The 105,373-nt window shown below is 60.6% G+C and carries 69 protein-coding genes and 3 pseudogenes (1 of these 72 only partly in view); 35 read left to right on the top strand and 37 right to left on the bottom strand.

The genetic code is table 11. From position 1 onward, the window contains the following. Window positions 1-823 (bottom strand): Clp protease N-terminal domain-containing protein (locus QM600_RS07755; protein WP_283260878.1); only part of this gene is annotated, 823 nt, incomplete at its 3' end. 228 nt (window positions 824-1,051) lie between these two features. Between QM600_RS07755 and QM600_RS07750 the strand changes: the two genes are divergently transcribed. After that, a complete protein-coding gene (locus tag QM600_RS07750) occupies window positions 1,052-2,230 on the top strand; it encodes an FAD-binding oxidoreductase (protein ID WP_502942909.1) in 1,179 nt (392 codons plus the stop codon). A gap of 20 nt (window positions 2,231-2,250) precedes the next feature. Further along, window positions 2,251-2,997 carry an FAD-binding oxidoreductase gene (locus tag QM600_RS07745; protein ID WP_283260877.1) on the top strand — a complete coding sequence of 249 codons (747 nt, stop codon included), beginning with the start codon at window positions 2,251-2,253 and terminating at the stop codon, window positions 2,995-2,997. Here QM600_RS07745 and QM600_RS07740 read toward each other — a convergent pair. After that, entirely contained in the window at window positions 2,991-4,160 is a 1,170-nt protein-coding gene (locus tag QM600_RS07740) for a globin domain-containing protein (RefSeq protein WP_283260876.1), read from the bottom strand. The two genes, QM600_RS07745 and QM600_RS07740, sit on opposite strands and share 7 nt — an antisense overlap. A gap of 237 nt (window positions 4,161-4,397) precedes the next feature. Here QM600_RS07740 and QM600_RS07735 point away from each other — a divergent pair, with 237 nt between their 5' ends. Further along, entirely contained in the window at window positions 4,398-5,573 is a 1,176-nt protein-coding gene (locus tag QM600_RS07735) for a nitric oxide synthase oxygenase (protein WP_283260875.1), read from the top strand. Between the two features lie 71 nt (window positions 5,574-5,644). Here QM600_RS07735 and QM600_RS07730 read toward each other — a convergent pair whose 3' ends face one another. Then, a complete protein-coding gene (locus tag QM600_RS07730; protein ID WP_283260874.1) occupies window positions 5,645-7,219 on the bottom strand; it encodes an AMP-binding protein in 1,575 nt (524 codons plus the stop codon). Window positions 7,220-7,370: 151 nt separating this feature from the next. Next, complete coding sequence (locus tag QM600_RS07725) at window positions 7,371-9,584, bottom strand: arylsulfatase (protein WP_283260873.1); 2,214 nt, start codon at window positions 9,582-9,584, stop codon at window positions 7,371-7,373. Between the two features lie 440 nt (window positions 9,585-10,024). Here QM600_RS07725 and QM600_RS07720 point away from each other — a divergent pair, with 440 nt between their 5' ends. The 7 genes from QM600_RS07720 to QM600_RS29790 all read left to right on the top strand — a co-directional run bounded on the left by QM600_RS07720 (window position 10,025) and on the right by QM600_RS29790 (window position 16,764). Next, entirely contained in the window at window positions 10,025-10,579 is a 555-nt protein-coding gene (locus QM600_RS07720) for a hypothetical protein (RefSeq protein WP_283260872.1), read from the top strand. A gap of 73 nt (window positions 10,580-10,652) precedes the next feature. Beyond that, complete coding sequence (locus QM600_RS07715) at window positions 10,653-11,840, top strand: alpha-hydroxy acid oxidase (protein ID WP_283260871.1); 1,188 nt, start codon at window positions 10,653-10,655, stop codon at window positions 11,838-11,840. A 125-nt stretch (window positions 11,841-11,965) separates the two neighbouring features. Beyond that, on the top strand, window positions 11,966-13,123 hold the full coding sequence (locus tag QM600_RS07710; RefSeq protein WP_283260870.1) for a 3-ketosteroid-9-alpha-monooxygenase, oxygenase component: 1,158 nt from the start codon (window positions 11,966-11,968) through the stop codon (window positions 13,121-13,123). 41 nt (window positions 13,124-13,164) lie between these two features. Beyond that, window positions 13,165-14,346 (top strand): acyl-CoA dehydrogenase family protein, encoded by a 1,182-nt coding sequence (locus tag QM600_RS07705; protein WP_283260869.1) that lies wholly within the window; start codon window positions 13,165-13,167, stop codon window positions 14,344-14,346. An 18-nt stretch (window positions 14,347-14,364) separates the two neighbouring features. Continuing rightward, complete coding sequence (bphC, locus tag QM600_RS07700; RefSeq protein WP_283260868.1) at window positions 14,365-15,276, top strand: biphenyl-2,3-diol 1,2-dioxygenase; 912 nt, start codon at window positions 14,365-14,367, stop codon at window positions 15,274-15,276. A gap of 187 nt (window positions 15,277-15,463) precedes the next feature. Continuing rightward, window positions 15,464-16,231: an IclR family transcriptional regulator gene (locus QM600_RS07695; protein ID WP_283260883.1), complete on the top strand. Its 768-nt coding sequence runs from the start codon at window positions 15,464-15,466 to the stop codon at window positions 16,229-16,231. A 116-nt stretch (window positions 16,232-16,347) separates the two neighbouring features. Continuing rightward, window positions 16,348-16,764 carry an alpha/beta hydrolase fold domain-containing protein gene (locus tag QM600_RS29790; RefSeq protein WP_502942908.1) on the top strand — a complete coding sequence of 139 codons (417 nt, stop codon included), beginning with the start codon at window positions 16,348-16,350 and terminating at the stop codon, window positions 16,762-16,764. Here the strand turns inward: QM600_RS29790 and QM600_RS07685 are convergent. Continuing rightward, window positions 16,685-17,416 (bottom strand): PadR family transcriptional regulator, encoded by a 732-nt coding sequence (locus QM600_RS07685; RefSeq protein ID WP_283260866.1) that lies wholly within the window; start codon window positions 17,414-17,416, stop codon window positions 16,685-16,687. The genes QM600_RS29790 and QM600_RS07685 overlap by 80 nt on opposite strands. 82 nt (window positions 17,417-17,498) lie before the next feature. After that, entirely contained in the window at window positions 17,499-18,110 is a 612-nt protein-coding gene (locus QM600_RS07680) for a TetR/AcrR family transcriptional regulator (RefSeq protein WP_283260865.1), read from the bottom strand. 44 nt (window positions 18,111-18,154) lie between these two features. On the opposite strand from QM600_RS07680, the gene QM600_RS07675 reads away from it, so the two are divergent. The 4 genes from QM600_RS07675 (at window position 18,155) to QM600_RS07660 (ending at window position 21,188) form a co-directional block, all read left to right on the top strand. Further along, the gene (locus QM600_RS07675; protein WP_283260864.1) at window positions 18,155-19,762 is read left to right on the top strand and encodes an outer membrane protein assembly factor BamB family protein; all 1,608 of its coding nucleotides are present in this window, start codon (window positions 18,155-18,157) and stop codon (window positions 19,760-19,762) included. A 175-nt stretch (window positions 19,763-19,937) separates the two neighbouring features. Next, window positions 19,938-20,438: a flavin reductase family protein gene (locus tag QM600_RS07670; RefSeq protein ID WP_283260863.1), complete on the top strand. Its 501-nt coding sequence runs from the start codon at window positions 19,938-19,940 to the stop codon at window positions 20,436-20,438. A gap of 118 nt (window positions 20,439-20,556) precedes the next feature. Continuing rightward, complete coding sequence (locus tag QM600_RS07665) at window positions 20,557-20,943, top strand: nuclear transport factor 2 family protein (protein WP_283260862.1); 387 nt, start codon at window positions 20,557-20,559, stop codon at window positions 20,941-20,943. Further along, window positions 20,943-21,188 (top strand): hypothetical protein, encoded by a 246-nt coding sequence (locus QM600_RS07660; RefSeq protein ID WP_283260861.1) that lies wholly within the window; start codon window positions 20,943-20,945, stop codon window positions 21,186-21,188. Before QM600_RS07665 ends, QM600_RS07660 begins: the two co-directional genes overlap by 1 nt. A gap of 122 nt (window positions 21,189-21,310) precedes the next feature. Here QM600_RS07660 and QM600_RS07655 read toward each other — a convergent pair. The 4 genes and pseudogenes from QM600_RS07655 to QM600_RS07640 all read right to left on the bottom strand — a co-directional run. Next, window positions 21,311-22,456, bottom strand: a pseudogene (locus QM600_RS07655) (HNH endonuclease signature motif containing protein); the annotation flags it as partial. A gap of 9 nt (window positions 22,457-22,465) precedes the next feature. Further along, window positions 22,466-23,290: a mycofactocin-coupled SDR family oxidoreductase gene (locus QM600_RS07650; RefSeq protein WP_283260860.1), complete on the bottom strand. Its 825-nt coding sequence runs from the start codon at window positions 23,288-23,290 to the stop codon at window positions 22,466-22,468. 4 nt (window positions 23,291-23,294) lie between these two features. Next, on the bottom strand, window positions 23,295-24,092 hold the full coding sequence (locus tag QM600_RS07645; protein ID WP_283260859.1) for a mycofactocin-coupled SDR family oxidoreductase: 798 nt from the start codon (window positions 24,090-24,092) through the stop codon (window positions 23,295-23,297). Continuing rightward, window positions 24,089-25,714, bottom strand: a complete 1,626-nt coding sequence (locus tag QM600_RS07640) for a flavin-containing monooxygenase (protein ID WP_283260858.1) — start codon at window positions 25,712-25,714, stop codon at window positions 24,089-24,091. Before QM600_RS07640 ends, QM600_RS07645 begins: the two co-directional genes overlap by 4 nt. Before the next feature lie 219 nt (window positions 25,715-25,933). On the opposite strand from QM600_RS07640, the gene QM600_RS07635 reads away from it, so the two are divergent. Beyond that, entirely contained in the window at window positions 25,934-26,314 is a 381-nt protein-coding gene (locus QM600_RS07635) for a hypothetical protein (protein WP_283260857.1), read from the top strand. A 7-nt stretch (window positions 26,315-26,321) separates the two neighbouring features. Here the strand turns inward: QM600_RS07635 and QM600_RS07630 are convergent, their stop codons facing one another. Beyond that, window positions 26,322-26,981, bottom strand: a complete 660-nt coding sequence (locus QM600_RS07630; RefSeq protein ID WP_283260856.1) for a response regulator — start codon at window positions 26,979-26,981, stop codon at window positions 26,322-26,324. 53 nt (window positions 26,982-27,034) lie between these two features. Between QM600_RS07630 and QM600_RS07625 the strand changes: the two genes are divergently transcribed. After that, complete coding sequence (locus QM600_RS07625; RefSeq protein ID WP_283260855.1) at window positions 27,035-27,496, top strand: hypothetical protein; 462 nt, start codon at window positions 27,035-27,037, stop codon at window positions 27,494-27,496. Window positions 27,497-27,577: 81 nt separating this feature from the next. On the opposite strand, the gene QM600_RS07620 is transcribed toward QM600_RS07625, so the two are convergent. Genes QM600_RS07620 through QM600_RS07605 form a run of 4 tightly spaced genes read right to left on the bottom strand, consistent with a single transcriptional unit; the run spans window position 27,578 to window position 32,211 of the window. Beyond that, window positions 27,578-28,297, bottom strand: a complete 720-nt coding sequence (locus QM600_RS07620; protein ID WP_094274466.1) for an ABC transporter ATP-binding protein — start codon at window positions 28,295-28,297, stop codon at window positions 27,578-27,580. Continuing rightward, window positions 28,297-30,141 (bottom strand): branched-chain amino acid ABC transporter ATP-binding protein/permease, encoded by a 1,845-nt coding sequence (locus QM600_RS07615; protein ID WP_283260854.1) that lies wholly within the window; start codon window positions 30,139-30,141, stop codon window positions 28,297-28,299. The genes QM600_RS07620 and QM600_RS07615 overlap by 1 nt, the downstream gene beginning before the upstream one ends. A 1-nt stretch (window position 30,142) precedes the next feature. Beyond that, the gene (locus QM600_RS07610) at window positions 30,143-31,000 is read right to left on the bottom strand and encodes a branched-chain amino acid ABC transporter permease (protein WP_094274468.1); all 858 of its coding nucleotides are present in this window, start codon (window positions 30,998-31,000) and stop codon (window positions 30,143-30,145) included. Continuing rightward, the gene (locus QM600_RS07605) at window positions 30,997-32,211 is read right to left on the bottom strand and encodes an ABC transporter substrate-binding protein (protein ID WP_283260853.1); all 1,215 of its coding nucleotides are present in this window, start codon (window positions 32,209-32,211) and stop codon (window positions 30,997-30,999) included. Before QM600_RS07605 ends, QM600_RS07610 begins: the two co-directional genes overlap by 4 nt. 307 nt (window positions 32,212-32,518) lie before the next feature. Between QM600_RS07605 and QM600_RS07600 the strand changes: the two genes are divergently transcribed. Next, window positions 32,519-32,692 carry a hypothetical protein gene (locus tag QM600_RS07600; RefSeq protein WP_283260852.1) on the top strand — a complete coding sequence of 58 codons (174 nt, stop codon included), beginning with the start codon at window positions 32,519-32,521 and terminating at the stop codon, window positions 32,690-32,692. Between the two features lie 85 nt (window positions 32,693-32,777). Here QM600_RS07600 and QM600_RS07595 read toward each other — a convergent pair whose 3' ends face one another. From QM600_RS07595 to dnaK, 4 genes are read right to left on the bottom strand one after another with little or no spacing between them, the layout of a single operon-like run. After that, on the bottom strand, window positions 32,778-33,185 hold the full coding sequence (locus QM600_RS07595; protein ID WP_283260851.1) for a heat shock protein transcriptional repressor HspR: 408 nt from the start codon (window positions 33,183-33,185) through the stop codon (window positions 32,778-32,780). Next, window positions 33,185-34,351 carry a molecular chaperone DnaJ gene (gene dnaJ, locus QM600_RS07590; RefSeq protein ID WP_283260850.1) on the bottom strand — a complete coding sequence of 389 codons (1,167 nt, stop codon included), beginning with the start codon at window positions 34,349-34,351 and terminating at the stop codon, window positions 33,185-33,187. The genes QM600_RS07595 and dnaJ overlap by 1 nt, the downstream gene beginning before the upstream one ends. Before the next feature lie 22 nt (window positions 34,352-34,373). Then, window positions 34,374-34,982 carry a nucleotide exchange factor GrpE gene (grpE, locus tag QM600_RS07585; protein WP_283260849.1) on the bottom strand — a complete coding sequence of 203 codons (609 nt, stop codon included), beginning with the start codon at window positions 34,980-34,982 and terminating at the stop codon, window positions 34,374-34,376. Beyond that, window positions 34,979-36,832, bottom strand: coding sequence for a molecular chaperone DnaK (gene dnaK / locus QM600_RS07580; RefSeq protein WP_283260848.1), 1,854 nt, complete (start codon window positions 36,830-36,832; stop codon window positions 34,979-34,981). The genes grpE and dnaK overlap by 4 nt, the downstream gene beginning before the upstream one ends. Before the next feature lie 262 nt (window positions 36,833-37,094). Between dnaK and QM600_RS07575 the strand changes: the two genes are divergently transcribed. Genes QM600_RS07575 through QM600_RS07565 form a run of 3 tightly spaced genes read left to right on the top strand, consistent with a single transcriptional unit; the run spans window position 37,095 to window position 39,173 of the window. Then, on the top strand, window positions 37,095-37,655 hold the full coding sequence (locus tag QM600_RS07575) for a hypothetical protein (RefSeq protein ID WP_283260847.1): 561 nt from the start codon (window positions 37,095-37,097) through the stop codon (window positions 37,653-37,655). Further along, complete coding sequence (locus tag QM600_RS07570; RefSeq protein ID WP_283260846.1) at window positions 37,652-38,656, top strand: TIGR03617 family F420-dependent LLM class oxidoreductase; 1,005 nt, start codon at window positions 37,652-37,654, stop codon at window positions 38,654-38,656. Before QM600_RS07575 ends, QM600_RS07570 begins: the two co-directional genes overlap by 4 nt. Before the next feature lie 10 nt (window positions 38,657-38,666). Further along, window positions 38,667-39,173, top strand: coding sequence for a hypothetical protein (locus QM600_RS07565; RefSeq protein ID WP_283260845.1), 507 nt, complete (start codon window positions 38,667-38,669; stop codon window positions 39,171-39,173). On the opposite strand, the gene QM600_RS07560 is transcribed toward QM600_RS07565, so the two are convergent. From QM600_RS07560 to QM600_RS07545, 4 genes are all read right to left on the bottom strand, one after another. Continuing rightward, entirely contained in the window at window positions 39,147-40,730 is a 1,584-nt protein-coding gene (locus tag QM600_RS07560) for an MFS transporter (protein WP_283260844.1), read from the bottom strand. The genes QM600_RS07565 and QM600_RS07560 overlap by 27 nt on opposite strands. Before the next feature lie 104 nt (window positions 40,731-40,834). Beyond that, window positions 40,835-42,310 (bottom strand): dynamin family protein, encoded by a 1,476-nt coding sequence (locus QM600_RS07555; RefSeq protein WP_283260843.1) that lies wholly within the window; start codon window positions 42,308-42,310, stop codon window positions 40,835-40,837. Next, complete coding sequence (locus QM600_RS07550; RefSeq protein WP_283260842.1) at window positions 42,307-44,166, bottom strand: dynamin family protein; 1,860 nt, start codon at window positions 44,164-44,166, stop codon at window positions 42,307-42,309. The genes QM600_RS07555 and QM600_RS07550 overlap by 4 nt, the downstream gene beginning before the upstream one ends. A gap of 115 nt (window positions 44,167-44,281) precedes the next feature. Continuing rightward, the gene (locus QM600_RS07545) at window positions 44,282-46,327 is read right to left on the bottom strand and encodes an IniB N-terminal domain-containing protein (RefSeq protein WP_283260841.1); all 2,046 of its coding nucleotides are present in this window, start codon (window positions 46,325-46,327) and stop codon (window positions 44,282-44,284) included. Between the two features lie 304 nt (window positions 46,328-46,631). Here QM600_RS07545 and QM600_RS07540 point away from each other — a divergent pair, with 304 nt between their 5' ends. From QM600_RS07540 to QM600_RS07515, 6 genes are all read left to right on the top strand, one after another. Beyond that, window positions 46,632-48,374 carry an Hsp70 family protein gene (locus tag QM600_RS07540; RefSeq protein ID WP_283260840.1) on the top strand — a complete coding sequence of 581 codons (1,743 nt, stop codon included), beginning with the start codon at window positions 46,632-46,634 and terminating at the stop codon, window positions 48,372-48,374. Between the two features lie 11 nt (window positions 48,375-48,385). Next, window positions 48,386-50,869: a helix-turn-helix transcriptional regulator gene (locus QM600_RS07535; RefSeq protein WP_283260839.1), complete on the top strand. Its 2,484-nt coding sequence runs from the start codon at window positions 48,386-48,388 to the stop codon at window positions 50,867-50,869. Between the two features lie 101 nt (window positions 50,870-50,970). Beyond that, window positions 50,971-52,137: a hypothetical protein gene (locus QM600_RS07530; RefSeq protein ID WP_283260838.1), complete on the top strand. Its 1,167-nt coding sequence runs from the start codon at window positions 50,971-50,973 to the stop codon at window positions 52,135-52,137. Window positions 52,138-52,246: 109 nt separating this feature from the next. After that, entirely contained in the window at window positions 52,247-53,599 is a 1,353-nt protein-coding gene (locus tag QM600_RS07525) for a S1 family peptidase (protein WP_283260837.1), read from the top strand. 150 nt (window positions 53,600-53,749) lie between these two features. Next, window positions 53,750-55,060 carry a S1 family peptidase gene (locus QM600_RS07520; protein ID WP_283260836.1) on the top strand — a complete coding sequence of 437 codons (1,311 nt, stop codon included), beginning with the start codon at window positions 53,750-53,752 and terminating at the stop codon, window positions 55,058-55,060. A 480-nt stretch (window positions 55,061-55,540) separates the two neighbouring features. Next, window positions 55,541-58,708, top strand: a complete 3,168-nt coding sequence (locus QM600_RS07515) for a (Fe-S)-binding protein (protein WP_283260835.1) — start codon at window positions 55,541-55,543, stop codon at window positions 58,706-58,708. A gap of 195 nt (window positions 58,709-58,903) precedes the next feature. Here the strand turns inward: QM600_RS07515 and QM600_RS07510 are convergent, their stop codons facing one another. Continuing rightward, on the bottom strand, window positions 58,904-60,841 hold the full coding sequence (locus tag QM600_RS07510) for a S9 family peptidase (protein ID WP_283260834.1): 1,938 nt from the start codon (window positions 60,839-60,841) through the stop codon (window positions 58,904-58,906). A 71-nt stretch (window positions 60,842-60,912) separates the two neighbouring features. On the opposite strand from QM600_RS07510, the gene QM600_RS07505 reads away from it, so the two are divergent. Both QM600_RS07505 and QM600_RS07500 read left to right on the top strand, forming a co-directional pair. After that, window positions 60,913-62,166: a pyridoxal phosphate-dependent aminotransferase gene (locus QM600_RS07505; protein WP_283260833.1), complete on the top strand. Its 1,254-nt coding sequence runs from the start codon at window positions 60,913-60,915 to the stop codon at window positions 62,164-62,166. A gap of 452 nt (window positions 62,167-62,618) precedes the next feature. After that, window positions 62,619-63,884: a YibE/F family protein gene (locus QM600_RS07500; RefSeq protein ID WP_283260832.1), complete on the top strand. Its 1,266-nt coding sequence runs from the start codon at window positions 62,619-62,621 to the stop codon at window positions 63,882-63,884. A gap of 5 nt (window positions 63,885-63,889) precedes the next feature. Here the strand turns inward: QM600_RS07500 and QM600_RS07495 are convergent, their stop codons facing one another. Both QM600_RS07495 and QM600_RS07490 read right to left on the bottom strand, forming a co-directional pair. Continuing rightward, entirely contained in the window at window positions 63,890-65,542 is a 1,653-nt protein-coding gene (locus QM600_RS07495) for a DUF7159 family protein (RefSeq protein WP_283260831.1), read from the bottom strand. A 148-nt stretch (window positions 65,543-65,690) separates the two neighbouring features. After that, window positions 65,691-66,371: pseudogene (locus QM600_RS07490) on the bottom strand (UDP binding domain-containing protein); the annotation flags it as partial. A 103-nt stretch (window positions 66,372-66,474) separates the two neighbouring features. Here QM600_RS07490 and QM600_RS07485 point away from each other — a divergent pair. Beyond that, on the top strand, window positions 66,475-66,993 hold the full coding sequence (locus QM600_RS07485; protein ID WP_283260830.1) for an arsenate reductase/protein-tyrosine-phosphatase family protein: 519 nt from the start codon (window positions 66,475-66,477) through the stop codon (window positions 66,991-66,993). 677 nt (window positions 66,994-67,670) lie between these two features. Here the strand turns inward: QM600_RS07485 and QM600_RS07480 are convergent. Both QM600_RS07480 and QM600_RS07475 read right to left on the bottom strand, forming a co-directional pair. Continuing rightward, on the bottom strand, window positions 67,671-69,152 hold the full coding sequence (locus QM600_RS07480) for a tyrosine-protein kinase domain-containing protein (RefSeq protein WP_283260829.1): 1,482 nt from the start codon (window positions 69,150-69,152) through the stop codon (window positions 67,671-67,673). A gap of 129 nt (window positions 69,153-69,281) precedes the next feature. After that, complete coding sequence (locus QM600_RS07475; protein ID WP_283260828.1) at window positions 69,282-85,340, bottom strand: non-ribosomal peptide synthetase; 16,059 nt, start codon at window positions 85,338-85,340, stop codon at window positions 69,282-69,284. 190 nt (window positions 85,341-85,530) lie between these two features. On the opposite strand from QM600_RS07475, the gene QM600_RS07470 reads away from it, so the two are divergent. The 3 genes from QM600_RS07470 to QM600_RS07460 all read left to right on the top strand — a co-directional run bounded on the left by QM600_RS07470 (window position 85,531) and on the right by QM600_RS07460 (window position 89,889). Beyond that, entirely contained in the window at window positions 85,531-87,381 is a 1,851-nt protein-coding gene (locus QM600_RS07470; protein WP_283260827.1) for a DUF4012 domain-containing protein, read from the top strand. 304 nt (window positions 87,382-87,685) lie between these two features. Then, a complete protein-coding gene (locus QM600_RS07465) occupies window positions 87,686-89,026 on the top strand; it encodes an O-antigen ligase family protein (RefSeq protein WP_283260826.1) in 1,341 nt (446 codons plus the stop codon). Next, complete coding sequence (locus QM600_RS07460) at window positions 89,023-89,889, top strand: glycosyltransferase family 2 protein (protein ID WP_283260825.1); 867 nt, start codon at window positions 89,023-89,025, stop codon at window positions 89,887-89,889. The genes QM600_RS07465 and QM600_RS07460 overlap by 4 nt, the downstream gene beginning before the upstream one ends. Window positions 89,890-89,996: 107 nt before the next feature. On the opposite strand, the pseudogene QM600_RS07455 reads toward QM600_RS07460, so the two are convergent. The 8 genes and pseudogenes from QM600_RS07455 to QM600_RS07415 form a co-directional block, all read right to left on the bottom strand. Continuing rightward, window positions 89,997-91,381: pseudogene (locus QM600_RS07455) on the bottom strand (IS1380 family transposase). Between the two features lie 133 nt (window positions 91,382-91,514). Further along, complete coding sequence (locus QM600_RS07450; protein WP_283260824.1) at window positions 91,515-92,981, bottom strand: lipopolysaccharide biosynthesis protein; 1,467 nt, start codon at window positions 92,979-92,981, stop codon at window positions 91,515-91,517. Then, complete coding sequence (locus tag QM600_RS07445) at window positions 92,978-94,033, bottom strand: polysaccharide pyruvyl transferase family protein (protein WP_283260823.1); 1,056 nt, start codon at window positions 94,031-94,033, stop codon at window positions 92,978-92,980. Before QM600_RS07445 ends, QM600_RS07450 begins: the two co-directional genes overlap by 4 nt. Further along, window positions 94,030-95,121, bottom strand: a complete 1,092-nt coding sequence (locus QM600_RS07440) for a polysaccharide pyruvyl transferase family protein (protein ID WP_283260822.1) — start codon at window positions 95,119-95,121, stop codon at window positions 94,030-94,032. Before QM600_RS07440 ends, QM600_RS07445 begins: the two co-directional genes overlap by 4 nt. Continuing rightward, window positions 95,118-96,149, bottom strand: coding sequence for a glycosyltransferase family 4 protein (locus tag QM600_RS07435; RefSeq protein WP_283260821.1), 1,032 nt, complete (start codon window positions 96,147-96,149; stop codon window positions 95,118-95,120). The genes QM600_RS07440 and QM600_RS07435 overlap by 4 nt, the downstream gene beginning before the upstream one ends. After that, a complete protein-coding gene (locus QM600_RS29785; RefSeq protein WP_502942907.1) occupies window positions 96,146-97,039 on the bottom strand; it encodes a glycosyltransferase in 894 nt (297 codons plus the stop codon). The genes QM600_RS07435 and QM600_RS29785 overlap by 4 nt, the downstream gene beginning before the upstream one ends. Before the next feature lie 255 nt (window positions 97,040-97,294). Continuing rightward, window positions 97,295-98,614, bottom strand: a complete 1,320-nt coding sequence (locus tag QM600_RS07420) for a UDP-glucose dehydrogenase family protein (protein ID WP_283260820.1) — start codon at window positions 98,612-98,614, stop codon at window positions 97,295-97,297. A 127-nt stretch (window positions 98,615-98,741) separates the two neighbouring features. Beyond that, the gene (locus tag QM600_RS07415) at window positions 98,742-100,205 is read right to left on the bottom strand and encodes a sugar transferase (protein WP_283260819.1); all 1,464 of its coding nucleotides are present in this window, start codon (window positions 100,203-100,205) and stop codon (window positions 98,742-98,744) included. Window positions 100,206-101,081: 876 nt separating this feature from the next. Between QM600_RS07415 and QM600_RS07410 the strand changes: the two genes are divergently transcribed. The 3 genes from QM600_RS07410 (at window position 101,082) to QM600_RS07400 (ending at window position 104,473) form a co-directional block, all read left to right on the top strand. Beyond that, a complete protein-coding gene (locus tag QM600_RS07410; RefSeq protein WP_283260818.1) occupies window positions 101,082-102,551 on the top strand; it encodes a hypothetical protein in 1,470 nt (489 codons plus the stop codon). Beyond that, window positions 102,545-103,999 carry a glycosyltransferase gene (locus QM600_RS07405; RefSeq protein WP_283260817.1) on the top strand — a complete coding sequence of 485 codons (1,455 nt, stop codon included), beginning with the start codon at window positions 102,545-102,547 and terminating at the stop codon, window positions 103,997-103,999. The genes QM600_RS07410 and QM600_RS07405 overlap by 7 nt, the downstream gene beginning before the upstream one ends. Window positions 104,000-104,176: 177 nt before the next feature. Further along, window positions 104,177-104,473, top strand: coding sequence for a helix-turn-helix domain-containing protein (locus QM600_RS07400; RefSeq protein ID WP_283260816.1), 297 nt, complete (start codon window positions 104,177-104,179; stop codon window positions 104,471-104,473). Window positions 104,474-104,487: 14 nt separating this feature from the next. On the opposite strand, the gene manA is transcribed toward QM600_RS07400, so the two are convergent. Next, window positions 104,488-105,373: the 3' portion of a mannose-6-phosphate isomerase, class I gene (gene manA / locus QM600_RS07395; protein WP_283260815.1), read on the bottom strand. It continues 353 nt past the right edge of the window; only the last 886 of its 1,239 coding nucleotides appear in the window; its start codon lies beyond the right edge, outside the window; the stop codon is at window positions 104,488-104,490.

Here is a 105,373-nt window from a genome sequence, read left to right as displayed (position 1 = left end):
TGATGACCTGTCCGGCACTGTTCTTGATGTCGTCGAGGACAGCCTTGAGGCGTTCCTCGAATTCACCGCGGAACTTGGCGCCGGCGATCATGGACCCGAGGTCCAGGGATACGACGGTCTTGCCGCGCAGCGATTCGGGGACGTCGCCCGCGATGATGCGTTGGGCCAGGCCCTCCACGATCGCGGTCTTGCCGACGCCCGGCTCACCGATGAGTACCGGGTTGTTCTTGGTACGACGCGACAGCACCTGCACGACACGACGAATCTCGGTGTCTCGGCCGATCACCGGGTCGAGCTTGCCGCTGCGGGCGAGTTCGGTGAGATCGGTGGAGTACTTCTCCAGCGCTTGGTAGGTGCCTTCCGGCTCCGGGCTGGTCACTCGTGCGCTACCGCGAACGGTGGTGAAGGCGTCACGCAGTGCAACGGGTGTCGCACCGTGGTTCTTCAACAGCGTTGCGACGTCGGAATCACCGTCGGCGAGGCCGTACAGAACGTGCTCGGTGGAGACGTACTCGTCGTCCATCTCGGTGGCGAGATGCTGAGCTGAGGTCAGCGCAGCGAGGGCCTCACGCCCGAGTTGCGGAGTGGAGCTGGCACCGGTCGTCTTGGGTAGACGATCCACCAGGTTCTGAGCTTCGCGATGAACGACGGTGGGGTCGACGCCGACTGCCTTGAGCAGCGGGGCGGCGATGCCGTCGGTTTGATCGAGGAGTGCGACCAGCAGGTGTGCCGGTCGAATGTCGGGGTTACCGGCCGACGACGCCGACTGCAGTGCAGCCGTCATCGCAGCCTGGGTCTTGGTTGTTGGTGTGAACGAGTCCACTTGTCACCCTTTCTGGCCGGGCTCCGGTCGCCTCAAGCGCGTCGAAGTCGAAGATTTTTGAGCCGCTCCGGGTTGGTTATGCGGCTGTGTCACTATCGTCAACGCGTACAAACTTGAGTCTATTCCGCTCAAGTTTGTTTTCGCTAGGCGCCCTCGTGCTGATTGGTCACTTTCCGCGCCGTACTAGAATTGAAACGAGTGTTGCTGCTGGGACGAAAGGGGTGCGGATTGGATCCGAAGGTGATCGCCCGCCTGCAATCCAGCCTCGATGCACTGACCGACGACGACGAGTCTCGCGCGCATTTTTCGGCACTGTTCTATACGGCTCTCTTTGCTGAACATCCTCTGTACCGCTCATTGTTCCCGGCAGCAATGGAATCACAAGGTCACAGGTTCTTCACCGCTATCCAATTCACAGTGAACAACCTTGCCCAGCATCGGCGCATTCGAAAATTTTTGACGCAGTTGGGCCTCGACCACCGTCGCTACGGTGTCGAGCGTGAGCACTACAAGGCTGCCGGGACGGCACTGAAGCGGGCCGTGCGTTCCCTGTACGGGACCAGTTCGCACAGTCGCTACAAATGGACGCCCGAACTCGACGAGGCCTGGACTGCGTTCGCCGATTTCGTCGTACAGACGATGTCCGAAGGCGCCGAGTCCGACACGACGCCGGCGCTGTGGGGCGGCACCGTCGTCAGCCATGAGCGGGTACTCGACGATCTTGCGATAGTGCGCCTCGAAACCGACCCACCCATTCCGTACGGCGCCGGTCAGTACGTCGGAGTTCAGATTCCGCAGCGCCCGCGGATGTGGCGGTACTACTCCCCCGCCATCCCGGCCAATCCGTTCGGCCAACTCGAATTCCACATCCGCAAGGTGTCGGGTGGTTGGGTGAGTCCGGCAATTGTCAACGAGACACATGTCGGCGATCGTTGGGTCATGTCCACCCCACTCGGCGGTCTGGAGGTCGACTTCACCTCCGACCACGACGTTTTGATGATCGGCAGCGGGACGGGCATCGCACCCTTGCGCGCCCAGGTGATGGAAATGGCGCAGCGCTCGAACAATCCCCGGGTCCACCTCTTTGTCGGTGGCCGCTATCCGTGTGACCTCTACGATCTCGAGACGCTGTGGCACATTTCGCTCAGCAATCCGTGGCTGACCGTGGTTCCGGTGTCGGAGGAATCCGAAAATCCATGGTGGCACAACGGCCCGGTACTCGAACCACCGTTCGGAATGCACTCTCGATTGACGGGACCCATCGGCAGGGTCGTGGCACAGTTCGGTTCGTGGGCGGACCGACAGATCCAGATTTCGGGTTCACCGTCCATGATCAAGACCACGATCTATGCACTACGCGCCGGCGGCACTCCGATCGACCAGATCCGGCACGATCCGCTCTACTGACAAGCAGGAGAACACCCTCTATGGCCCAGCGAACCTGGTCGAGCACCGTCGTCGAACATCACCGCCTCCGTGAGGATTTGGCCGTCGTTCGACTGATCGGCGATGTCGTACCGTTCCAGCCGGGCCAATATGTCGACGTCAGTGTGCCGCAGAATTCGCGTCTGCTTCGCCGGCTTTCCCCAGCACTGCCGCCGTCACAGGACGGGAAGATGGAGTTCCACGTCAAAACCGTTCCCGGCGGCTGGGTGAGCGGCAAAATCGTGAAGGACACCCAACCCGGCGATACCTGGCAGATTCTCGATCCCCGCGGAGATCTGTCGGTCGACGTGAACGGCCCTCCGGTCGTGATGATCGCGGGCGGAACAGGTTTGGCACCGATGCGCTCGATCATCCTCGATCTTGCACAGTCTCCGAACCCGCCCCTGGTGTACCTGTTCTTCGGTGGCCGAACCCTTCGCGACCTGTACGCCGCAGACATGCTGTGGCTGCTTGCTCACCAATTTCCTTGGCTCCAACCGATTCCCGTGGTCGAAGATCTCACCGACGCCGGCCCACCCGACGAGTGGTTCGAAAGACTCGGTGTAGACATCGGTTTCGGCGAGGACCATCTGGTGGAAGGAACCCTGGCCGAGGTCGTCGCGTCGTACGGGGCCTTCACCGAGCATCAGGTATTGGTGTGCGGATCGGCCGCAATGGTGCGTTCGACGCGAGATCGTCTGATTGCGACGGGAACCCCCGCCGAGATCATCGCCTTCGATCCCTACTGAACTCCGTAGGTCGGGTCACTGCGGACAGTTGCCACGTCGATCCCGGCCGCGCGTAGTCGAAACTTGGTGCTGTTCACCATCGATTCGTTTCCGACCAGCTGAATGTCGTGACCCGACCACGTGCCGTAGGACGTGACGACCTTGCCGACCTTGCCGGTGATGCGTTCGGGAAATCCCAGTGGTGGTAACGGTTCGGGTTCGGTATGCCACCACGGGTTGGAGCCTTCTTCCGACACCGGAATGACAGTGAGCCAGGAGTGCTTTTCGGCGAGCGTCCACAGAAACGGAAGGTCGTACAGGTCGCACGGGTACTGGCCGGAGTAGAACAGGTGAACCTTGCGGGTGTTACCGCGACGGATCAGTTCGAGGATCTGCGCGCGAAGCGGCGCCAGCCCCGTGCCGGACGCGATCATCAGCAGGTCGCGGATGTTCTCCGGCAGACCGAGCGCACCGATCGGCGAACCGATCACCCACGTATCGCCGACGGCGGTCTGGTTGACCATGGGCGGGCTCACCCAACCGCCCGACACGTGTCGAATATGAAATTCGACGATCCCCGATCCGTCGGACGGATTGGCCGGTGAGAGGTACCGCCACATTCGCGGCCTCGCAGCTACCTGCACACTGACATACTGGCCTGGCCGATAGTCCATCGGCTGATCGAGGCGCAGGCGCACTATCGCGACGCCCTTGATGGCAGCGCGACTCTCGATCACCGTGGCAGTCCACGCGCACGGTCCGTCCGCAGCATTGGCGGCGCCTGTCATCGCCGCGGAGATCACAGACAGGGTGTCGCGCCAGGCACTGTCGACTTCCTCGGTCCACATCTCGGCGCCACCGAATAGGTTGAATGCCTCGATCATCGAGTTCGCGACGTCGTTGTAGTGCTCGTCGGTCACACCGTATTTGCGATGATCACGGCCCAACTGGGCGAGATACTCGAGCATCTCGCCGGACTCGTCGAGGTTTTCGACGACGTAGCCGATGGCCGTGAACAGACGGTCGCGCTGCACATCCATCGCAGCCGGAAAGAACTCACGGGTTTCGGGCGATCGGGCGAAGAGAAATGAGTAGAAGGTCCGGGCAAGCCGCTCCGGGCCGCCCTCTTCGGCGACGATGGATTTGAAGCTCGACCGGACCAGAGAAATTGCTTGCGAATCCACAGCTCGTCCTCGTCCCGATTTTTCGCGGCAGACCAGCCGCAGATATTTCGAGTGCAGCTTATGCCACAAGTGTCCAACTCGTAAACGATTCACCGGATATGTCACACGTCACTACCAATTTTTAGGTACGACCGTCCCTTTTTCGATCCGGCGTGCAAAATAGGCATGGGTTTCGACACGCTCGACCGCTGAGCTACCGTCCAGCGAAATCCCAACCAGCCAAACAGGAGTCGTGCCGTGGATTTTGTTCGACAGGACGAGTTGCCAATAGGTAGCGCGCCCGCTTCGCCACTCGTTTCATCTCCACCGGTGCTGACCGACCTGCAACGACGAGAGCTCGAATGTGTGGAGTTCTTCGATTCACCGGAACTGAGTCACCTGCCGACGTCACGTCGACGTGACGTGCTACGCGAGCTACATCGAACCGGCACGTACACCCAGACCGCCGAGGAAATTCTTGTCGGCGCAAAACTTGCGTGGCGGAATCATGCGCGATGCGTCGGACGCGCACATTGGCGCACCCTCAAACTGCTCGACGCCCGGGGCGCTGTCACGGCAGCTGCTCTGGCCGAAGCATGTTGGGAGCACCTTCGTGTCTCGACGAACGGGGGCGCTCTGCAGTCGGTGGTCACTGTCGGCCCCCTGCCGCGCGAAGACGGCCAGGAGTACCGCATTCTCAGTCCGCAACTGATCCGCTATGCCGGATACCTACGTGACGACGGCACAATTCTGGGTGATCCGTGGCATGTCGACCTGACTGCTCAGGTCACCGCGATGGGATGGAAGGGCGCCGGAACACCATTCGACGTTCTCCCAGTTCTGATTTCGGTTCCCGACGAGCCTCTGCAGTACTTCGACGTACCCACCGACCTGGTTCTCGAAGTCGATATCGAGCATCCCGATTATCCGTGGTTCGCTGATCTGGGCCTCAAATGGCACGCCGTTCCCGCTGTAGCGGACATGGATCTCGACATCGGCGGAATCCGCTATCCATGCACCCCGTTCAGCGGCTGGTACGTCAGCACCGAAGTGGGCGCCCGCAACTTCAGCGACACCGATCGATACAACATGCTTCCTGCCGTCGCAAAACATTTAGGGCTCGACATGAGCACCGATCGCACTCTGTGGAAGGACCGTGCACTGGTCGAATTGAACCGCGCAGTTATTCACAGTTACCGCAAGGCCGGCGTCATCATGGTCGACCATCACACTGTCGCAAAACAATTCATCGATCACATCGCCCGCGAGAACAAAGCCGGTCGCACATGCCCGACGGACTGGTCGTGGGTCAACCCACCGATGTCCAGTTCACTCACTCCGACGTTCCATCGACTGTACGACGAGCCCGATCTCGACATCCGGCCCAACTTCGTGACAAAAGCGAAGAAGGGCGTGTGCCCGATCACTGGATGAAAGTGAGCACCCCTTGCAGCAGGCTGCACGCACGGGGTGCTCACTTCAGGAATGAGTGCTAGCTCGAACCCTCAGACCGCGCGGGCCTGGGCCTCCCAGTAATGCGCGCGCAGTGCCTTCTTGTCGAGCTTGCCCAGCGGAGTGAGCGGCAGGCTATCCACGAAGTCGATGCTCTTGGGTGCGTGAACGGAACCCTTTGCTGCCTTGACCCGTTCCACCAACTCTTCGGTCTCCACGGTTAGACCAGCACGAAGCACGACGCACGCCTTGACTGCTTCGCCCCACTTCTCGTCAGGAACGCCGACTACGGCCACGGAGGCGACGGACGGGTGCGCCGAGATGACGTCCTCGATCTCACGGGGGAAGACGTTGAAGCCGCCGGTCACGATCATGTCTTTCTTGCGGTCGACGATGGACATGAAGCCGTCCCTGTCCTTCCGCGCAATGTCACCCGTGTGCAGCCAACCGCCGCGGAAGGCTTCGGCGGTCTCGGCGGGCTTCTTCCAGTACCCCTTCATGACCAGTGGGCCGCGGACGCAGATCTCGCCGAGTTCACCCTGCGGCACCTCGTTGAGGTCGTCGTCGAGGAGTCGCACGTCGAGCCACGGCACTGGACGGCCGCAAGTGGCGAGGCGTGCCGGATCGTCGGCCAGGTGTTCTTCCTTACGCAGCACCGAAATGGTCATGCCGCACTCGGTCTGGCCGTAGAACTGGAAGAAGATCTGACCGAACTTCTTGATGCCTTCCTGCAAGCGCGCCGGAGACATCGCGGAGGCGCCATAGAACAGCGTCTGCAGACTGGAGACGTCACGCTTCTCGAGGTCAGGGTGATCCATGAGCATGTAGATCATGGTGGGCACCAACATGGTTGCGGTGATCTTGTACTTCTCGATCGCCTCGAGAACAGCGCCCGGTTCGAAGGCCGGCAGGACGACCAGCGCGCCGCCGCGTAGGAGTGTCGGGGTGAAGAATGCGGCACCGGCATGCGAGAGCGGAGTGCAGATGAGGAAGCGGTTTTCTTCGGGCCACTGCCATTCCGACATCTGAATCTGGTTGAGTGCGGCGCCTGAACGAAAAGATCCCACAACACCTTTGGGTTTTCCGGTGGTGCCACCGGTGTAGACCATACTGCTGGCATCTTCGGCGTCGACGTGCGCCGCTTTGAGCGGAGCCGGCTCGAAAGTCGCTGCCAGAGCGAGGATGTCGATACCTACCTCGGACGGACCCATCGACAGAACCGTGGTGATCGAGGGCGACGACGCCTTCAACTCGGCCGCGCGATCCTCGAATGCGTTTGGATCGAAGATGAGGGTCTCGATCTCGGCGTCGTCGACGATGTACTTGTGGTCGTCGAGCGAACCCATCGGGTTGAGAGCACTGGCCCGACAACCGGTGATCATGGTGGCACCCATGCTGATGAGTACTTCGGGGCGGTTCTTGGACAGCATCGCGGTGCTGGTGCCCTGGGTGATTCCGAGGGACGCGAGTGCCTGAGCGAAGCAACTGATCTGATCCCGCATCTCGCCGCCTGTCAGCACGACGTCGCCGATGTAGAGCGCAGGCTTGTCGTGGTTCATTTCCAAGGCAGTGATAAGCAGGTCCGGACCGTAAACCGGTCGGTGCAGGTCAGCGTACTCGTCTGTCATCTGGATTCCTTCGGCTCGGCGCGTTGAGATGTGGTGCCAGTCACGCATATGGTAATCAGAATTGCACACAACTGGAACAGGTTCCACAGTGGGGCTTCGCCCCCGGTGCGCCTTTTCGGTAGGTCCAACTACCAAAAAGGCGCACCGGTCCCTACTGCACAGCGAATGCGACGCGGGCGAGGTCCGCCTCACTTTCCCGCGCCGGCACATCGTCGAGATCGACGCGTACGAATCGCACCGTGCCGACAAATCGATCCGCATCCGAGTAGTCGGAACTGATCGAGATGCCGTGGCATCGTCCGATCGTCAGTAGACCGGTGCCACCGATGTAGAACGGCGTCGTTCGTTCGATTCGATCCGATCCGACGACGTCGCCGTCCACCAGCAGCACGATCCGCGCTCCCATTCCCAACTCGTCACCCTCGTAATGCAACTCCATTCGGAGTTCACGGGTGCCTGGCTCGATCACCCGACTACTGCGAACATGCTGCACGTACAGATCGGAAACGTTGTTGCAATAGGTCAGACAACCGTCGTGCAGGTACAAACTCCACCCGCCATCCGCACGTGCGCCTTGCGCGACGACCACGCCCGTACGCCCGGACTCCGTCAAGTCGACATCGGCCGTGATCGCGTGCGAACGGTTGAACAACTTGGGCGACGCGTCCGGGAGTAGCGGTGGCATCGACCCTGGATAGGTGACCGAGCTCCGAGTCCTGGCGTCGACGCCTTTTCGCATCCTCTTCATCCGGGTGTTGTCGAGTAGCACCTGATTGCGAGTTGCTTCTCGTTCGAACACCGCTTGCAGTTCCGCAAGCTTCTCCGGACGCGACTGAGCGAGATCGGCAGCTTCCGTCCAGTCCGTGTTCGTGTCGTACAGCTCCCACACATCGTCTTCGAACGGCCGGTCGCCGGTCGCCGGTTGCATCGGGACGCGGTGAGCCGTGCACGCCACCCAACCCTCGTGATAGATACCGCGGTTGCCGAATATCTCGAAGTACTGTGTGGTCCGACGGTCCGGCTCGGCGGCATCGTCGAAGCTGTACCGCATGGATACTCCGTCCATCGGCTGCTGCACTACCCCGCCGACGGTCTGTGGTTCGGGGATACCCGCCGCATCGAGCACCGTCGGAACGATGTCGGACACGAAGTGCCACTGTTCACGAATCTCGCCGCCCGATTCGATTCCCGACGGCCAGTGGACGATCAACGGATTGCGGGTTCCGCCGTAGTGCGACGCGACCTGCTTCACCCACTGATAAGGCGTATCCATCGCAAGCGCCCAACCGATCGGATACTGCGGGGCGGTAGTCGGTCCGCCCAATTCCGCACGCTTTTCGATGATGCGCGCAGACGTGTCCTGCAGTCCGTTGAAGAGGATCCCCTCGTTGGCGGTGCCGAGCATTCCGCCTTCACCGGCCGCACCGTTGTCGCCGAGTATGTAAAACACCAGGGTCTCGTCGAGCGCGCCCATGTCCTCGAGAGCGTCGATCACGCGGCCGACCTGAGCGTCGGTGTGCTCGGCGAAACCGGCGTACAGCTCCATGAGAAGTTCGGCGGCGAGGCGATCTTCTTCACTCATCGAGTCCCATTCCGGGATGAAGTCGAGCCAGGCTGTCATCTCCCCGGCTGTCGGGACGACGCCCAGTTCGTGCTGACGCGCCAAGGTGATGTCGCGTTGACGATTCCAGCCGTGCGCGAACTTCCCGGCGTACTTGTCACGCCACTTCTGCGGAACCTGTAACGGTGAATGCGTGGCTCCGAGAGCAAGATACGTGAAGAACGGCTTCTCCGGAGCCGCAGCCTGTTGGTGCCGCACCCAGTCGACGAGGCGATCTGCCAGGTCTTCGGAGAGGTGATAACCCTCGTCCGGCGTGCCTGGGGCGTCGACGGGCGTGATGCCGTCGTAGAGGGCCGGATAGTACTGATCAGTCGAACCGCCGAGAAAACCGTAGAAGTGCTCGAATCCTTCACCCGTCGGCCAGCGATCGAACGGCCCCGCCGGCCCGGTCTCGACGCCAGGCGTTTGATGCCACTTTCCGAAAGCTGCGGTGTTGTAGCCGTTTCCGCGCAGAGTCATCGCGAGTGTTGCCGCACTGTCAGGTCGGACGCAGTTGTAACCCGGATCGGTGCTCTCGAAGTTGGTGACCGTACCGAATCCCACGGCATGGGGATTGCGGCCTGTCAGCAATGAAGCCCGGGTCGGCGAGCACAGTGCTGTTGTGTGAAATCTGTTGTACTTCAACCCATTGTCGGCCAGCCGTTGCGCAGTGGGCATGTCGATCGGACCGCCGAACGGAGAACTAGCTCCGAACCCCATGTCGTCAACCAACACGATCAGCACGTTGGGGGATTTACTCTCCAAGACACTACCTTTCAATTGCGACCGTAGAAAACTGCATCGGGGTGGAGCTTTCCTGACAGCGCCCTTGCTCGTTTGTGACGACTGCTGTTCCGCCACTCAATTCTTCGAGTTTCATATACATTCACTCCGCGACCCGCAGTACCTGCCAGCCAACCCATTTCCGGGCGACACTATTCGATGTCCAGGCGCAATCGACAGACGATCTCCCGTGTGGTGGAACACTTGATCGCGCCGAATAGCCGCCGTCGACGCCAATGGCAATCAGGTCTCGCCTACTGAAACCGGCACGTCGTTCGACGCCTGGTCAGCGCGGCCTCCGCGCAGACTCCCCCGTGAACTCCCGATCACCGGGAGCCGCCGAAGCGACCGGCGCCAGCATCATTAGCGTTGCCCTTACCCACTCGAACGGCCGACTCCGGCCGTGGGAAACGGAGGTTATCGTGACTGCAATGCTTGTCGACGAGAATCCCTTGGCGCACGCTGTGCTGCCGACATTTTCGGCCCTCTACGACGCATCCGCCGGATTGACCGACGCGTCGATAGACGAACAGGACGTCGTGTTCTTCGGCCCGCCTAACCCCGCGGACACCGTTGTCGGCAATATCCGAGTCCTCGAACAACTCCCCGTGGCCGACAGCAGTACTTCGCGGATTGCCCGTACAACGGAGTACCGCGACGTGTACGGACACTTGGTTGCCGAAGTATTCGTTTCGGGAATCGTCGACGGCTCCGCGCCCCGTTCCGCCTCCGACAAGAACTCGTCCGCTCTGGCTTCCTACGCCGCAACCAAGTTCGGCGCGGAGAGCATCAGACGATTCCGGACCCGGATCTTCGTGCCGGAAGCCGACAGCGCAAGCCTCACCTATGCCTGCACCCCGATCGCCGAGTACCAGAAGGACGCCGAGCGTGTTTCCGACGTCATAGTGACGGCAACCGATTGCAACGGGACTGTCGCCGCTCGGGCCTGGGCGACAGTGACGGACCCTGCAACGTAACCTGCGTCGGCCGGTATTCCATTAGACGGGAAGATGCCTTCACCAGCCGGTACCTCGATGATTAAGTGCCGTCATGTCCGCGATCAAATTCAGCATGTCCTCACAGTCGTCACCGATCACCGTCGCCGACTACCGAGAACGCGCGCGTCGTGCGCTTCCGGGAATGATCTGGGCATACGTCGACGGCGGCGCCGAAGACCACGTGACGATGCGAGCCAACGTCGACGATTTCGACAAGTGGGCACTTCGTTCACGGGTACTGACGGGAAATGACGGCCGGGGGCTCGCCGCCAAGGTCGGGAACACGGCGCTGGACCTCCCAGTCTTCCTGTCCCCCACCGGCATGACCGGCCTCGTTCATTGGACCGGGGAGCGGGCCGCAGCTCGGGCAGCGGAACGTATGGGCACTCGCGCAGTCATCTCCACCGCGTCGAGTTACACCGTCGAGGAGATCGCGGACGCCACGTCCGAAAACCATTTCTTCCAGCTCTACCCGTGGACCAATGCCGGCACCGGAGAATCGTTGGCCAAGAAGTTCATCGACCGCGCCGCCGCAGCCGGGTACAGCGCACTGTTCGTCACCGTGGATGTGCCCGTACCTGGAAATCGGGAAGGGGAACGTAAGCGCGGCATGGGAATTCCGCCCACACTCTCGCCGTCGCGAATGCTCGATGCGGCCCGCAAACCGCAGTGGGCGTACAACTTCCTGAAGCACCAGCGGATCTCGTCACGCATGCTCGTCGACGAGCGGGGCGCAGCCGCCGCAGTGCGGTCGGCGAAAAAACAGGTGAGCCTTCTCCGCCCGGAACTGTGTTGGAGTGATCTCGAGAAAATCCGCGACCTCTGGGACGGTCCGATGTACGTCAAAGGTATTCTCGATCCCGACGATGCCGCAACTGCGGTTCGATTGGGCGCCGACGGCATCGTGGTGTCGAATCACGGTGGGCGACAACTCGACGGCGCGTTGTCGAGCATCGAAGCGCTGCCCGCGGTGGTCGATCGGGTGGGCGGCGCCAACGGAGTTCCGGTATACCTCGACGGCGGAATTCGACGTGGCAGCGACGTCGTGAAAGCGCTGGCCCTGGGAGCCGGCGCCGTCGGCATCGGCCGCCCGTACGTGTACGGATTGGCAACCGGAGGCGAAGACGGTGTCGCGCACGTTCTCGATATCTTCCGGGAGGAAATCTCGCGGACTTTGACCCTCATGGGGCTCAGTGACATCGCCGAACTCGACCGCTCGCATGTTCTCCGACGAACCTGAAAGACCGCACCAGAGCCCCGTCGTTCCATCCAGCGGGAGAGTCCGTATCCCCGACGTGCACCTCGACGCTTCTATGTGATGGATCACATCACTGAAGCGTCGTCAGGCGCGGCTCGGAGGAAGACATGTCTACAGACACGGACGTACGGGAAATCGAAGCAGCCGCCGCCCCGACGCGATTTGCGCGGGGCTGGCACTGCTTAGGCCTGAGCAATACCTACCGCGACGGCAATCCCCATCAAATCGAGGCCTTCGGCACCAGCCTGGTTGTGTTTGCGGATACGGCTGGAGATCTGAAGATCCTCGACGCCTACTGCCGCCACATGGGTGGCAACCTCGCGCACGGCACCGTCAAGGGCGATTCGATCGCCTGCCCGTTCCATGACTGGCGCTGGGGCGGCAACGGAAAGTGCACGGCCATTCCGTATGCACGACGCGTCCCGCCATTGGCGAAGACCCGTGCTTGGACGACGCTGGAAAAGAACGGTCAACTGTTCGTCTGGCACGATCCGCAGGGCAATCCCCCGCCGGCCGACGTGACGATTCCCGATATCGAAGCGTACGGCGATTCCGAATGGACTGACTGGACCTGGAATTCGGTTCTGATCGAGGGTTCCAACTGCCGCGAGATCATTGACAACGTCGTGGACATGGCGCACTTCTTCTACATCCATCTGAGTGTTCCGCGAGGATTCAAGAATGTCTTCGAGAACCACGTAGCCGCTCAGTACATGAACAGCACGCAGCGCGGCGACGTCGAGGTCGACCTCGATTTCGGTGAGGACAGCAAGTTGCGTTCCGAGGCAGCGTATTACGGACCGTCGTACATGATCGACAAGTTGTGGTCCGAAGCGAACGGCGCGATGGTCGAGTCCGTTCTCATCAACTGCCACTACCCGGTCTCCCCGACGTCGTTCGTTCTCCAGTACGGCGTGATGGTCAAGAAACTGCCAGGTCTGAGTGATGAAGAAGCCGAGGGCATGGCACAGGCATTCGGCGCCGGCACCGAAGCGACGTTCGAGCAGGACGTCGAGATCTGGAAGAACAAGGCGCCCATCGACAATCCCCTACTGTGCGAAGAGGACGGCCCGGTGTACCAACTGCGTCGCTGGTACCAGCAGTTCTACGTCGATGTCGAGGACGTTACCGACGACATGGTGCGCCGATTCGAGTTCGAAATCGATCTGACCCGTTCCAACGAGAACTGGGACGAAGAGATGGCAGCGAACATCGCAGCCAAGAACGAAACTCCCGATCCGGAACGCGCAGTTTCCACTCACTGACGCTCTTTCCTACTGCTACCGAAAAACGTAAGGACCACACGATGGCGTACGAAGTACTCGAACAGATCAACTTGATGGCCGACGACCTCTTCGAGGAGGGAGTCGAAGCCGAGAAGTTGGGGCGTCTGGCGGACGACACTGCCAAGAAGATGAAGGCAGCCGGATCCATCCGGATGCTGCAGCCCAAGGAACACGGCGGGATGGAAGCACATCCGCGTGAGTTCGCCGAGACGGTGATGCGGACCGCGTCACTGAATCCGTCAGCGGGATGGGTTCACGGAATCGTCGGAGTTCACCCGTGGCAGTTGGCATTTGCCGATCCTAAGGTGCAGCAGGAAATCTGGGGATCTGATCCGGATACCTGGATGGCGTCACCCTACATGCCCGGCGGATTGTGCATCCCCACCGACGGTGGCTACAAGTTCTCCGGCCGCTGGCAGTTCTCGTCGGGCACCGATCACTGTGATTGGGCATTCCTGGGCGCCCTGGCCGCCGACAAGGACGGCAACATGGAGATGCCGCCCCGCATGCTGCACGTGATCATTCCGCGTACCGACTACCAGATCATCGAAGATTCCTGGGATGTCATGGGCCTGCGCGGCACGGGATCGAAAGACCTTGTGGTCAAGGATGCTTACGTGCCCGACTACCGCGTCATGGATTGTGACGAGGTCATCGACGGTACGGCCGTCCGCAAGTACGGACGCACCGAAACGCTGTACCTGATGCCATGGTCGAACATGTTCCCCCTCGGCATCACCGCCGCGACCATCGGCATCTGCGAGGGCATGCTGTTCCACGCCAACGAATACCAGGCTGATCGCATCAATGCTCAGGGCACCGCAATCAAGGATGACCCGTACACGCTGTTTGCCATCGGCCAGGCCACTGCCGATATCCGCGCTGCGCGAGACACCTTGCTGGCCAACGTGGACCGCATGTGGGATCGCGTGGACGCCGGTAAGGAAGTGACGTTCGAGCAGCGCGCCGAAGGACGCCAGACTCAGGTCCAGGCGGCCTGGCGCGCCATCAATGCCATCGATCAGGTCTACCCCCGTTGTGGCGGAAACGCGCTGCGCATGGACAAGCCCCTGCAGCGCTTCTGGCGCGACGCCCATGCCGGCCAGCATCACGCAATTCACGTCCCCGGCACAGTATTTCACGCTGCCTCACTGAGCCGCCTCGGCGCCGACCCGCAGGGTCCACTGCGGGCCATGATCTGACCAGGAGCGACAAAGACGATGACACACACCGACATCAAGGGACTTGGCTACGTCAAGATCTCGACCAATGACATGGCGCGCTGGCGCACTTTCGCTTTCGACGTCCTGGGCTTCGCCAAGGGCAGCGGACCGGACGAGAACGCACTGTACTTGCGCCTCGACGAACGGGCCGCCCGCATCGTCGTCGTCGAGGGTGAGCGCGACGAGATCGTCAGTATCGGCTGGGAGGTCGCCGACCACGCAGCACTGCGACGCGTACAGGCTGCACTGGAGAAGTTCGGCACTGCCGTCGAACAGCTTTCACTCGCAGAGGCCGATGCACGACGAGTCGAAGAGGTCGTCACCTTCACCGATCCGGGCGGCGCCAACATCGAGATCTTCCACGGTGCAATTCTCGACCACAGCCCCGTCGTGACGCCGTTCGGTGCTCGATTTGTCACCGGCGTACAGGGTCTCGGCCATGTGGTGCTTCCGGTCATGGACAGCGCCGCAAGCTTCGACTTCTACACCGAGGTACTCGGCTTCTATCCGCGCGGCGCCTTCCGTATTCCCGCGCCGCCGGAGTACGGTCCGATGCGTGTTCGGTTCATGGGCGTCAACGAGCGTCACCACAGTTTGGCTCTGTGCCCCGCCCCGCACGGCGGCGCACCGGGTTTGGTTCACATCATGGTCGAGGTCGATACCCTCGATGCCGTCGGCCAGGCACTGGACCGAGTGGTCAAGGACGGCTTCTCGGTGTCCTCCACTCTGGGCCGACACACCAACGACAAGATGGTCTCGTTCTACGTCCGTGCTCCCGGCGGTTGGGACATCGAGTTCGGCACCGAGGGCATGACGGTCGACCAGGACTCCTACTCCGCCGAGGAGATCACGGCAGACAGTTACTGGGGCCATGACTGGTCGGGCAGCGAACCGCTGGCTGCGATGTGAACTAGTTCAACCAGAGCAGGGCTTGCGTGGGCATCCACGCAAGCCCTGCTTTTTTGGTTCGATTGCCCACAACCAAAGATTTTGCCGGTGATCCACTTCACAAACTCCCAACTCTATGACACTATTCCTAATAGAAATAGCCAGTTCGCTGGATTTCCATTCATGAGGAGTGAGGCACACGATGACAATGACACTGCAGTCCGTGGACACGCTGGGGAGCGACTCTGCGCCAACGGCCATTCTCGATCGCGTCTCACTCGTCCTCGATGCCTTCGAAGGCCCCGGCAGGCTGACTCTCGCTCAGATCGTTCGTCGCACAGGGCTGCCACGGTCGTCCGCGCACCGGATGCTCGAGCGCCTGGTCTCGATGCGCTGGCTCCGCCGCGAAGGCCGCGACTACGAACTCGGTATGCGTTTGGTCGAACTGGGGTCGCTCGCGGTCCACCAGGATCGGCTGCACAGCGCCGCCATGCCCCTACTTCACGAGCTGTACCGTGTCACCGGTCTTGTGGTTCACCTCGGCATCCTCGACCGTTCCGATGTGGTGTACCTCGAGAAGATCGGCGGACGCCTCGGCGCCGCAGTCCCGACACGCGTCGGCGGACGGCGTCTCGCCTCGTCTACCGCGATCGGTCAGGCGCTTCTTGCCTACGGCTCCGGTCCCCACCCCCAGGCAGCACGAATTCAGGAAGCCGGGGTGGCATACGAGAGTGGTCGCGGGTTAGCCGGATTCAGTTGTCTGGCCGCTCCGATCGGTCCCGTCGGCCGGGCTGTCGCAGCAGTCTCCATCTGCGGCCCGACACAGGCGCTACGCAACGACCACATCACCGCCGCACCGGTCCGCATGGCTGCTGCTGCCATCTGGCGTGCAATCGACGGCGGGGCCCTCACTGTCACACCTACTTTGCAGCGTCGCCAGATGCTGCGCAACCTGCCCACTGCAGCAGGAGCGTGAAATAACGAGCAACCGTGAGCACTTGGATCCGCAGTCCATCGCCATGCTCGACGCGCTGACCGCAGGATTTCCCGCAGTGGAGCTGATGGACGGTGCCGACGCCCGTGCAGGTGTTGATGTATCCGGTGATCGATGCGAACTTCGAGACGCCGCCGTACCGAGAGTTCGCCGAAGGCTGGTTCAATACTCGCGCCGCCATGCAGTGGTACTGGAGTCAGTACTCACCGACCGGATTTTCCGCACTCGGTCCGGACGCGAAAGTGAGCGGGCTGCCGACAACGATCCTGATCACTGCGGGCCGCGACCCTTTGTTCAACCAGGGTGAAGATTTCGGCGACCGGCTCGAAAGATGCCGGCGTACATGTAATTCGCCGGCACTACGGGCACATCTTGCACGGGTTCATGACCATCGCATCGCTCCCGGTCACCGATGTTGCTCTGCAAACGTTGCACTCACATGTCGCCGGTGCCTTGGGAAGGTGAGCCTTGGGAAGGTGAGCCTTGAGACAGTGAGCCTTGAGACAGTGAGATGACGTTTTCCTCGACGTTCTTCCATCGCCCGGGCGACGACGGAAGCGGCGATCCCAGTCGATCGCGTTCGGCGACGTGTGCGAATTCTTCCGAAGCCCGGTCGATGTCGTCGAGTAGTTCACGGGCAAGGTCGACCTCAGCTTGGAAGTAGCGCACGGACCACCGCAAGGTCATGACGGGAAACGACCATGCTGGTTCATTGTCGGCGTGTTCGGCATGGAGTTCCGCACGCCGGATCTGCTCTTCGACGTTGGCGATATGCGCTTCGACAATTGCCTTGAGTCGCTCGGGATCGTTGAGGTGCCCCATCCACAGACGAAGCATGACACCGTGTTTGAGCACAGGCACCTCGACAGGTGCCTCACGCGACCAAACCCGTACTGCCTCGGTTCCGGATTCGGTGATTGCATACAGGCGCCGACCCCGCACTCCCGGTTCCGACACGACGCGCGACTCCACGAACCCGATTCCCTCAAGTTTCTTGAGCTCGGCATACACCTGGCTGATGGACGGACTCCAGTAGAAGAAGCCTACGCTCCAATCTGCCCACTTCTTGAGGTCGTTACCGGTCAGCTCTTCCCCGAAGGTGAGCATCCCGAGGACCGCCCAGCTGGTTGCGGGAAGCCCTCTGGATACATCTTCGAGTGCGGACACGAACAAAAGTCTAACAATCGGCGACCCACCGGCAGTGCATGACAAACAGAGTGGCCCGCTCAGCGGAACAGCCCCACTCGGTTCACGACTGAGCGGTGAGGGCTGCCACTGTCATGTCGATGACGTTCGCCTGGAAATCGGCGGCCGAGAGCGGCAATCGCCGTCGTCCGGTCAGCTCACGTGCCCGGACTGCAAGCAATGCGGTGGCAAGCAGAATCGCGCCGCGCACTCGCTCGTTAACGACTGGTGCCGGCAGGTCGCCAATCGATGCGCGCAACAACTCGATGGACCGCATGAGGCTGGGAAAGTTCGGCGGGACCTGGTCGATCTGCTCGGGTTCGAGTTGATAGATGGTCTGGCCGAGAATGCGCAGGTACCGGCGCCCTGCCTCCGTGGAGAGCATTTCACCCAGCGGCACCACGATCAATTCGACGCATTCGCGCGGGGTCGTCGTGTCCGGCCAGGTCGCCAGCATCGCGGTTCTCCGGACCTCCAACTGCACCAGATATTTCTCGCGGATCGCCTGGAGTATTCCTTCTCGGGATCCGAAGTGATACCGCAACGCCGATGGATTGCGTTGTCCCGCACCTTGAACGATGTCGCCGACCAGGGTTGCCTCGATCCCTTTCCTGGCAAAGAGTACTTCCGCCACTTCGAGAAGTTTTTGTCTGGTCGAGAGCTCTCCCGTAATCATGGCGTTTAGTGTAGCTTTCCGATTACTACTAATAAGGAGTATTAATGAGTCCATTGAGATCCCTGACCCCCTCCAGGTTCGGATCCCTGTTGCTTGCCGCGACAACCGTCCTCGCGACCGGCTTCGGAAGCAGTGTCGGAAGCCTCGAGGGGAGTATCGGTCCGGAGCCTGCCACTTCCGTCTACGCCGACACGGGCTGGGTTACCCTGCACGGTGATTCAGGAAATCGGCGCCAGCAACTCGGCGTCGAACCGGCAGAGAGCTACACCCGCTGGACGGCTTTGCAGGGCGCGTCGATTCTCACCGCTCCCACGATGCTCCCCAACGGAAACCTCGCCATCACCACCGGCAAAGCCGAGGGGCACTCCAATCTCCATGTGCTCGACAAGTTCGGCACCATCGTCTGGGAAGCCCCGGCCTGGACCGGTAAGACCGGTGTCGACTCGGGCGCGATCATCTCCTCCCCCATCATCGACTCGGATGGCAACATCTTCGTCAGCGACGCGGACCAACTGTGGTCCTACACGAGCGACGGTGCACTGCGCTGGGTGATCGACCTACCCGCGGCGCCGACCCCCAACCCCTTTGCCGATGGCTCGCGAGCGATCAATCCCTTTGTCACGGCGGCTTTCACGAAGGACGGTGCGGTATTCGGCACCACCGTGTTCGGCCAGGTGATCGTTGCCGACCGTGCAACCGGAGAGTTGCGCGCACCGGTGTTCCAGCTGCCCGGCTCAATCGCGAAGCGTCACACGAAGACTCCGATGTCACCGAGCATGTGGTCCGACGGGATGATGGACCCGGCAATCAAGGATCCCATCTTCCAGATCATCATGGGCGGCATCGTCCAGAGCGCCAACACGCCCGCCGTGGACTCGACGACCGGACGCGTCTACGTCGCAGCCACCGACGAGGAAGAAGACAAGGGCGCGCTCTACGGTCTCGACATCACGGCGCCGAAGAACGGTTCGCCAGGCGCGATCACCATTGCATTCGCGGCACAGATGGGCCCCGGAAGCGGATCGAGCCCCGTCATCTCACCCGACGGAAAGACTGTCTACACGTGCGACGACGAAGGTTTGCTCTACGCCTTCGACGCTGCATCAGGCAAGGAACTCTGGAACGCCCCCTCCGGCGCAGCTGCTGCCGCCGTGGCCGTCGACGCGCAAGGATCGATCTACGCTCTCACCAATCCCGGCGTCCTCTCGGCGTACAGTGCCACCGGCGCAAAGCTGTGGGATGCCGATCTCAGCGAACTGACGAACGCAACCCTCCCGGTCAGCGACGTGTACGGCGCGCCCGTCGTACGAGGCAACGGCAACCCGACGGTGGTGAACGGATCGATCCTGATCGAAGTCTTCTACGGCTACAATGTCCCGATTCAGGGTTATCCCGTATCCGTGCCGGTGAAGTCCGCGATCGTCGACATCGACCCGGTCACCGGAAAGGGCATGCGCAATATCGGTTTCGCCACCGACACAACGGAAGGGATTCTGGCCGTCACTCCGGACGGACGCATCTTCTCCACTCTGGGGGTCATGACGTCGACCGCTGTCGCTCCGCTGGCACCGATGATCAACCCCACACTGCCCGACGGTCTCGAGCTCATCGCACCGTCCGGTGGACTGGACGGGTTCATCCCGAACGCGTAGTCGTCGGTTTCTTCTGCTGAGTGGGAACGCGGAGAGCGCCGGGCGGGGTGAAACCGAGTGCGACCGAGGTGTGGCGTCGGTCGCTGCCAGTGAGTGGGACTGTCGCTGGATTACAACGATTGCGCCCCACATCGTAGTGATCAACCGTTTGTAGAGCTTTGATCGAGGAGACAACATGTCCGTAGAAAATGCCGCACCCCCGGCGCTGGACGGGCGCACACTGCGCGACGTGATGAGCAACTTCTGCACCGGCGTCACCGTGATCACAGCTCACGACGGCGAGTCCCCACTCGGGTTCACCTGCCAGTCGCTGGTCTCCGTTTCGCTTGATCCGCCGTTGTTGTCCTTCTGCCCGGCCAAGACGTCGACGAGTTGGCCCAAGCTGCGCGAGGCCGTATCCATCTGCATCAACGTTCTGGCGCACGACCAGAAGGACATGTGTTCAGCCTTCGCTCGTGGCGGCACCGACAAGTTCAGCGGCATCGATTGGGAGGCCGGCACCAACGGTGCACCGGCACTGGACGGCGCCCTGGCTCGTATCGAGGCCACCGTTGTCAACGAGCACGACGCCGGTGATCACACCATCGTGATCGCACAGATCACGGATCTGAACGTACTGCGCCACGATGGCCCCCTGCTCTTCTACCGCGGCGGATTCGGTCGCTTCGACGCGTAGTCCTCGCTTGTCCCGCTACGTGGGAGATCAGGGCAATCGATCAGGTCGGTAGCGATAGCGTGCGGTGAAGTCGGTGCGAAACCGACTTCACCGGTACACAACTGATCGGATTACGTCGATGACCACTCTCGAACCTGACACCACCGCTGCGATCACCGCGACCGTGACCGCGTACCTCGACGCAGTTTCCCGCGGAGTGACTGCGGATATCGCTGCTCTGTACGCGGAAGACGGCACTCTCGAAGATCCGGCTGGTAGCACGCCCATCGTCGGCCGCGCGGCAATTGCCGCGTTCTTCGGAGCTCTCGAAGGTCGCACCCAGGAAATCGAACTGCTGACCCTGCGGGTCGCCGGATCCAGCGCGGCGTTCCATTTCCGCGTAGTCACCCCGATGGGCGACAAGATCTACGAGGTCTCCCCCATCGACGTCATGACCTTCGACGAGAACGCAAAAATCACGAGTACCCGCGCGTTCTGGGCGCCGTCCGACATGGTCTCACGCTGATGCGCCAGGTCAGTTGCCGCAATTGCGGAAATCGGGTGCTTGTCGAGAAGTACAGCAATGAGCACACGAGCGTGCAGTGGCTCGAGGATTCCTCGCAGGTCTGCCCGGAACTCGCCCGCGCGTCGGATCAGCCCTACTCACAGCGGTCGTGCTCGGCGTTGCGCGAGACGATCAATGATCTTGCCGACGCCGGAGCGGTTGAAATGAGCGAGCGCAGCTACCCGGTGCCGGGCATATTGTCCTGATTTACACGGCATGAACTACGCGCCAGCAGCCACACGTCTGGGCTTCGCGGCGGAGCATCTCCGACGCGAAGCTTGACGCTGAATACAGTTTGACAATGCATGTGATTCTGCCGCAACACAATTCAGGTGCGCAGCACCGGACCGAGCGGCAGGGTTGATCGCCGCGGCCACCGCTCCGGATCAACCCCCGCCGGAGGAATGAACCACGGCCTACGATCCGACCCCATCTTGATCTCCCACCGCCCCGCGAACCCGGCCTGACGGTGAATCAGAGTGTGATGCGCTCGGCACAGCAAGGTGAGGTTGTCCATCACCGTCAGCCCACCCTTCGACCACCCCTTGATGTGGTGCGCATCGCACCACGCCGGCACCGCATCACACGACGGAAACGCACACCCCTTGTCTCGGGCGATCAACGCCGTCCGCTGCGCCGCCGACACCACCCGTTTCAGCGGACTGACATCGAGCGGGGCACCATTCTCGTCGAGGAGCACCGTCGAGAGCATGCAGTCACACGCCAACATCCGGGTGCGGGTGATACTCAACGGACCCATCCACGGCATGTGCCCGACATCAAGATCGTCGAAGTCCTCGAAGTCGTCGAGGTCGTCGAGGTCGTCGAGGTCGTCGAAACCCCACACCGGTACATCCTCACCGGCCCCGCCGTCGAACTCGCCGTCTCCACCGCCTGAGCCGGAAGCAGTCATACGGGTAGACGCGCACTCCCGATGCTCCGCAAGATCTTTCACAGACACATGCACATTCACATGCGGACGCTGACCACCATCGACCCCCGTCGCCGCATTATCGAGATACCGGCGAATCAACTCCGTCAACGCATCCGCCGTCCGCTTCGCAGCCGACCGCGCATCCGGTGTCCCGTCCGCCGCGGGGGTCGGCATCGACAACCCCGACAACGCGGAGAGAAGCATTTCGCCGGTCAACGCATCGAACTCACCTTTGATCACCACCCGACCGTTCAACGTCGGAGAAATACGTAGTTCGTTGCGATCGTCGTCTTCCCCCGCCGGGACGTCCTCGGATTCGAAGATCCGCTCGAGCACCGCGATGGCGTACCGCAGTTTCGTGGTGGTCGCTTCCACGCCGGAAGCTGCCGCGAGCAGGGTTGTGGTGCCGTGCGGCAGAGCGTGCTCCGGCATCCCTTTGGGTGGAGATTCGCAGAACGCGGTGATCAGCGCGGCATGATCGACGGTGAGATCACCGGCATCGAACTGCGCCGCGATATCGGGGAAAGCTCGTATCGCTGCCTCAGATGCTCACCGAGACGAACTCCCCGCGTCCACGGGCAATGCGACGGACGTGATGTAGCGAGCCTCGTCGGACGAGAGGAAAAGCGTCGCGTTGGCAACGTCGACAGGTTCGATCCAGGGAATGGGCAGCATGTTCATCGTCATGGCCGCAGCGGCAAATTCTTCTCGTGTCGGATTCTCGAGATCCGGGCGGAACTTGCCACGCACCATCGGGTTCTGAATCATCGGTGTATCAACGTTCGTGGGATGCACGGTGTTTACTCGAACGTTGTACGGCGCCAGTTCTTTTGCCAACGAACGCATCAGACCCACGACTCCGTGTTTGGCGGCGGTGTAGTGCGCAACTCCGACGAGTCCTCGTAGTCCGGCAATGGAACTGGTCAACGTCATAGCTCCACCGCCGCGTTCGATCAGGTGGGGCGCCGCAACAGAACACGTGTGCCACACTCCGGTCAGGTTGACATCCAACATGGTCTGCCACATTGATTCCGACATCGTCATGGATGCGTCGGATGACGTGATTCCAGCTGTGGCACAGACGATGTCGAGACCACCGAGTGCTCTCACCGCAGAATCAACGGCACTACGAAGCGCTTCCAGATCTCGGACGTCCACGACGGCCGTTTCGATTCGACGCCCTTGTGCCCGAACCAGGGATGCCGTCTCGGCCAGGTCGTCGACGGTAGACGGCGGCGTCACAGTGGTTTCCACCGCAGCACACAGGTCCACGGCGATGATGTCCGCGCCTTCCTCGGCGAATCGCACGGCCTGGGCACGCCCGATCCCCCGTGCGGCGCCCGTAACCAGCGCGATCTTTCCTTCCAGTCTCATCAGTTCACACCTTCTGGGTCAGGCCGGCGTCGATCACCAATTGGCAACCGGTCATGTATCTGGATTCGGATGATGCGAGGTGCAGGACGGCATTGCTCACATCCACCGGATCCACCCACGGGACTGGAAGGAGGTTCCGTGCACTGAGCACTGCGGCCGCATCAGCTTCGGTGGGGTTCTCGATGCCCGGGCACAGGTTCGCGAAGACCTTCTCGTTGATAATCATCGGTGTCCGCACCGATCCGGGATGTACCGAGTTGACGCGAATACTCTGCGCCCCCAATTCATTGGCCAAGGTCCGCGACAAGCCGACCACAGCATGCTTCGCGGCACTGTAATGTCCGGCTCCAGCAATGCCTTTGATCCCGGCAGTCGAACTCACGAGGATCACTGATCCGCCATCGCGAAAATGTGGAACACACGCCTTGACCGTGTGCCAAGCTCCGGTGAGGTTGACGTCGAGGGAACGATTCCAGATCGCCGGATCAATCGTCCAGGCGGGCCCGGGTGTGTCATAGACGCCGGCATTCGCGACGACGACGTCGAGTCCGCCGACCGTCTTCACACAGTCCGCCACCACCTCGGCGAGAGTATCGAAATCCCTGATGTCCGCGCTGCCGGTAACCGCGACGACGCCGAGCTCCCGGACCGCCTGCGCCGTCTCCTCGAGCTCACTGGCAGCTTCGGCCACGTCGAGCGCAATCACCGACGCTCCCTCCTGCGCCAACCTGATGCAGTGCGCACGACCCATTCCGCCGGCGGCGCCTGTCACCAGTACACGCTGACCGTCGAGTCGCCTCATGCTCGAACCACGCTGGTTGTCTCGAAGCCTCGGTATCCGTCCGACGCCACGTCCGCACAGATATCGCTGTACACACCGAACCCGCCGATGAAGGGCATGAAGATCCTGGGCTTTCCGGGAATGTTGGCGCCCATGTACCAGGAGTTGGCCGAGGGAAACAGGGTTGCCGACGCTCGGCGCGAGCATTCTTCGAGCCAACCTTCAACGGCCTCGGCGCTGGGTTCGATAGTGGTCAGTTCGTTCGCGTCGAGGTAGGCAATTGCGTCCGCAATCCAGTCCACATGCTGCTCCGCCGCCAGAATCATGTTCGTCAGAACACTGGGGCTTCCCGGCCCGGTCACGATGAAGAGATTCGGGAAACCGTTGATCCCCAACCCTAGATAGGTTCTCGGCCCAGCATTCCAGTTCTCCCGCAAGGCTTCTGAGCCGCGTCCACGAATGTCGATGCGATCGAGCGCGCCGGTCATGGCGTCGAACCCCGTGGCGAATACCAGAGCGTCAAGTTCGTAGTGGGCATCGGCGGTTCTGATTCCGGTGGCGTCGATTTCCTCGATCGGCGCCTTCTTCAGGTTCACCAGGCCGACGTTGTCGCGGTTGTAACTTTGGTAGTAGTCCGTGTCCGTGACGATGCGCTTGGTACCGATGGGGTGGTCGTTCGGGATCAGGAGATCTGCAACGGACTGATCCTCCACCACCGCACGGATCTTCGCCTCGGCGAACTGACGTGCCGTTTCGTTGGCCTCAAGACGGCTGGTCTGGTCGGCAAAAGTCTTCGCGAAGAGCACTCCGCCGAGCTTCCACCGTTCCTCGTATGCCGCAGTCCTTTCGGCTTCCGATACCTCCAATGCACTTCGGGGGTCGGAGACGAACGGTGAACCGCCGCCGCTGCGTTTGCTGAGCGCACGACGCTCGGCGTAGCCCGCCTTGATCTCGACGCGACGGGCGTCGTCGAGCGGTGTGTTTCGAGCGGGCACACTGTAATTCGCTGATCGCTGAAATACATAGAGCTGCTCGGCCTGCTCCGCGATCAGCGGTACCGACTGAATTCCCGAAGATCCGGTTCCGATGACGCCCACTCGTTTTCCGGTGAAGTCGACGCCCTCGTGCGGCCAGAAGCCGGTATGAAAGACCTCGCCGGCAAAGGATTCCCGGCCTTCGATGTTCGGGATATTCGCCGTCGACAGACTGCCCGTAGCGCACACCACGAATCGTGCGGTGACGTCGTGGCCGCCGTCGGTACGTACGCGCCAGCGCGCTGTCTCCTCGTCGAAATGTGCACTCTCCACCCGAGTATCGAAAGTGAAGTCGCTCCGCAGATCGAAACGCTCCGCTACGTGATCCAGGTAGGCGAGAATCTCCGGCTGCGCGGCGTACTTTTCACTCCAGTCCCAATGTTGTTGGAGCTCTTCGGAAAAGGAGTAGGAGTAGTCGAAACTCTCGACGTCGCAACGGGCGCCCGGATAACGATTGAAGTACCAGGTTCCGCCGACGCCGGATCCGGCTTCGAAGCCGCGGACGCTCAACCCTTGTGAACGGAGTCGATGCATCGCATACAAGCCGGCTGCCCCGGCGCCGATGACTACGACGTCGAGTGGTGCGGTGGAGAAATCAGGATCGGTCATGTTTGCCACGCTACGATTCTGCGCACTGCATCCGGAACAGACTCTCCCGCTAGATGGACAATATCTGCCGTGTCCCCCGATTGGGGGACAACACGCTCATCCCGCACTCGGTCCGGTCAGCGGACAGACCTCCCGGCAAATACCGACCATAGTTGTGTCATCACCGAAAACGCCAGACACCGAGTCCGGCACAACCGAGAAACTTCAGGAGCAAACATCATGAGCACCAACACACTTCGCAACAACACGACCACTTCGGACACCACCACAGCGGTCACCACCGCGTTGATCTCGAACTCGAGTGGTGGGGCGCTGTATCTGGTCAAGGAATCCAACCCGAACGGACGTTGGATCGTGCCGCCGGCCGACTACATCCTGCCGAACATGAACGTCCACGTCGTAGCCACCAGTACCGGACACTGCGAGTTCCCGATCGTTCTGACCTACCGTGCGCAAGACGGCGCCGAGTTTGTCTTCGCTTCCGCTAACTCACGTGAGGATGCCGGCACACTCGGTACTTCCGCTTCGGTGCCGCACCGTGTCTCCACCACCATGACGTCGGGGTATCCGAGCCTGAACGTGGCCTACGTGCTCGTCTGACTCCAGATCACTCCAGCAGACCCTGCCGCATCGCGGCAGCGACGGCAGCGCCGCGATCATTGACTCCGAGTTTCTCGTAGAGGCGCTGCACGTGGGTCTTGACAGTGGACGGAGCCAGGAACAACTGCCCTGCAATTGCCGGAATGCTGGCGCCCTGGGCAATCAGCCCCAGCACCTCGCGTTCTCTGGCACTGAGCGTCGGCCCCGAAGGTTCGCTTCGCCGACGTACCTCCCCCACTAAACTCGCAGCTACACTGGGCGGCAAGACATCTCGACCCGCGGCGCAATCGAGTACCGCACTCACGATCTCCGCCCGAGTGGATTCCTTGGGCAGAAACCCGCAAGCTCCCGCCTGCAACGCCTGATAGACAACCGACGCCTCGTCGTGAGCACTTAAAAGCAACACGCGTGTCGGAAGTTGGTCCCGAGTCACCGCTGCTGCTACCTGCGTTCCGTCCAGAATCGGCATCCGGAAATCAAGTAGCGCTATCTGAGGCTTCAGTTCGCGGATCAAAGCCAGAGACTGAGCACCGTCGTCGGCCTCACCGACGACGTCGATGCTCTCGTTCCCGGAGAGGGCCCGGACAACGCCCTCACGAAACAGTGGGTGGTCGTCACCGACCACCACCGACACCTTGCCGGCTTGCAACTTCGAGCCTTCTCGCATTGCTCACTTTCCCACAACCAACATCTTTTCCGACACCCTCAGGAGCAACCGTCATGCGTACCAATTCCACTCGCATTGCAGCAATCACCGCAATCGCCTTCGCAGTCGGCGGCTCTGCACTCGGAACCGCCACCATTGCCAACGCCGGGACCATGCCCACCGACGGCCCCACTGTCGCCATGACGATCACCAATAACACTGACAATCCCATGCTCCTGGACAGCGCATCCAACCCCTACGGCGAGTGGATCAACGGCCCCCGTTCGTACCTCGTGCCGCACACCACCGAAATCGTGACCGCGTACAGCAGCGATCCGCGGGGCATCGGCGTCGACGTCACCTACAACGTGGCCGACGGAGTGCAAACCGTCATGGCTGCCAACAACTACGCCGGCAACCCCACCCTCGACGGAACCCGCATCATCGGCGACCCCACCCACATCATCCTCACGAACTACATGTCCACCGGTTATCCCACGATGAACGCGTCGTACGACGTCTTCACTGCCAACTGAACGTGCATCGCTACGGCCCACGGCCCGACATCCGATTGGATGCCGGGCCGTGGAAGTTGCAGCGCGCCAGGTAGAAACCGGTTAGACTCGGCCGAAGTACGCGTCCTTGAGCACTGCAAGATCGTCGATATCCTTGGCGTCGGCGTCCAGAACCACCTTGCCGATGTCGAGGACCGTCACGTGATCAGCGACGCTCATCGCTGCCTCGACGGCCTGTTCTACGAGCAGGACCGCGAGCCCCGTCTCCTTGAGTTGCTGCACGCGATCCATCACCTCGCCGACGATCACGGGAGCCAGACCGCCCGAAGGCTCGTCCAGCAGAAGAAGTCGTGGTTGCGCCATCAGGGCTGCACCGATCGCCAGCATCTGCTGCTGGCCACCGGACATGGAACCTGCCGGCAGAGCCCGCTTCTCCCCCAGGATCGGGAACATCTCGTACATGGACTCCACCGACTCCATGAGTTCCGCGCGCTTGACTTTCCGGGTGTACCCACCGAGCAGGAGATTCTGCTCGACGGTCTGCTTGTGGAAGACCCGCTTCCCTTCCTGGACATACGCCATTCCCTGACGCACCCGCTTGTGTGGCGGTATTCCGGTGATGTCAGCGCCGTCCATCTCGACGGTCCCCGACGCCACCTTGTTGAGTCCGGACAGTGCACGCAAGGTACTCGTCTTACCGGCGCCGTTGCGCCCGAGCAATGCGGTGACCTGGCCCGGGTACACGTCGAAGGACACGTCCCAGACGACCCTGAGATCGCCGTATCCGGTTTGCAGATTCCGGACCTTGAGAATCGGTTCCATCACTTCACCTCACTGATCTCTGCCACACCGATGTCGCCGAGGAGAATATCCTCGTCGCCGGCCTTCACGCCGAGATACTCACTCAGAACGCGGGGATGACGCTCGATCGTCGCCGCATCGCCCGTGGCAATGACCTGACCTTGAGCTAGAACCACGATCTCGTCCGCCAAGGAGAGAACGAGCCGGAAGTTGTGCTCTACCAACACCACTGTTGCGCCAGCGTCACGGAGAACTCTGATGAGATCTGCGAGACGTTCAAGTTCGTCCTCGTCCAGTCCCGATGCCACCTCGTCGAAGAGAACCACTCGGGGTTCGGCGACGATCGCTCGCGCAACTTCGAGCATACGACGCATCCCCAGGGGCAATGACGTCGCAATTTCGTTGCGCAGGTGCGACATTCCGACCAGTTCGAGAACTCGCTCGGCCTCGACGATGTCAGCCTTCGCCACCTTACGGAAGCTGGGCAGCCGCAGAACAGCCGAGGCCATCGAAGCCCGGTGAACCGAATATCGTCCTGATGCAACAGCTTCCAGAACTGTGATGTTCTCGGGAATCGTCGGAGTCTGGAACGTACGCGCCACACCCACACGCGCCACCTTGTGCGGAGACGACTGCGACACAACCGTGTCACCGATCCGGATGACTCCGGTATCGGCGGTATAGAACCCGCAGATCATGTTGAGCATCGTCGTCTTGCCCGAACCGTTGGGTCCGATCAGCGCGGTAACCTTGCCGGCTTCTGCCGTCAGAGTTGCCGCGTTCAGAGCCTGGTTTCCACCGAATGCCTTGGACACATTGTCCACGACGAGGGTCGCGCCCTTGATCGGAGCGAGTTCTGTTGTAGCCCGGCCCCTTTCCTTCACGACGACAACGCCGAGCCCTGCCTTGCGATCAAGTTTGGCCACCAATGTTCGACCGACCTTGGTCAAACCACCCGAGAGTAGAACGCCACCGACGATGAGGAAACCGCCGTAGAAGATAAGCGAATACTCCTGAAACGCCGTCGACTGGTTGGGTCCGAGCTGCATGATCGCCGCACCGACCACCGCGCCGTAGACACTCGCAGCACCGCCCAGGATCGAAGCCGCCAGAACTGCTGTGGCAAAGGTAAATCCGAAGGCCTCCGGCGAAATGAAGAGGTCGGTGTTTGCGAATAATGCTCCCGCGAGACCGGCCGGGAACGCACCGATCGCGTACCCCAGCAGCTTCATCCGGAACACCGAAACACCCTGCGACGACGCCAGAACCGGCGACTGCTTGAGCGTGCGGAACGCGATTCCGTGACGCGATACCACCAGGTTACGCATGACGACGAACCAGAGGATGGTCACGACGACAACAACGATGTAGTACTGCCCAGTGTCGAGTTCGGATCCGAACAGCGTCGGCGGTTCCATTCCGGTCAGGCCGTTACGCCCACCCGTCTTGCCGCCGAAAATTGCCAGCACGTCCGGCACGAGCAGCACCAGGAAGAACGATGTCATGGCCAAGGACCAGTTGCCCAGTCGCAGACCGGGAACGCCGGTGAGGATGCCGACTGCCAGGGCCACCGCACCCGAAGCAGCAAGCTGCAACAGGATATCGGTGTGGCCGGCCTGCGACATCAAGCCCGCCGTGTACGCGCCGGCTGCATACATCGCCGCCTGGCCGAGTGCCAGTTCGCCGGCAAATCCGAGGCTGAGGTTCAGACCGCTGACGACCAGCGCAAGGATGCAGGCCAACTGAATCTGACGGGACGTGGACAGGTCGAGCCCGAGAGTCGGCAGCAACATGATCACCACACCGAGGACCAGCGGGATGATCCAACTCGGAAGGGAACGGAAATTCCGCCACAGTGTCACCATGTCACACCACCCGTTCTCGTACGTTGCCGAACAGTCCGGCAGGTTTGACCATCAGAACGATGATGAGGACCGTGAATACCGCAATGTTGCTGTACTGACTTCCGAGATAGAGCGCGGTGAACGACTCGACGAGACCGACCGTAAGTCCGCCGATCAAAGCGCCGGGAAGAGAACCGAATCCGCCGATCGCCAATGCAACGAAACCCTTGAGCGCCAATGCCGCGCCCAGCGTTGCAACGGCAAATGTCTTGGGCCCCACAAAGAGTCCCAGAACACCGGCCAAAGCACCGGAGAACGCGAAGGCGCCCAACGCGAGTCGACGGACATTGACACCACGGAGCATCGCCGCTTCGCGATCCTCGGAAATACCGATCAATGCCAAGCCGGTCATGGTCTTCTTCGATACGTAGCTCAACCCGATAACCAGTGCGATCGCGGTAACCAGTAGGGCTATCTCGACCGGGTATGCACGTCCACCGAGCAACGTGATCGGATCGTTCGACCCGAAGAAGGGAACGGTCAGTGGCTCACTACCCCAGATCAACTGAGTTGCGCCGTTGAGGAGCGTCGCCACGCCCATAGTCGTGACCAACTGATTTTGATGATCGGCCACCGGCCGGATGGCAACTATCTCCTCGATCGAGGCCAGCAGCATCACCGTGACGGTTGCCATCACCGCCACCACGAGAACCGGTAGTTTCAGGGTGACCAAACCGGTGTAGGCAACAAACGTGCCCACCATCATCAGCTGAGCTTGAGCGAAGTTGAAGGTGTTGGAGGAAACGAAAACTATGTTGTACCCGATGGCGACCAGCACGTAGACCGCGCCAAGTGCCAGACCGGACCACAGAATGGTCATGAGGCAGCCGGGTTTCCGAACTGGCCGTTGACGATCTTCGTCGGGCTGATGAACTTCAGCTCACTGGTATCCGGATTCGGGCCGTGACTGTCCGCGCTGAAGTTGTAACGCGAGAGGAAGGCAGTCTTCGCATTCTTCTGGACCTCTTCGGTTTCGAGCGCTTGCGCCAACTTCTTCGGATCGGTTGAGCTACCGACCTTCTCGACAGCTGCCGCAACCAACGGGAAAGCGTCGTAGTTGTCCGCGAGAATCAGCGTCGACGGGATCGAACCCAGCGATGCCATCGTGTTCACCATCGTGTTGACGGGGGCATTGTTCGGATCGAACACCGTGCTGGTGAATACCTGCGTCACAAGGTTTTTGACCTGAGCAGTACCGAGCACACCGGCCGGCGGATCGTTGGCGATCAGGCTGGTCGCGGACACCGACGTGTTTCCGATCAACGGCACGTCCCAACCGAGACGTTCGAGGCTCTGCAGCACATACCCCAGGGGTGCGCCGTAGGCATCGAGGGCAAGTGCCGTGGCGCCCGAGTTCTTGAGCGCCTGCAACTGCGCCGTCATGTCGAGTGCGGCGGCGTCGTATTCTTCATTTCCAGCCGCCTTGACACCGACCTTTTCGAGTTCCTTGGTCATCTGCGCACCGAATAGTTCACCGTAGGCAGTGCTGCCGTGCAGTACTCCGACGTTGCTGTAGCCCTTGGACTTTGCGTATTCGGAAATGCCGCGTGCAGTATCCGTCGAACCCGGCGCCAAATCGAAGTTGAGCGGGAACTTAGCCGGATCCGTCGAATCCGGAGCGGGTGACAGGCTCATCGACAAGATGTTGTTCTGCTTGAGAATCGGCAGAACGGCAGCGGCGATTGAGGACGGACCCGAGTTGAGGTAGAGATCAGGCTTCTTGCCGGAGTTGATAGCTTCGCGCAACTTGGTGACGGCGATAGTGGCGTCGCCCGCATCCTCGACGGTCGTCAGTTCGATCTGACGCCCACCGATTCCACCGGCCGCGTTCTGCACCTGTACACCGGCTTTGGTCGCAAGCGACGCCGTCTGCGAGTTTGCAGCGAGGGCGCCTTGCGCGCTGAGACCACCGGTGAGCAGCACTCGGTAGGGCGCGTCTGCTCCGGCTTCGGAGTCGGTACTGCCGCTACACCCGGTGAGGGCCAGAGCCGTGACTGCTACTGCCGCAAGCAGAATGGGCCGACGATTCATGTCAGTACTCCTAGAACACACATATGCACCGAACGTCAGGCGAACACCTGACGTGAGATTGGTTGACCGGTAGAGATACCGGATTTTTGTATCGACAAACCAAGCAAGCGCTCGAAGATCAATCAAGCGGTTGCTAGGTTTGGAGCATATTGTGTGATCTGAATAACGTCAAACGAGCAATCGGTACGCGTCTCGCCACACGTTCATCACCATGTAACAGTCGGTGATTCGATTGCGACAAACCAGCCAGTCCGTCTTCTTCAATATGAAAAGAGAGCGCTCAATGGGTTCGATGGGTTCGATCGACATGATTTCAAAGCTCGTTGCCGGAATTGGCAATGTAGTAAGGGTTTACGTGGAGTTCGTGCAGACGGGTAGCGATACTCCGATACTGGAGACGTCGCTCGGATCGTTGACCGCGATACCCGCACTGATTGCCAGCGGATCGCTCGCATTCATCAACGGCATCTCCCACGGCTAGAGCACCTGGCATACAAACAAGACGGTCCGGTGCCCTTTCGAATCACATGATTCGAAAGGGCACCGGACCGTTGTACGTTGAAGCGTTACCGCTGATTGCGAGGCTTCCACACCACCAGCGCATTGTTGCGCGGGATGGGGACGAGTTCACGGCGATAGCCCGCATGAACCGTGGCTATCTCTTCCGCCAGTTCCCGTACCCGATGCTGGAGCGCCTCAACCTGATTGGTCAGTTCGATGATCCGCTTGATACCGGCGAGGTTGACACCCTCGTCCTGGGAAAGTCGCTGTACCTCACGGAGAAGTGCAACATCTCTCGGCGAGTAGCGGCGTCCGCCACCGGTAGTGCGATGCGGCGTCACCAAACCGAGGCGGTCGTAGTTGCGCAGAGTCTGCGCATGCATGCCCGCCAGTTCGGCTGCCACCGAAATCACGAAAATCTGAGCGTCAGGATCGAGCGATACGTCTCGTTGATTCTTCGGACGTTCGGTCATCACACACCGGCCCACCCGGCCCGTGGATCGAATCCGCTCGCCTTCTCTGCTTCGAGATAGGTCTCGAGCGCTTCGATCGCGGCATCGTCCAGATTCTGCGGAACCGACACCTTCACAGTGACCAGTAGATCGCCGGCGCCTTCGGGCCGCTTCGGGATACCGCGTCCCCGTACTCGCAGGACGCGTCCGTCGACAGTTCCCGCCGGAATCTTCACTCCGACACGACCTTCCAACGTCGGAACCGAGAGAGTGGTACCGAGAACCAGTTCGCCGTAGCTCACCGGAACCGTCACAGTCAGGTCGTCGCCGTTGCGCCCGAATACAGAGTCGGGACGTACCCGGATGTTGACGAAGAGGTCGCCGGCCGGGGCGCCGCGGAGTCCCGCTTCACCCTTACCCTTGAGCCTGATCTTCGACCCGTCGCTGACGCCGGCCGGGACACGCACCGTGATGGTGCGGGTGCGGTTTGTGACACCACTGCCATGGCAGTCGTCGCACGGCGAGTCGATGATCGAGCCGGTACCCCGGCAATCGTCGCACGGCTCGCTGAATCCGAAGGCACCCTGGTTGCGGTTGATGACACCGGTTCCGTTGCAGTGCGGGCACACTCGCGGACTGGTGCCTGGCTTTGCGCCACTACCGTGGCAGGTTGTGCATGATGCGGGGCTGGTAATCCTCAGCGGAACCGTTTCGCCGAGTGCCGCTTCGCGGAACCCGAGAGTGGTTTCGGTTTCGAGGTCCTTGCCCCGGCGCGGACGGTTCGGCGAAGCGGTTCGCTGACCGCCACGGTTGAACAGTCCGCCGAAGATATCGCCGAGACCCGAGTCCTGCCCACCGGCGCCTCCGCCGAACAGGTCGCTGACATCGAAGCCTCCGCCGCCGGAGTTGAATCCGCCGCCGCCCTGCCCGCGGGGGCCGAAACCACCACTGGCAAAGAGCCTTCGAGCTTCGTCGTATTCCTTGCGCTTCTCGGGATCCGACAGAATGGTGTTCGCTTCACTGACCGCCTTGAAGCGCTCTTCGGCCTTCGAATCGTCAGGATTGGCGTCGGGATGCAGATCCCGGGCCAGCTTGCGATACGCCTTCTTGATCTCGTCGGCCGAAGCGGTGGACGAGACGCCCAGCTCCTTGTAGAAGTCCTTCTCGATCCACTCCCGTTGACTCACTGGGCGTCTCCTCCTCTCGCTGTTACTTTGATTCTTCTTCTGCGCCTGCAGCACTGCCGTCGGCGGGCTGCTCGCCCACTCGATCTGCAACGCCTACCATCGCGTGGCGCAGGACGCGGTCACCGAACTTGTAGCCCTTACGCATGACCACACTCAAGACCGGGTCCGATCCTTCACCTTCATGTTGCACGGCTTCGTGCAATTCCGGATCAAAAGCGTCACCCTCGACACCGAACACGGTCAAACCCAGACCGGTGAGGGTGTCGTTGAGCTTGTCCGCGACGGCCCGCAACGGTCCCTCGACGAGGTCACCGTGTGCGCGAGCGCGATCCAAATCGTCGAGGATCGGGACGAGGGCACCCACCACGGATGCCTTCGCGGTCTCGATGTTGGCCTGCTTGTCGCGGTCGACGCGACGACGGTAGTTGGTGTACTCCGCCTGCAACCGCTGCAGATCCGCAGTGCGCTCAGCCAATTGGTCAGCGGCAGAAGCCTCTTCCACAATGACCTCCGCTTCCTGCACTACCCCTGTGTCTTCCGAGTCGAGCGGCGGCCGGCCTTCACCGGCCGCCCCTCCCTGTGCACCGGTCTCGGGGTCGACCGGGTTGTTCTCGGTGTTGTCCGAGGTCACTTCTTGTCCGAGTCGGTGGGCTCGTCCACGACCTCGGCGTCGACGACATCGTCGTCATTGCCTGCGCCGTCAGCGTTTCCGGCCTCGTTGGCAGCGGAAGACTCGTAGATTGCCTGGCCCAGAGCCTGTGACTCGGTGCCCAGCTTCTCCACAGCGGTCTTCACTGCCGAGATGTCGGTGCCGGTCAGGGCATCGTTGACGTCCTTGATCGCTGCCTCGACCTTGGTCAGGATCTCCTCGGAGACCTTGCCCGCATTTTCGCCGTCACGCTGTTCCTTGACGAACTTCTCCGTCTGGTGAACGAGCGACTCGGCCTGGTTGCGGACCTCTGCCTCTTCGCGACGGGCCTTGTCTTCCTCAGCGTGAACCTCGGCGTCCTTGACCATGCGCTCGATGTCTTCCTTGGACAGACCGGAGCCGTCCTGGATCTTGATCGTGTTTTCCTTGCCTGTGCCCTTGTCCTTCGCGGTCACATGCACGATGCCGTTGGCATCGATATCGAACGTGACCTCGATCTGCGGGACGCCACGCGGCGCCGGCGGCAGATCCGTGAGCTCGAAGGAGCCGAGAAGCTTGTTGTGCGAAGCGATCTCGCGCTCACCCTGGAACACCTGAATCTGCACCGAAGGCTGGTTGTCGTCAGCCGTGGTGAAGGTTTCGCTGCGCTTGGTCGGGATGGTGGTGTTGCGTTCGATGAGCTTGGTCATCACGCCACCCTTGGTCTCGATACCGAGCGAGAGCGGTGTGACGTCGAGGAGCAGAACGTCCTTGACCTCACCCTTGAGCACGCCGGCCTGCAGTGCGGCGCCAACGGCCACAACCTCGTCCGGGTTGACGCCCTTGTTGGGCTCACGGCCACCGGTCATCTCACGAACCAGGTCGGAGACTGCCGGCATACGAGTGGAGCCACCGACGAGCACGACGTGGTCGATGTCCTTGACGGCGATGCCACTGTCCTTGACCACTGCCTGGAACGGTGCGCGGGTGCGATCCAGCAGATCAGAGGTGATCTTCTGGAACTCGCTGCGCGTGAGCTGCTCATCGAGGAAGAGCGGGTTCTTGTCCGCGTCGACCGTGATGTACGGGAGGTTGATGGAGGTGCTCTGCGAGCTGGAGAGCTCGATCTTCGCCTTCTCCGCAGCCTCACGCAGACGCTGGAGCGCCATCTTGTCCTTGGTCAGATCGATGCCGTTCTGAGCCTTGAACTTGTCGACGAGCCAGGAAACGACGCGCTCGTCCCAGTCGTCGCCACCGAGGTGGTTGTCACCGGACGTTGCGCGGACCTCGACGACGCCGTCGCCGATTTCCAGCAGGGAGACGTCGAAGGTGCCGCCGCCGAGGTCGAAGACCAGAATGGTCTGCTCGGTGTCACCCTTGTCCAGGCCGTATGCCAGTGCAGCCGCGGTGGGCTCGTTGACGATACGGAGAACGTTGAGGCCGGCGATCTGGCCGGCTTCCTTGGTGGCCTGACGCTGTGCGTCTTCGAAGTATGCGGGGACGGTGATCACGGCATCCGTGATTTCCTCGCCGAGGTAAGCCTCTGCGTCACGCTTGAGCTTCATGAGCGTGCGAGCGCTGATTTCCTGCGGCGTGTACTTCTTGCCGTCGATTTCCACGTTCCAGTCAGTACCGATGTGGCGCTTGACTGAGCGGAGGGTGCGATCGACGTTGGTGACCGCCTGGTTCTTCGCAGGCTGACCGACGAGGACCTCGCCGTTCTTTGCGAATGCAACGACGGACGGCGTAGTGCGTGAGCCTTCGGAGTTGGCGACCACTACGGGCTCGCCACCCTCCAGCACTGCTACTACCGAGTTGGTTGTACCGAGGTCGATACCTACTGCACGAGCCATAGTGTCCTACCTTTCGTTCTGCGGCCGTCCGGTTCGAGTGCTTGATCTCGAACCTGACCGCGAGTCTTTTCGCTTGGTGAGCGTCCTCCACTCAAGTTTGCCTCCGACCGAGGCCGTGAGTCAACTTGAAGTTGAGCCGAGGGCGCTCAAGCTTGTCGAAATGGTCAACTACAGCCCGCGTAAATTTGTTCCCACGTTCCCCGAAAAGCCGGAAAAGTGCGCCACATCACTTGAATGCACTCCGAATCGCTACGATCGACCGGTGACCGATCCCGACATATCACTGACCCCTCCGGCTCGCCCCGCGCCACCGCGGCCCGACGTTGTGATCCGCCCTTTGCGCACCGCTCCCAGCGATCAGACGCCGAAGGCAGTGCTCGTATCGGCGTCGGCGTGGATAGGTTCGTTTGTTGTCCTCGCCGGAATTGCCGGAGTCGCGGTCTCGAGCCTGACCGACGTCCGAGCTGCACTCGAGGCTTCGACGGCCCAAGACAACCCTGGATACTCACCCACCGACATCTCCGACGCCGTCACCGTCGTCCTTGTCGGTAGCGGCGGCGGTGCACTCGTCCTCGCACTACTAGCCTTCCTGAGCCTGCAACTCCTGCGCGCCCGAAAAAATGCCGGACGCGTTATGACGGCAATCGTCGGCGCCGTCAGTATCGCGGCCGGACTCGGCTTCATGTCTTTGACGTCCGCTGCGGACGACATCAGCGGCGGCGTATTGAAATGGGCACCGCTTCTCTACTGCACCCTCGTAGCCGTCGCAGCAATTGCCCCGTTCGCCCCCGGCGTCGGCACCTGGCTGCGAGTGCGCCGATGAAGGTTCACGTTCAACTCGACTCCCCGCCCGGGGCCGGCGCGGCCCGCAGCCTCGAACTCGCCGAGACCGGCGCCGCCGGACTGTTTACCTTCGAGGGCCAGCACGACGTGTTCTTCCCCCTCGTCGAAGCAGCCTCGTCGGTGGACCTCGATCTGATGACCAACGTCGCCATCGCATTTCCGCGCAGTCCCATGCACTTGGCCAATTCCGCGAACGATCTCCAACTTCTCAGCCGGGGCCGGTTCCGCCTCGGACTCGGCTCACAGATCAAGCCGCACATCGAAAAGCGTTACAGCGCAACGTGGTCACGGCCGGCTGCGCGAATGAAGGAAACAGTCTCCGCGATCAAGGCAATACTTGCTGCGTGGGAGAACACGACGCCGTTGAACTTTCGCGGCGAGTTCTTCACCCACACGTTGATGCCGCCGACCTTCGATCCCGGCCCCAACCCTTATGGTCCACCACCGATTCTGATGGGCGCTCTCGGACCGATCATGACGCGCACCGCGGCGGAAGTAGCCGACGGACTACTGGTCATGCCGTTCCACACCGAACGACATTTCCTTCAGCGAACACTGCCCGCCGTTGATGCGGGATTACGTGAATCCGGTCGCGCACGAACCGAATTCGCGATCATTCCGCAGATCATCGTCGGGGTTGGCCGCAGCGCCGAGCAACTCGACGCGGCATCGCGCGGCGTCCGGAGCCTGCTCTCGTTCTACGGTTCGACCCCCGCCTATCGGCCGGTACTCGACATCGAGGGATGGGGCGATGTTCAACCCGAACTCAATGCACTCTCCAAGCGAGGCGGCTACGCCGAAATGACTTCTCTCATAACGGATCCCATGCTGGAGACACTCGCCGTCGTCGGAACTCCCGAAGAGTGCGCGACCGAGATTCGACGCAGGTTCGGCGAGCATGCCGACGAGGTATGTTGCTATTTCCCGGGTTACACCCAGAACCCTGCGGACGTGGCGGCGATGATCGCAGCTCTCGGGTGAATGCACTTCGATGATCTGGGGAAATGACGACGACCTGGTATGGGAATTCCCGTTTTTCGACGCCATTACCGACACCGATGCCCCGCTCAACTGGACGTCGGCACTGGAAGCCGTAACCCGCGATCTCTCCAACACCTCAGTTGGCCATGAAGCGACTCTCGCCCATACGTCTTGGGAACTACGAATGGATGCCGACTACGTTATGTCGCTCGGGTGGATCGGTAGGCGCGGGTTGAGTGGTTTTAGTGTCGGCGGAGAACTGAACGTGGACAGCGACAACGCTGAAACGACTGCGTGGGTTGCCAACACACTCCAATCCGTGCTTGAAGACCTCGAATATTTCCGATGGCCGTTACAGGAACGACGTGTGCTTCGCGCCAAAGTCCGCGACTCGATTGCGGTGTGGGTGGACCCCGCACCGATACCGTCGTCGCACGTGTCGGAGAACTGTGCGAGCCGTGATTCTCCTCGCGCCGAAAACGCCGCTCAGTCAGGCCTTCTTCTCCCGGAGGTCTGAGTCGGCGGCGTATTCCGCCATGAGTTCACGCTCGCGCTCCAAGTGGGGATAGAAGAACGTCACCACCGCGGCGCCGGCGCACACCACGATGATTGCGGCGATGTATGCCTTCGTATCTCCTTCCAGGAAAGCATGTTTCGCGGCCTCCATGATCTGCTCAGAATACTGCGGGTATCGCTCTGCCAGAACTTCCGCGCTGGAAAACGACTTTGTCAGTGCCGACTGCGTCTCGGGAGTGATCTGGGAGGCGTCGGGTGACGACGCTATCGACGCCCCCAACGACTTCGCGTAACCAGCGGTGAGGATTCCGCCGAGAATCGACTGCATGATCGCCCCACCCAGATCACGTTGAAGGTCCGAGGTTCCCGACGCCATGCCGGCCCGGGAAACAGGAACTGATCCGGTGAGTGAACGCGATGCCGGGGTACCCGCCAGACCGACACCGATGCCGACGAGACCGTAGGCCAGTGCCACCTGCCAGTACTGCGTGCTCTCGTTCCACATGGTCAGCGCCACAACTAGTCCGAGAACAACGAACAGGTAGCCGGACAGCAGTGTTGCTCGCGCGCCATGCCTTTCGATCATCGTTGCCGACCGAGGCGCAACAATGACCATCGCGAGGGCAGCGGGAATGATGGCTGCACCGGCAGCGAGCGTCGAATAACCGAGTACGTTTTGCAGGAACTGCTGACCGATGAACATCGCGCCCATCAGCGAACCGAAGACGACCAGCCCGCCCACGGCCGCGACCCAGAACGTCGGGCGAGCGGCCACGGGTAAATCGAACAGTGGATTGACGGCTCGTTTCTGTTGCAGGAAGAACCCGATACCGGCGACCAGCGCAATGGCTCCCAAAACGAGCGCCAGAGTGCCCGAACCCTTGACCGGCGCAAAGTTGATGGACAACACCAGTGCCCCGATGAAGACGATGGACACGATGCCACCGAGGTGATCAACAGGATCCGTCGTCTCGTTGACGTGCGCGGGCACCAACACCAGCGCGCAGACCACAGCGAGAAGCGCCAACGGGAGCGTCACGAAGAAGACCGAACCCCAGTGAAATTTCTCGAGCAGGGACCCCGACACGATCGGACCCAATGCCGAAATCGCGCCACCGATCGCGGACCACATGGCAATCGCTTTGGTCCGAGCCGGGCCCGCCCACAAAGCCGTGATGATCGCCAGCGTCGTCGGAAATGCGAGACCAGCAGAAATACCGCCGACGATTCGGGCGGCAAAAAGTACCTCGAAGCTGCCGGAGAATCCAGCGACCAGCGATGCCGGTATCGACAGCGCCATACCGGTGACCAGCAGCATCTTGCGCCCGTACCGGTCACCGACAGCACCGAGATAGAGCACCGTGCCGGCCAGACCCAGGGAATAGCCGACGGCAATCAAGTTCAGTTGCGTCTGACTCGCGTCGAATGCTCGTCCGATGTCGGGAAGTGCCACATTGGCGACCGATAGGTTGAGGTTGGCTACCGCCGCAACCAGGATGAGTGTGCCCAGAACATACGTCGCTCGCTCCGGTGACTTCGACTTGATGTCATTCGCCATGCGGGTTCTCCCCTCGAGGCTGAATCCGAACCGGGGCGTTCTGTCCGGATCATTCCGGTCTCAACATAGAGCCGTCGGCAACGTCGCGCCGGCTGAACGGCGATCTATTCGGCCACGATTTCCGCCAAAATCCCCTCGGCACTGCGCGCCGCAACCAGACAGGCGCGGGCAGTGAAGCGATCGAAGAGTGGGTGCGTCGACAATTCACGCCAATGGCGCGCTGCACTTACCGCTTTCGCTCGCTGGTCGTCGACGCATCCATCCGGTTCGGAACCCAGTCGATCGTTCACTCTGATTCCGTAGCCGCCGATCAGTCGCTGCAACTGCGCCAGATCCTCCGAGGGCAAGTCCGTACGCACGGAACGGAGTCGTCCCAACAGTCGCAGTTCATGGAAACCGTGGACGTCGGCAAGTAGACCCTGCGCCGCTTCCACGACCGAATCCGAACCCGCGAGTGGATTGCTCTCGAGGATTCGCACCAGCGTCACCAAGGCGGTGTGTGCCTTGAGCTGATCAGCCCGTTGCCCGAACTGAACGTCGATCACCTGAAGCAACTCCTCGAGCCCACTACGTTCGAGCAGCTCTGCTGCCAAAGTCGGAGAGTCCGTGGCGCCCAACTTTATCGACGTTACCGCGAGCCGAATTCCGAACAGCCCGAATCGATCTGCAAGTTGCGCTCGCATCGCGGCGCCGACGGGTAGTGGACTGTCCGCCTTGGCAAAGCGATCCGCTGACAGGAGCGCGAGACTGAGATCGTCGGCCGGAACCTCGGCGAGCGCGGAGAGTGCCGCGAACTCGCTCTGCCTCATCGTCCGCGCGGCCAGCGCCAGCAATCCCGCTACCGGAACAACCGACTGACACAATCCGGTTCGCTCGAGTTCCTCGGCGAACCGGGCAGCAACATCCTTGGCGGACGTCAACGCATCCATCCGTCCGGCGCCCACCTCGTCGGCGCGAGAAAGAACGCCGACCACTCCGAGCGGTCCGGATTCGCCGCCGACATGATCGGCGATCCGCCCGAGAAACTGCATGTCGCTCGCGTTCAACGCCCGCAACAGATATACGACGGCATCTGCGCCGGGTGCACCGCCTTCGGGTACAAGCATGTTCCAGGTTCGAGCCGACACCTCTGTCGACAACGATGACGTCCCCGGAGTGTCGATGATCGTCGTACGAACCAAAGCAGTCGACGGCCAGTCGACGTCGATACGATCGACGGAGTCAGCCGTGCGCTCCCCCAGATCGAAGGTGAGTCTGCCGTCGCGCCGTGTCACCGGGACGTTGAAAGTGTCACCGTCTTCGGCCGTTGCCGTCACCTGTGGCGTGGTGCCGTTGCGATACCACGTGACAACACGAGTACATTCCGTGGCATCTGTGGGTGCAATATCTTGCCCGACAAGTGAATTGAGAAGAGTCGACTTACCTGCCTTCAAAGAACCTGCCAATGCCACTCGCAGAGGCTCGTCGAGTCGGGCCGCACACACTTCCAGTTGACTACGTGTCTGAGGTTGGTCCGCGTACAGTTCTCGGGCCTGCGCGATCAGCGTATGCACTGACTCCACAGCACTGATTGCGCTCATGCTTCGACCGCCACGTTCCGCTTGTCCGCAACTGTCAATGTTGTTGCAATCGAATCCAATTCAGCTACGACGCGCATGTCTGTCTCCAATTGCCTGATCCGCGTGGCATGCTCACTCGATTCCAATTGGGTCGCTTCCTGAGTAGCCCGAAGCGATTCGTTGATCGAGCGCAGTGCCTGCTCAGCGATATCGGTGAAGTGATCTCGCAGAAGTCGCTGCACCAATCGCAATCTGTCTTTCGATTCCTTGCCGACCTGGAAGCTGACGTCATCGGCGAACCGGCGAATCGCATTTTTGGCCTCGGCCCGACGCTTGACCACCTGGGCCTGCTTGTCCTCACGATAAGCCTTGGTACCCAGAAGAACTCCGGCACCGATCGAGATCGGATTGACCAACGCCATGCCCATCATCGTGGTGATCAGGCCGAACATCAGCACGCCGCCGTACGAGCCGCGCATGCCCACCAACACCTTCTGGGTGATGCCGATGTGGCCCGATTCGAGATCCGACAACGCCCCGACCGGTTCCAGAAATCCGTCGGTGTCGGCGACGTCGAGGTGCGGTAGCGCGACATCGCCGGTGTCGGCAAAGTGTTGCGCCACAACTTCTGCCAACCACAGAGCCCGCTCGTGCGCCCACACGAAGTTGTCACCGATCGCGGTGGCAATCTCCTGTTCGAGCCACTCGCCCACCATGTCCCAGTCCTTGCCCGGGTCACCCTCGTCCACCGTCTCCTCGGCCTGCCGCGTAACTCGGCGCAGACGATCCCGGAGGTCGTGATCAATATCTGCCGCAAGATCGGTGATGCCGTCGCCGAGACTCTGTTGCCACAGCGACGTCTTCTTATGAAGCTCCTCGGCTGCCGCCCTCGCCCGGTGAAGTCCGGCCACTGCTGCAGCGGCGGTAGCCGGATCCTTCAGCGCCGCAAGCTCACTGCCCATTTCCAATGACAGGTGCGCGGCAGCGGATCTCACATCCATTGCGACAGCGCGGCGGGTATTCGTTTCTGCGCGAGCAACCACGTTGTCGCGCAAGAACTGATAGAGATCCATGAATCCGGATTCTGCCTCCAGTTCCTTGTCCCCCAAACGCAATGCGTGAGAGCGGAGAACTGACGAGATCGGGATGAGCGGCAGGTCGAGGCCCGCTCGCTGCAGGTGCCCGCGATCCGCATCGAGAATCTGACGCCAATGCGGGTACAGGTCCGTCTTGCTGATCAAACCTGCAACAGCCGGACACAGGTTCATCACCTGACGAATGAATCCCAATTCGGGCTCGGTGAACTCCTGGCTCGAATCCGAAAGAATCAGTACCGCGTCGGCGGCCGTGATCAGACCCAATGTTCCTGCGGCATGAGGATTTCCGTGGCCACCCACACCCGGAGTATCGATAAGCACCAGGCCATCCGCCAACAGTGGACTGGGAACGCCGACCTCCACGCGAAGAACCTCTCGTCCTTCAGCTCTCACCGTGGCCGGCGTGATTCCCATCAGTTCGTCCAGCGGCAGTGGCACACGAATGGGCGCGGCGCCCGGGTCGGCGAGAATCAGTTCGGCGCCCGCCGTTTCCGCATACTGGACGACGGTGGCCACAGCAGTAGTCTCGTCGTCACCCACTGAACACACGTCGATGCCGAGCAATGAATTGACGAACTGGCTCTTGCCCTGTTTGAGGGGGCCGACGACCACGATGCGAATACGCGGATCGCTGACTCGCACCTGCGCATTCTCGAGGCGTCGCACCAGATCGGAACGTCCGAAGTCCTTTGCGACTGCCACTGTTCGATCGAGCAATGCCGCCGTCGCCGAAACGCCGCGCGCTTTCCGGATGCTTACCTGACCCGCTGAAGTACTCATGAGCTACGTTGACCCGCAATTCTTCCCGACTCGAATATTCGGCCCTGCACGCATAACGCGTGCAGGGCCGGATTTGTTACATCAGGTCGTTTTGACCAACTTAGTTCCCCGCTGATCAGGGCTGCAGGTGATCGATGATCGCGACGGGGTCGATGTGCTCGACCGGTGCCGTGATCGAATCGCCGGCAAACAGCGAATGCGAAGAGTCGGCCCCCATCGAACTACTCGATCCCGCGCCGAACGCGTCGGCAGCGTCAATCGACGTCCACGGGTTCAGCGCACCGCTCAACGAACTCGTGAGACCGGACATTGCGCTGGCCGCACCACTGAGAGAGCCACCCAAATCGGCGGCACTGCCCCCATCGACAGCACCGCCGACCGAGCTACCCAGACCGGCCACCACATGAGTTGCCGCGTCGAGTCCTGCTGTTGATGCCAATGCCGCGTCCGCGGCTGTCGAGGCCCCCAGATCTCCGGTCACCGAACCGAAGCTCAGTCCGTCGGCGCCGATACTGCCGAAGTCCACGGACGGGAGATCAGCTGCGATCGAACCCACGTTCACTGAACCGAGATCGACGTTGGGCAGGTCTGCGGCAATGGGACCGGTGCCGATTCCACCGGCGTTCAGGGCTGCATCAAGCGCACCGCCCAGTGATCCCTGTGCACCGAGCACGCTGTCGAGCGACGTTCCGAGTGAGCCTGCGCCTCCCAGTGCCGCACCAAGATCCGTATCGACGGATCCGATCGAACCGAGACTGCCGGTGCCGCCGAGCACTGCGTCCAGCGAACCACCGAGCGCTGCATCCAGCGCACCGCCGAACCCACCGGCGAGACCGGCGTCGGCGCCAAGTACGGAGTCCAGAACACCTTCCAGCGCTGTCGACAGATTCGCTCCGCCGGCCAAGGCTGCGGTGAGGTCGCCGCCCAAACTTCCGTTGACGTCCAGCGAGCTGCCGAGCATTCCGCCGAGTGCGCCACCAAGGTCCGTACCCACCGAACCACCCGCGCCCAAAGCGCCGGACAGAGCGGCACTGAGCTGTGCACCGAGGTCTGCGCTGCCACCCAGAACTGCGTCCAGGTCGACACCGCCGCCCAGGCCGAGAGCCGTGTCGAGCGCACCGGCGAGGGTGGTTTCGAGGCTTCCGCCAACCCCGAGAGCACCGCCGAGAGCGCCGCTCAGGGCTGCACTTAGATCAATGCTGCCGGCAATGTCGGTCAGTGCGCTCACATCGGTGAGAGCCCCGAGAACGCCGCCGAGCGATGCGCCGAGGTCGGCTCCGATTGTTCCTCCGGCGCTGAGTGCACCGGACAATGCCGTGCTGAGATCTGCGGTCAGAGAGCCGGCTAGATCGAGGCTGCCACCTAGTGCCAGGGCAGATTCCAGTGCACCGGCCAGGCTCGCACCGAGCTCGCCGCCGATGGCGAGGAGTCCGCTCAGGTCTGCGCCGGCACCGAGAAGACCGCCGAGTGCCAGTCCCAGATCAGCGCCGAGGTCTCCGCCGATCGCAAAGACCGGCGCGAGTGCTCCACTGAGACCTGCGCTCAAGTCCAAGCCGCCGGCTGCGTTGATTGCCGCATCGAGAGCGGCCCCCAACTCCGTAGTGAGTCCGCCGCTCACCCCAAGTGCACCGCCCAGCGCCGCGCTGAGCGCAGTACCCAGACCCAGAGCTCCCGAAAGGTCTAGCGCGCCGCCCAGGCCCAGCCCCGCATCGATCACAGCACCGAATGCCGCTCCGAGGTCTGCACTGATGTCGCCGCCGATGGCGAGAGCGGCACTGAGCGCGCCCGCAAAATCGCCGACGAAGTCGAACTGCCCGCCGAAGGCCCCGCCGAGTCCCAGGCCGGCACCGGCGCCAAGACCCAGACTGCCGCCGAGGCTTCCACCGAGACCACCGGCAAGTCCGCCGCCGATACCCAAGCCGCCGCCGACTGCTCCGGCAGCAGCGGAACCGGCATTGACGATTGTGGACAGTCCTGCGGCTCCGCCGACGAAGAGACCGGACTCGGCGACCAATGGAGCAACGGCAACGATGTCTGCATGGCTCACATCGCATAAGCCTGCAGCGTTGAGCGCAGCAGTCGGGTTTGCGCAGTAGTTGGCGGCGGCCTCGTCGTCACGAAGAAGCCCGAGGATGAATTCGAGTACGGCGTTCGTTGCCATGACATTTCTCCTGAAAGTTCGGCGACTGGTGCGCTGATAGGTGGAGCGATTGGAATCAACGCTACGAACTTCCGAGCCCGGGGCCAACGGGGTGCATCCCCCTCCTTCCGAGGGCCCGACGGGGAAATCCCCCATCGTCAATCGTCGGCCGCGTTAGGGGATCCGGCCCGATTAGGGGCTCGGTCCCCTACTTCGGGAAAACACCGCCGACCCGGTAACGAAGTTGGTCACAAAACCGACATCGCAGACAACCGCGACAAGTCATCTGTCTAATTCTGTCGCCCGCGATCAGGGGAGTTCGTTCATGGACCACGACCAGGCGAGCTCACTTTCGACTGCAGGCCTCGGCATCGGTATCGGTTCTGCCACTCTCGTAGCGGTCGCCGCGGATGCGGCCGGAGAAACACGCGAACCGGTGCACTGCCCAAGTGCGGTAAACACAGCCGACGGCGCAAGGATTACCGGATTTATCGACCGCGTCGGCGACTCGGTCGCCATTCTTGCCGCCGATGGCAGTGAGCACCGCGGCGAGGATCTCACAGCGTCAGCGATCAGCCGCCTTGTCGACGCCGCCAGAAGCGACGGCGAAACATTCGACAGCGTCGTCGTCGCCCATCCCGTGGGTTGGAATCGCCACACGACTCTCACGCTGGAATCGGCGTTGGACGCCAAAGGCATCCCTGGAGTGGGTTTTATCTCCGAACCCGAAGCTGTCATGACGTGGTTTCGCGATTCCGGAAACGCAGTACCGGACGGACTCACCGTGATCTACGACCTCGGTGGCTGTTCGCTCGACGTCACCATGATGTCCACTGCTGACGGAAGAAGCACTGTCTTCGGTAAGCCTCTCCGCAGCGCAGACATCGGTGGAGACGAATTCGACCACGCCGTCACCGTGCACCTCCTCGGCTCAGTCGCCGACCATTTCCGAACACTCGACGCCTTCGCCCCCGAGACAATCTCAGCCCTCGAGGTCTTGCGTACTCGTGCACGTCAGGCAAAGGAACAGCTGTCGACGGATACCGAAACCGTTGTCCACGTAGAGCTTCCCGGCAAATCCCAGGACATTCGCCTGGTCCGATCGGAACTCGAGGATTTGATCCGGCCTGCGCTCACCGAATCAGTGGCACTGGTGAGAGAGAGCCTGCGCTGCGCCGGCGTCGAGTCGAGCGACATCAATCACGTCGTACTTGCCGGCGGAAGCTCGGCCATTCCCCTTGTCGCCGAACTGTTGTCATCGGAATTGCGTGTTCCGCTGATCGCCGCTGCAGATCCGGGATCATGCGCAGCAGTGGGCGCCGCGATCATCGCTGTCGAACTTCTCTCGGCCACGAAGACCGCCGCAACACGTGTCCCACTACTCCCGGTTCGCAACCCGGCTCCGGTTCCCGCCTTCTCGACGCCGTTGATTACCGCACCTACTGCGGAAGATTCGACCACACGCCGTTCTTCACGTGTCGGTGTCATCGCTGCGGTCGTGGGCGCGTTCATCGTTCTGGCCGCCGGCGGACTCGGCATCGGAACGGCCATGGACAAGATCGACGTTCCGTCCAGTTCCGCAGACACGACGAGCGAAATTCCCGCACCAACCGGTTCGACGGTATCCAATCTTCCCCCTGGTGAACGCCTCGGTAACAGTGTGATTGGCGGTTCCGACGCCGTTGCGCCCGGCAGCAACGCTCAGGTCGGACAAGCTGGATCGCCGGCCTCGCAGTCCGGCGTGGCAACGGGCGCCGGAGTCGCTGCTCCCGTGGCTCCCCCGGGATCTGCGCCCGCACCCGGAACTCCCGGGGTTTCCGCACCGGCATCCGGCGCTCCCGTAGGAGTACCGGCGCCAGCTCCCGCACCCGTTCCGGCACCGGCTCCAGCCCCGACTCCTGGCGGTCAGACCGGCGACGCGGGGAATGCTGTCGGCGACGCTGCGACCGGCGTCGGCAACGGCCTGGGCGCGGTAGTCGACGGCGCCGGCAATGCGGTCGGCGGAGTACTCGGAGGTGTCGGCGGCCTCGTCGGCGGCGTTGTCGGCGCTGTCATACCGAACCGCTGATCGGGGCCGGTATGCCGAACCAGCGCCTGGAAAACGAACCTTTTTATGTCACTGACCTTCTCCGACGCATTGACGTTCTCGACACATCCCTGCGACTCTTCGTCGTCGGCAACGATGCAACGGCTCGACCTCACCTGACAGCAGCCTTGGTCAACAGAATCACCGCTAGTGGCAGAACTGTCATCACGTCGCTGACGGGACTCGCCCCGCCGAGTTCCCCTCCTCACAATTGCGTCGTACTGATCAACGACGCTCAGATCTTGTCCCCTACCGAACTGCAAATTCTGACGAACCTGCTGCACTGCAACGACATCGGGATCGTGATCGCCTCCGGTCGCGTCACTCCAGCGCTCGGTCCCACCCACTCCGATATTTCGACGACCGGGACAGTCCTGCATCTGTCCCCGGCAAATCATTCGACCATCCGAAACCTTGCCGCAGAGCGTGGTGTTGCCATCGACGACACGACTCTGACCCAGCTGGAACTGTTGTCCGCCGGTTCATTCGGATCGCTGGAAGCGTACTTCGAATCAGCTCCGGCGAACAGCAGCGATATGAGCGAGGTGTTGCGAACTCACTTTCTCCACCAGGTGACCGCGCTCCCTCCACTCGAACGCGACATCGTGAAAATCTCACTCGCTATTTCGGACGTCGATGTGCATGAACTCCATTTCGATCAGGAAAGAGACACTCTCACAGTCGCATTCGACAGAGCTGTGAGCACCGGACTATTCGCGTCACAGTCACCGATCATTGCCGATGCACTTGCAGAATCGACAAATGCCGGACGAATCCGCACAGAACTGGTCAAAATTGTCGATCTGCGCATCAAAGCCGGGACACTCGACATGGACACCGCGACACGACTGTTCGATTCGGGTGTGCGACACAAGGGCCTCACCAATTACTTCCGAGAAAACATCGACAACTCCACAGCAGAGACTGCCGCCGACTTGTTTCGTCGGGTGCAGTCGGTCGAGGATCTGAACGTCGCAGACACACTGAGATACGCACAGGTTGCGGCGCGCAGCGGAAACCTCGATAACGCTTGCCGCCTGGCAGATTCCGTCCTCACTGATGCCCTTACCAACCTACAAGGCACCGCCGACTGTGCGTCATTGGCTGGAGCAGTGCGGATCCGCGCTGGTGCATCAGCAGCCTGCGGCCAACTCCGAGTTGCCGCTGATCTGTATTCCTGGCTCGGCCCCGACCGCCTCGGAGCCGAGTCCGCCTTCGCCGCTATCACTTTCCTCGGAACCGGACAGTTGGACGAGGCGATCGCTGCACTCGCCAACGGCACGGGATCACCGTCCAGCATCACCGTCGGCGCAACCACGCTGGCTGACGGACTGATTCAATCGATCACCGGAGTTGCACCGATTGCGCTCAACACGATGTCGCGCGCCCTGGCCTTGCCAGGAGGAACCGACAGCTCTGTCTTCCAACCTGATTCAGCCCCAGCCCTCGTCGCTCTAGCGCTTCTGCACAACGGCGCGCCCGAGCGTGCTGCGTCCGCCATCAGTGCAGCGATCGCAATCGACGATGCCAACAGTCACACCTGGGCACGTCATCACATCCTCAGCGCGTGGATCGCCATGCTGAGCGGTCATGACAACGTCCTCGAGAAGTTGCCGAAGGAGATAGTGACCGGTCCACTACGCGAACGTGACGCACTTTTCCTACAGGCATTGATCGTGGGCGTCGCCCGACGGTCCGGCGACCTCGCTCAATTGCGCCGAGCCTGGTCCAGCGCCGAGCACACATTGTCTGCCTGCAATGTCGATCTCTTCGCATTAATGCCGATCGGTGAATTATGGCTCGCAGCAGTACGTCTCGACGAATGCGAGCCCATCGAGCACCTCGTCGACGATGCCCGTTCACTACTTCGCACCCTCGGCGAACCTCCGCTGTGGTCTTCGCCGTTCCACTGGTACGGCGTCCAAGCTGCGATCCTGTCACAGTCCCCGGCAGACCTACTTCCCCACGCCCGCACCCTGACCGAATCGGCCAAAACCCATACGTACGCAGCCGGATTGGCAAACGCCGGCCGTCAATGGCTACTCCTTATGCAGGGAATGGTCGACGCCGACGAGGTCGAGTCTGCTGCGCGAGGATTGAAGCGGATCGGCCTGCCGTGGGATGCAGCGCGCTTGGCCGGCGAAGCGGCACTGCGCGCACCCGATACAAAATCGGCCACTGCACTGCTCCACGTGGCCCGCTCACTGCGCATCGAATCGTCGATCGACCGAACTGACGGGTTCGAATCCTCCGGCACAGTCGCGCCACCGTCGGTGTTGACCGAGCGTGAGCAGGAAGTTGCCGAACTTGTCGTTCTCGGCCTCACCTACCGGGAGATCGGCGAACGCCTCTACATATCCGCGAAGACCGTCGAACACCACGTTGCCCGAATCAAACGGAAGGTCGACGCACAGTCACGGTCCGACCTGATGGTCATCCTTCGAACCATGATTACTCTACATCCAACTATTAGCTGAATATTGCCTATCTCGACGATCGATGCCTCGATAGTGGTAGTTTCCACACCAAGAACGGAATTTTTCGAGGTTTTGAATCGGTAACTGAGGGGTCGAGAGTTGTGAACTGGGGAGTCGGACTCTACGTCGGCAACACGTATTGCACTGCGGTTATCGCAGCGCCCGACGCCGCACCGGTAGTCATCGAACATGAATCCGTGCTGCATCATGCACCGGACGGCACCATCCAACTAGGCGAAGTCGAGACCAATTCGCCGGGCGTACGACGGTTCCTCGACAAGGTTTCCTCAGACAGTGACACCACAACCTCTACGCACCGGACCCGCGGCGAAGATTTGGTCGCCACTGCCGTGTACTGCCTGGTTCAGGAAGTACACGAGTTCACCAACCAGCCACTCTCCGTGATTGCCGCAATTCCACCGAATTTCACACCCGCATCGGTCCAGCTACTGCGGATCGCGCTCGACAACATGGATCTCGACCATGTCGAACTGATACCGCAATCCGACGCCCTCGGTGCATGCGATTCGGATCCGTACACGAGTACAGGTGAGTGTGCCGCGCGCGGAGCTGCAATATTGGCCCTACCCGTTTCAGGCATTCCTCTTTCAGACGTAGCCGATTCAGACGTGACTGATTCAGACGTGAAAGCGCCCGTCGAACAGCTTTCCGATATTCCGATCGAAGCCGAACCTGTCGAGCTTTCCGAGGCACGCCCGAGTCGACGGCCGCTCGTCATCGCCGCGTCCGTTGCCGGTCTGCTCACCGCGGCGGGGTGCGCTGTAGCGATTTTCATCGGATACACCCCGACAACACAGATCCCGGAAATTCGTGACGGCACAGTGGCCGTCCGTACTGAAGCGATCGACGAGGCGAAAATTTCCGTCACTCCGCGCGAAGTCCCGATTCAATTCCCTACCGGTGTCCCGGCCACTACGGTTCCACCGAGCATGAACCCCACTGAAGGTCAGTGGACCGACACACCGGACAGTCATCTGGTCGACGAGTTCGAGCAAGTCCCGACTGTGGAAAACAGCACTCAGGTGGTGAAGCCCGAGTTGCCGACACGAGGGGATTTCGGCACGGGCAACAACCCTTCAGACCTGATCTATCCCGGCACCGTCATTCCCGGCGTCATCATTCCCGGCGTCATCATTCCCGGCACCACCGATCCGGGACCTACCGCATCACCGACCGACGACGTCGACAGCCCTCGCCCAGAGCTACCCGCCAGCGAGCCTGCCCCTCGCCCCGATATGCCCAACTAGCTGCGCGTACTACGCATTACCTTCTAGGTCACTTCCCGCCGTGTCGGCACTTTCACCTATGGTGGGGCGGTACCATCCGGCTCCACAGCCGGAGACTCGAAGGGAATTCATGCGTAACTCGTCGGCGATCCGTACTGCCTTGGTCGGCGCCTCGGCACTTCTGCTCGCAGTTCCACTCGCAACAACATTTTCGGCTACAGCGTCAGCGGAGCCAAACCCTGATTCGCGGGTCGAGCAGCTCTCTGCAGATCAGCTACCCACAGAACTGGTCGAAGCCATCACCCGTGATCTGAAGATCTCCCCTCAGGAGTATCTCGATCGCGCTGCCAAGGCTCAAGAACTCGGAGCGTACGCAGCAAGCTTCAAATCCGAACGACCAAGCGACTACGCCGGCTCATGGATGGGCCTTGACGGTCAGCCTGTTGTGTCGGTCACCACCACCGAAGCAGCGCGCGTTGCAGCATCGGATGGTTTTCGTACGCATGTAGCGCCCGTATCCGCCGACAGTCTTGAAAAGGCTCTGGCCGACGCGAACGGGTGGATCGCGGCATTGCCCGGCGACATCGCGATGGCGATCAACTCCGCGTCGATCGACGTACTGAACAACCGGGTAGTCATCGACGTCGCCAACAGTCCCGTCGGCAAGGCACTCGACCTGCCCACTTTGCTCGAGAACACCAAGATCAGGCTCAGTCCGGACGGCGGCGGTGCAGTCGATTCGCGCCCGCTCGGTGGCGACACTTACATCACGTCGTCGGGCCCGATCCGCGAGACCGCCACCGAGAACATCTCGGTGTGCTCCTTCGGGTTCAACGCCGTCGACAGTCAGAACAATGCACTCAATATCAGTGCAGGACACTGCAATCCGGCCGAGGGAACACCCTCGCCCGTCTACCTCCCCAACCGGGCGAACGTCGACGACAGCGTCCAGGTGGGTAATTTCGCTCAGTCTTCGGTCGGCAAGGACGCAGCAGCGCTCGACTATTCCGTCATCAAGTTCAACAAGGCCGGTGTCGATGCCGGGCTCGATCGCCCCTCCGTGCGCGGCGCCAGCGGCACCACCCTCGAAATCACGGGAACGGCACGCCCCGTAGTCGGTGCACCAATCTGCAAGTCCGGTCAGACGTCGTCGTTCACCTGCGGAATCGTCGCGGCGGACCGCGTCGAATCCCAACTCATCGTTACGGACGGCGATTCACGGACAGTTCGAGGATTCTATGGAACAGCCTGCACCCTTGCCGGGGACAGTGGCGGCGCCATCGTCACCGGAACCCTGGCACTCGGCATCACCAGTGGTTCCAACAGCAGCGGCGCCCCGAGCTGCAACGAAGCGAATCTCGTACTCGCGACATCGGGCGGAACCTCCAACCTCGGAATCCCTGTCGACGACATCATGAAGGCCGCCGACGCAGCCTCCGGTGGTGGCGTCGGATCCGGAATCCGGGTCCGCACGGTCAACTGACCTACATAAACTCACCCCTGTAACTGGTGGGATTCGCGGCGGCGAACCCATATAGTCATGGACGACTGCGATACGGCTCGCCACTCCGGCGGGCCGTATCCGCGTACTCCCAGGGGGGTGGTACGCGGTCAACGAAGCGGAAAGGCCCTCATGCGAAGCTCCATCGCACGTCGCGCCGCAGTGTTCGGCTCGGCCGCGCTGCTGCTCCTCGGACCGATTACCGCCGTTGCGAATGCAGAACCGACTGCGTCCGGCGTATCCGATCAGGCTGCGCATCTGCCGGTCGAACTCGCCGAGGCACTCCAGCACGATCTGGCGCTGACGCCGGCCGAGTATGTGTCACGGTCCGAACTGGCGCAGAAACTCGCCGAGTTCGCCACAATCGCGCGGGTCCAATTCCCCGATGCATTCGGTGGAGTGTGGCTCAATGAGGTCGGACAGGCCATAGTCGCATTGGCCGACGGACCGAACAAAGCCGACGCGCGAACAGCCGCTGAGAAGGCAGGCTTCACGGTCCAGGATGTCGCACAGAGTGAAACATCGTTGCGCACCGAAATATCTGCCCTCAACGACTGGCTCGACTCGCAGCCTTCCGGTGTGGCTGATCTTGTTCGCGGAATCGCCATCGACGTAGTCGGAAACGGCATCGCACTTACTGCCGACACCACCGCCGGACTGGCGCTGCCGGACTTCCTGAAGTCGACAGTCGTCCACACCGCAGCCCCGATCACGGTTCCGCCGATCCTCGCCGACCTGATCCCCGCCACCGGATCCGCAACCGGCGACGCTGCACTCGGCGGCGACGGCTACAACGCAATGTCCGGCTACTTCGGATTCAAGTGCTCTTTCGGATTCAACGGAACCGACGCATCCGGCCGCACAGTCAACATCAGCGCCGGCCATTGCGATCCCAACCGCGCGGGTGCCGGAACCGAATCTGCCGGCGAAGTCTTCCCTCTCGTCAACAACCAACCCGGACCCCGGGTCGGCTACTTCGCGAAGAGCCGGTTCGACCAGCAGGACTACTCGATCATCAATATCGACGACAACGCGAAATATCGTTTCGACAACAACAGCATCCGCGTTCCGTTCAACCGGTCGGTCAACATCGACGGCGTGGCCGACCCCGTCGTCGGCGCACCGGCATGCAAGGCTGGATCAACGACCGGGTACAGCTGCGGCATCGTCACCAGCGTCGACCGGATAGCGCGTGTCGAAGGCCAGGAACTGGTCAACCTGTTCACCACCGACATCTGCGTTCTCCAAGGCGACAGCGGTGGCCCGATCGTGACCGGCACCCGAGCACTTGGCATCACCAGCGCCTCCAACGTCGCCACTTCCTCGCTATGCGAGGTAGCCCGGGCTGCGGCCTTGTTCGGACAGGCTGCGCCGACGCAGTACGCAACACCGATCAAGGACATCCTGGCCGTCAATCCCGGCTTGAAGGTTCGCGACTACTGAGTTCCGTCGTCTCTGCTGTGGCCCCACCTCTGGAGGTGGGGCCACAGTTGTATTTCCACACCACCTGGTGCACTTCCCACCCACCACCCGGTGCACTTCCCACCCACACCCGGTGCACTTCCCACCCACCACCCGGTGCGAACGGATCGTTCAGCGCACCCAAGGCGATGAACGATCCGTTCGCTCAGGAAAGGGACGCCCGGTCTGTCCAAATCGGGTCGCGACCAACGAATACGTCAGGTTAGGACGCCCTGATTAGCAGGGGTGAGTGTTGAACCACCTAACGTGACGGTAGATATGTCTGCGCGACGGCCCAGCCCGTCGTTGTGCAGATGTTTGATCCCGCCAGGCCAAGCGCGGTTACCCGCCGGTATACATACTCGGCACGCATGGTTACTGGCGGGTAACATATGGCAGGTTACTATCAGTGGGCTGTTCCGCAGGTGGCCGACGCGTCGCCCTGAAATGAAAGGCCGCGACATGAATGCCCTGACGATAACGTTGGGCACGATTGGTGCACTGCTGAGCTTGGTGTGTTGGTACATCTTCCTCTCAGGCGCACTGAGGATGTTCAATACCGTTCGCATCGGCCAGTCGGCACCCGATCGATGGCACCCGTTCTTCCCGCGCTTCAAGCAGATGGTCATCGAGTTCATCGCGCACACCCGCATGAACAAGTTCCGCACCGTCGGCTGGGCTCACTGGCTCGTGATGGTCGGATTCCTCGGTGGATTCCTGCTGTGGTTCGAGGCCTACGGGCAGACGTTCAACCCGGAATTCCACTGGCCGATCTTCGGCAACACGTGGGGCTGGCACTTGTGGGACGAGATCCTTGGACTCGGCACCGTCATCGGTATCACCACACTGATCGTGATCCGCCAGCTCAACCATCCCCGAATTCCGGTGCGACTCTCCCGGTTCGGTGGCTCCAACTTCAAGGCCGCCTACGTCATCGAGGGCATCGTCCTGCTCGAGGGCCTGGGCATGATCATGGTGAAGGCCGGCAAGATCGCCACCTACGGCCACGCCAACCCTTGGACCGACTTCTTCACCATGCAGGTCGCGAAACTGCTTCCCGCCAGCCCCGTCATGATCTCGGTCTTCGCTTTCGTCAAGCTGATGACCGGCATGATCTGGCTCGCCATCGTCGGCCGCAACATCACGTGGGGTGTCGCGTGGCACCGCTTCTCCGCGTTCTTCAACATCTACTTCAAGCGTGAGGACGACGGAACCGTCGCACTCGGCGCAGCAAAGCCGATGATGAGCAAGGGCGTTGCCCTGACCATGGACAACGTCGATCCCGACACCGACACCCTCGGTACGGGTCAGATCGAGGACTTCTCGTGGAAGGGCTGGCTGGACTTCACGACCTGCACCGAGTGCGGCCGTTGCCAGTCCCAGTGCCCCGCCTGGAACACCGGAAAGCCGCTCTCCCCCAAGCTCCTCATCATGTCGCTGCGTGACCACGGTTACGCCAAGGCTCCGTACCTGCTCGCCGGTGGCCGCAAGGACATGGGCGGCGACGAGGTAGGCCTGGTCGACGCCGAAGGCAACGTCAACGAAGCTGCCCTCGCGGCAATTCCCGAAGCTGCCCGCCGTGAAGCCGAGCGCAAGCTCGTCGGCGAAACCACCTCAGGCGAGATGGCCCCGGTCATCGACGCCGAGACATTGTGGAGCTGCACCAACTGTGGCGCGTGTGTCGAGCAGTGCCCCGTCGACATCGAGCACGTCGACCACATCATCGACATGCGCCGCTACCAGGTTCTGATCGAATCGGAGTTCCCGTCCGAGCTCGCCGGTCTGTTCAAGAACCTCGAGAACAAGGGCAACCCCTGGGGCCAGAACTCCAAGGACCGTCTCAACTGGATCAACGAGATGGACTTCGAGATCCCGGTCTACGGCCAGGACGCCGACACCTTCGAGGACTACGAGTACCTCTTCTGGGTCGGTTGCGCCGGCGCCTACGAGGACCGTGCCAAGAAGACCACGAAGGCCGTCGCCGAACTGCTCGCCACCGCGGGCGTCAAGTTCATGGTGCTCGGTGCCGACGAAACCTGCACCGGTGACTCCGCTCGCCGCGCCGGCAACGAGTTCCTGTTCCAGCAGCTCGCGATGCAGAACATCGAGATGCTGAACTCGGTCTTCGAAGGCGTGGAGAAGAAGAAGCGCAAGATCGTCGTGACCTGTGCGCACTGCTTCAACGCCCTCGGCAACGAGTACCCGGAGGTGGGCGGCGACTACGAGGTCGTGCACCACACCCAGCTGCTCAACCGTCTGGTTCGCCAGAAGAAGCTGATCCCCGTCGCGTCCGTGAGCGAAGACATCACGTACCACGACCCGTGCTTCCTCGGCCGCCACAACAAGGTGTACGACGCTCCCCGTGAACTCATGGAAGCATCCGGCGCCAAGCTGATCGAGATGCCGCGTCACGGCGAACGTTCCATGTGCTGTGGTGCCGGTGGCGCCCGCATGTGGATGGAAGAGAACATCGGCAAGCGCATCAACGTCGACCGCGTCGACGAGGCACTCTCGACCAACCCCAAGAAGATCGCCACGGGTTGCCCTTTCTGCCGTGTCATGCTTACTGACGGCGTCACCGCTCGTCAGGAAGAGGGCAAGGGTGAAGGCGTCGAGGTTGTGGACGTCGCTCAGTTGATGCTCAATTCCGTCACCCGACTCGAATCCGCACAGCTCACCGAGAACATCAAGGTGATCCCGCGGGAGAAGGCACCGGTTGCTGCTGCGCCGGCGCCTGTCGTGGAGGAAGCCGCACCGGTAGTCGAAGAGACCGTCGCTCCGGCTGCAGCTGCGGCACCAGCTGCGGGCAAGGGTCTCGCAATGAAAGGTCTGGCCAAGGCTCCGGGCGCGAAGGCTCCCGGCAAAGGACTCGGAATGGCAGGCGGAGCAAAGGCTCCGGGCGCCAAGAAGGCAGCGGCTCCGGCCGCATCCGCCGAAGCTGCTGCCCCGGCCGCCGAAGCTGCACCGGCCGCTCCGGTCGCAAAGCCCAAGGGCCTCGGCCTGGCCGGCGGAGCAAAGGCTCCGGGCGGTAAGGGTCTGCAGATGAAGGGCGCTGCCAAGGCTCCGGGCGCAAAGGCTGCTCCGGCTGCCGCTGCACCGGCACCGGAGGTAGAGGCTGCTCCGGCGGTGCAGGATGCTCCGGAAACTGCTGCGGCCCCCGCTGCCAAGCCGAAGGGTCTGGGCCTCGCGTCCGGCGCCAAGGCTCCCGGCGGCAAGGGTCTGCAGATGAAGGGCGGCGCCAAGGCTCCCGGCGCGAAGGCTGCTGCTCCGGCCGCCGCTGCACCCGCCGACGCACCCGCCACTACTCCTGTCGTCCAAGCACCCGCTGCTGAGGCACCTGTTGCCGAGGCACCCAAGGCAGCTCCGGTTGCCAAGGCCGGCGGTCTCGGATTCAAGTCGGGGGCAAAGGCTCCGGGTGCGCGTAAGGCAGCACCCGCCACTCCGGCTCCGGCTGCACCCGTCGCGGAAACACCGGCAGTAGAAACACCGGCAGTAGAAGCACCAGCAGTCGATGCTCCGGCAACTGAAGCACCTAAGGCTGCTGCTGCCGAGACTCCGGCTCCCCCGGCCGCCAAGCCCGGTGGACTTGGATTCAAGTCGGGCGCAAAGGCTCCCGGCCGCAAGAAGTAACCGCTCCACACCCGAACGCCCCTGCTCCCGAGCGGGGGCGTTCGTGTTTCCCCGCCCAGGCGAGTGAGCACCCCTTCTGCTTAGTGAGCACCCTTTCCAGCTTGCTGAAACCGGTGCTCACTATGCAAAGGCGGTGCTCACTCCCCCAGTTTCAGATCAAACCGGGGCCGCCGCCGCGCCTGAGCCCAACAGCGTTCAGGAACCCGAAGCAGTCCACAGGTGCAGCTTCGGAATATCCGGCGGCGTGAATCCCATGACCTGACCGTAGAAGGACAGCTCCGCATTCCGAGCACTGATAATCGTGGACAGTTGACGGAAGCCGTGCGACTCACCGGCAAACTCCAGATATGCGTGCGGAATACCCTTCGATACCAGCGCATCTCGAAAGCGTTCGGCTTGAGAGGGCGGAACGATGGGATCGTCGAGGCCCTGGAGCAACAAGACCGGGCAGTTCAGTCCGCCGACGTTGTTCAGTGGCGCACGTTCGGCATACAGTGCTGCAGATTCCGGCAGTGGGCCGATTAGCCCGTCGATGTACCGCGATTCGAAATCGTGGGTTTCCTTGACAAATCCGTCGAGCTCGGCGACTCCGTAATAGGAAGTGCCGCAAGCAAAGACCTCAGAAGTTGTCAAGGCCGCCAAAACCGTCCATCCGCCGGCAGATCCACCTTCGATCGCCAGACGGTTCGGGTCAGCGAGGCCCTGTTCGGCCAGTCCGGTCACCGCGGTGATCACATCTTGGACGTCGACGATGCCCCACTGCCCACGAAGGCGATTGCGGTACTCGCGGCCGTAACCGGTGGATCCGCCGTAATTGACGTCCACCACACCGATTCCACGACTGGTGAAGTACGCATACACCAGGTTGAGTGCCGGCGCCACGTGCGCGGTGGGCCCGCCGTGGACAAATGCGACGTACGGTGGCAGCTCCCCGTCGAGACCGACGTATCGGGGATTCCGCGGCGGATACGCAACCGCATGAACCTCACGGCCATGGCCGTGCGCGACAACCGTCTGCGCTTCCGGGAGATAGGCGTCGTCGGGCAATGATTCGACGGACAACCGAATGATTCTGGGATCGCCTGTTCTCGAATCGAATTCGCGCAATCCGGCAGCGACCTTGGCGCCGCCGCACTTGAGCAGGAGACGATCCCCACGAATCTGCTGGATGCTGATGCTCGTGACTCCTGGAATCTCGAGGTTGCGCAGCTTCCCCGACTCCGGGTCGAGTACGGCAAGGGTGTCGGTGCCGACGGTGCGGACCGTCAACAGTTTCCCGTCGTCGAGAACCTCGTACCAGCGAGCACCGAACTGCCACAACGGTCCCCCGAAATCGGCGTCCACGGTACAGACCGCGGTGACTGCTGCCCCGACTCGATAGATATTCCACCAGCCACTGAGGTCACTGGCTACATACAGTTCGTCTTCGGTAATCCATTCGGGTTGCAGCACAGACTCTTCAGTGCCACCGATGACAACTCTGGACGGCCCGGCAACTCCGTCGACCAGATCCGCGATTCGCAGTTCCGTTCCGTCCCAGGGCATCTGCGGATGGTTCCAAGCAATCCAGGCGATTTTGGATCCGCCCGGAGAGAGTCGTGGATACGCCAGGAAATCCGAGCCTCCGACGATGGAGCGAATATCGCCGCTACCGTCGAGCGGGATGGCGCAGATATCTCGTGTTATCGAACCGTCAGCCGCATGTGACTCCCGCACCGCCCACACTTCGTCGCCGACGACCGACAGGTCCGCGTAACGCAACGCTGCAGGCGCAGTGGGCTCCGGCGTCAAGGCCCGTGGGGTGCCGCCTTCGAGGATGTACACCCGCTGGTCCGAGAATTCACTGAACACGAGTTGTCCGGTATCCGTGGCTGTCCACGCACCGCCGCCGTATTCGTGAACCCGCGTTCGGGCGTTCCACGGCGCAGGCAGGACGTCGACGGGCAGGCCGTCTACGGCGATGCGACGGACGGCGACGCGTCCGCCCTCTGTCGGCCGCAACTCCGACCACCAGACGTCGCCACCCACGTATCGGCCGCCTTCGACGGGATGACCACCAGCGGCGAGATCTGCTGCGCTGATGGGAGAAGTCCACGATCCGTACGGTGCTGCGATCACGTCGGTCTGCGTCATCTTGTCGAGGATAGGACACGCCTGCCGCACCCTGAACAATGCACTTGCGCGCAAGTGGAATCATGTAAGACGTGAGCACACCAGAACCCGTCCGCCATCGTCAGCCGCCGCGCGAGCTGGAGCAGTCGTCGAAGCTCCAGAACGTCCTGTACGAAATCCGTGGACCGGTGCACGCACATGCCGCCCGGTTGGAGGCGGAAGGGCACCGGATCCTCAAGCTCAACATCGGCAACCCTGCACCGTTCGGTTTTGATGCCCCGGACGTGATCATGCGCGACATGATTGCCGCGCTCCCCTACGCACAGGGGTATTCGGAGTCCAAGGGAATCTTGTCGGCCAGGCGCGCGATCGTGACGCGTTACGAATTGGTACCGGGATTCCCCGATCTCGATGTCGATGACATTTACCTCGGTAACGGCGTGTCCGAGTTGATCACGATGACCATGCAGGCATTGCTCAACAACGGCGACGAGGTGCTGATCCCAGCTCCCGACTACCCGCTGTGGACGGCCATGACCAGCCTGTCCGGTGGAACCCCCGTCCATTACCTGTGCGACGAGGGCAATGATTGGAATCCCGATATCGCGGATATCGAATCCAAGATCACCGACAAAACCAAGGCGCTGCTGGTCATCAACCCGAATAACCCCACGGGTGCGGTGTACTCGATGGAAATTCTCCAGCAATTGGTCGATCTGGCACGCAAACATCAACTGTTGCTGCTGGCAGACGAGATTTACGACAAGATCCTTTACGACGACGCGAAGCACATTTCACTCGCGACGCTGGCTCCCGATCTGTTGTGCCTGACGTTCAACGGCCTCTCGAAGGCGTACCGCGTCGCCGGCTACCGTTCGGGCTGGGTTGCCATCACCGGCCCCAAGGACCACGCGGCAGGCTTCCTCGAGGGTCTCGACCTCCTGGCGTCGACGCGCTTGTGCCCGAATGTTCCGGGGCAGCACGCCATCCAGGTCGCGCTGGGCGGCCATCAGAGCATCGAGGACCTGATTCTCCCGGGAGGGCGCCTACTCGAACAGCGCGATGTCGCCTGGGAGCGCCTGAACATGATTCCGGGCGTCTCATGTGTGAAGCCGCGCGGTGCGCTGTACGCGTTCCCTCGTCTGGATCCGAATGTGCACGAAATTCACAACGACGAGAAATTGGTTCAGGATCTTCTTCTTCAGGAAAAGATACTCATGGTCCAGGGAACCGGTTTCAATTGGCCCAATCACGACCATCTACGCATTGTGACTTTGCCGTGGGCTCGAGACCTCGCGGTGGCCATCGAACGGTTCGGCAACTTCCTCACCAGCTACAAGCAGTAAAAATCGGACAAATTTCCTGATGTACAGATGCCCCGCAAACGTAAAGTTGCGGGGCATTTGTGCGACCTTCGTCACACATTTCGCAAACCGCTCGGTTCGGTTGAGCATTTAACTAATTAGTGACCTGCTACGATGACAAAAAGGGCCAATCGGTCTGCGCGATCGTTGCCAAATTGGTAGTTGGACAATGCACCACATCAGTTTGGAATTGGGTACATTGGTTAAAGCACTTCGGTGCCGCGAGCACCTGGTATCCCTCCCCCCCCTGTGGATACCAGGTTGGTGGCGGGGACAACCCCCCCTGTTCCCCGCCACCCAGCTCGAAAACTTTCGCGAAGCTGACCATCCGCTTTCGCATCATCGCTCGACATCACTGCTTCAACAGACCGATTCACCGACACAACCGCTAGCATGGCAGCGGTGCAAATCCACAGTCCGACACACAGTTTCCGATGAGCCACGGTCACGGCCACAATCACGACGGCCCACTTCCCATCGGAGCCGCTGCATCCCGGATTGTCATAGGCATTCTCGCCGTCGTCGGACTGGCGGTGGTAATCGGCTTGATTGCACTGTGGCCTGACAAGTCCACCACTGCAATCCCCTTGCCGTTTCAGAATGCCGACGGCGGATCCGTGGTGACAGAAGCCGGTACCGTGACAAACCAGAACATCGGTGCCTGCGGAAGCCTCTCGGCTGGAAGACCATTCGTCGGCGAGCCCGCACCTCCAGCCAACACGAGTTATCAATGTCAGCGCAGCATCGTCGATATCGAATCGGGGCCGAATTCCGGGACTCAGACTCTCCTGGAGATCATTCCCGGCCCGGGCCAGCCCGATCTACGCGTCGGCGAGCACATACGACTGGTCCGTCAGACCGATCCGACTGGTGCGACACAATATTCATTCGAGGACTACTCCCGAGGGTTGCCGCTGGCGCTGATCGTCGCGACGTTCGCAGTGGTAATCATCGCTGTAGCCCGGTGGCGCGGATTGCGGGCTCTACTCGGATTGGTGGTTGCCTTCGGCGTTGTGGTCGGGTTCCTTCTGCCCGCGTTGCTGGACGGTAAACCTGCGATACCGCTTGCGCTGGTCTCCGGCGCAGTCATCTTGTATGCCGTCCTGTACCTGGCGCACGGAGTCTCACTACGGACAAGTTCCGCGCTCCTCGGAACGCTCGCCGCAATGGTCCTCGCCGCGCTGCTGTCGTATCTGGCAATTCAACTGACACACCTCACCGGGCTTTCCGAAGAGCAGAACACCAACGTGCAGACCTACATTCAGCACGTCGACATCACCGGACTACTGCTCGCCGGGTTCATCATCGGTTCACTCGGTGTTCTCAACGACGTCACGATCACTCAGGCGTCGTCGGCGTTCGAACTCGCGGAACTCGACAAAATTGCCACCCGGCGCCAGATCTTCGCCAGTTCGATGCGCGTCGGTCGCGATCACATCGCCAGCACCGTTTACACCCTGGTGCTGGCATATGCCGGCGGCGCCTTACCGCTCCTTCTGCTCTTCAGCGTCAGCGGACGACCGCTCGGCGACGTACTGGTCGGCGACGCCGTAGCCATCGAAATCGTGCGATCAGCCGTCGGCGGGATCGCTCTTGCGTTGTCGGTGCCCCTCACAACCGCTATTGCCGTCCTACTGGCCCGCCCACCGGGAGCTTCGACGTCATCGACCGCCACCGGTGGCCGGCATTCCAAACGCTGAACGGCTCAGAAACCTGGGATGGCCGGCAACACGGGCAGCAAGATCGGCGGCAGCCCGGGGATGTACAACGCAGGCGGCGGCGGTGGCGGCGGAACGTACGGCTCTACGTACGGCTCCGGAGCCGCAGGCTGCTGCTCCACAACCGGCGGCGGCGGTTCCACCGTCGTCGTCGATGGCGGCGGTGTCGTTGTGGTTGGCGGGGGAACAGTTGTCGACGGCGCGACGGTGGTAGTCACCTCCGTCACTACAGGATTGGCTTCACCCGAATCTCCGAAAACCTTGCCGCCATATCCCATTCCCAGTCCGACAATGACGATTGCAGCCACCACGCCGGCACCCAGCCCGGCAAAACGGAATGGTTTTCTGGAATCTTCGGTCGTTGTTTCCTCACGGATGGTCGACGCCACCCACGACGGTTGTCCACCGGCTGCATCCGCGGTTATCGACTCCGGAGGCATAGCCGAGTAAGCGGGGGCGTCGACCATGACCGATTCGACTTCGACGGGAGCCTGTTCTGCATGTTCGTCGACGGCTCCGCGGAGAGGTGCGACGGCCACAACCGCGGATTCGGTTTCGGAAGTTACTTCGACAACAGCGGGCGCATCGGGCACCGAAGGATCCGTCGGCTCGACACTCGGCCGTCGATGATGAGTGTTCACGCGACCGGTCGTCGCCAGTCCACCGTGGGCGAATGCTTCAACGGGTTCGGGCACAGCCGCCGGCGTGTGTATCGGATAGGGCGCAAAGATCGGTGCGACGGCCGACGCCGACACAGTCTGCGCAACCGGTGCCGCGGCAACTGTCCGGTCGGTCGGCCCTTCGGCGAGCAAGGCTGCACCTTGGGCGGCCAACAGGTCAGGCTGTTCCGGCGCGATAACCGGGACTTCGAGCCACATTTCCAGGACCGTGCGGATGATCGGAATTCTTGCACCGCCGCCGATCAGTACAACTGCGTCCGGATGCCTGCCGGAAGTCGCGACAACCTCACGGACCTCACGGGCCAGTGCCTCGACGAAGGGTGCCACCAAGGAATCGAATACTTCACGGGAGAGCAGAAGCAATCCGCCCGGTCCCGGCAGGCAGACTGCGCTGCGTGTCGAAAGCTGTTCCTTGGCGAGTCTGCACCGGGACTGAAGTTCAGCGATGCTCTCCGGATCTGTCGGGGGCACGATCCGACGTCGTTCGGTCTGATCGCGGTAGACAAGAGCATCGAAGCGATCTCCGGCGACCTGGCTCGATCGCGCCGTGACCACTGTCGAACCGCTGGCCCGATCAATCACGTCCACGGTTGATCCGGTACTACCCAAGTCGACGATGACCAGGGTGTTCTGCGTCCCGAGTGTTCCCGGTTCCTCGAGCATTCGCAGTATCGCGGTCGATTCGGGAACAAGTTGGTAGTGGTCGATCAGGCCGCGATCGAGTGCATTGGTCAATGCACCCGCTTGATTCTGATCGCGGTAGACGACTGCGACGACGTTGTCCTGGCCTGTGAACTCCGCGAGAGCCACACGAATGGAGTCGGCCGCTATGTCTTCAGGTATCTCGCGTCCGCGCTCAATCGCTCTCGAGCGGAACACCGGACCACCGTTGTCGGGCGTACCCGGGCGCGCCAAGCGGACAGCACTCGCCCCCACTGTTACACCCAGCACCAAGTTCATGAGCCACCTTCGTCGACCGCAGACAAATCCATGATCAGATCCGTCACTCCACGGCGCGAAGTCTACCCATTCGATTGCATCGAGGAGATGTGTCGAGTCGCACCGAACCAACTTTACGGCAATCTATCAGCTAATGTCACCTTAGCTATCATCGACCTAGTCCGCGATAGGTCCATCCCGCCGACCGCCAGACCCGAGTCCGAAATGCCGAATCGAGTTCGCCTGGATCCAGAGCGACAAACTCGGCCCATTTTGTTGCAACAAGCACGACATCAGCATTCTTACAGGCTCCCGACGTCGACGTTGCGTAATCGAGAGCAGGAAACAGATTGCGCGAATTCGCCATCGCCTTCGGGCCGTAGACCGACACTGCAGCACCGTGCAGTTGCATCATGCCCGCGACATTCAGCGCGGGCGAATCACGAATATCGTCCGATTCCGGCGTGAATGCCGCACCCAGTACGGCCACGTTCATTCCCAGCAAACTTCCACCGCAAGCCTCGGCACCAAGTTCAACGACCTTGGTGCGCCTTCGCATATTGATGCAGTCGACCTCCCTCAGAAATGACAGCGCCTGATACACACCCAACTCCCCGGCCCGGGCCGCGAACGCACGAATGTCCTTCGGCGGCTCCGGTGGCCTCACAAATTTCGGAGATCGCATTGATGAAGGTCGGCGAATTCCGCAGCATCTGTGTAGGACGTACTGAAACGCAGTCGTCCCGATTCGAGGTTCTGAACCAAGAGTTCTTCCAGCCCCGCTTCGTACAACGGGCCGACCCTCCCTCAACATCTCGATCTTCGCGGCGTCGATGTCGATACCCAGAACGTCGTGTCCCAGTTCGGCCATCCCAAGCACAGACGAAACAGAAACCCCGAGTGGGTAACTGACGAACACTTCGTGTCGAGACGGGGCGTTCTATGATTGCTCTATGCACGTCCTCTTCGTATGCACCGGAAATATCTGCCGATCCCCTACCGCCGAACGTCTGGCGCTCGCGTTCGCCGAGGAAGCTAGCATTCGCAACTTCAGCGCATCGAGCGCCGGAACCAGAGCCGTTGTCGGACACCCGATCGAGTCCACGGCCGCCGACGTTCTCGAGGGTCTGGGCGGCGATCCAACGGACTTCCGCGCACGATTGTTCACGAAGTCGATTGCAGCCGAAGTAGATCTGATCCTGACGATGACCGAGCGCCACCGCGACCAGGTCCTGACGCTGGCACCGGCACAGTTCAAACGGACCTTCACCCTGCGCGAGGCAGCCCGATTGGCCGGGGCGTCGGATGCAACCACGGTTGCCGAACTCGCGGCTGCCCGGCCGCGCTTCCGAACCCGCGAGATCGAGGACGTCATCGACCCGATGGGCAAGGACTCGAACACTTTTCACGCGGTGGGAAACGAGATCGCAACGCTGCTCACACCGGCAATACTCCGACTGGCTACAGGCTGAAGCACACAACAGCCCCCTCACTCCAGGGGAGGGAGTGCGGGGGCTGTTTCGCAGACGAGGCTGTATGTGGAGTGTGAACGAAGACGGATCAGCTCAACGCGAACAGTGCCGTGACGAGAGCACGTGCAAATTCGAACAACTGGTCAACCGACGGAACGCCGACTGCTTCACTGATGCCCATGAGAGAACCTAGCATTCTATTCCTCCGAAAGTTGTGGGGTCTGAATGGCTCACTGCCACTATGGGAATAGTAGCTTTCCACCCAAACCACGTCACTGCGCATCGGCAAAATCGGGATGATTTCCGACCAAGGTCCCGACTGCCCGCGCAGCATGCTTACTCAGCGCATGCAACAGCCCCTGTCAATCCTCCGATTGACAGGGGCTGTGTTGCTGCTGCGATCAGTTCAGACCGAGGAGAGACTCGAATCCAATGAATTTCAGCATGTCACCGATGGACGGAACACCGATTTCCTGACTGAACTAGAGAGCGAGCCCAGCATTCGATCCTCCGAATTGTGTATTTCCGAATGGCGAATTTCCACTCGAGCAATAGTAGCAATCGGACGGCACTCTGCGAGCCAAAACTATTCATTGGCAACGATTTCCGAACGAATCAGCGGTGGCCGGTTCAATCAGCAATTCGTAGGACGCCAACTGCGTGGCGATAGGCTGCACCTAATCCGACTTGGCAGTGACGATCGACGAAGCGGTGGAAACCGTTGACGCAGTGACGACTGGTGCAGCAGCGCCGGACGACAATGACGCGACATTGTCGGCCATCCGAGGCACCGATTTGTCGGTCGCATAGTAGTACTGGTAGTCATAGCCGCTCCGTTTGTTCGCGGGCGTCATAGTGATCACGGTGCCCAGAATTCTTGCGCCGACACTGTGAAGGTTGCCAACGGCCCGCGTCAACTGATCTCGCGTAGTGGACGCATGTCGGGCGATCAACAACGCGCCGTCGGACATCGCGGTCAGGACTGCCGCATCGGTGACTGGCAGCAAGGGCGGTGCGTCGATGATGACGTATTCGTATCGAGCGCGAAGTTCCGCCAGCGCTTTTCTCGCATGGTCGGTGCCGAGCAATTCGCTCGGGTTCGGCGGGATCGGGCCAGAGGCGAGGACAGACAACCCGCCGTGCTCGGTGTGTTGAAGTACGTCGTCGAGTGTCGCTTGACCGGACAACACCGAACTGAGGCCGACAGTGCCGATCAAACCGAGATATTTTGACACACGCGGCTTTCGGAGGTCGCCTTCAACCAGACAGACCGACTTTCCTGCCTCTGCGAGAACGAGGGCGATGTTGACTGCCGTCGTTGTCTTACCTTCGCTAGACAGCGAGCTGGTGATCACGATGACGCGAGGTGGGTTATCCACCTCGAGGAACTGAAGGTTGGTTCGCAGTTCGCGGTACGCCTCGGCACTCGAAGAGTTGCCCTGGTTGAAGTCGATCGTGTGCTCTGTCTGCATATCCTTGTCGAACGGAACGGCCCCGACCAACGCGGAACCGGCGACGGTTTCCACCGTCTGACGGTCCTTCACGGTATTGTCCAGGCGATCACGCAGCACAGCGAGTGCGATACCCAGAAGCAGACCCACGGCTGCGCCGAGTGCGATGTTTCGCTTGGTGTTCGGAGATACCGGCGTAGTCGGCGTTTGAGCATCTTGTTCGACGATCACACGAGCGGGCGGGTTTCCACCGTTCTCCGGAGTCTCCAATTCCTTTGCCATCACTACAAATTCATCGGACAAGGTGTTGGCAATATCCCGAGCACGCTCAGGCGATGGGTCCTGAACTCTCACATCGATCAGAACTGTGTCCGGTGCCGACGTCGCGGTTACTTTGCCGGCAAGTCCCTTCGCCGACATTCCGCCGACCGAGTCTGGACCAAGCTTGTCGATAGTGCGCTGCGCGAGCGTTTGTCCGGTCAACAGTTTGGTGTACGACGTCACCCGTTGCTGCGACAGGAGGTTTCCCTGGTAGGCCTCGTTGACCGAGCCACCCAACGAGGTGGACACGAACAGCCTGGTCGAAGCTTGATAGATCGGTGTCGAGATCAGAGAAGCCCCCAACGCACCGAGGACCGCGACCACCGTGACGACAGCGATGATTCTCCAGCGCGCCTGCAAAATCTTCAGGTAGTCCTGTACATCCATCTTCAAATCCCTTTCGGCTCACGCGCTGTGCTGCGCGTCTGAGCGATGATCACAAGTCTTACGTTTCGGTCTTGCGACATTTGTCAGTTCTCTGACGTTGGATCGAACAGCAATCCATGGCCGCCATTTCTACGTCGAATCGAAACCCTCCCCATTTCGCAACAGACCTAAGATTTCCGCGAGAACCGATGGTGTCAGCATCTCGGTATGAGCCGCATCGACAGGGTGCTCACGGACCGTCGCTACACGATTCGACCACCTATCTGCCACATTGTGATGCCGACCGGTGTCTCTCAGCGCAACAACGAGATCCACGATTCCTCGATATCTTCTCGGCTCATGGTCACTCACCATTCTGGCAAGCTTCTCCACTCTTGTCGCCGCAGCTTCGAGCATCTCTGCGGTGACGAAGTTCAATTGCGTTCTGCCGCGAATCTCGACTGCCGCCTGACCGAAAGTCATTAATTGACTTGAGTTTTCGGGTACGACTATCCCGAGCTCTGCGAGCAGTTCTTCAGCTGTGGGCGCAGCTTGGCTCGCCGGTATCATCTCTGGAGGCAGAGAATCGAGCATAACAACAGATCCAACCTCCGCTCCGGAATCCAGAAGCCGCACAGCCATTTCCTGCGCCACGGTTCCACCCAGAGACCAGCCGAGTAGGTTGTATGCGCCCTCCGGCTGAACGATCCGCACCGCCTCTACGTACCGTTCCGCCAGCGCGGCAACTGTTCCAGGTAGCTCGCCAGGGCCGGTTGCTTGCACACCGTAAACCCGACGACCACCGAGATGTTGCGCCACACCGGCGTAGCACCAGGCCAAGCCGCTCACAGGGTGGATGCAGAAGAGTGGTGGGCGCAGATCCTGCGGATCGCCACCTAGTGGGATCACGGTATCCAGGGGGTCGACTTTGCCGCCGACCTCGATACGTTCCGCAAGTTCGGCGACGCTCGGATCGGTAAAGATCCACTGGACCTGCACGTCACGATCAAGTCGCTCTCGCAGCGCGGATGCGACGTCTACGGCACCCATGGACGTACCTCCCAGTTCGAAGAAATTGTCATGACGACTCACACTCTCGGTTGCGGTGTTGAGCGCGTAGGCCTCTGCGACAAAAACCTCCAATTGTGACTGGAATGATTCGTCCACAGCGCCCACGCGACGGTCCGGAGTCGGCAGCGCTGATCGGTCGAGCTTGCCCGACGGCAGCAACGGCACAGTCGTCATCACGGTGACGGTAGTAGGTACCAGATGACTTGGCAGAGTTGCGGACACGAACTTTCGTAGACAGTCAGCATCAACCGCAACATCGTCAACAGTCACATACGAGCATAATTCCGTAGTTCCTGCGGTTGCCGACGCAACTGTCACAGCAAACGCTACAGCCGGATGCCTTCGCAATCCAGCATCGACTTCAGCGGGTTCGACACGAATTCCACGGATCTTCACCTGGTCATCGTTGCGACTCACGAATTCGAGCGCACCGTCGCGTCTCCGCCGCCGAACGAGATCTCCGGTGCGATACATACGTTCGCCCTGGCGGTACGGATCGGCAACAAACCGTTCGGCCGTGAGTGACGACGCATGGATGTATCCGCGAGCAAGATTATGGCCGCCGATGTACAGCTCACCCGTTACACCGTCCGGAACCGGGTTCAGCCTCGTGTCGAGCACCAGTGCCGTCGCTCCGTGAACCGGTGTCCCGATGGATGTATCCGCACCGACAATCTGCGGCGATGTCACTGCCCCGATGGTCGTCTCGCTTGGACCGTACCCGTTGAAGATCCGATGCCTGGTAGACCACTGCTCGGCAAGCTCGACGCTCAGTGGCTCACCTACAGATTCCACCGTGACTGACTGAATCTGGTCGGGGTCCAAAGTCGAGAGGACGGTGGGTGTCACGATGAGATGGGTGATCTCGCGATGAACAACAAAGTCTGTCAGTTCACGTCCGGCAAAGACAAAATCCGGTGGCAGTACCAGGGTTCCGACAGTCGAGGCCGCGATCAAGAGTTCGAGAACCGAGGCATCAAAGGTAGGTGAAGCGCCCTGCAGTACACGCAGAGGAGCTCCGGTGTCGAACATTTCGACGTGGGAAGCACAGACATTCGTCAACCCGCGATGGGAGACCGCAACACCCTTGGGCGCTCCGGTGGAACCTGAGGTGTAGATGACGTAGGCGAGGTTGTCCGGGCTTGCCGCTCGTGCACCCGTCAACTCCGTTACTGCCCGCTCTGTCGAGTCGACAAATATCCATTCCAGATCCGATGGTAGGTGAGTGCTGTTGCCTTCCAACGTCAGTCCGAGTTTCGCACCGCTGTCTGCGACGATCCGATCCAGCCGGTCTCGGGGTTGGGCCAGGTCCAGTGAAACCCACGCGGCACCGGCCCTCGTCACAGCCCAGAGCGCGACGATCCACCGGTATCCACGTCCCGTCGCGACCGCGATCACGTCGTCGGGCCCGATACCTCGGTTCACCAGTTCCTGGGCCAAGGGGGTCGATTGATCGAACAGGTCGCGGTAGCTCCAGCGCCTGCTGTCAACCTCGAGCGCGACAGACTCAGGAGCAGCCGCAGCAGCGTTCTCCAGTACGGACGCCAAGGTTCGAGGTGGAAGGTCACTTCGACTATGCCGTAACAGGTTCGACCTTTCGACCTCGCCGAGAATATCGATGTCTCCGACAACGATCTGCGGATGCGCCACTACTTCCGTCAGAATCCGCACAAATCGCTCAACAAGCAGTTCAGCGGTGGACTGGTCGAAAATATCTGTCGCATAGAGCAGTCGCAGTCGGAGCGCTGTGCCGAGGTCGGTGAGATCCCAAGTCAGATCGTAGTCGGCAGCACCGGGGGTCTCCCCCGATTTACCTGCACCGGGCACTCGAAGTGGTGCTATCCCAGGTATTTCGGGTAGATCGTTCAAGCGCTGATATGCGAGCATTACGGTGAAGAGCGGATGTTCATTCGGGCTGCGCGGCGGTGCAATTCGTGCAACTACATCATCGAAGGATACGTCAGCATTAGCCATCGCACCCAGATCCACCGTTCTCACCCGATCAAGAAGGTCCGAGAACTGCTCCCCTAGTTCAACAGTTGTCCGCAGGGCGACGGTACCGACCATCATTCCTACCATCGGCAACAGATCTGGATCGTTGCGCAGACTGACGGCAGTTCCGACCACTACGTCGTCGGTAGAGCTTTCGCGCGCGAGCAAGACCGCAATAACACCGTGCAGGAGCATGAAGACTGTCACTCCGCGTGTGCGTGCCAGTGCCGTGAGCCCGTCATACAAGTCGCCGTCAATCGTGACAGACACCAGAGCGCCACGTTTTGACGGCACGGCAGGACGAACACGATCGGTCGGTAGCTCGAGGACGCCGTCCACACCCCGGAGAACGGTTGCCCAGTAGTCTAATTGGCGGTAAGCCAGCCCGGCAGGGTCGTCCTTACGGCCGAGCAGTTCTCTCATCCACGTGCTGTAATCCTGATAATCGATCGGCAGCGTATTCCAATTCGGTTGATGCCCAGAGTCTCTCGCAGAAAATGCCGTGCCTAAATCCGTGAGCACAGTTCCCAGAGAGCCGCCGTCGAGTGCAATGTGGTGCACCACTACAACCAATACCCGAGTGCCCGCGGCGTCGACCATCAGCTGCGCTCGCACCGGCGTCTCGAGTTCCAATCGGAACGGCACCGAAGCAAAAACTACTGCGCTCTGGTACAAGTCGTCTACGAAAACCGGATCGAGATCAACCGTCACCGAATCGGTGACCACTTGATGTGGCCCATCCGAATCTGAGGGAAACACGGTTCGAAGAACGCTGTGCCGTGCCAGCACATCCGAGGATGCTGCCCCCAACGAGACAAGATCGATTTCCGGGCCGATGGTGGCCACGAATGCCAGGTTGTATGCCGATGATTCAGGCTCGAGCTGCGAGGTCAACCACATCCGTTGCTGAGCCGGGGCCAGCGGCACACGGCTACCGACAGGCCTGCGGACGAGAGGCGGCCTGACAACCACATCTTCTGCCGAATCGAGCCAGCGAGCCAGGGCACGCGGCGACGGATTCTCGAACACTGCCCGAACGGATACCTCGCGACCGAAAGCGGCGGACAGTCGACCGGCCACAGTCGTAGCAGAGAGCGAATCTCCCCCAGATTGAAAGAAATCGTGGAGCACGCCGAATGCGCCCATCGCATGGTGCGACATCACCGTCGTCACCAGTTCTTCAGTGGGGGTGAGGGGCTGCACCTGTGGGGCGTCGTCACCGACGTATATGCGCAGTGCGGCAACATCGACTTTGCCGTTGCGTGTGAGGGGCAAGGATTCCAGCGTGACTAGGCGTCCGGGTACGAGGTGCACCGGCAGTTGGCGAACCAACTCGCGTCTGACTGCGTGTTCATCGCACTCCGCGCCCACGACGAATGCGGTTATCACATCATCGACCAGGATCACGGCCACAGCGCTCACTCCGGGAATTGAACGCAGCACCGCCTCGATTTCGGCCGGTTCGATACGCACGCCGCGCACTTTGACCTGGCGGTCATTGCGACCGATGAATCCGAGTCCGCCACTTGACCTTCGATGTACCAGATCACCAGTGCGGTAGCGTCGATCGCCGCCCGGTGCCGCCACGAAGGCGCTGGCAGTAGCAGTCGGATCGCCGAGGTATCCCATCGCCAGCCCGGGACCACTCAGATACAACTCGCCTACTCCCCCGAACGGGACTCTGCGTAGTGCGGAATCCAGCACCTCGGCTCCGGTGCCGTTGATGGGCTCGCCGATCCCAACCGCACCTTCAGAGTCAGAACTGGAGTCGATCTCCACCACCGTCGCAACCACACTGCTTTCCGTAGGACCGTAGGCGTTGAGCATCCGCGTCCTACGACTCCAGGCATGCGCAGTCGCGGGCGAGAGTACGTCACCACCAACAGCAACGACCTCGAGCAGCGGTAGTTCTCGCGGGTCCATCGTGTCGAGCACACCGGGGGTGGACAGTAAGTGCGTGACGGCGTTCTCGGCAATGAAACTTTCGAGTTCACGGCCACCGTAAACGTCGGGAGGCGCGATCACCAGAGTTGCTCCCGAACCGAACGCGAGCAACATCTCGAGCAGGGCAGCGTCAAAACTGGGATTATATCCTTGCAGAACAACCGAATTCGGGTGAACTCGATATCGTTCGACTGCTTCACCGGTGAGTGCACCGAGACCACGATGTGTGACGGCTACCGCTTTGGGATCGCCAGTCGAGCCAGAAGTGTGAATCACGTAGGCAACGGCGCCTCGAATCAGCATTCCAGGGACCGGGCTGACAGGCAGAAGCACCGAGCGCAACTGTTGTAGGCGTGCGTCGGGCAAATCGGGGTCAATGGGAGCGAAGGCCGCGCCGGTCTTGGTAATTCCCCAGAGACGGACGATGTAGTCGATCGAGCGCACGGCGCTTAACTCGAGCACCGCTCCTGGCCCCGCGCCAGCTGCCACCAGTTCTTGTGCCACCACGTCAGAGGCCTCGTCAAGTTGACGATAGGTGAGGGACCGACGTCCCTCTCGCAGTGCAACATTGTGCGGAAACTTCGCTGCAGTCTCTGCGAAAATATCAGCCAGAAGCCGTGACGAATCAACGGGAGCCGCCGCCCAACCGGGAGCAGATATTGCCGTCGCTTCCGCCACCACAGTCGACGGATCTGCAAGCGTCCGGTCCAGAGTATCGACAAACAACTCTGATACCGACTGAGCCGTCGCGGCGTCGAACAATTCGCGTGAGTACGTCACGAGACCGTCGGTGTGCCCGTCCGGCCTCTCGGTCAGCGATACTTGCAACTCGAATTTTACTGCGCCTGTCTCGATTTCGTCAGCACTGACGGTGAGTCCAGAAATTTCGAGAGCAGGAACGGTGAAGTTCTGCAACGCAATCGCGACCTGCGGCATACGGCCACCAAGCATCGCCGTGAGCGTCTCGACGGGCACTGCGCTGTGCTCGAACGCCGCAACGTCTGCGGCGCGGGCCTGTTCCACCAGTTGTTGCATCGTCATGTCTCGTCGGATCTGCATCCGCAACGGCACTGTATCGACGAACATTCCGATCAGCCCGTCGAGAACCGGCGAGCGGCGACTGTCAACGGCTGTGGCAATCACTACATCCGCATTACCACTGAGGCGGAAGAGAACCGCCGCCAGCGCAGCGTGAAAGACCATGAAGGGAGTTGCTTGCGCGCGGCTCGCCAATTCGGACACCCCGGAGGTTGTTCGGGCGTTCAGTGAGAATGCAACGCGGCCTGCAGTCCCACCCACGTGCTTCGGGCGGCGATCCGGTATCAGTGGCATCACCGAGGTGACATCGGCCAGCGCGGATTGCCAGTGCTTCGCGGATTCCACGGACGTTCCGGATTCCTGTTCCCACAGTGCATAATCCGCGTACTGGATCGGCAACGGCACCCACTCCGGAACAGTTCCGGAGCAACGGGCGGTGTATGCCGCCAGTAGATCGTGAACGATCGGCACGAGTGAACCGCCGTCCGCGGCAATATGATGCAGGTTGACGGCGAGCACGTGATGCGTCGGCGAAAGCCTGAACAGTTGGACGCGAATCGGCAGTTGCGTGCTGACGTCGAAGCCTTGAGACGCGAACGCGTACAGCTCTGCGTTCAGGGCATCGTCGGTGACACAACGGGGTTCGAGGGTCAGCGCCGCATCCGTATGGATCAGCTGCACCGGCGGCCGCTGGGGATACGTGGTTCTCAGGATCTCGTGCCTACTCACCACATCACCGACTGCGTCCTCGAGCGCACAGACGTCGAGGTTGCCCCTCAGGTCCACCGCGACAGGCAGATTGTAGGCACTGCTCTCAACATCCAGCGTGTTGAGGACCCACATCCTTTGCTGATTGCGCGAGAGCGGAATACCTTCGGGACGTGGCCCGGCAACAATCGCAGTGATGCTATGTCCAGCAGAAGATTCTTCATCCACTGCCGCAGCGAGTTCCGCAACGGTCGGATGCGCAAAGAGTAGTCGAAGCGGGATGTTCCGGGTCAGTGCTCGACCCAAAAGCGATGTCACACGGGTAGCCAGGAGCGAGTTTCCGCCGTGGTCGAAGAAGTGCGTCCTCCGCCCTATTTCGTTGCTTCCGAGTACTGTCTCGAAGACTTCTGCAACGGCACGCTCCGTGCGGGTGCGCGGCGATTCGAATGGCAGCGCAGATACCTCGGGATCGGGCAGCGCTCGAACATCCAGCTTTCCGTTCACAACTGGCGCGTCACCGTCGAAGACCACAACCGCAGTGGGAACCATGTACGCGGGAAGTACGTCCGCGAGCTGTCTGCGCAGATCGTCGCCGTCAAGCTGTGCATCTCGTCGCGGGCGCACGTACGTCACCAACATCGGGGTATCCGCAGCGCTGGTTCGGAGCGTCGTTGCACAGAAATCGACATCCGCGATGGCGGCGATTGCCGATTCGATCTCGGCAGGTTCGATTCGCACTCCGTTAATTTTCAACTGAGCATCGTTACGCCCGAGGTAGTGGAGTTGGTAGCCGCTGTCTGATTTCTTCCACATCACCAGATCACCGGTGCGGTACATCCTGGTGCCGCCGGCGGTTGCCACGAAACGCTCTGCCGTCCAGGCTGAATGGCCTGCATATCCACGTGCAAGCGCAGTACCCGCGAGATAGAGCTCGCCGGCCACGCCTGGAGGAACCGGCACCAGGAAGTCGTCGAGGACCATGGCTTCGATGCCGGGAACCGGGTACCCGATCGGGACTTCTCGGCAGTGGGCCCCGAGAGGTTCGGTTGCGACCGTGTACATAGTCGCTTCAGCCGGACCGTAACCGTTGACCAGTCTGCGTCCCGGTGACCACCGTTCGACAAGGTCTGCAGTCAAACGCTCGCCACCGAGCATCAGCATTTCGAGGTGGGGCAGCTCGGAGTCATCGACGGTCGCCAGCACGGTGGGCGTGATGCACAGATGCGTGATCTGTTCGCGCCGAAGCAGTTCGGTGAGCGCGGGGCCTGCAAACTCGGCATCCGACGCGAGTACGAGTGTTGCACCGCTGGAGCCGGCAACAAGTACTTCCAAGAGTGTCATGTCGAATCCTGGTGCACCGCGGTGAAGTACACGTGAACCAGGAACAGTGGCGTAGCGAGCAGAGATATCCGCTTCCAGCGCTCCAAGGCCCTCATGGGTGACCACTACCGCTTTCGGCGTGCCCGTGGTTCCTGATGTGAAGACAACATACGCAGCGGCAGTTTCGGGGACCGTCATGGGGATACCGACAGTCGGGACGAACTCTCCGGCGCCTACTGAATTGAGGGCATCGAGCGTGCGAGAGGAAGGTTGCAAGGGGTCGATCAGGGCGGGTGCGGCGCCGGTCTTCGCAATTGCCCACAACCGGACGATGGACTCCGCTGTTCGCGCTGCGTTCCACGGGATCACCCGTTCCGGACCGGCACCGTCAGTTCGCATTTCGGCTGCAACATCGTCAGAGCGACGATCAAGTTCGCGATAGGTCAGTGCCACACCGTTCCCGCTGACTGCGAGCGCATCCGGGGCGGTGCGAGCACCGCGTGTAAGCATCGACGCCAATGTAGTTCGCGCCGTGTGGCCAATACCTCTTGCCGGCACGAGGGCTGAGCGTTCGGAGGCATCGAGGAGATCGATACGTCCGAGAATCACGGAAGAATCTGTGGAGACCTGCGCGAGCAACCGAACATATCGCTGCGCGAACCCGACTACCGTCTCTGCGTCGAATAGATCTGCGTTGTAGGCGAATTCCAATCGCATCGGACGTTCGTCAGCAGCGTCCGTAATGTTAAGTTGTAGATCGAAGTTCGCGTGTTCGAATTCTGCGACCATCGGGGTGAGGGTAAGACCCGGCAATTCCCAACTCGTCGGGCGTGCAGCTTGGTAGGACAGCGCTACCTGGAACAGCGGATGATGAGATGGTGATCGAGCAGGATTGAGGAGTTCGACTAGCGTCTCGAAAGGCATGTCGGCATGGGTGTATGCGGCAAGATCTTGTTGGTGAACATGATCGAGCAACTCCGCAAAGGAGGCAGTTCGATCGACAGCGGTTCGCAAGACCAGGGTTCCTGCGAACATCCCCACAAGATCGTCCAACTTCGGGTCTGAGCGACCGGCAACCACCGTCCCGATAGGCACGTCATCACTGCCGCTGTATCGCGAAACTAGCGCGGCAAGCGCGGCGTGCATCACCATGAACATCGTGGCGTTGTGTGATCGAGCAAGAGTATCGAGCGTTGCGCGCAGGGAGTCTTCGAGATCGATGTGATGCGAGCTACCGCGACCCGAAGGGGTTAGCTGTCGAGGGTGGTCGATCGGCAGGGTCACCTGTTCAGGCAAACCCTTCAGGTTCTCGGCCCAGTAGCGGGATGCCTGATCGGAAACTCCCGAATCACTTTGCCACACACTGTAATCAGTATATCGAATCGGCAACGGCGACCATGTCGGCGCGGCGCCCTCAACGCGGGCGGTATACGCGGTGACGGTATCTCGAATCAAGGCATCCATCGACCACGCGTCAGCTGCAATATGGTGGATTACCAGTGCCAGGACATGAGTCTGATCGTCGATGCGTAGCAACTCACCATGAACGGGCGGATCCACCGTGACGTCGAAGCCCGTTCCCGCAAGTTTCGCCACCCTGTCCATGACCGATTCGACGTCGATCGGCACGGGCACGAGTGTCGGAGTGACCGACTCTGCATCGAGCACCAACTGACGCACACCGTCTACCCCGACGGGATATACGGTCCGGAGGGTCTGATGCCGCGCAATAACGTCTACGGCGGCTTGGCGAAGCGTCGCAGCGTCGACATCGCCGTCGAGACGCAGGATCACAGGAATGTTGTATCCGGCTGCGGCGGTGTCGAACTGGTTGAGTATCCACATGCGATGTTGCGCCGGCGACAGGATCAGTTCCGCGCTGCTATCGGCCGGTGCAAGTGCGACGCGACTACGACCGATTCCGATGCGTGCACCGATTCCGGCGGACAATTCACTGACTGTCGGACGCTCGAACACTTCACGCACGTCGATATCGGTGTCGAAGACTGCGCTCAACCGGGTTGAGAGTCGAGTAGCGATCAGGGAGTTTCCACCCTGGTCGAAGAAACTTCTTGTGACATCAACGGTTTCGAGGTGCAGGAGTTCAGCGAATACGGCTGCGACGGTTTCTTCCATCGGGTCACGCGGAAGCCGACCTCGTGCCTGGTTCGAATCCGGTTCGGGCAAACCTGATCGATCAAGTTTGCCGTGCGCGGTGATCGGCAACGTGGGCAATGGCACGATCAGTGAAGGAACCAGGTGAGTGGGCAACTGGTTACGCAGATCGGCTACCACTGCATCCAGATCTGTATCGAGGCCAGGCGCGATGTAGCCGATGAGCGCGGGCCCTGTGGACAACTCATGCAAAACTACTGCGGCCTGGTTGATCTCGGGTCGACGCAGCAACGCTGCCTCGATCTCGCCGGGTTCGATTCGATATCCGCGCAGCTCTACCTGACTGTCGCCGCGACCCATGTAGCTCATTTCGCCACGTTTGACGCGCACCAGATCGCCACTGCGATACATCACCGATCCGACGAAGCCCGGTTCAGGAATGAATCTGGTTGCCGTCAACGCCGGCTTACCGAAGTATCCAGTCGAAACTTGTGGGCCGGCAACGTACAGTTCGCCGATGGTGCCCGGTGGCACCTGCCGCAACGAAGCGTCCAACACGTAGGTGCGCAACCCTGGAAGTGCCGAGCCGATCACTGATTCGGCGGCCGCACCGCGATCTCCGAACTCACTGCAACCGCGAACATTGAATGCTGTGACATGCACAGTGGTTTCGGTAATTCCGAACATGTTTACCGCGTGAATGCGACGGTGATGTTCGAGCCACTTCCGGACCGGACCGAGATCGAGGGGTTCACCGCCGAAAATCAGGAGACGTACCGGCAATTCGGTGGTTTCGGTGAGCTCTGCGAGAGCTTGGAACGCCGAAGGTGTTTGGTTGAGAACGGTCACCCCTTCGGCCACCAACAGCTCGACAAACTGCGCCGCGGATCGCGAGACAAATGCGTCGACCGGGACCAACCGTCCACCGGTTGTCAATGCGCCCCACATCTCCCAGACCGAGAAGTCGAATGCGTTCGAGTGGAACATCGTCCACACGTCATCTGTTCCGACGTCGAGAACCTTATCGGTTGCCGCCAGCAGCGAAACGACGTTGGCATGTGACACCACAACACCTTTCGGGGCACCGGTGGAGCCGGAGGTGTAGATCAAGTATGCCTCTTGCGTCGGTGCCACGACTCTGCGCCGGGCAATGTCCGGATCACCCACGGCACCGACGTCGATCAGATCGGAGCCGAAGCCCCTCAACCGTTTGACAGCGGATTCACTACACAGAACCTGCGTCGGTGCGGCGTCCCTCAGCAGATAGTCGATTCGCGCATCAGGGTAGTCGAGATCGACCGGAACGTACACGCCACCTGATCGAACTACCGCGAGCACCGCAATCACGAACTCCGCCGAGCGCGGTACGGCAATGGCTACTCGATCGCCGACCCGAACGCCGCGCTCGATCAATGCTCCGGCGAGCTCGGCGGAGCGCTGCTCGAGCTGGGTATACGTGATTCGATATTCGCCGAAACCTATGGCGACTACGTCGCCGCATGCAGCCACCTGCGCCAGAAACAGTTCGCCCAACGATTGTGTTGAACTGCGAGGCGCTAATTCGACATACGTATTCGCGTCGTTCTCACTGCTGCTCAGCACATCGACGGCTCGAAGGGTAGTGCTCGGTTCGGCCGTGACCGCTTGAGATACACGCAGCAACCGTTCAATCCAGGCCGACACTGTCTCCGCATCGAAAAGGTCGCCGGCATAGGTAACCGCCCCTACGATTCCTCCAGGAGAACCATCAGGAAGGCGTGTTTCGCGAACCGCAACCTCGACGTCGAACCGAGGATGTTCGGGTGCAATGGCGAAACCCTGAGCTTTCGCCGAACCGAGTACCGATTCAGCGTCGGAGCCGAACGTGTCGAGCGCGAGGACCACACGGAAAAGCGGATTGCTGTTCTCACGGCGATCGTGTGCCACACGATCGACTACCCAATCGAACGGCACATCCGCATGTGACATTGCGGCGAGGTCGATATCCCGCACCTGTTCGAGAAACTCCACAAAGCTATCGCCCGGCCGAGCCTGGGTGCGGAGAGCAACCGTGCCGACGAACATGCCGACGGTAGAATCGAACGCTGGGTGAGTACGCCCGGAGGTTGGTGTCCCAATCGCAAAATCTTCTGCACCGGTGATCTTGTGAAGCATGATCGCGAGCACTGCGTGCAATGCCATGAAGATGGTCGCGTTCTGCTTACGTGCAATCGCTGTGAGTTTCGCGTGAATGTCTGCCGGCAGCTCGAACGATATGGACTTTGCCGAAGGTTCCGTGCCGGTGGCGCGTCGTCCGTCGGTGGGCAGATCCAGGTTTGCCGGCAATCCTCGAAGTGCATCTTCCCAGAATGCAAGCTGCTCGTGGGCGAGAGTTCCCGGTTGGGCAGGGTCGCCGAGCACGACTCGCTGCCACACCGAATAGTCGCGATAGTCGAAATGCTGCGCCGACCAGTTCGGGCTTCTCCCCTGGGCGCGATCATCGTATGCACTGGACAAGTCACCGACCAGTGTGGCAAATGAAAGTCCGTCCACTGCAATGTGATGGGCGACGACAGTCAACCGATGTTCGAACTCGCCAATTGAACCGAGAACCAATCTGAGCGGAAGATCCGACGTGACATCGAACCCACGTCGAGCTGCGTCAGCGGCTACCGTGCTGTACTCGTTGATCGGAACTGAAACCAAGCTCGTCGTGTGTTCTGCCAGTATCTGCTCCGGCGTGCCGGCGGGTCCGATGGGATACACGGTTCGCAAGACTCGATGGCGATGTTGGATGTCCGAGAATGCCTGCTCGAGTGCGGCGACGTCCAGCACTCCGTCGAGTGCCACCTCGAAGGCGACGTTGTATGCCGATGATTCCGGAGCGATCCGTGACAGTAGCCAGATGCGCTGTTGTGCCAGTGAAGGTTCCACCACTGCCCCGCCGGGGACGGGTGCAGGTTCAGGCAGCGCCGACCCAGCGGCGTACTGACGGATATGATGTGCCAGTCGGCTCGCAGTGGGCGCATCGAACACATCGCGGACGCCTACCCGCGTATGTAGCGCCTCGGCAAGCCTGTTGGCGACAAGGACTGCTGCAAGCGAGTTACCCCCTGCTGCAAAGAAATCGGTGTCCGCCTGCATAGCATTGACGCCGAGTACGTCTGCCATCACGGTGGCAACCAAATCTTCGTGATGATCGGACGATTGCCGAGCACCATCGGATCTCCGCTGCGGCGAGGGCAGCGCCTCTCGGTCTATCTTGCCGTGCGCGGTCAGTGGCCATTCCGACAGCACAGTTACCGAAGACGGCATCATCGCATTCGTCAGGATATGTGTCAGATGCTCAGTAATGAACGAGGTGTCGGTGCTCGCGGAGCTGTGGTTCGAACTGAGTACGTCTGAATTAAGAACGACGTAGGCGGCAATTTCGCCTTCGCGGGCAACTGCGAGCGCCGACGCGACGTTCGCGGCGGAAGCGAGCGCAGCTTCCACCTCACCCAATTCGACACGGACACCGCGAATTTTGACCTGGCTGTCCACGCGCCCGACAAACTCGAGTTGTCTGTCGGCCGACCAGCGCACCAGGTCTCCGGTTCGGTACATGCGAGTCGACGGGCTTCCGAATGGCGCGGCAACAAACCGCTCGGCGGTGAGAGCTTCCCTACGAACGTATCCGCGCGCCAATCCGGCACCCATCAAGTACAACTCGCCGGTTGCTCCGATGGGCGTCGGCTGCAGACGAGTATCGAGAACGACGGCGGATACACCGTCGATGGGCAGTCCTATGGTCGGTCGCTGAGCTGAGCTGAGCGGTTCACTCATGAATGCGGCGACGGTCGTCTCGGTGGGCCCGTATGAATTGACGACACCGACGTGCTGCGACCACCGCTCGATCAGATCGGGCGATGGCGATTCACCCCCCACGTTGAGTATGCGTAGGTCCGGCAGCGAACTCGGATCCATCGATGACGGAACAGCCGGCGTCGAGAGAAGGTGAGTGACTCGTTCTTTGCGCAAGTAGTCCGCCAGGTCTATCCCACCGATCAATCCTGGCGGCACGACCACTGCTGTCGCGCCAGTCCCGTGGGCTAAAAGTAGTTCCACGACGGCGACATCGAAAGAGGTCGATGCGAAGTGAGCCACACGGGCTGACGCGTCGACTGCCAGGTGCCGGGAATGAGAACGTAGCAGTGAGGTTGCGCCGCGATGAGTGACCGCAACGCCTTTCGGCTTTCCCGTCGAACCCGATGTGTATACAACGTATGCCACGTCATCGACCGCTGGAGCCCGCACTGCGCGCGTTTCGTGGGGTTCGGCAGCCTCGCAGTCAGCGGTTTCCAGGTCCACATGCACGACACCGGTGGGCACTGCCGATGATCGCGGAGCGATGGCGACGATCACACCGGCGTCTTCCAGCATGAAAGCGACACGCTCGGCTGGATACTCGGGATCGACGAACATGAAGGCCGCGCCTGATCGGACTACCGCATGGAATGCGATCACCGAATCTGCCGAACGCGGGGCAATAATCGCCACCACGTCACCTGCGCCGATACCATGGTCGATCAGCCTGTGGCACAAGAAAGTCGAGCGCACGCGCAACTCTTCGTAAGTTACCGCCAGACCGCCGAATCGGACAGCCGTCGTTGCGCCGCCACCGGATCCTGCGAACAAAACCGCTTGGAGCGTCTGCGCAGCGAGAGCCGGCAATCCCCTGCTGGGTACGAGCATTCGGACGTCATCCGAGCGCAGTACGCCCAGCTGGCCGACAGCCCTATCCGCTGACGCGTCGACGAACTCACCGAGTACATGCATGAACTGCTGGTAGTGAATCTCGAGGTCGGCCTCGCTGTAGACATGCGGGTTCGCTTCGAATCCGAGTCGAATATCGCCGCCGGCGGCCGCTGGGTAGATACTGAAGAACAGATCGTCGACCGGGCCGGAGGTGAGAACGTGAAACTCTCCGACGACCTCACCGAGTTGAATCTTGTTGTGAAACATCATGATATTTACTGCCGGCCCAGCCGAGTCGCGGCTTCCAACTCGGCCCTCACGACCGGGCATGTCTTCGTAGCGGAATCGTTGATGCCGCAACGCGCCTGTCAACTGCACCGACAGTTGATTCACGAGTTCGAGCGGCGTCACATCAGGATCAACCGATACGCGCAGAGGCACAATGTTTGCGAGCATTCCACCGGAGCGCCGCATCCCGGCAGTAGTCCGGCCAGAAATCGGTAGGCTCAGCGTAACTTCCGCGACTCCTGCTATCCGTGCCAAGTACACGGCGTAGGCACCGGCAATCACCGGAACCTCGCTGGAATTCCACAACTTCGAAACTTCCGTAATACGCACAGCGAGAGAAGCATCCATGGTCCGAGTCAGCATTCGCTGGGGCATCGACGTCGATGCACGGCGGTCCGTCAAACGCACAGGTTCCGGCATACCGGCAGTAAGTTCAGCCCAGTATTGCCGGTCGGATTCGAAGCGGGTGGACGAACGGTAGGCCTCGTCCAACTCGTACAGCGAGTTCAATCCGAGAGCCCGCAAAGGCTGGGCCACTGAACCTTCCAGCAAATGCGTGTACCAAGCAGCTATGCGATTCATGAGCGTCATTGCCCCATACCCGTCGAGCACCAGGTGGTGGGCATGCGAATACCAAAAATAGTGATTCTCTGCCACGTGCAACAGAGTTGACGTCATGAGGCGGTCGACCATCACGTCTATCGGACGTGAATACTGCAGTGTCATCCACTTGCACGCCTCTTCGAGCGGGTTCTTGCTACCTCGCAGATCGACATACCCCAGTGCATCGGGAATTGAATGATCGACCACCTGCTGCGGAACTGCATCGGTCTCAACCAGACGCACTATCGCAGACTCAATCTCACGGCACCCACGATCGGTCGCTTCGATCAACGCAGCAAGATCAACAAAACCACGAAGCTCGACGTACTGCGCCACCACAAACGGCGTAGAAGGATTGACCTGCTGTGCCAGCCAAAGCGCTTGCTGCGCCCGAGACAATGGGAAAGAGTTCATCCCCACCACCTCACCTTCATCAGCCCGGTCTCGTCTGGAAAATTGTCGGCTGAACAGGTGAATCTGTCGAGCGCACATCACGAACGGCCAAAGTGAACGTTACTGCGCGATGTACGTTTCCACCACCTTGGGAAGGCCTTGACGCACCGCGGTAGCCTCTCACCACCCCGAATTTCAGGAGTGTTTCGAAATGCCAAGCCCCACACCGGGACCAAAGTCCCGTGACGAATCTGAACGAGCGGAATCGGCGCCCACAGCGAACACAAGGGTGCGCAAAAAACGCCGCGTCAAGACGTCCAATCGCCGGCGCAATATCGCGGCCGGATTGGGCATATCAGCCCTGGTCGTCACTGCTTTTTCAGTATGGTTGGGCTACACCGCGTTCGAGGTGAAAAGCAATCTCGAATCGGCTCGCGATCATGCTCAATCCACCAAGAAGGCACTGCTCTCCGGGGATACGGAGGGAGCGGAGCGCTCTGCATCTGACGCTGACAAGTATGCGACCTTGGCATATTCGGGCACTAGTTCAATTTCATGGAATATCGCTTCAGCAATACCGATTATCGGTAGTCCTTTCGAGGCAACGAAGCAGATGACAAACGTTGTTCACGGCTTGGCACAGGACGTTCTCATCCCGGCTGTTGATGCCGGAACCGCTCTTGCCCCAAATGAATTGATACAGCCTGGCGGCCGTGTCGCTCTCGGGCCCTTGCGGGATGCGACACGTGTTCTCGAGCAAACAGCGGGCGCCGCAGAACAATTGGCAGTTCAGGCAAAGGCCGTGCCGGAAGCCGGTTTCATCGGAGCAGTGAATGCTGCCCGCACCTCGCTTGTAGACCAAACCGCTGAGCTGACAAATCTCCTTGACAATACTGCTCTTGCTTCACGCCTGGCTCCGGCAATGCTCGGGGTAGACGGACCACGCAACTACTTCATCGGGTTCCAAACCAACGCCGAGGCTCGAGGTACAGGCGGACTGCTGGGCGGCTACGGCATTGTCCGGGTCAACGACGGAACTGCCAGCGTTGATACGTTGGGCCGCAACACCGAATTGGGAGTGGACAACCGACCAATTGACCTTGGTCCCGACTTTGCCAATCTCTACGGACCCAGCCGACCGACTACCGACTTTCGCAACAGCAACCTCAGTTCTCACTTCCCCTACGCCGCAAAAATCTGGCAATCCCTATGGATGCAGGAATCGAATGGCGAGGTGGTTGACGGAGCCATCGCGATCGACCCGATTGCACTGAGCTACGTGCTCAAGGTCGTGGGACCCATCACAATGCCGGACGGCGAGGCGGTTTCCGCTGACAACGTCGTAGAACTCACCGAGTCGACCGCGTATACGCGTTTCGCCGAGAACAACAACGCACGCAAGCAGTACCTGCAGACAATGGCTGCGTTGGTCGTAGAGAAGATGACAGGCAACATCCGCGCTCCCGGTGCACTTCTCGACGCCGTCGGACGTGGCGTATCCGAGGGCCGCATCGCAGTCTGGAGCTCACATCCCGAGGAGCAGGAAGCGCTTGCCTCAACACCTTTGGGGCATACGGTACCTACAGACGAGGCACCTTACGCGGGTGTGGTGATCAACAATCAGGCCGGCAACAAGCTCGACTACTACCTGACACGTTCTATTCACTACGCCGCCGAGAGTTGCGATACGAATACCCGGAGCTCGACAGTCACCCTCACACTCACCAATAACGCTCCCTCAGCGGATCTTCCGGATTATGTGGACGGCATAGTTGCAAATCCTATGAACCTTCCGCACGGCACGAACGTAGCTGCCGTTTCCTTGCTCACGACGCAGGGTTCGAAACTGGACAGCGTTTCGATCGGTGGAAAGCCCTCATTCGCACGGGGCGGAAACGAGTTGGGGAGACCAGTTTTCATGGTGCTGGCTCAGGTTCCACAGGGAGAAACTGTGGATGTCGTCTTCCACCTCACCGAACCCACTGTCGCAGGTGAAGTGCGCGTGCCGGTGCAGCCGTTAGTGGACAACCCCACGGTGACAATTGACGCTCCGACCTGCTAGCGCGAATTACCCATATCAGAGGTGCAAGCGATAAGAGCAAGGTCGCGACAGCTGCTATTAGACTGCAACATCGACGGCTGCGACGACACAATTACCATGACGACGGATTTCGAACATTGGAGAGCAGGCCTCCCTTGACCTCCCTGCTACTTGATCTCCTGACTGGAAATCAATGCTAATTCCATGCACCATCGCGTTACCCCGCGCGGCCTCGAAACGTTAAGGAAGTGATACCGGGTTACACTCCAATCATCGAATGTCAGACCAACGCCCTCACTCATCGAAAACGGAACGGCAGTCCAGGATGCCCACTCAGGTTACGCCTGTTAAGACAGATATTTCGCTAGCGGGAAAAATCGGTGCAGCGTCATGGATCGGCATCGCTGCGATTTTGCCTATTTATCGGTTAATCATGACTGACATGAGCGCACTGCTTCCATACGTGGTGCTTGCCCTGCTGGTGGCATGCACATTGCTGGGCCAGGTTCGCACTCCGATAAACCTCGCATTGTGGATTCTCATGATTCTAACGATTCCAATGGCTGCCGCAGTATCCGGCACCAGCACTTCGGTTATCGCGAGTTCTTACGTCGGTGTCAAGTTGGCGCTGTTCGTCGGCCTGACGCCGTTCGTCCTGCGACACTTCATCGTTACTGACAAAAACTTTCTGCGTCGTGCGCTGACCGCCTTTGTCGGTGTCCAATCGCTCTCTGCCGCGGCTGGCTTGGTTCAGCTCACCGGCGTTAACATAGTCGGTCGCAGCGCCAACAGTGGACGGGCCAATGGACTCGCAGTTCATCCGAACGTCCTTGGCATCATGTGCACGCTCGCGATGCTCATCTGCATTGCAGCGCTGACGCACCATTTAGGCCGAACTCGACTTCTGTTGTGCTGCCTTATCCTACTCAACGCTGCAGCATTGGTCGCAACCGGCAGTTTGAGTTCGATGCTCGCTGCGGCCGCGGGCCTGTGCGTACTTTTAGTATGCATGCGAGTTACAGCAAAGGCCGTGATTTTGCTTGTCGCGGGCGCAACGGTCGCATTATTCGGCCTCACGTTGTTCGGCTATGACACGAATGTGTTGACGGGGAGCGTCGAGGAGCGTGTGAATGTCGTGACTGGGGCGTCCAATGACGGTGTCGCTTCCCTGAGCATTCGTCAGGCGACTTACGATTTCGCATGGCAATACATTAAATCCGACCCGCTAATCGGGGTGGGAATGAACTCCACCAACGAGGGCACGTTCGACGGAAAGACCGTCGTGCACAACTACCTTCTCCATGGGTGGTACCAAGGCGGAATCCTGTTGATTGCTGTTTTCGTGGCCCTCACAGTCGCGATGACCGTACTCGTCTTACGCTGTATCGCAACCGGTAGCAATTCAGTTGCTGCAGCCACGATTACCGCGATGTTGACCTTTGCGGCGACCTCCGCATTCTACGACCAGCAGCAATATTGGTTGCCTATTTTGGTTGCTGTGGCGACCGTAAATCCGGTCCGAAAAGTTGACCCCCGGCCTCACGGCGAGCGAACCCATCCCGCTATTGGATACACCCCTCGTCCGGGCGGCCGGGTGGCACCAACCATTCCGCGACCCGTTGCACATGTTCATACCCCCAGCCCAGTTCAGGAGACTTCAGCATGACCATCGAGCAACTCAGCGTCGTGATTCCAGCATACCGAGCTGGTGGCACCATTACGCGTGCTGTCGAATCTGCGCGCAACGCCGGTGCGGCACATGTCATCGTGGTGGACGACGGTTCCGATGATGACACTGCTCTGCAGGCGGAGACTGCCGGCGCCGTCGTGTATAGACAGACCAATGCGGGTGCATCGCTGGCACGGGTGCTGGGCGCAAAACACGTAACCACCGACTACATCATCTTCCTGGATGCTGACGATGAGCTGATTCCCGAGGGCGTGAGTGCTTCGGTCCGTCGATTGGAAGAAAATCCAGGCCTCGTAGTCGCGGCCGGTACAGTCATCGGTGTGGGTACCGATGGCAATGAGCGCCCATTTCCAGTCCGGTTCGATCCCGTCAACACCGAAACCTTGCTAACAGTCGGGCACGGCCCGTGGCCACCATGCGCTGCAGTTGTTCGCCGCTCGGCGTACGAGCGGACACCCGAACTCGATCCGCCGCCGCTTGCACCTCGCTATGCCGAAGACTACGAGTTGCTGATTCGCCTATCACTCAGCGGTGCAATCGATGTACGAGACCAACCAACCTGCCGCTACAGCCTCGCCGGCGGCAAGTCGGTCAACTCAGCACGCTCGGCGATCGAAGCCAAGGAACAACTCAGAAGCTATTATGCGCAGTTCCTGAACATCGATATCGTGCTGATGAGTGAACGCAGATTGGCGATGGCGGCAAGGGCTCGTCGAGCTCGTGCGCATTGGTCATCCGGCGAAAAGTCTGAGGCCGCCACCCAGATGATCAAATGGGTCGCCACCGATCCATCGTATGCACTCCGCAAGCTTGCGAGCAAGCCCTGGAAGCGCAATTAACCTCGATCATTCATGAGAGGTCGCTGCGTGTGCAGTCGGGATGCTGCCGAATTCCACTTCTCCGGAGTCGTGTTCTTTCCTCTCGTGCCAACAAAATTCACCGTGATTTAGGTCGGTGCCGACAACGCCTCCAGCCTGGCCAACGCTGCCGTGATCAGTCCGGACCACGGTGCCCGCTCCGATAGGCGCAGGCGTGTTTTCCGAGCATGGCGGGCGATGCGCCCGGCGATCGAAAACACGCGCAGCCGCAGTCGTTTCAGTTCCCACCGGCGAGCGTCACTGCTGGTCAATGCCAGCATTTGCATCCACGTGGTCAGCTCGAAAGCGAGAGCGACGATCGCCAACCAGATCTCATTCTGCGAAAATCCGTGCAACGGCAGGTGCGCCAAGCCGGTGTCCTTGGCGGTTCGGATGTGGTCTTCGCAACGGGCCCGGCGGCGATGTCGTAGCTCCAATGTTTGAGGCTCCCGACAGAAGTGTTGGTCACGAACACGGTCAGTTGCAGACCATTTCGGTCGGTGAAGCGCAGTTGAGCGCCGGGATGAGGTGGTTCATTACACACGATGAGCCGCATCCCCGCAGGCCATCCCGACAACTGGACGAGTCCGGTCAGTTCCGCGACCCAGGCGCCGTCGCGGATGTAACCGCTCGGATCGAGTGCCGGTATCCACATGTCGGAGGGTATTTCCTCGACTGCTTCGGCCATCGCATCGGTCGCGGTGAAGCCGACCGAATACGACAACTCGCGGGCGGTCAAATATTGGAGGAAGGCGTGGGTGCCGCCGGCGCCGCCGGTGCGGATCAGCATTTTCTTTCCGACCCGCACCACTGGCTCGGAACGGCAACTGTGCCAATGCTTGCCTGGTCACAGCGATGTGGTCGGCGGCGGTGTTGGATCCGGCGTTTCCGGGGCGTAGCAGGAAACGCAAGGGTTCGCCGGTGCCGTGTTCGCCGTGGTCTACGAAAGCCAACAGTGGATGGAAACTTCAAGCCCCGCTTGAAGTTCGGCGCAGTGCGTTCCTTCTCTGAATGGGAGGTGACGAGGGTGGCGTGGAGGTCGACAATCAGTGGTCGCTGCGCATCGATGTGGTGGTCAGGTGCATGAATTCCGGCGTGCGACCACGCCGTTCTTCGGGCTGCGGCGCGGGCGGAGTTGATCGCGGACAATGCGGCCGGTCCGTCTGCTGCGAGACCTGCGATCAGCCGGGATACCGTCGCATCAGATGTGACGGGGCCGAACACGGCGGGTTGTTCACGCAGGGTCGTGATGTCTACGAGGCAGTCACTACCGACGGAGAGGGAGAGTGCGAGATCGAGAATGATCTTGCCCGGGTCGTGGTGGGCGGTGGGTTTGCGCCACGGCGACAAAGCTGTGGTCAGGCCGGTTTTTTTCGGCAGTGCGGATCAGGGTGATGGCTCCGCCGTGCGACACGAGAGCGTTGCCGGTGGTGTCGATGGAGAGTTTTGGGTAGCAGGAAGTAGACTTGTACACCTGAAAGGTGATCCTTCCGTTCGGATGAATACGGGCCTCAATAATCCGCATTCTTCCAGGTCGGGTCGCCTTTCTTTATGTCCGACTCAGGGTTTCGAAGCGCTCACCGTGAAAGCGCGAGGTTACTCAATATTCAACGCCGAGCCATTTTTGCGCACGTAATCAAAGTTCGAAAGACTTCGCGGCCATATGCGGTACATGTTCTCAACAAAATGAGGTAGATCCCCAAGAAGCAAACTCCTACAAGAATTGAGACAACGCCGGAGGGTATAAAAAAGTTTGCAGCTAATCCGATAATTAGCGCGGGTGCCGCAAATAGTCCAACTTGCTTGCCACCGGCAATAAACAATTCACGCACCGGAGTTTCAGTCACTTTTCCGCACCACCAGTACGACACGATCCAGTGCACGAAATATCCGACAGTGTGTCCGACCGCAACGCCTGTCGGTCCCCATGGAAGACCCGAGAGCATTGCAGCCACAATGAGTGGCTGAGTCACCAGATAGAACTTGAATTGCGCAATGGACTTACCCTTGGCGAGAAACATCCAGAACGTTATTTGATTCAAGGCTCGGAAAATGCCGCCGATCGCCAGTACTTGAAAGACTGGAACCATCGCGGCCCAATTGGCTCCGAACACGACATGCACCATCGGATCGGCAAGGCCTGCCAAGATCCCGTAGGCCAAGCCAAGTACCACCCCCCCGAGTAACTGTCCGGATTGCAGGTATCGCAGGTACCTGGCGGTGTCGTCGGCGACCCTTGTCAAAACTGGCACTGCAACTCGTGTCAGAGGGGCTGAGATCTGATTGATCGGCATCATCAGCAGTTGGTAGGCTCGACTATAGATTCCGAGAGGTTCTGCGCCCCAAACGATACCGATTGCCATGTTGTCAGCATTCTTCGTCACGTACGCAACGGACTGCGTGCCGAAGAGACCGATGCCGAAGGACATGAGTTGGCGGATCGAGGCCGACCGGTCGGGCAACCCGGGTCGCCACCGAGCAAGCGCGACAGCCAGAATCAGTCCAGCGATGGCAGTTGCAAGTTGTTGAATCACGAGCACCCAAAATGTGCGTTCCCATGCGGCGTATAGGAGTGCGGCAATGAGCCCGACGACAATGGGCACGGTATCGACCACTGCCAGAGCTCCGAACCGAAGCCGTCTGGCGAGTTCCGCACGGAACTGTGTCGAGACACCGCCGAGAACGAACACGATCGAGATCGACTGCATGATCGGCACCAACAATGGTTCGCCAAAGATCGACGCCAGCACGGGTGCGACCAACAACGCGATGCCGGTGAGCGCTGCTCCTAGTGCGGTGTTGATCCAAAAGAGATTCGATTGCTGACCTCGCGTCAAATGCTCTTCGCGGGACGCGGCAGTAGATAATCCAAAGTCTCGGAACAGCTCTCCAAGCGCGACGACGCTCGCAATGATCGCCATCAATCCGAAGTCACGTGGCGCCAGGACACGCGCAAGAATCACTGTAGAAGCCAGCAAAACTACGATCCGGACCATCTGACCGAGCATGGTCGCGGAAGCGCCGCGTACCGCGGTGCGCCCAAGAGCTGAATCCTTGGCGTCGACAGCTATCATCCCAACGCCAAATCATCTATTAGCATGCATAATTCGTGCCGAGCAACTGTGATGCGGTCACCCAACTGGATGAGGAGATCGTCTAGTTGGCTGCGGTTCAAGATCGGCAGTGAATCCGGGGTTTTCCCTTCGTACCGTCCGACCCAATCCATTCCGACCGCGTCGAAGTGAGATGCCACTTTCCCCCTCGACGATTCGACCCATCCCAGGGGTACAGCGCCCTCACTGGCTGCGAAGATCAGCGCATGCAGTCGGTCGCTCACTACGACCGCACTACGCGAGTAGACGTCTCGGACGGTGGATTCTTGTTCGGAGTGCTGGTCCACAAACCAGGCTGTGTACTCCGCCGGCGCATGCCTGTCAGACAGTTCCTGAGCTAGCAGGTAGTCGCGACCTACTTGCACCACCACTGTTGGCGTCAAGTCAAGTTCGACGGCCAATTTGTCAAACCAGGTCAGCCACTCGACGGTAGGTTTGGCACGATCCCCGCGGAGTAGCAGGGTGATCAGTGGCCGCTCCGCTATCGGCCTCCAGTCCTCGGTCGGTGTACCCAGTCCGAACGCCCAGTCGGGCATGAGTTTGCGTTCGCCCAACACCAGGCAGGACGATGCTTCCCGAACCCGCACAACGTTGCAGATGGATGCAACGATGCGATACGGGACAGCAAACCCGTTGTTGCTGAGCGGATTCGGAACGGCGGCGCCGTACCATAATCCCCCGCCTCCGCGGAGTCGGCATATCAGAATAAGTGGGGTGAGCGTGGCCATACGCAGAGCACCTCTCCGCGACACGGGCACTTCCCCTGCATTGACCGCGACCTCAGTCTTCGAGTACGCAGCACGCAGCAGTGCACTGACGTACCACCGGAAATAGCTACCTGAATGGCTGTCCCCGATCTGTAATCCCAGCCCACTGATGAAGCCTGCCGATGCTCGTCCTCGCCAGATCACCAGTGCACCGCGGCGACGCAGAGCGTTGAGATAGCCACGACGCAGCGCCGAGTCACCTAAATTATCGTCCTGCCCTGTCGCCCATACGAATACCGTGCTCACAGCAGCACCTCACGGTCGAGGAGACTCGAATCCGGTATGCCGGCGCGACGTCTCAAGTCTTCGACAAGAGCTTGTCGAGCAGTCGGTGAGGTCTGCAGGGCAGCATCGACTCGATCGAGGTACTTGCGCTGCTCGTTATCGTCTTCGATCAAGGCATTCATCTGACGAAAGACCCGAGCCGGTTCGAACTTGTTGACGTTATGTACATATTCCTCCAGACCGAGGTCTTGGAAAGCCCCGAAACCCTTGCGCTCGTATGCAAGATGAATGACGAGATGACCTGCACGCAAAGCCATCAGCGCAGCGTGGAGTCGAACAGCAACCACGATCCGACGAGGAGCATCGACAGGCGGTGTCATCAGGCCTTCGCGCGAGACGATATCGCGGGCACCGAGGGATCGCATGGCGTCGATATCGTTATTGCCACCTGTGGTGCTTTGTACGTAACCGTCGAACTGTCCGACTTGCCGTGCGAAATCGATGACAAGCGGACTGACTCGTCCGCGGACTGCCCGGACCGAAATGACGGGGACGCAGTCAACCTTGCTGCCTGTGCGCTCGAGCGGGCGCGCTGACAGAATAGCCAGGTCACTTGCCCGAACAGCTCCGGTTGTCCCGTATTGACTCGACGTACGATCATCACGAACGTAGAACGAATCGATCTTCTTCATTCTGGCGGCAATGGCCTTCGCTGCGAATCGGCCCGCTGGTCCGACGCTTTGCGGGAGATAGACGGTGGGCGTCGAAGTTCGCGAGGCCGCCCATAACTGTGGCCCGTGAATGAGAAGTGTCTTGAGCATTTCTATTGGATATCCGGCACGCAGGTAGCCGCCCCCTACTCCGATCACGACATCGAACTGATCAAGTGAACGAAGCAATCCGATATATGCACGTCGGTATCCGGTCCTACAGATGCTCGAGTCGACAATCCTCGCATCGAGTTCGGAAAACGTCTCAGGGTGCGATGCAGCAACTGTGATCGCAGAGTTCTCTCCCAGCGCGTCTCGGACGAGAGAGATCGTTTCGTGCACGAGCAAGCCGTCGCCGGCATTGTCCGCACTGTAACCGTGGAGAATCAGGACATTCATCGGTCGCTTACCTTCTTGTATATTGCCAGATGCGCCTGAACACTTGCGTCCCAGTTGAATCTCGACGCCCATGCCCGGCCTTCCGAGAGCGAAGTGGTACGCCATGCCATGTCCTCGATCGCTACAGTGATACCTTGCGCGATTCCCTCCTCGTCAAGGGAATCCAAAATTCGTGCAGGACCAGCCACTTCTCGCAGCGCGCCTTCGTTCGAGGTGAGCACAGGCGCTCCAGCGGCCATCGCTTCGAGGACGGGGAACCCGAAACCCTCGTATCTGCTGGGGAATACAAACATCGCACATTGCTGCATCAGCGCAACGCGGTCGTCGTCGGTGACGAAGCCGAGGTAGATCACGTCCGGGCTGTCAGCGATAGCCGCCATCGACGCATCGTAGTTCCACGCAGGTTTGCCGGCGATCACCAACGGTAGTCCGAGGTCTCGCACACACCCGTAGCGCATAGCTGCGATCAGTGCGGTGAGGTTCTTCCTGGGCTCGATGTTGCCGATGTAAAGGAGGTACTGATCCGGTAACCGTGCTGCGATGCCTGGCGAAAGTACGGTCGGTCGAGTGAACGAGTCATGCTCGATACCGTGGTGAATGACGTCGATGCGGTCACGTGGAATGTCGAAAACTTCACTGATGTCCTCAGCACTGGACTCCGACACGGTGATCACTGCGTCAGTCGATTCGATCGCGCGATTCACCCGCGTTCGCCAGACCTTCTCCTGGATCGGGTTGCGGACACCTTCGATCCATCGACTCGCGATGCCGTGAACTGTGACTACCGAAGGCGTTCGGGTTCGCACAAGTGGACCGGTGTCCGCAACATAGTGCAGCACTTCGTTTTTCGACCCTCGACGCATGGCTTGTCGTGTTTCGGCTGCCATCGTGAGCACAGCATGGTCCGAATAGGCCATCGGATCGACTGCGACATCGCGCGCGCGCAGACCGTCTGCCAGTGCCCTGGCGTAGGTCGTGTTGCCGCCTACGTGTCGCTCGAGAATTCGGCCGGGCATGAGAATCTTCATCTGGCGTTCCCGTAGAGCGCTTCGAGTGCTCGATTCTGTACAAGTGGCGAGTGGATCTCGACGGACTCGGAGGTGGCCTTGCGGACACCCTCGCGAAAATCCAGGTCTGCAAAGAACCGGTCAACAGCGCAGGCTGCCGCATCCGGGCAGTCTTCGATGAGAGGGAATCCGAGACCTTCGAGTTCGGCAATACCGCGGGCAAGGACAGGAGTCCCGACGGCCGCGGCTTCGAGCAGAGTAACGGGCGCCCCTTCCCACCTCGCAGAATGCAGGTAGAGGTCGGCGCGGGCCAGGTGTTGGCGCACTTGCGCATTGGGCAACCAGCCGGTGACAGTAACACCTGCCTGTTCGAGATCACTCCTCATGACCGCATCTCCATCGCCCACCCAGGTCCAGCGCACATTCGACCGTGCCGCACGTGCCGCCGATGCGTAGAAGCCAGGATCCTTCTGAGCCGAGATACGCCCGACCATCACCACTTCACGCGTGGTCTCGTCGAGCCTGGCGTGACGTCGGTCCACCGCTTGCGTTTGAACAACGTTCGGTAGGTACGCCACCTCAGTCGACGGTCCCGCCAGACGAGCAGCAGAGGCTGCCTCGTACGGGCTGATCGCGGCAATGGTCTGAGGCCGTCTACTGAGAATCGCTTCCGTGGCAAGGTATGCCGACCGAGCCAGCGGGCCGCAATCACTCCTCAGAAATGCGTACGCATGCGGCGTGTATACGACCTTTGCATCGGCGAACCGGAAGATCCGTAGCAGTCCTGCGAAGCTCGAGTGCAGATGAATAACCCGTGGCCTAGATTTCCTTATGAATTCGCGTGATTGAAGAAGAAAGGTCAGGACGGACCCCTCGAGCTCGACTATGTCGACCGAAGTATCGTCGGCCACGTCGTGCCCGGATCGGGCTCGTACCAGCAAACGATGTGTCAGATCCGGCGAGCTGTCGATGTACCGCGATATGGCCGACTGAATTCCACCTCCGTACGCTTCCGAGATGTGAAGGACATCAACTCTCGGCACTGTCGATCCCGAATTCCTCTGTGACACTGCAATACTCCCGGGTTGGTGTGCAACGAATTCAATAGGCTTGGGCCAGAGCCTGGCGCGCCCTGCTCCGCACAATCGCCGGCCATGTTCGTCCTGTCACGGCCGACCCAAACCGCGATACGACCACCCGCCCGCACGCCATTGTTCGGGATTCAAACAGTTTCGTCCGTCGATCAACTTCTTCTGTCGTACAACGGAATTGAGTGCAGCCGGCTTGAGTGCCTTGAACTCTTTCCACTCAGTCAGCACCAGCACCACGTCCGCGCCCTCACATGCTTCCAGGGCCGAAGTGCTGTACGTGAGAGTGGGAAACAAAGCACGTGAGTTCTCCATTGCCTTGGGGTCGTAGACATTCACCGCTGCACCCTGGAGCTGAATCTGTCCCGCTACATTCAGTGCGGGCGAATCCCGTACGTCGTCGGAATCAGGCTTGAACGCGGCACCTAACACCGCAACTCGCGCGCCCAGCAGCGAACCGCACGCTTCCCTCGCCAGTTCCACCATGCGTGTACGACGGCGCATGTTGATGTTGTCGACCTCTCGCAGGAAGGTCAGCGCCTGATCAGCACCGAGCTCACCAGCACGAGCCATGAATGCCCGAATGTCCTTGGGCAGGCAGCCACCACCGAAACCGATTCCGGCATTGAGGAACTTACGTCCGATGCGCTCGTCGTGGCCGATCGCATCGGCGAGTACCGTCACGTCGGCACCTGACGCTTCACACACTTCGGCGATGGCATTGATGAACGAAATCTTTGTCGCCAGGAATGCGTTTGCCGAAGCCTTCACCAATTCAGCAGTCGCCAGGTCGGTAACAACGAACGGGATCTTCTCCTCGAGCAACGCTGCATAGACTTCGCGCGCCAGATCTTCGGCCCGTCCTGGTCGCGCGCGGTCCACGCCGAGGACCAGTCGATCCGGATGCAATGTGTCTTTGACTGCGTAGCCCTCGCGGAGAAACTCCGGATTCCACGCAACCTCGACATCGTCGCCCGCCGGTGCCAGTTCGCGCGCAATTGATCCGAGACGCTCAGCTGTGCCGACGGGCACCGTTGACTTCCCGAAAATGACTGCGGGCTTGGTCAGCAAGGGTGCCAAGGTCTCGACTACCGCATCCACATATTTCATGTCCGCGGCGAACTCGCCCTTCTTCTGCGGCGTGCCGACGCCGAGAAAGTGCACCTCCGCGAACTCGGCGGCCTCCGCGTAGGACGATGTGAAGCGCAGACGGCCTGCAGCGATATTGCGTTGCAGAACATCTTCGAGCCCCGGCTCCCAGAATGGAACCTCGCCGGCCTCGAGCTTCATCAGCTTCGACTCGTCAACATCGACTCCGAGTACCTCATGACCCAACTCGGCCATACATGCCGCGTGCGTGGCCCCCAGATAACCAGTACCGAAGACGGTGATTCGCATGGTCTAGCCGTTCCTTTACACTCAGCCGACAGAATGTGTGGGCAATAGATTTCTTGAACAGTGATCTCAGTAGCGCAAAGAGATACGAACTGCAGGTGAATGGGTGCGAGTCATTGCTACCTCGCGGTCAGTACGCGCCGTCACTCCCGACGACAGCTTTCAAGGTCTTGGCCACGATCAGCACATCGCCCATCATCGACCAGTTGTCGACGTAGGAAAGGTCAAGTCGCACAGTCTCTTCCCAGGAAAGATCAGATCGACCACTCACCTGCCAGAGCCCCGTGATTCCGGGCTTGACCAGCAGACGCCGCTTTACTGTTCCGTCGTAGGCTTCTACCTCACGGCGCAACGGCGGCCGCGGGCCGACCACACTCATCTCGCGGCGGAGAACATTGACGAACTGTGGCAGCTCGTCAATGGAGTACCGGCGGATAATCTTGCCCACCTTGGTTACTCGGGGGTCTTCACGCATCTTGAACAATACGCCGGCACCCTCGTTGTTCTTCATCAGTGCGTCGACATGCTCGTCCGCATTTTGAACCATCGACCGGAACTTGAGCATGGGGAACGGCTGCCCGTCGAGACCCATGCGTTCGGACTTGTAGAAGACGGGTCCCTTGCTGGTTGCCTTGACCGCAATCGCCGTGGCGAGCAGAACGGGACTGATGGCAATCAGAATGAGCGAGGCAAAGAGAAAATCGAACGACGTCTTCGCGAAGCGTTGAGCGCCGTGATAGCGCGGCCGCTCTACGTGAATGAGCGGTAGGCCTGCAACCGGCCGCATCGAGAGACGGGGTCCGGCGACGTCCAGGATGCTTGGTGCGACAACAAGATCCACGTCCTTGGTCTCAAGGTCCCAGGCAAGCTTCCGCATGCCGTCACACCCGAGACGTTCCGTCGCGGTTACGGCGACAGTATCTGCATGGACAAGATCGAGGGCACCGATGACATCGTGCTCGCCACCGAGGATCGGGATCTCACGACCGCCGACTGTGATGACTTTGTCCTTGGCCCCGATATGACCGGGGACGCACACTCCGACAACCCGGAATCCGTCGACGGTTCCGCGTTCGAAGTTCTCCGCCAAATTCAGGACTGCACTGCGGCTTCCGACTACGAGCACCGAAGTCTGGCATTCGCCGTAAGTGCGCCTGCGCGCAATCATCCTTCGGCCTGCCCAGCGACTGATCATGAGGGCAGCCAGGCCGAGAGGGAAGGCGAACGCCAAGTAGAGGCGTGCGATATCGAGTTGAAGCAGAAGGCTCACAATTGCGATCAGACCGAAAAGTCTTACGGTCGCAATGAATATGCGACGGTATTCCTCGGGACCACTGCCGATCACTCGAATCGAGCGAGTCCGGAAGATTCCGAGAGACGCCAACCACATTCCGGCGAGCACCAGGGATACACCGGTGTAACTGAGGTGGCCGAGCACTCCCGACGTCATCGAGGTGGCGTCACCACCGAACCTGAACCATTGAGCAAGGAACACTGCGGCAAGAACGATCGCCACGTCACCGAAGACCAACCGGCGTCGGTACACCGCCTCCCACTGACTTCGAGGCGCCGAATCGTGAGTCGTATCCGGCACCGCTCGAGGTCGCCTGTGCTCAGAATTCAAGGTGGATACGTCGAGTGCCGTCACGAGATCAGTCCCTTCTTCATTATGGACCCAGGAGTTGAGGGCGACTCGTAGCGATCTAGCCCCCTGTGCACACTCGTTACAGAATGGAGCAAATTGTTCGCATCCTGTACTCGCCAAGAGAATTCAGACCGATCGAGTCGCATGTGCAAGTCGAATGAGCTTCATTTCAGCACTGTCTCCGCACAGGATCAAACGCAGTGATCGTGCAGTTCAGACCCGTCGAGGGTTCTTTCGCCGCAAAGTTGAGGGCATCCACACTTTGTCAGACTTGTCCAGCCGTAACAGATCGGCTGAAAGCTCAACTAACCGATCAAATTAGGGCAAGTCGGGCAATTTTTCCGTTAATCGTGTCTACAGCCCCGCATCGACGGGACGTTACCGACAGGTAATAGATAGCTGGATTCGATTCGTTACCCCCAAATCTGCAGCACAAGAGGCAGTCTGGCAAAGTAACTGTGCCACAGCATTTTTCGCAGGACGGCGCCCGGGCCAAGCGGGGACCTACGTCCTACGCAGGGAATTTGGTCCTGGAACCCGCAACTCGAGGGCGAATAGCGCTCAGACGCTTCGCAATACAGCACACGCCAGCAACTCGGGATTGGTCAATCGTCCAGTACGTCGCCGAAAAGGGGCCGAAAAAGTTTTCTCGCTGTCCCAACATGTGGAACGAACTAGGTTTGGTTCAGCGCCAGGGCAGGTCGGACTGCACGGCGAACCACTCGACATGAAGTAGGGTCGGAAGGTCCGATCGGTATCGAGTGCGCAAAATCCGAGTTCGATCGGAACCGAGTGTGATCGGACGAGTTCGAACGGAATATAATCTTGAAGATTCGCGATGTCCGCAGTAGGTCGGGAATCGTTCCTCGACTCGCAGTTCGTTGGCTGATGATCGCAGCTGCTACCGTTTTCGCTTTCTGGCCCACCTGGAACTACTTGTGGCAAAGCACCGTCAACGGCACGGCGATCGGATACGTCTTCGTCCTGCCATTGCTGTGCTTGATTGCCGCAGTCGGCATCGATCTACGACGCGGCCCTGAACTTCCGATCCATGATCGCGAAACCGACAAGATAGTCGGCGGCATCGGATTGATCGTGGCTATCGGCATGCAAGCGTTGTTGATGCCACGGTTCGCGGCCAACTACGAACTGATGCATATCGACGTCCTCGCTGCCTGGATCTTCGTGTGGGCTTCAGCCGTTCTCATGTTCGGTCTCAGACCGGTCAATCGATACTGGGTGATCTGGATAGTCCCGATGATCCTCGCTCCGCTGAACTACCGAACGCTGGCAACGGAACTCGGCGGCACCCGGTTCGACTACAGCATCATCATGGTGCTGGTCGCGTCGGCCGCAACCACCATTGCCGTCAGCCGAACCTGGCGACGCGGATTCATCGGATTCATTGCTTCCACCATATTGGGCACCACGTTGGTGTACTACCTCATTCGCGCCTACCCGACTGCGCCACTCTTTGCCGTGCAACTCCTTCCCGCCGTAGGCAGCGCCCTCCTCGTCGGTGGACTGTTCTACTTCTACGAGCGTCGGGGGCAGTCCTGGAAGCCTTTCGACCGGCCGCTGCGCAAACCGTCCACTGCTACGAGCAACTGGACCATCCTCGTAGTGTTCGGCGCCGCAATACTTCTGTTCCTCACTCCCCTGCCTGCCGGCAACTCCGCTCCCGTCGCGGTCGGGCCACCCCCGACCAGCATCGACCCCCGGTTGATTGTCCCCGCTGGTTGGCATCAGACGTCTACCAGCGAATATGACTGGCCCAAAAGGTATTTCGGTTCCACCTCCGTTTTGACCAGGCAAACAATCGAGGCCGATACACCCGATCCCTCGTGGGATTCCCAAATGCGGCCTCGCACGGTGCAGATCGACGTTGTCCAGGTTCGTCGGCCGGCCACGCTCGCGGTGTATCCGAGCAACGCGACGTACGACTTGCAGAACGCGCGCGTAAGTCCCACTGTCAAGGTTGATCTCGGCCGTGGAGTCGTAGCCGAGATGTACACCATCGTCGACGACGCTCTGCTTCTCACCTGGAGCAATCTGAGTTTCGTCTGGACTCGTGGCGACAACGCAGCTCAACGCGTCAGCCTCATTACCGTCGACAATCACGAACCCGATGCATACTTCCCCGAACCGAAGCCTTCGATGGCCTCCAACGCTGCCAACACGCTGGCAGTCTTGTTGCGTGGTCGGACTGCAACGGAGGACAACGAATCGCAGTACAAGGATCTCGGCATGCTCGAAGCCGTCGGCCGACTGATCGTGGAGGGTCAGAAATGGTAAACCCTGACGCGCTCGAGGGCGAAGACACAACGTCGGACTCGTTTCGGGATGCAGCGTTGCACGACGCCGTCAACGGGCTCCGTGAACGCAAGCCGATTTCGTCGGCATCCGTGGCTTTTTATCCGTGGCAACGTAATACGCTCCTGATTGCCTTACTGATCACCGTTCTGTGCCTTGTCTTCTTCCTCCAACCGACACTCATCGCTCTGACCGTGATGTGCACCGTCGGCTACGTGTGGACCATGGCGGACCGGCTACTGCTCTTCACGCGTGGCCTCGACGCATCGTCGATCGTGACGATCAGCGACGAGCGGGCACTCGCATTGACCGATGACGAACTACCGACCTACACAATTCTCGTCCCGGCGTACGACGAACCCGCTGTGGTCGGCGATCTCATCGCTGCGATGCGTGCGATCGATTATCCGGCCGAGAAGTTGCAAGTGCTGCTGCTCCTCGAAGCGGACGACACGATCACCATCGAGGCCGCCGAGAAGGCCGGCGTAGACAAAGTGGTGAGCATCCTGAAGGTTCCGGCTGCTGATCCCCGAACGAAGCCGAAAGCTTGCAACTACGGACTGCATTTCTCGACCGGCGAGATCATCACGATCTATGACGCCGAGGATTCTCCTGACCCGCTACAGTTGCGCCGCGTGGTCGCGACGTTTGCCGACCTGCCACCGAACACTGCCTGTGTGCAAGCAAAGCTTGCGTTTCACAACGGTAACCAGAACCTGTTGACGGCGTGGTTCACCGCCGATTACGCGCTGTGGTTCAACTTCATCCTGCCCGGACTGATGCGCAGCAATTCTCCGATTCCGCTGGGCGGAACCTCCAACCATCTACGCCGTGAAGTGCTCGACGAGATCGGTGCGTGGGACCCGTTCAACGTGACGGAGGACGCCGATCTCGGTGTGCGTATCGCCGAGAGCGGGTACCGAACCGCTGTCCTGAACTCGACGACGCTGGAAGAAGCGAACAGCGACACCATCAACTGGATCCGTCAGCGTTCACGGTGGTACAAGGGTTATCTGCAGACTTGGCTCGTCCACATGCGGCGTCCGGTGGAGCTCTGGCGTGGCCTCGGTCCGGTCGGCTTTCTGCGCTTCACACTGCTGATGGCGGGAACGCCGGTGGTTGCGACGTTGAACATGGTGTTCTGGCTCGTAAGTCTGGGGTGGATTCTGGGGCAACCCGGAGTCATCCAGGAGGTCTTTCCTGCTTACGTGTACTTCCCGGCGTTGGCGTCCCTCGTCTTCGGCAATGCTGCGGTGCTGTACATGAATTTGGTCGCGTGCCGCGAGACCCGAAATGCCAACCTGCTGATCGCGTGCCTTACTGCGCCCCTCTATTGGGTTCTGATGAGCATCGCCGCGATCAAGGGCACCTACCAGTTGATTCGTAATCCCTCGTACTGGGAAAAGACGTTCCATGGACTCAGCGGCTGACGAACTGCACTCCCGTGCCCGCGCATCGAACTACTTCAGTTGCCGATGTGTCGTAACTGTGACAATGCGCAGAACATCCAAAAAAGATTGCTAAAACGTGACGGAAGCGACATATTTTCGGAAAACTCCGGCGGGATGTACTGGCATACGCGGGGATACTCAGGCAATATGGCCGTTATGAGTGGTTTCTCCGAATGGGTCAAGAATCAACTGGAACTTCGCCCGTATGGGGATATTCAAGATGCTGCACGTGCGCTGAAGATTCGACCGTCCGAATTGAGCCGGTGGCTCGCTTCCAAGCGGCCGCCGACGCAAGACACCATGCGCGTGGCCAGCCGTGTCTTCGACGTTCCGATCCTGGAGATCCTGATCGCCGCCGAGTACTTGACCGTCGAGGAAGCCGGATTGGATCCCCGCAGCAGCACCACGGCCACGCTCAGCACACCCGAGCTTTCCCGACCCGGCGCCGACTGACCCAACCGCTCAGATCAGGCAGCCAACTCGGATGACACCTTGCCCACGGAGGCGACAAACAGTTGTGCGCGGGGGCCGTCTGCCTCGAAGCTCAGATCAGTCTCGCCGGCTGGAACCCAGAGAGCCTCACCAGTGTGGAGGCTGCGAGTTGTCCCGGCATGTCGAATGGTCGCGTCTCCTGACATGCACAGCACGATCGAGGGACCGCTGTTGTCCACCACGTACGCCGTAGAGTGGTCGAGTTCCCACCGAGTGAGCATGAATTCACGAGCGGGAGTGGAGTACCGATATTCGACGCCGCTGGAATGCGGCCGAAGAACTTCAACCGAGATCGGGTCGAAATCCAGTATTGCCGACAACTCGGCAACGTCGATGTGTTTGGTGGTCAACCCACCTCGAAGCACGTTGTCGGAATTGGCCATGATCTCGACGGCCGTACCGCTCAAATACGCATGCAGGTTACCTGCCGGAAGATACAGACCTTCTCCAGGAGCGAGGGTAACTCGGTTGAGCAACAACGACATCAGAACCCCACGGTCGCCGCGGTAGTCTCGCGCAAGCTCCGACGCCGTCGACAATTCGGCACGGAATCGGTCCACCACGCTGCCACCGGACGCCAGCAGGGCGGTAGTCCGTTTCAGTACTGTGTCATCTACCTGGGTGTGATATTCACTCGACAGGCCCAACCAGCGAGTTGCCACGCATTTCAGCTTTCCCGGGGTGGGTGACGCTGCCAGGAGAGCAACGTCTTCTGCAAGTTCGGGCACATCGATCGCCGTCAGAAGATCCACGGTGGCCGGCACATCACGAAATCCTGCCAGGGCCTCGAACTGCTCGAGGGCAACAACCAATTCCGGTTTGTGTCGATCATCCCGATAGTTGCGGTGTGCTGCATCCAAC

This window comes from Rhodococcus sp. IEGM 1379 (assembly GCF_030056815.1).
Classification (GTDB): Bacteria; Actinomycetota; Actinomycetes; order Mycobacteriales; family Mycobacteriaceae; genus Rhodococcus_F.
The sequence above is the reverse complement of the archived record's forward strand: the minus strand, read 5'-3'. Positions and strand labels throughout refer to the sequence as shown.

What these genes read in the sequence shown, in the direction of transcription:
- QM600_RS07745 (WP_283260877.1), top strand. Translation starts at nt 2,251, where the DNA reads ATGGCCCAGCGAACCTGGTCGAGCACCGTCGTCGAACATCACCGCCTC.
- QM600_RS07730 (WP_283260874.1), bottom strand. Translation starts at nt 7,219, where the DNA reads ATGACAGACGAGTACGCTGACCTGCACCGACCGGTTTACGGTCCGGAC.
- QM600_RS07715 (WP_283260871.1), top strand. Translation starts at nt 10,653, where the DNA reads ATGTCCGCGATCAAATTCAGCATGTCCTCACAGTCGTCACCGATCACC.
- QM600_RS07710 (WP_283260870.1), top strand. Translation starts at nt 11,966, where the DNA reads ATGTCTACAGACACGGACGTACGGGAAATCGAAGCAGCCGCCGCCCCG.
- QM600_RS07705 (WP_283260869.1), top strand. Translation starts at nt 13,165, where the DNA reads ATGGCGTACGAAGTACTCGAACAGATCAACTTGATGGCCGACGACCTC.
- bphC (WP_283260868.1), top strand. Translation starts at nt 14,365, where the DNA reads ATGACACACACCGACATCAAGGGACTTGGCTACGTCAAGATCTCGACC.
- QM600_RS07695 (WP_283260883.1), top strand. Translation starts at nt 15,464, where the DNA reads ATGACACTGCAGTCCGTGGACACGCTGGGGAGCGACTCTGCGCCAACG.
- QM600_RS29790 (WP_502942908.1), top strand. Translation starts at nt 16,348, where the DNA reads ATGTATCCGGTGATCGATGCGAACTTCGAGACGCCGCCGTACCGAGAG.
- QM600_RS07680 (WP_283260865.1), bottom strand. Translation starts at nt 18,110, where the DNA reads ATGATTACGGGAGAGCTCTCGACCAGACAAAAACTTCTCGAAGTGGCG.
- QM600_RS07675 (WP_283260864.1), top strand. Translation starts at nt 18,155, where the DNA reads ATGAGTCCATTGAGATCCCTGACCCCCTCCAGGTTCGGATCCCTGTTG.
- QM600_RS07670 (WP_283260863.1), top strand. Translation starts at nt 19,938, where the DNA reads ATGTCCGTAGAAAATGCCGCACCCCCGGCGCTGGACGGGCGCACACTG.
- QM600_RS07665 (WP_283260862.1), top strand. Translation starts at nt 20,557, where the DNA reads ATGACCACTCTCGAACCTGACACCACCGCTGCGATCACCGCGACCGTG.
- QM600_RS07660 (WP_283260861.1), top strand. Translation starts at nt 20,943, where the DNA reads ATGCGCCAGGTCAGTTGCCGCAATTGCGGAAATCGGGTGCTTGTCGAG.
- QM600_RS07650 (WP_283260860.1), bottom strand. Translation starts at nt 23,290, where the DNA reads ATGAGACTGGAAGGAAAGATCGCGCTGGTTACGGGCGCCGCACGGGGG.
- QM600_RS07645 (WP_283260859.1), bottom strand. Translation starts at nt 24,092, where the DNA reads ATGAGGCGACTCGACGGTCAGCGTGTACTGGTGACAGGCGCCGCCGGC.
- QM600_RS07640 (WP_283260858.1), bottom strand. Translation starts at nt 25,714, where the DNA reads ATGACCGATCCTGATTTCTCCACCGCACCACTCGACGTCGTAGTCATC.
- QM600_RS07635 (WP_283260857.1), top strand. Translation starts at nt 25,934, where the DNA reads ATGAGCACCAACACACTTCGCAACAACACGACCACTTCGGACACCACC.
- QM600_RS07630 (WP_283260856.1), bottom strand. Translation starts at nt 26,981, where the DNA reads ATGCGAGAAGGCTCGAAGTTGCAAGCCGGCAAGGTGTCGGTGGTGGTC.
- QM600_RS07625 (WP_283260855.1), top strand. Translation starts at nt 27,035, where the DNA reads ATGCGTACCAATTCCACTCGCATTGCAGCAATCACCGCAATCGCCTTC.
- QM600_RS07620 (WP_094274466.1), bottom strand. Translation starts at nt 28,297, where the DNA reads ATGGAACCGATTCTCAAGGTCCGGAATCTGCAAACCGGATACGGCGAT.
- QM600_RS07615 (WP_283260854.1), bottom strand. Translation starts at nt 30,141, where the DNA reads ATGGTGACACTGTGGCGGAATTTCCGTTCCCTTCCGAGTTGGATCATC.
- QM600_RS07610 (WP_094274468.1), bottom strand. Translation starts at nt 31,000, where the DNA reads ATGACCATTCTGTGGTCCGGTCTGGCACTTGGCGCGGTCTACGTGCTG.
- QM600_RS07605 (WP_283260853.1), bottom strand. Translation starts at nt 32,211, where the DNA reads ATGAATCGTCGGCCCATTCTGCTTGCGGCAGTAGCAGTCACGGCTCTG.
- QM600_RS07600 (WP_283260852.1), top strand. Translation starts at nt 32,519, where the DNA reads ATGATTTCAAAGCTCGTTGCCGGAATTGGCAATGTAGTAAGGGTTTAC.
- QM600_RS07595 (WP_283260851.1), bottom strand. Translation starts at nt 33,185, where the DNA reads ATGACCGAACGTCCGAAGAATCAACGAGACGTATCGCTCGATCCTGAC.
- dnaK (WP_283260848.1), bottom strand. Translation starts at nt 36,832, where the DNA reads ATGGCTCGTGCAGTAGGTATCGACCTCGGTACAACCAACTCGGTAGTA.
- QM600_RS07570 (WP_283260846.1), top strand. Translation starts at nt 37,652, where the DNA reads ATGAAGGTTCACGTTCAACTCGACTCCCCGCCCGGGGCCGGCGCGGCC.
- QM600_RS07565 (WP_283260845.1), top strand. Translation starts at nt 38,667, where the DNA reads ATGATCTGGGGAAATGACGACGACCTGGTATGGGAATTCCCGTTTTTC.
- QM600_RS07560 (WP_283260844.1), bottom strand. Translation starts at nt 40,730, where the DNA reads ATGGCGAATGACATCAAGTCGAAGTCACCGGAGCGAGCGACGTATGTT.
- QM600_RS07555 (WP_283260843.1), bottom strand. Translation starts at nt 42,310, where the DNA reads ATGAGCGCAATCAGTGCTGTGGAGTCAGTGCATACGCTGATCGCGCAG.
- QM600_RS07550 (WP_283260842.1), bottom strand. Translation starts at nt 44,166, where the DNA reads ATGAGTACTTCAGCGGGTCAGGTAAGCATCCGGAAAGCGCGCGGCGTT.
- QM600_RS07545 (WP_283260841.1), bottom strand. Translation starts at nt 46,327, where the DNA reads ATGGCAACGAACGCCGTACTCGAATTCATCCTCGGGCTTCTTCGTGAC.
- QM600_RS07540 (WP_283260840.1), top strand. Translation starts at nt 46,632, where the DNA reads ATGGACCACGACCAGGCGAGCTCACTTTCGACTGCAGGCCTCGGCATC.
- QM600_RS07535 (WP_283260839.1), top strand. Translation starts at nt 48,386, where the DNA reads ATGCCGAACCAGCGCCTGGAAAACGAACCTTTTTATGTCACTGACCTT.
- QM600_RS07525 (WP_283260837.1), top strand. Translation starts at nt 52,247, where the DNA reads ATGCGTAACTCGTCGGCGATCCGTACTGCCTTGGTCGGCGCCTCGGCA.
- QM600_RS07520 (WP_283260836.1), top strand. Translation starts at nt 53,750, where the DNA reads ATGCGAAGCTCCATCGCACGTCGCGCCGCAGTGTTCGGCTCGGCCGCG.
- QM600_RS07515 (WP_283260835.1), top strand. Translation starts at nt 55,541, where the DNA reads ATGAATGCCCTGACGATAACGTTGGGCACGATTGGTGCACTGCTGAGC.
- QM600_RS07510 (WP_283260834.1), bottom strand. Translation starts at nt 60,841, where the DNA reads ATGACGCAGACCGACGTGATCGCAGCACCGTACGGATCGTGGACTTCT.
- QM600_RS07500 (WP_283260832.1), top strand. Translation starts at nt 62,619, where the DNA reads ATGAGCCACGGTCACGGCCACAATCACGACGGCCCACTTCCCATCGGA.
- QM600_RS07495 (WP_283260831.1), bottom strand. Translation starts at nt 65,542, where the DNA reads ATGAACTTGGTGCTGGGTGTAACAGTGGGGGCGAGTGCTGTCCGCTTG.
- QM600_RS07485 (WP_283260830.1), top strand. Translation starts at nt 66,475, where the DNA reads ATGCACGTCCTCTTCGTATGCACCGGAAATATCTGCCGATCCCCTACC.
- QM600_RS07480 (WP_283260829.1), bottom strand. Translation starts at nt 69,152, where the DNA reads ATGGATGTACAGGACTACCTGAAGATTTTGCAGGCGCGCTGGAGAATC.
- QM600_RS07475 (WP_283260828.1), bottom strand. Translation starts at nt 85,340, where the DNA reads ATGAACTCTTTCCCATTGTCTCGGGCGCAGCAAGCGCTTTGGCTGGCA.
- QM600_RS07470 (WP_283260827.1), top strand. Translation starts at nt 85,531, where the DNA reads ATGCCAAGCCCCACACCGGGACCAAAGTCCCGTGACGAATCTGAACGA.
- QM600_RS07465 (WP_283260826.1), top strand. Translation starts at nt 87,686, where the DNA reads ATGCCCACTCAGGTTACGCCTGTTAAGACAGATATTTCGCTAGCGGGA.
- QM600_RS07460 (WP_283260825.1), top strand. Translation starts at nt 89,023, where the DNA reads ATGACCATCGAGCAACTCAGCGTCGTGATTCCAGCATACCGAGCTGGT.
- QM600_RS07450 (WP_283260824.1), bottom strand. Translation starts at nt 92,981, where the DNA reads ATGATAGCTGTCGACGCCAAGGATTCAGCTCTTGGGCGCACCGCGGTA.
- QM600_RS07440 (WP_283260822.1), bottom strand. Translation starts at nt 95,121, where the DNA reads ATGAATGTCCTGATTCTCCACGGTTACAGTGCGGACAATGCCGGCGAC.
- QM600_RS07435 (WP_283260821.1), bottom strand. Translation starts at nt 96,149, where the DNA reads ATGAAGATTCTCATGCCCGGCCGAATTCTCGAGCGACACGTAGGCGGC.
- QM600_RS07420 (WP_283260820.1), bottom strand. Translation starts at nt 98,614, where the DNA reads ATGCGAATCACCGTCTTCGGTACTGGTTATCTGGGGGCCACGCACGCG.
- QM600_RS07405 (WP_283260817.1), top strand. Translation starts at nt 102,545, where the DNA reads ATGGTAAACCCTGACGCGCTCGAGGGCGAAGACACAACGTCGGACTCG.
- QM600_RS07400 (WP_283260816.1), top strand. Translation starts at nt 104,177, where the DNA reads ATGAGTGGTTTCTCCGAATGGGTCAAGAATCAACTGGAACTTCGCCCG.